A 115343-nucleotide genomic window follows, 5' to 3' on the forward strand; every position below is an offset into this window, starting at 1 on the left:
GCCACGTTGTTCTGCCCACGGCAGATACGCGCCAGCAGATTCAAAAGACTCATGAATAACAAAATGAACTCGCACTTTTTCTCTCCTGTTAGCGCTTTTGCGCCTGATGAATATCAGCCGCCAGCTTATAAATATCGCTGTCGTTTAAGGTCGACAGCGTAATGCGCAGACCGTGCGATGGTGTATTCACACCAAACACCTCACCTTCGCGTACCAGCCAACCGGATTTTGCCAGGGCAAAAGCAAGTGATTGACTGTGGTGCGACAGAGGCAGCCACAGATTCAGACCATCAGCGACGGGCAGATCAATGCCATATCCTCTGAGAGCGGTGGTCAGTTTTTGCTGCTGTGTTGCGTAAAACTGCTGAGTCTGCACCAGCTTATGTTGATATTCTTCGTCGCTCAGGCAGGCGCAGGCTAAATCCTGAAGCAGATGGCTGACCCACTGACTGCCGGAGTTGAGTCGCAACCGCAGTTTTGCTGAAGTAACCGGATCGCTGGCAACGATGGCAAGGCGTAAGTCCGGGCCTAATGTTTTAGACATCGAACGGATGACGGCCCAGTGGGTGGTTTCTTTTGCTATCACCGGATACCAGCGGCAAGCGGACAGCAGCGCAAAGTGGTCGTCGACAATAACCAGCGTTTGCGGATAACGGGCCAGGATTTCCTGCAATTGCGCCGCGCGGGATGCGCTCAGGCTGCATCCCGTCGGGTTATGGGCGCGCGGCGTCATAATCACCGCCCGCGCACCTTTTTGTAGCGCAATTTCCAGCATCTCTGGCTGCATGCCTTCGTGGTCAACGTTGACAGGATTTGCTGAGAATCCGGCATACCGCAGCATATTAATGCTGCTTAAAAAACAGGGATCTTCAACGGCGACGCTATCGCCCGGTAGCAAATGGGCGCATAGTAGACGTTCAATGGCGTCAATAGCGCCGCTGGTGATATCGATTTCTCCCTTGCCTGGCATTGCGTCCTGCATCCATTGCGCGGCCCACGCTTTAAGACCGGGTGATACGGCGGCATCGCCGTATAAACGCGGATTCTTATTTATTTGCACGAAATAACGGCTGAGGTCTGGAAGACGCGAAGGCGCTGGATTACCGCCGGAAAGATCGACGAGCGCGGTATCCGGATTGCCACCTTCCAGCGCAACGGGGGCAGATATTTCTTTGATCACTGTGCCATTGCGTCCGAGGCTCTGCGCCAGTCCGGAGGTGACAAGGCGTTTATAAGCCGCCGCGACAGTATTACGGTTAACGTTCAATGCTGTTGCTAGTTCACGCACCGGCGGCAACGTTTCTCCTGCTGCCAACGTGCCTGTAGCGACATGTTGACGAATACTGTCAAAAATTTCGTTAGCGGTTTTTCCGTCGATCATTATTGACCTATGACAAAATGAATTTTAGCATATGACGATAATAGTGAGGCGATAGCCCGCTGTCCAGCGAGAGGAGAAGTTTATGCAGCAGGAGAGTGAAATACAGTCAGTGCTCTTCGACGACAAGCATCGGGCGTTACAAACCGATATCGTCGCCGTCCAGTCACAGGTGGTGTATGGCAGCGTAGGCAACAGTATCGCCGTCCCAGCCATCAAAGCGCAGGGATTACGCGTCACTGCGATCCCAACGGTACTGTTCAGCAATACACCGCATTATGAGACCTTTTATGGTGGTGTTATCCCGGCCGACTGGTTTAGCGGCTATCTTCGCGCCTTAAATGAACGCGATGCGTTACGTGAGTTAAAAGCGGTGACCACGGGGTATATGGGAAGTGCGGAACAAATCGCTCTGCTGGCACAGTGGCTGGAGACCGTTCGGGCTACCCACCCGGAACTGTGTATTCTGGTCGATCCGGTGATTGGCGATACGGACAGCGGCATGTACGTAAAGGCCGAAATACCGCAGGCGTATCGCAAGCATCTGCTACCGCTGGCACAGGGACTGACGCCAAACGTGTTTGAGCTGCAGATATTGAGCGGTAAACCTTGTCGCACGCTGGATGAAGCGATATCGGCAGCCAAATCGCTGCTCACCGATACGCTGAAATGGGTGGTAATCACCAGCGCACCGGGAGAAACCGAGGAGGTCATTCAGGTTGCCGTCGTGACAGCTGAAACGGTTGAGGTGCTAGCCCATCCGCGGGTGAAAACAGACCTGAAGGGGACCGGCGATCTGTTCTGCGCTGAACTGGTGAGCGGTATCGTGTTGGGAAAATCACTTACTGCTGCCACGCACGATGCTGCACAGCGCGTGCTGGAAGTGATGACGTGGACCAACCAGTGCGGTTGTGATGAGTTAATTCTGCCACCGGCAGGGGAGGCGCGATGAAGAGTTACCGGCTGGTGGTTCGCCAGAATGGGCGTATGGTTGGACATTTTGACACCAGCGGGACAACGGCGCTGGAAGATATCTGCGTGGCGCGAGCCATGTTTGGTATTGCAGGTGGTTACGACTGTGAGTTGTTGGTGGCGGATTCGGAACGGCGGATGCTGGAGAGCGGGCCGGAGGGCATGAAAATCCTGATGCGTGAGGCGTATTATCGACCGATGACCGCGCACATTTAATGGCGGATGGCGCTACGCTTATCCGGCCTACGATACGAGATTCTTTGTAGGCCGGATAAGCGTAGCGCCATCCGGCAAGGTATTGCCTGATTGCCGGATGGCGGCGTAAACGCCTTATCCGGCCTACGCAAGAATTACTTCTTGATGCGGATAACCGGGGTTTCACCCACGGTCACGCTACCGGACAGTTTGATCAGTTCTTTGATTTCGTCCATGTTGGAGATAACAACCGGAGTCAGGGTAGACTTGGCTTTTTCTTCCAGCAGCGGCAGATCGAATTCAATTACCGGGTCGCCCACTTTCACGCGCTGACCTTCTTCAGCGATACGCTTAAAGCCTTCGCCTTTTAGTTCAACGGTATCAATACCGAAGTGAACAAACAGCTCAATGCCGCTGTCGGATTCGATAGAGAAAGCGTGGTTGGTTTCAAAGATTTTGCCGATGGTGCCATCTACAGGGGCAACCATTTTGTTACCGGTTGGTTTGATAGCAATGCCATCACCAACGATCTTTTCAGCAAAAACTACATCCGGCACGTCTTCGATGTTGACGATCTCGCCAGAGAGCGGAGCAACAATCTCAATAGTTCCGGTGTCTTTCTTATCATCAGAAACCAGAGATTTCAGTTTATCGAACAAACCCATGATCTTCTCCTAAGCAGTAAATTGGGCCGCATCTCGTGGATTAGCAGATTGTTTTTTCTTCAATGAACTTGTTAACCAGCGTCATTAACTCGTCCGTTGTCGGTTGAGCAAGAGCCTGCTCTGCTAACACCTTCGCATCTTCGAAGTTCGTGTTACGGATAATCTTCTTAATGCGCGGGATAGAAATGGCGCTCATAGAGAATTCGTCCAGACCCATCCCCAGCAACAGAAGTGTAGCACGTTCGTCGCCTGCAAGCTCACCACACATGCCAGTCCATTTGCCTTCAGCATGAGAAGCATCAATAACTTGCTTGATCAGCGTCAGCACAGATGGCGACATTGGTTGGTAAAGGTGTGAAATCATATCATTACCACGGTCAACTGCCAGGGTGTACTGCGTTAAATCATTGGTGCCGATACTAAAGAAATCAACTTCTTTGGCTAAGTGACGCGCAATTGTTGCCGCAGCCGGTGTTTCCACCATCACGCCAATCTCAATGCTTTCGTCAAATGCTTTACCTTCGTCGCGCAGTTCCTGTTTGTAGATTTCGATCTCTTTGCGCAGTGCGCGCACTTCTTCAACAGAGATGATCATTGGGAACATGATGCGCAGTTTGCCGAAAGCAGAGGCACGCAGGATAGCGCGAACCTGGTCACGCAGGATCTCTTTACGATCCATGGCGATACGTACGGCACGCCAGCCCAGGAACGGGTTCTCTTCTTTCGGGAAGTTCATGTACGGCAGCTCTTTATCGCCGCCGATGTCCATGGTACGGACGATGACCGCCTGAGAGCCACAGGCTTCAGCCACGGCTTTATACGCAGCAAACTGTTCTTCTTCAGTCGGCAGCGATTCACGGTCCATGAACAGGAATTCGGTGCGATACAGACCTACGCCTTCAGCGCCATTACGCTCAGCGCCTTCAACGTCACGAACGGTACCGATGTTGGCACACACTTCAACCTGGTGACCGTCCAGCGTGATAGCCGGCAGATCTTTCAGCTTAGCGAGTTCCGCTTTCTCGGTAGCAACCTGCTCCTGAACGGTACGCAGTTGTTCGATAACGTCGTTAGTTGGGTTGACGTAAACCTGATTGTTTACGGCATCCAGAATCAGATAGTCGTCGTTTTTCACCTGAGAGGTGACGCTACCGGTACCGACGATGGCAGGCAGTTCCAAAGAACGCGCCATAATTGAGGTATGAGAGGTACGTCCACCTGCGTCAGTAATGAAACCCAGCACCTTTTCGAGGTTCAGCTGTGCGGTTTCTGACGGGGTCAAGTCAGCGGCAACCAGGATAACTTCTTCCTGGATAGCGCTCAGGTCGATAATTGCCAGACCCAGGATGTTACGCAGCAGGCGTTTACCGATGTCACGTACGTCAGCCGCACGTTCTTTCAGGTATTCATCATCCAGCTCTTCCAGGGCTGTGGCCTGACCTTCGATAATCTCATGTGCAGCTGCGTCAGCCGTCATGTGCTTATCTTTAATCAGGGCTATGATTTCCTGCTCCAGCTCCTCATCTTCGAGCAGCATGATATGCCCTTCAAAGATGGCTTCTTTTTCTTCACCGAATGTTTCACCAGCTTTGGTTTTGATCGCTTCCAGTTGCGCAGATGCCTTGGCACGACCGCTCAGAAAACGTTCAACTTCCTGATCAACCTTGTCGGCAGAAATTTTTTTCCGGTCAATGACGATTTCGTCTTCTTTCAGCAGCAGTGCCTTGCCGAAAGCGATACCCGGGGATGCTAAAATGCCTGAAATCATAACCCTACCTTACTTGTGACTGATATTTAAAAGAACTCGTTGAACTTACTCGAGTTCAGCCATCAGTTTAACCAGATGCTCAACTGCTTTCTGCTCGTCTTCGCCTTCTGCGGAAAGGGTAACAACGGTGCCCTGAGTCAGGCCCAGAGTCTGCAGCTTAAACAGGCTTTTTGCGCTAGCGCTTTTGCCGTTGGAAGTCACAGTGATTTCAGATGTAAAGCCTTTTGCTTCTTTAACAAATTGAGCAGCAGGGCGAGTATGCAGACCGTTCGGAGCGGTAATGGTAACTTCTTGCTGGAACATTATATTTCCCCAACTTATAGGTTTAGTGTTGTGGAACTAAAGTCTAGCCTGGCGGTTCAACTTTAGCCTGTATTGTTAGCGCCGACGTAAACAGGACGCGACACAAAAGGAGTTCGGTGCAATCCGTTGCTGGCAACTTCTTGCCGCTGACGTTTCGTTCGTCATTAAACATTATGCCGCGAAAGGAAGAGTTGAACCAAATCATAAAATCGATTCAGCTAGCGCTTTTCCTGTAACGATTAATTTCGCGCATCAAAATAATTAGTTTGGTTAAATACCAGTTCCGGCGGGTTGAATCAATGCCAGGTGGATTGAAACTTTGAAGCAGGCCACAAAAAAGCACCCAAAAGGGTGCTTTTTTACGCGTTTTTAACATGCTGGCATTACTGTTGCAGTTCTTTCTCAGTGAAGAGATCGGCAAACAGTGCTGTGCTCAGATAACGCTCACCCGATGACGGTAGAATAACCACTATATTCTTATTGGTAAAGGATTCATCTTCCTGGAGCTTAAGCGCGGCAGCAACCGCAGCACCTGAAGAGATACCTGCCAGAATACCTTCTTCTTCCATCAGGCGGCGCGCCGTGGAAATCGCTTCATCATTGGTGATGGCAACCACTTTATCGATAAGCTTCAGGTCAAGGTTACCAGGAATGAAGCCTGCGCCAATGCCCTGAATTTTGTGCGGACCCGGTTTCAGCTCTTCGCCCGCCAGCGCCTGGGCTATAACCGGAGAATCTGTCGGCTCAACGGCAACGGTGATGAGGTCCGTTTTGCCCTTGGTTCCTTTAATGTAGCGAGTCACCCCGGTCAGCGTACCGCCGGTACCTACGCCTGAGATAAACACATCAACCTGACCATCGGTATCTTCCCAGATTTCCGGGCCGGTGGTTTTCTCGTGGATTTCCGGGTTAGCCGGGTTGCTGAACTGCTGCAGCAGCAGGAATTTTTCTGGGTCGCTGGCAACAATCTCTTCTGCCTTTTGAATCGCGCCCTTCATGCCTTTCGCGCCTTCGGTCAGCACCAGGTTTGCACCCAATGCCTTCAGCAACTTGCGGCGCTCAATGCTCATGGTTTCAGGCATCGTCAGGGTGAGTTTGTAACCACGGGCGGCAGCAACGTAGGCCAGCGCGATCCCGGTGTTACCGCTGGTCGGTTCGACCAACTCAACGCCCGGCTTCAGTACACCACGTTTTTCGGCATCCCAAATCATATTGGCACCGATACGGCATTTGACGCTGAAGCTCGGGTTACGTGACTCCACCTTCGCCAGAATGCGTCCGTTACCGATACGGTTCAGTCGAACCAGCGGCGTATGACCGATAGTCAGCGAGTTGTCTTCAAAAATCTTACTCATGGCCTGTCCTTAACTGTATGAAATTGGGATACCGCTTCAGCATACCTGTTGAGAAAGTATGGGGAAGTAAGGATTTAGCATATCTATATTCAGAAAGGAAATATTCGACGTCAGTATGGAATAAGGGACGGCATAAGCCCCCCCTGTTTTACACATTTTTGCATTACTTCCATAACGCGTGTTTAGCACGGTAGCAGTCTACCCACATCGCCGTGGCACCACAAACCGCGACTGGCATGATGAACAGATTGAGCACCGGGATCATCGTAAACAGACTGGTTAGCGCACCGAACTGCATGTTGGTGACTTTGCGTGTGCGCAGGGCGATACGCATCTCTTTAAAGGGCACTTTGTGGTTGTCGAACGGATAATCACAATATTGAATAGCCAGCATCCACGCGCTGAACAGGAACCACAGTACAGGTGCGACGGTCTGCCCCACGCCGGGGATAAAATAGAGGAGCAGTAACACAAAGGCGCGCGGGAGATACCACGCCAGCTTTTGCCATTCGCGCTTCATAATACGCGGCACGTCTTTCATGATGCCAAGAACGCCAGTGTCAGGCGGCGTCGCGCCTGTCAGGCGGGCTTCGAGTTGTTCTGCCAATAAGCCGTTAAACGGTGCGGCAATCCAGTTGGCGATGGTAGAGAACAGGTAGCCAAACACCAGTAGCACGGAGATCGTGACAATCGGCCAGAGCAAATAGCTAAGCCACTGTAGCCAGTTCGGGACGTGGCTCATCAGCGCGGGGATCCAACTGTCAAGTTGCGTAAACAGCCACCAGAATGCGCCGCCCATCAGCAGAATATTCACCAGTAAAGGCAGGATAACAAAGCGACGAATTCCCGGTTGAGTGATGAGTTTCCATCCCTGAGAAAAGTAGTAAAAACCGCTGCGAGGTACAACTGCAGATGATGAAACCATGGTCAGGACATACTCCTTGTTATATAAGCTCTGGTAAACTTTGCGTATCTTACCGGGTTGTTGAGCGTTAAGCTGTTCGGAAATGTTCGAAAAAACAGCAAAAAGCACAATTTTGTTCATCTTTATGCTGTGAAAGCCAAGAGTACACTTGCACTTGGCGTAATCGACAAATACTCTTAGTGAGTAAATGTTTGCCGTGGTGGCAAGGTGTTAGAACAACAGAGAATATAATGATGCAGGATTTGCGTCTGATATTAATCATTGTTGGCGCGATCGCCATAATCGCTTTACTGGTACATGGTTTTTGGACTAGCCGTAAAGAGCGGTCTTCTATATTCCGCGATCGCCCACTGAAACGCATGAAGTCTAAACGTGATGACGAGGACTCCTACGACGACAACGTCGAGGAAGACGAAGGCGTGGGCGAAGTCCGCGTGCATCGTGTGAATCATGCTCCCGGTAACGTGCAGGAACATGGTGTTCCTCCTCAGTCGCCGCAACACCAGTACCAGCCGCCTTATGCGTCTGCTCAGCCGCGTCAACACGCGCAGCAGCCTGCACAAGCGCCGGTACCGCCGCATGTTCAGCAGCCGCAGCAGCCCGTACAACCGCAGCAGCCAGTGCAACATCAGCCTGTTCAGCAGCAACCTGCGCAGCAGCCGATGCAACATCAGCCCGTCGCCCCGCAGGTTCAGCAGCCCGTGCAGCAAGCACCGCAATCTGCGCCACAGACCTTCCAGCCCGCAGAGCCTGCCGTTGAACATCAACCGCAGCCTGAACCGGTTGTTGAAGAAGCGCCCGTTGCTGAAAAACCGCAGCGTAAAGAAGCGGTCATCATTATGAACGTTGCGGCGCATCATGGCAGCGAGCTCAACGGTGAAGTGTTGCTCAACAGCATTCAGCAGGCTGGTTTTAAATTTGGCGATATGAACATTTTCCATCGTCATCTCAGCCCGGATGGTAGTGGCCCGTCGCTGTTCAGTCTTGCCAATATGGTTAACCCAGGGACGTTTGACCCTGAGATGACCGGCGATTTCAGCACGCCGGGCGTCACTATCTTTATGCAGGTTCCGTCCTATGGCGACGAGTTGCAAAACTTCAAGCTGATGCTGCAGTCCGCACAGCACATTGCCGATGAAGTGGGCGGTGTGGTGCTCGACGATCAACGTCGTATGATGACGCCGCAGAAACTGCGCGAGTATCAGGACCGCATCCGCGAAGTTAAAGAATCTCACGCCTGATTTTCCTCTGGCGTGACCTCTCCTTTCTGAACCCCCGCCTGTCGGGGGTTTTTTATCATTGATGGTGTGATATGCAATCTATAGAACAACAACTGAATGAACTGCGAGCGACGCTTCGCCATCATGAATATCTGTATCATGTTTTAGATGCCCCGGAACTGCCGGACGCGGAGTATGACCGCCTGATGCGTGAACTGCGTGAACTGGAAGTGCAGCATCCTGAACTTGTCACGCCCGATTCACCCACCCAGCGCGTAGGTGCCGAGCCGCTGGCGGCGTTCAGCCAGATTCGCCATGAAGTGCCGATGCTGTCGTTGGACAACGTTTTTGACGAAGAGAGCTTCCTTGCTTTTAACAAGCGCGTTCAGGACAGACTGAAGAGCACGGATAAACTGACCTGGTGCTGCGAGCTTAAGCTGGACGGCCTGGCGGTCAGTATCCTGTATGAAAACGGTATGTTCGTCAGCGCCGCGACGCGCGGTGACGGCACCACCGGCGAAGACATCACTTCGAACGTCCGCACTATTCGTGCCATTCCGCTGAAGCTGCGCGGAGATAATATTCCGGCTCGCCTGGAAGTGCGCGGCGAAGTGTTTATGCCACAGGCCGGGTTTGAAAAAATCAACGAAGAAGCACGCCGCACTGGCAACAAAGTGTTTGCTAACCCGCGTAACGCGGCGGCCGGGTCACTGCGTCAGCTCGATCCACGTATTACAGCGAAGCGACCGCTTACTTTCTTCTGCTATGGCGTCGGCGTACTGGAAGGCGGCGAGTTGCCTGATACCCATCTGGGTCGCCTGCTGCAATTTAAAGCGTGGGGGCTGCCGGTGAGCGACAGAGTGGCGCTTTGCGACTCTCCGGAGGAAGTACTTGCTTACTATCATAAGGTTGAAGAAGACCGACCGACGCTGGGATTCGATATTGACGGCGTGGTTGTCAAAGTCAACTCCATGGCGCTGCAGGAGCAACTGGGCTTTGTTGCCCGCGCACCGCGCTGGGCGGTAGCCTTTAAGTTCCCGGCGCAGGAACAGATGACTTTTGTTCGTGACGTTGAGTTTCAGGTCGGTCGTACCGGCGCGATTACGCCCGTCGCCCGCCTCGAGCCGGTGCAGGTGGCTGGCGTGCTTGTTAGTAACGCAACGCTGCATAACGCTGACGAAATCGAGCGGCTGGGTTTGCGGATTGGCGACAAAGTCGTTATTCGCCGTGCGGGTGATGTCATCCCGCAGGTGGTGAACGTCGTGCTTTCTGAACGCCCGGAAGAGACGCGTGAAATCGTCTTCCCGGCCCATTGTCCGGTATGTGGTTCTGACGTTGAACGCGTGGAAGGCGAAGCCGTTACTCGCTGCACTGGCGGTTTAATCTGTGGTGCGCAGCGTAAAGAGTCGCTCAAACACTTCGTTTCCCGTCGTGCGCTGGACGTTGACGGCATGGGCGACAAAATTATCGATCAACTGGTCGAGAAAGAGTACGTGCACACACCAGCGGATCTGTTCACGTTGACTGCAGGTAAGCTGACCGGCCTTGAGCGAATGGGGCCGAAGTCGGCGCAAAACGTAGTGAATGCGCTAGAAAAAGCGAAAGAGACCACGTTTGCCCGTTTCCTCTACGCGCTGGGTATTCGTGAAGTCGGCGAAGCGACGGCTGCAGGTCTGGCTGCATACTTCGGTACGCTGGATGCGCTGGAAGCGGCTTCCATTGAAGAGCTGCAAAAAGTACCGGATGTGGGCATTGTAGTGGCCACTCACGTGTTTAACTTCTTTGCCGAAGAGAGCAACCGCGAGGTGATCGTTCAGTTACTGGCGCAGGGTATTCACTGGCCAGCGCCGGTGGTTATCAACGCTGAAGAAATCGACAGCCCGTTTGCCGGTAAAACGATTGTGCTGACCGGTAGCCTGAGTCTGATGTCGCGCGATGATGCCAAAGCGCGTCTGATCGAGCTGGGTGCGAAAGTGGCGGGGAGCGTGTCGAAGAAAACCGATCTGGTGATTGCGGGGGAAGCGGCGGGCTCTAAACTGGCAAAAGCGCAGGAGTTGGGCATTGCCGTGATCGACGAAGCTGAAATGATCCGCTTGCTGGGTGCTTGAGATGGAAAAAGAGCAGCTGGTTGAAATCGCCAATACCGTGATGCCTTTTGGAAAATATAAGGGGCGTCGGCTGATTGACGTGCCGGAAGAGTATCTGCTGTGGTTTGCCCGTAAAGATGAATTTCCACCGGGCAAACTGGGTGAGCTAATGCAAATCACGCTGCTGATTAAAACCGAGGGGCTGACACAGTTGGTACAGCCCCTGAAACGCCCGCTTTAAGCCTTCGCGGCGCGGGTATTCTGCTGCGCCGCCTGTAATGCGTCCGTCTGGCGCTTATAACGACGCGCCAGAACCGCACAGACCATCAGCTGAATTTGATGGAAGATCATCAACGGCAGCACCATCATACCAATCACCGAAGTCGGGAACAGAATATTGGCCATGGGGATCCCGTTCGCCAGGCTCTTTTTCGACCCACAGAAGACAATGGTAATTTCATCGGCTGTGTTGAAGCCGCATTTGCGCGCAACAAAGACGTTGATACCAATTACGATGGCCAGTAATACAAGGCTCACAATCACAATAAACAGCAGTGAACCGACCCCAACTTTGTGCCAGATCCCGTTCACGACCGCCTCACTGAAAGCGGAGTAAACCACCAGCAGAATGGATGACTGGTCCGTTTTGGCGATCCATTTTTTATGGCGCGATACCCAGTCGCCAATCCATGGACGTGAAAGATGCCCGAGTACGAACGGCAGCAGCAGTTGCAGCATGATTTTCCCTACCTGCTCCAGGCTGCCCTCTGCACCATGCATATTCATCACCAGTCCGACCAACAGCGGCGAGAGGAAAATACCCAACAGGCTGGAGGCCGAAGCGGAGCACACGGCGGCGGCAACGTTACCGCCCGCCAGTGACGTAAAGGCAATTGCCGATTGCACCGTGGCAGGCAAAATGCACAGGTACAAGAAACCCGTGTAGAGCATCGGATCAACGTTGACCGGTGCCCACCAGGCAAACAGGACGCCCAGCACGGGGAAGACCACAAAGGTGCTGCACATGACCCACAGATGTAAACGCCAGTGGCTACCGCCGGCAATAATTGCCTCACGCGAGAGCTTTGCGCCGTGCATAAAAAAGAGCAGCGCAATAGCGGCGGTGGTTAGTCCTTCAAAGAAAGGAACAAAGCCGCCCTCGGCCGGGAAAAATGACGCCAGCAAAACGACGGTAATCAGCGTAATCGTGAACGGATCAAGGATACGAAAAAGTTTCATAAAAGCTCCTGAAATTCGGTACTCACATTTTGCGTTTTTCCATTTGAGAAATAAAATTGATTTATTGCATCTATATATGAATCGAATCGATGAATTATTCTTTGCGCCAATTACGCATCTTTGTCACCGTCGCTCAGGCCAAAAGTTTTAGCCGGGCGGGGGATATCATCGGCTTAAGCCAGTCGGCGGTTAGTCATAGTGTAAAAGAGCTGGAAGGGCAGACGGGGTCCGGTTACTGGATCGTACAACGCGCGAGGTGGTACTGACGGAAGCCGGACAGCAACTGGCGGCACGGCTGGAACGCATTCTGGATGAACTGCACGGTACGCTGCGTGAAGCCGGTCAGGTTGGTACGCAGTTAACCGGTACGGTGCGTGTGGCTGCCAGCCAGACGATTTCCGCGCATCTCATTCCGCAGTGTATTGCGCAGAGCAACCAGCTTTATCCGGCAATCGATTTTGTCCTGCACGACAGGCCACAACAATGGGTACTGGAGAGTATTCGTCAGGGAGAGGTGGATTTTGGCATTGTGATTGACCCGGGAGCCGTGACCGATCTGCAGTGTGAAGCGGTGCTATCGGAGCCGTTTTTGTTGTTGTGTCGTCAGGATCACCCGCTCGCTCATCGGGAATGGATTAACTGGCAGGATCTGCAGCATGAGCGCCTGGTTTTGCAGGATTATGCCTCCGGTAGCCGACCGCTGATCGATGCAGCGTTGGCCCATTTTTCCATTGATGCCAATATTGTTCAGGAGATTGGTCATCCCGCCACGCTGTTCCCGATGGTTGAAGCGGGGATTGGCATCAGCGTGTTACCCGCACTGGCGCTCCCCTTACCGCAGGGTAGCCACTTGCAGGTTAAGCGCCTGACGCCGGTTGTGGAACGACAACTGATGCTGGCTCGACGTAAGAACCGCTCTTTATCAACCGCTGCTCAGGCGCTGTGGGACGTGGTGCGCATGCAGGCCAGTGAATTAACCGCTGGTCGTGCCCGCGATCCGTTGTATCAAATCTAACTATCTGGCTGATGTAATGCGTTAAAACAGGTATTTGATGGAGTAAATAATACCGTCCTGCAAGAAGGATTCCCCCAGTTTATTATCGGCGTAGCGGTATTGAATGCCGGCGGTCAGATGCGGGGTGGCGTTCCACCAGAATGCGACCGCGCCATTAATGCCGTCTTTACCACCATTACCTGCGGCGTAGGTTGCATCGCGATCAAATTCGTACTCATTCCAGTTCGTCACACTGAATTTCTCACTGCCCAGCAAGAAGCTATATCCAGCCACCCAACCCATCACATAACCGTTATCCCCTGTGTAATAGGTCTGGTCGGTATAGCGCTTGGCAAAGAAGGGTTTAAACCAGTAGCCGTTACCTGTGAAGTTATAGCCCAAACCATAGAGAAACATATCATCATGAAAGTTAGCGCGATTCGGTGAGCCGTAAGTTCCGTAGGCATGGAGATAGAGGTTTAGCCCCGTATCCCCCAGATAGATACGGTTGGTATTTTTGAAGGTGTAGCGTTGTTCGCTACCGGGTTTTGCGTGACGAGCATTGTAGAAATTCTCCCAGTCGAAGAATCCGTACATTTCCCCCCAGCTAAAGTTTGCACCGCCTTCAAGTTCCAGATAACCAAAATCATCTTTGTGTGATTTTTTACTGGTTTTTTCTGTAGTCTCTGAGGTCCAGTCGAGGTAATGCAGGCCAATATCGGCGAATCCGCCTTTAAATTCCGCATGGGATAGTGCGGGAATAATGAGTAAAGAAGAGAGTGCCAGAGTGAGAAGCTGTTTTTTCATCGCATATTTTCCTATGCCGATTTTTATTAATGGTTTAACGAACAAGTGAGTAATTTATAAGAATAAAATCGGCATATTGTTAATGCGGAAAACAAACAACCACCAATACTGTTTTGTCCGGGTATTAATACAGGATGGATCTAAATCCACCGATATCGAATGACTATTGATAAGGTACGAAAAGTGTATTGGTCAGCATGGTGTGAACGTCGTTATAAAAAGGAGTCAAATTTAACCTGATAGAAAAAGGATATTTATGCCTCACGCTCTCTTTTCTCATAATCCTGAGTATTGTGTTGATATTATTCGCGCGTACAAACCGGGTTTTACCCCTCGGGTGGCGTTTATTTTAGGTTCCGGGCTTGGTGCGCTGGCGGAGCAAATTGAGAATGCGGTCGCCATTTCCTATGAAAAACTACCTGGCTTTCCTGTCAGCACCGTCCACGGACACGCAGGAGAGCTGGTGCTCGGTCATCTGGCCGGTGTGCCTGTTGCCTGCATGAAAGGTCGTGGTCATTTCTATGAAGGCCGGGGTATGACCATCATGACCGACGCGATTCGTACTTTAAAATTGCTGGGTTGTGAAGTGCTGTTCTGCACCAATGCGGCGGGGTCTTTGCGTCCAGAAGTCGGTCCGGGGAGTCTGGTGGCGTTACACGATCATATCAACACCATGCCAGGTACGCCGATGGTAGGTGCGAATGATGATCGTTTTGGCGAGCGATTCTTTTCGCTGGCGAATGCCTATGATGCTGACTATCGTGCAATCCTGCAAACCGTTGCCGCAGAAGAAGGTTTCCCGCTGAGCGAAGGCGTATTTGTCTCTTATCCGGGGCCAAATTTTGAAACGGCGGCAGAAATTCGCATGATGCAGATTATTGGTGGCGACGTGGTAGGGATGTCCGTTGTGCCGGAAGTGATAACTGCTCGTCATTGCGGTCTTAAAGTCGTTGCCGTATCCGCGATTACCAACCTGGCGGAAGGACTGGGCGATGTAAAACTCTCCCATGCGCAAACGCTGGCTGCGGCGGAACTTTCGCGACAGAACTTTATCAATCTTATTTGCGGCTTTCTGCGCAAAATTGCCTGATAAAAACAACATAAAAGACCTCGGAGATGAGGTCTATTGATGCGATAAGGAAACGATGATGAGCATCACTTCTCGCTTAAAGGTAATGTCCTTTTTGCAATATTTTATCTGGGGAAGTTGGCTGACGACCCTCGGATCTTACATGATTAATACCCTGAGTTTTACCGGTGCAGACGTTGGTATGGTGTATAGCTCCAAAGGTATCGCGGCGATTATTATGCCCGGTATTATGGGGATTATTGCTGATAAATGGCTCAGAGCGGAGCGCGCTTATATGCTCTGCCATTTGGTTTGTGCTGGCGTACTTTTCTACTCCGCCTCGGTCACCGACGCCGATATGATGTTTTGGGTGATGCTTATCAATGCGATGGCCTTTATGCCAACCATTGCCTTATCCAATAGCGTCTCTTACTCCTGCCTCGCGCAGGCGGGTCTTGACCCGGTGACTCGTTTTCCCCCCATCCGCGTGTTTGGCACGATAGGCTTTATCATTGCTATGTGGTCGGTCAGTCTGCTGCATCTTGAGCTGAGTAACCTGCAACTTTATATTGCCTCCGGGGCCTCGTTAGTGCTGGCGGGTTATGCGTTGACGTTACCAAAAATTCCGGTAGCAGAGAAAAAAGCCACTGCAACGCTTGCCAGTAAACTCGGGCTGGATGCGTTTGTATTATTTAAAAATCCGCGTATGGCCATTTTCTTTCTCTTTGCCATGATGCTGGGCGCGGTATTGCAAATCACCAACGTCTTTGGCAATCCGTTCTTACATGATTTTGCCCGTAACCCTGAGTTTGCCAACAGCTTTGTGGTGAAATATCCGTCTATTTTACTGTCCGTTTCGCAAATGGCTGAGGTCGGATTTATTCTTACCATCCCGTTCTTCCTGAAGCGGTTTGGTATTAAAACGGTGATGCTGATGAGCATGCTGGCATGGACGCTGCGCTTTGGTTTCTTTGCTTTTGGCGACCCGTCACCAATCGGTTTCATCCTGCTGCTTATGTCGATGATTGTCTACGGTTGTGCATTTGACTTTTTCAATATCTCGGGGTCAGTGTTTGTTGAGCAGGAAGTGGACTCCAGCATTCGCGCCAGCGCTCAGGGGCTGTTTATGACCATGGTAAACGGCGTTGGTGCGTGGGTGGGGTCAATCCTGAGCGGGATGGCGGTGGACTATTTTTCTGTCGATGGCGTCAAGGATTGGCAAACTATCTGGCTGGTATTTGCGGGGTATGCATTATTTCTCGCTGTGCTATTTTTCTTCGGGTTTAGATACAAACATGACCCGGATAAAATAGCGAATCGTGCGGTTGCACATTAAAAAGGATTAGCAGCTCTGGTTGTCAGGGCTGCTTTAAATTATAAAGGATAGTGCGTGAAAGAAATATTTTTCTCTTCGGGTGTTGGTTTTGGCATTGGGGCCATTTTTACATTATTACGATTACCTATTCCTGCTCCAAATGTATTACCGGGAATATTATCAATTGTATTTATGTATATAGGTTATCTGGTGGTGAAGTACTTTATGCCATGATAACGTGATGGACCCTTATCACCGCTGCGGAGTGCTTAACCATAGAACGTGTATATCGAACAGACCTTAAGTTGTTACGTTATTTTCTTGCCGTAGCGGAAGAACTCCATTTTGGGCGCGCTGCAGCGCGTCTGAATATGTCTCAGCCACCGCTTAGTGTTCACATTAAGGAACTGGAAAACCAACTGGGTACATTGCTTTTTATTCGCCATTCTCGCAGCGTGGCGTTAACCCATGCGGGGAAAGTTTTGATGGAGGAGTCGCGCCGTTTGCTGGCCAGTGCAAATCAAGCGCTGGCGCGGGTGGAGCAGATTGGTCGCGGTGAAGCTGGGCGCATTGAACTCGGCGTAGTCGGTACGGCGCTGTGGGGCAGAATGCGCCCTGCAATGCACCATTTTTTGAAAGCAAACCCCAATGTTGAGGTACTGTTTCGCGAGAAATCTCCAGGTATGCAGATGGCGCTGTTAGAGCGTCGGGAACTTGATGCCGGGATTTGGCGAATGGCGATTGAACCCTCCGAGGGGTTTGCCAGCCTGCGTTTGCACGAATCGTCATTTTTAGTCGCAGTGCCACAAGAGCATCACCTGGCTGCATGTCAGGCTGTGCCACTGGCGGCGCTGCGCAATGAATATTTTGTCACATTACCTTCCGTGCATTCAGATTGGGCTTTTTTACAGCGAATTTGTCAGCAGGCTGGATTTTCACCGATGATAGCACGTGAAGTGGTCGAACCGCAGACGGTGCTGGCGATGATCAGTATGGGGATTGGCATTACGCTGATGGCTGATGGTTATGCGCAAATGAACTGGCCTGGCGTGGTATTCCGGCCATTAGAGGAACGTATTCCGGCAGATTTGTATATTGTCTATGAGCAGCAGCAGGCTACACCGGCGTTGAATAGACTGGTTACAGCATTAACAACATGATTTGTATAAATCGCAGATAGCAAAAAAGCGCCGCCAGCGCCCTTTTTTGCATTGGTGGGTCGTGCAGGATGACTCGCTTTGCTCGCCCCTCGGGCCGTCGCCGTAAACGGCTCCGTTGTTTCGCTGCGCTCAACACCGAACCTGCGGCAGGTTCGAATCTTACAAATTGCAGATAGCAAAAAAGCGCCTTTAGGGCGCTTTTTTACATTGGTGGGTCGTGCAGGATTCGAACCTGCGACCAATTGATTAAAAGTCAACTGCTCTACCAACTGAGCTAACGACCCGAAGTGGTGGGTGATGACGGGATCGAACCGCCGACCCCCTCCTTGTAAGGGAGGTGCTCTCCCAGCTGAGCTAATCACCCCCGCTGTGTGGAGTCGCATTATAGGGAGAGTTGAAAATGAGTCAACGCATTTTCTAAAGAAATTGTTCGTTCGTCGTAAATTTAAGCAAAACGATCGCAAAACAATCCATGCCGCATGATTTGTATACGAAAATGGCAAAGCGTGATGTTCCAGCCTGAACAACATTGAGGAATCAGACCACGGTGATAGAATACCAGCCTGATAATCTTCCCAGGATTTGCCGGTTGTCGGCATCTTTATAAACGTAAGGCCATTTCATGAAAATCAAAACTCGCTTCGCGCCAAGCCCGACAGGCTACCTGCACGTCGGCGGTGCGCGTACTGCTCTTTATTCCTGGCTTTTTGCACGCAACCATGGCGGTGAGTTTGTGCTGCGTATTGAAGACACCGATCTCGAACGCTCCACTCCGGAAGCTATTGAAGCCATTATGGATGGCATGAACTGGCTGAATCTGGAATGGGATGAAGGCCCATACTTTCAGACCAAACGTTTTGATCGCTACAATGCGGTGATTGATGAGATGCTGGAAGCGGGTACCGCGTATAAATGCTACTGCTCCAAAGAGCGTCTGGACGCGCTGCGCGAAGAGCAGATGGCCAATGGCGAGAAACCGCGTTACGACGGGCGCTGCCGTCACGGCCACGAACATCACGCTGCTGATGAACCTTGCGTGGTGCGTTTTGCCAACCCACAGGACGGTTCCGTTATTTTTGATGACCAGATCCGTGGGCCGATCGAATTCAGCAACCAGGAGCTGGACGACCTGATCATCCGCCGTACCGACGGTTCCCCGACCTACAACTTCTGTGTCGTTGTTGATGACTGGGATATGGAAATCACCCACGTTATTCGTGGTGAAGACCATATCAACAACACCCCGCGTCAGATCAACATCCTGAAAGCGTTGAACGCACCGGTCCCGGTTTATGCTCACGTATCGATGATCAACGGCGACGACGGCAAAAAACTCTCCAAACGTCACGGTGCGGTCAGCGTTATGCAGTATCGCGACGACGGCTACCTGCCGGAAGCGCTGCTGAACTATCTGGTACGTCTGGGTTGGTCCAGCGGCGATCAGGAGATCTTCACCCGTGAAGAGATGATCAAACTGTTCTCTCTGGGGGCGGTGAGCAAGTCTGCGAGTGCGTTCAACACTGAAAAACTGCAGTGGCTGAACCATCACTACATTAATGCGCTGGCGCCAGAATATGTGGCGACGCATCTGCAATGGCACATTGAGCAGGAAAATATTGATACCCGCGTTGGGCCGCAGCTGTCAGAGCTGGTCAAGCTGCTGGGTGAGCGCTGCAAAACGCTGAAAGAGATGGCGCAGAGCTGCCGCTACTTCTACGAAGACTTTGCTGAGTTCGATGCTGACGCCGCGAAAAAACACCTGCGTCCGGTTGCGCGTCAGCCGCTGGAAGTGGTTCGCGACAAACTGGCTGCGATTAGCGAGTGGACGGCAGAAAACGTGCACCACGCGATTCAGGCAACCGCAGATGAGCTGGAAGTGGGGATGGGTAAAGTCGGGATGCCGCTGCGCGTAGCCGTAACCGGTGCGGGTCAGTCTCCGGCGTTAGACGTTACTGTGCATGCGATTGGTAAATCTCGCAGCATTGAACGTATTAACAAGGCGCTCGCGTTCATTGCTGAGCGTGAAAGTCAGCAGTAAGACGGGTTAAGATATGATAAAACGGCAGGCGCATACCCTGCCGTTTTTTTTGGCATTTATTCAGACTCATCAATGCCCAGACGGGTCAGGAAAGTGCGAATACCTTCGCGCGATATATACATCGCCAGCTTTTCCTGTTCTGTTGGCGACATGTTATCCAGTGCGCTGATTATCTGACGGCAGGCGTGACTGCGAACCACGTGTGTATACTCGGCAAGCGGTTCTTCTGCCTGATAAAATTCCGGCACCTTGCGAAAAGCTGGAATATTGAGAAGAAACTCTCGGACGCCGGCATCAATATGAATAAGCCTTGCGCGACCACCTTTAACACCGGGAAACTTTTCGGTTGTCCAGTTTTGCTCTCTGATCCAACGATTGACGGTTTGTTTGGCGACCCCGAGGCATTCAGCCAGCTCTTCGGTGGTCATTTTACTGCGTAATTTTTTCATATTATTTGTTGTCGCGAATCCCTAAGCGTTGTAACAAACCCGTAATGCCTTCACGTAGGATCAGCGACGTAAACATTTTCTGTTCTGATGGCGTCATTTCTTTGGCGAGCCTTATCAGTAGAGCTTCGATGGAGGTGTCACCGGATAAAGATAAATTATCTGATAAGCCTTCCGCTGAACGCTCAGCGCTGCGAATGTATTCACGAACTTGTTCGGTAACGTGAACCAGACGGGCTTTACCGCCCTGAACACCGGGTTTGGGTGAGGTAGCCCAACCTTCCTTGCGCACCCATTTATTGATGGTCTGTCGGCTGTATCCGGTCAGATTAGCAAGTTCTTCTGGCGTCATCCGTTCCTTGAACATAACGATTCCCTGAATGGTCGTGGGGTTAATTAGTGGCTCATTTTATAGCACCATTTTAGTAGAAACCGTGACGCGTTTAACTACTGAATGCGAGTTGTTGCGCAATGTTCTTCATTTGCCTGCTTTTTCAGCGATTGAATTCTATGAGTTAATTTTGCCGTTGACACACGCGAAGGGAATTCATATGATGCCGCCCGTCAACTCGACAAGCTTTACGTGACGGGGCTATAGCTCAGCTGGGAGAGCGCTTGCATGGCATGCAAGAGGTCAGCGGTTCGATCCCGCTTAGCTCCACCAAATTTAATCCCAATGAATTTGGTACGTAAACGCATCGTGGGGCTATAGCTCAGCTGGGAGAGCGCTTGCATGGCATGCAAGAGGTCAGCGGTTCGATCCCGCTTAGCTCCACCAAAATTGAAACCCTCGCTGAAAAGCGGGGGTTTTTTGCATTTGGTTCCTGCCTGCGTTTCTCGTTTATTTGCTTAGATTGCTGGATAACAGACATAAAAAAACCGGGGAGAATCTCCCCGGTTTGGTAACGGCTGTATTGATGTCGTCTTACAGCACCAGTGCTGCAATGGAAGCAGACAGTACGCTGACCAGCGTAGAACCGTATACCAGTTTCAGACCAAAGCGGGAAACCACGTTACCTTGCTCTTCGTTCAGGCCTTTAATTGCACCTGCAATGATACCGATGGAAGAGAAGTTCGCGAAGGAAACCAGGAACACAGAGATAATGCCTTCAGCACGCGGAGAGAGCGTAGCGGCGATTTTCTGCAGGTCCATCATTGCGACGAATTCGTTGGAAACCAGTTTGGTTGCCATGATACTGCCCACCTGCAGCGCTTCGCTGGACGGCACACCCATCACCCACGCAATCGGGTAGAAGATGTAACCCAGGATGCCCTGGAAGGAAATGCTGTAGCCAAACCAACCGGTAACGGTAGCGAACAGGGCGTTCAGGGCAGCGATCAGCGCGATGAAACCAATCAGCATTGCAGCAACGATAATCGCAACTTTGAAACCTGCCAGAATGTATTCACCCAACATTTCGAAGAAGCTCTGACCTTCGTGCAGATTGGACATCTGAATATTTTCTTCGCTGGCATCAACGGTATAAGGGTTGATCAGTGACAGAACGATAAAGGTGCTGAACATGTTCAGAACCAGCGCCGCAACAACGTACTTCGGCTCCAGCATGGTCATGTACGCGCCGACGATAGACATGGAAACGGTAGACATCGCCGTTGCTGCCATGGTGTACATGCGGTTGCGAGACATTTTACCGAGGATATCTTTATAGGCGATAAAGTTCTCGGACTGACCCAGGATCAGAGAGCTGACGGCGTTGAAGGATTCCAGCTTGCCCATACCGTTCACTTTGGAAAGCAGGAAGCCAATTGCGCGGATGATAACCGGCAGCACACGGATATGCTGAAGAATACCGATCAGGGCGGAGATAAAGACGATAGGGCACAGCACTTTCAGGAAGAAGAATGCCAGGCCTTTATCGTTCATGCTGCCGAAGACAAAGTTAGTCCCTTCATTAGCGAATCCGAGCAGTTTCTCAAACATCTCGGAGAAGCCTCTTACAAAGCCCAGGCCGACATCAGAGTTCAGGAAGAACCATGCCAGTAACACTTCGATAACAAGCAATTGAATAACATAACGAATGCGGATTTTTTTACGGTCACTGCTTACCAGCAGTGCGAGTACCGCAACCACGGCAAGGGCCAGGACAAAGTGAAGGACACGATCCATATTTGCTCCAAATTTGAGGCAGATTTAGTTTTCGTGCACATTCTATGTAACAACAGTAAAGAAAACGAGATCAAACACACACTATAATAAGGACCTGTGACGAGATTCAAAATTAGTGATCGGTGATACACTTCCGTTATGTTTAGTATGGAAGTGAAAAGTTATGTCACTGTGCTAATCTCATAACAATAATCAAACATCTTAGCGGCATTTCTAAATTTCTTACCGTTCCATAGACAAACGCTATCAGAGAAATCAACTTCACCCATTAAAATGAATTTGATAATCATTCTCAATAAGCGTAGCTTGAAACATAGCAAAGGCTATGTTTCTGAGGCACTAAAATGACTAGCGATCGCGTTGAGAGTAGCAGTGGACGGGCAGCGCGCAAGTTGAAGCTCGCATTAATGGGACCTGCGTTCATCGCGGCAATCGGATATATCGATCCCGGTAACTTTGCTACGAATATTCAGGCAGGGGCTAGCTTTGGCTACAAACTGTTGTGGGTAGTGGTCTGGGCAAACCTGATGGCGATGCTGATTCAGGTGCTGTCGGCCAAGCTTGGTATTGCCACCGGCAAAAACCTGGCGGAACAGATCCGTGATCACTATCCTCGTCCAGTAGTTTGGTTTTACTGGGTACAGGCCGAAATTATTGCGATGGCGACCGATCTTGCAGAATTTATTGGCGCTGCGATTGGCTTTAAACTCATCCTTGGCGTTTCGCTGCTGCAGGGGGCTGTGCTCACTGGTATTGCGACATTTTTAATTCTGATGCTGCAGCGTCGCGGACAGAAACCCCTGGAAAAAGTGATCGGCGGTTTGTTGTTGTTCGTGGCAGCGGCATATATTGTCGAGCTGATTTTTTCCCAACCGAACCTTGCGCAGCTTAGCAAAGGGATGGTTATACCGAGCCTGCCCAATTCTGAAGCGGTGTTCCTGGCGGCCGGTGTGCTTGGTGCCACCATCATGCCGCACGTCATTTATCTGCACTCCTCCTTAACCCAGCATTTGCACGGTGGTACGCGCCAACAGCGTTACGCAGCGACGAAATGGGATGTGGCTATCGCTATGACGATTGCCGGATTTGTGAATCTGGCAATGATGGCGACCGCAGCAGCCGCGTTTCACTTTAGCGGGCATACCGGTATCGCAGACCTGGACCAGGCCTATCTGACGCTTGAACCGCTGCTGAGTCATGCTGCTGCAACCGTGTTTGGTTTAAGCCTGGTGGCGGCCGGGCTTTCCTCTACCGTGGTTGGTACGCTGGCGGGGCAGGTGGTTATGCAAGGGTTTATCCGCTTTCATATCCCGCTCTGGGTGCGCCGTAGCGTCACCATGATGCCGTCATTTATTGTGATTTTAATGGGGCTTGATCCCACCCGGATACTGGTGATGAGTCAGGTATTACTCAGCTTTGGTATCGCCCTGGCGCTGGTACCGCTACTGATTTTTACCAGCAACAGCCAACTGATGGGGGATTTAGTTAATAGCCGTTGGGTGAAACAGGTTGGTTGGGTGATTGTGGTGCTGGTCGTGGCACTGAATATCTGGCTGCTGGTCGGGACCGCGCTCGGATTGTAGCAAGGCTTTCATCTGTTGTGGTTACCCGGTCAAACCGGGTAACCCTCATGATTATTTTTTATTTAAGTGGCTACGGTATGTATCAAGTACCACTGCAACGATTATCACGGCTCCAGTTATAAAACGTTTTGTCGGTTCGCTCGCGCCAACTTGCGCCAGTCCCGCAGCCAGAACGGAAATAATCAACGCGCCAAGAAACGTACAGATAATAGAGCCACGTCCTCCCATCAGGCTCGTGCCACCAATCACAACTGCGGCAATCACCTGTAGTTCCATGCCAACGCCGCTATTGGGGTCTGCGGCTTCAAGGCGGGCAACCTGAAACAGCGACGCCAGACCGGATAATCCCCCCATCAAGGCAAAGACTGCGATCTTATAAGGACCTGGATTTATACCTGATAATCGAACGGCTTCTTCATTGGTGCCAATACCGATCAAATGGCGGCCAAATACGGTTCGCGTCAGCACCAGATGCCCGGCAACAATGACAACGATCGCGATAATAAAAGATGGGGAGACGCCAAAGAGAATGGGGTCGGCTAAATAATCATAAATAGAACCGAGATACGCGGTGCGCGAGTCAGTTAACTGATACGCTGCTCCGCGGGCCATTTCCAGTACGCCCAGTGAGACGATAAACGCCGGAATACGCCAGGCAACGGTAATCAGGCCCGTTAGCGCCCCAACAAATGTGGCGAGTGCTACGCCTGAAAGCGCGGCCAGCCAGGGCGTCCAATGAAAATTTAAATAGGTGACGCTGACGACTGCAGCAGCAAGCGCCAGCAACGATCCAACGGAAAGATCGATGCCAGCAATGATTAAGATAAATGTCATCCCCACCGACATGACGATTAAATCGGGGATCTGATTCGCAATAGTGCTGAAAGTGTTCATGCTCCAGAAATGAGAACTGAGGCATGAAAATAGGACGATCATTGCGGCTAACGCCCCGAGCAACCCGATATAGCTACTTAGCCCTTTCCATGACGTCGGTGTATTTCTTTTCTCTGCTGCCGTTTGTTTTGTCGCAAAATTGTTTTTCATTTTTTATCCCCGGCTACTCGCTGACAGTCTCTTCTGAATGCTGATAGGCTGAAAATGCAGCCGCTAAAATGCGATCCTGGCTCCAGTTATCACGTGTAAATGTGTTCACTAACTTGCCATCGGAAATGACCGCAATACGATCGCAAACCAGCATCAGTTCGCGTAGGTCACTGGAAACGACAACAACGCCTTTTCCCTTAGCCGTTAACGTATTCAGCAATTGATAAATATCTTGCTTGGCACCCACATCAATACCGCGAGTCGGCTCATCAAATAAGACGACTTCACAGTCTCGTTCCAGCCACCGGCTAATGAGAACTTTCTGCTGATTACCACCTGACAGGCTTTCCACGGCCTGTGAAGTGTTCGTTGTACGAACGCCTAAACTTTTAATGTGTTTATTCGCTAATGTGGTTTCACTCAATGTGTTAACGACCGACAAATGGCTAATTTTGTCACTGTTACCCAACGAGATATTTGCGGCAACCGACTGTGGTAACAGAAGCCCTTCACCTTTACGATCCTCCGTGACTAATGCAATACCGTGTCGGATAGCCTGTGCAGGCGAACGGATCACCACCGGTTTAAGTGGAGTACCAATCAGTAATGTGCCACTGTCTATTTTGTCTGCGCCAAAAATAGCGCGTAGCAGCTCTGTTCTGCCAGAGCCAACAAGGCCACTAATGCCGAGCACTTCGCCACTGTGCAAGGTAAACGACGTGTCCCGAATGATTTTCCCACGCTTAAAATTTTCCACTTTCAGAATGGGTTGACCTGCCTGGCGTCCACTTAAATCAAATGAACTTTCTAAATCGCGGCCGACCATCAACGAAACAAGTTGATCGCGGGTATAGCGTTTAATATCGTCCACGCAAACCAAATGACCATCACGTAGCACCGCGATGTCATCAGCAATCATCGCAAGCTCATCCAGTCGGTGAGAAATATAAATTATTGAAACGCCTCGGGCTTTGAAGAGCGCTATTTGTTTAAACAGCAGTTCGACCTCACGGCTACTGAGCATGGCCGTCGGTTCATCCAGAATCAGTACCCGGCTTTCACCAATCAGGTTTCTGGCGATTTCGATCATCTGTTGGTGACCAATACCCAATTCGCCCACCAGCGTATTTGGATCGACTGATTGCAGCCCAACCATTGCCATCACCGGACGGGCCATTTCTGCTAGCTTTTTTCGATCGATCCAGCCGAATCGATGCGGAAGTTGTTCGAGAAATAAGTTTTCTGCAACCGACAACGTAGGCAGTAAATTGAGTTCTTGCATAACCATGCGAACACCCAGCTTTTCCGCCTCTTTTCGGCTCGCAGGTGCGTAAGGCTGCCCCTGATAAACCATTTTCCCGGTCGTTGCGTTGGTTAACCCGCCAATAATTTTTGATAACGTACTTTTCCCGGCACCGTTTTCTCCCGTCAGGGCCAGGACTTTTCCTGGATATAATGCTAGCGTCACATCCACCAGAACAGGTTCACTGTAGGTTTTACCTACCCCCTGTATTGAGAGGATTTCTTGCCCACTTTTCATATTCTGGCCTTATCCGGTAAGCCGCTCTGATACTCAACTGATGGCAGTACCACAGCGGCGCACTGTTTTCCGCTTATTGTTTGACGATCAGTTTTATTGGCGTTTCTACGTTGCTGGAGAGCTCACTCTGTTTTTTGCCATTTTTTAAGGCATCAAGGGCGGCATCAATACCAAATACAGCTTGTTGAGAGGCAAATTGGTCCGCAGTTGCTAAAACACGGCCGTCATTTAACATAGGCTTAATCGCTTCGATATTGTCATACCCGACAACCAGAACCTGTCCTTTTTTCCCGGCAGAGCGGATGGCGGAAACGGCACCTAATGCCATATTATCGTTATCGGCTAACAGTGCTTTGATATCAGGATACTCACTTAACATTGCCGCCGCGACCGCATTGGCGTTGTTAATTTCCCACTGGCCAGATTGAACAGAAACGACTTTCATGCCGCCCTGCGCCATTGCATTTTGGAAGCCCAGAGTACGTTGCTGAGAGTTGCTGGAGGTAGGGATGCCTTCAATAATGCCAACCTGATCGCCGGCCTTAAGATGTTTCGCTAAATAATCGCCAATTTCTTTTGCACCTTTTTGGTTATCCGGGCCAACAAAAGGAATATTCAGATTTTTATCTTTAAGTACACCGTCATCAAATTTGTTATCAATATTGATGACAATAATACCTGCATCAATTGCCTTCTTAATGACCGGTACAAGGGCTTTCGAGTCTGATGGCGCAATGATAATCGCATCGGCTTTCGAGACAATCATTTGTTCAACGATCTGGATTTGATTTGCCGTATCTGTCTCGTTTTTGATGCCGTTAGAAATCAAATCAAACTTGTCGGCATTTTTTTTCTGATACTCTTTTGCACCGTTTTCCATGGTCAGGAAAAACTCATTTGCCAGTGACTTCATCACCAGCGCGACTTTAGGTTTATGCGTCTGAGTATCGGCGGCAAAAGCGGGGGCGGTGAAAGTGGCGGAAAGCGCTAAACCGACTGTGGCACCGATAACACGATAAAACATTTTATTTTTCATGAAATTATCCTATAGGTGTAGGGGGCTGAATGATGCTCTAAACAGCTACTGCATACGATGATAAACGAGTGAATTGTTGGGCATGTTTGATGCACCTTTACGTTCAACTTTCAACGAGGCAAACGCAGAAGCGTACTGCGCCGCATTGATGAGTCCTTTACCGTTTGCAATGCATGCAGCCAGTGCCCCGGTAAAGGCATCGCCTGCTCCACTGGTATCGACAACGGCTGATTTATAGGCAGGAATATGAGTGAAAACTGTGCCATCAAAGATCAGACAACCGTCGCTACCTAACGTGATAATGACGCATTTTGCGCCTTGCACATAAATGCTCCTGGCGGCATTTTTGGCCGAATAGATATCAACAATGTTGATACCAGATAACGCCTCAGCTTCAATTTTGTTCGGCGTAATAATGTCAATTAAATGCAATATTTCTTTGATCTCTGAAACATAAGGCGCCGGGTTCAGGACAACCAGCGATTTTCCCAGTTTTGCCTGCATGATAGCGAAGCGTGTGATCGGAAAATTATTCTCCAGCTGAGTTAAAAAAACTTTGCAATTACGGATGGTATCAATATCCAATAGAATATCTTCCTGGGTAAATGTTTCATTGGCTCCAAGATCGATACTGATCATATTGTCACCCGTGGCACCTGAAACCCATACCATCGCAATGCCCGTGGATGACATTTCATTTTCAAAAAAAGAAAAAGAAGAAATTTCAGTATTGGTTAAATATCTTTTGGCTTTTTTTGAAAACTCATCGGCTCCTAACTTAACGGTAAGATGAACATTATTATTGATTTTAGCCGCGGCAACGGCCTGGTTTGTGCCTTTTCCTCCGGCATAAAAACGGGTTGCAGACGCCCGGATAGTCTGGCCAATCTGAGGAAATGTCGTCGTTTCAGAAACAATATCTATATTAAATGAACCAAGTATGTAAATGCTATCATCAATATAGCTGTTTTGCCTGGCATGAGCAGAAATCGATGTGATTTCTTTGTGGCTTTTGAACCCATTCAATATTGTGTTGGTGAAAGACTGCTCAAATAATGATTCATCAGGTGCGCTTTTTAATTGTGCACCACCATGGAATAACGAGAAAAGACTATTCTGACTTAATTCATTTAAGTCATTACGGATCGTGCGAGTTGTGACAGACAATTCCTTTGCTAATTCGCTAACATAAACCTTTTTATCGGTTACTAACTTAACCCGAATGGCCTTTTGTCTTTCTTGTTTTTTCATTAGCGCTCACCCCAGGTTTTATAGTATTAAATTAATGTTAATATTTATCGCGCAAAGTTCAAAAAAAACACGATAAATCGGAATTTTTTTTTCCGATTTTGCGAATTTGTGAAATGAACAGGAAATTTACGGGAAAACAGGGGGGAGCGGATGTGACTGCTCGTCATCTGGCGATTGGCGAAGCGTAATGCAAAAAGGGCCTGGGTATAGACACAGGCCCTGAGTAACTCGATGATTTGTGTGAACAGTACTCCCCGCATGATGGGGATTTGTTACATTAATGGCGGTGCCCGTGGCCACGTCCACGCCCGCGATGGTCATCGCGATCGTTCCAGCCTTCACGATAGCCACGCTCATAAGCTTTGCGCTTATCCCAGCCGCGATGATAGCCGTTGTCATGACGCCACCAACGATTTTTACGCCATTCATAATTATGGTGCCAGTAATCCCGGTCACGCCAGCGCCCACCGTCCCAGTAGTTGCCGTAGTTATCGCGATCGCCAATTTGTAATTTAATTGACGGCAGCAGGGTGATTTCGCCAGCGTTTGCGGCCAGCGGTGCAAAAGCCAATAACACAGCCGCCAGAATCAGTGACCTGAACATTCTTTCTCTCCTTCACGATCGAGCCGTAGCCGGCCTGTTAACGCAATATTACGGGGCAGTAAAGCCCCGTTTCATCGCCTTAACTCTTAAATCGTCAGAGAGCGCACTTTTTGTTAATAAATGTGTCTTTATTTCCATCAACCCAGGATGGCGTCGATCTCCGCACACTCTTCAGGAGAGAAATGACGGTTTGCCAGCATGCCAACGGCATCTTCAATTTGCGCAGGTTTGCTGGCGCCAATCAGTACTGACGTCACCTTATCATCGCGGAGAACCCAGGCTAACGCCATCTGGGACAGTTTTTGTCCCCGGCACCCGGCCAGCGCATTAAGGGCACGGACTTTTTCCAGTTTTTGTGGGGTGATCTGGTCTGGGTTGAGAAAACGACTGGCGCTCGCTGCCCGCGAATCCGCCGGAATACCGTTCAGATAACGGTCAGTTAATTGCCCGCCAGCCAGTGGGGAAAAGGCGATACTGCCAACCCCTTTTTCCTGCAAGAGTGATAGCAGGCCCCTCTCAACCTCGCGCTCAAACATAGAATATTTCGGCTGGTGGATGAGACATGGCGTCCCTAAATCATCGAGTATTTCGATCGCCTGCCTGGCGAGATCAGTCGGATAGTTAGAGAGTCCTACGTACAACGCTTTCCCCTGACGCACAATATGATCCAGCGCGTTCATGGTCTCTCTGAGCGGTGTTTGGGGATCGGGGCGGTGATGATAGAAGATATCAACATACTCCAGCCCTATACGTTTCAGGCTTTGATCGAGGCTGGCAATCAGGTACTTGCGCGATCCCCAATCACCGTAGGGACCTTCCCACATGGTATAGCCCGCTTTGGTCGAGATTATCAGTTCATCCCGGTACGATAAAAAATCTTCCTGCAGGATGCGACCGAAGTTGCGTTCAGCCGAACCCGGCGGCGGGCCGTAATTATTCGCCAGATCAAAATGGCTGATCCCCAGATCGAAGGCGTGCTGTAATAAGGCCCGGCTGTTTTCGACCTGAGTGGTATCACCAAAATTGTGCCACAGGCCCAGAGAGACAATCGGTAGTTTGAGCCCACTCTGACCGCAGCGGCGGTATTCCATTGTGTGATAGCGATTTTCGTTAGCCTGATAAACCATGTCGCCTCCTTCCAGAACATATGTGCCTTTCAGTGTATACGGTTACACAATCGATTCTTCAAGGAAATTTAAATCGCCAAAACTGTACATCCTGCTTTCCACCTCCTTCGCAGCGACATTCCTGGACAGTCATCGCAGTTCTTCGATACTCAACATGAGGTTACCGTCAGAAGGATAGCTGTCATGCAAACCCCGTATTCCGTTGCTGATTATCTGCTGGACAGGCTGGCAGGCTGTGGCATTGACCATCTGTTTGGTGTGCCGGGCGATTACAATTTGCAGTTTCTTGACCACGTCATTGACCACTCAAGCGTGCGTTGGGTCGGGTGTGCGAATGAATTGAATGCAGCGTATGCCGCGGATGGCTATGCCCGGGTAGCCGGAGCGGGAGCGCTGCTTACCACTTTTGGTGTGGGCGAGTTAAGCGCAATTAATGGTATTGCAGGAAGTTACGCGGAATACGTTCCTGTCCTGCATATTGTCGGGGCCCCATGTCGCAGCGCTCAGCGTCGTGGCGAGTTAATGCATCACACCCTCGGCGACGGTGACTTTCAGCATTTCTACCGTATGCAACAGTCAGTGACGGTCGCCAGTGCAGTGCTGGATGAACAAAATGCCTGCTATGAAATTGACCGCGTGTTGCAGGCGATGTTAACCGAAAGACGACCGGGTTACCTGATGCTACCTGCTGATGTTGCGAAGCAACCTGCTACACCACCGAGTGACATACTCATTGTTCCCTTGAGCGAGCCGGAAAGTAGTGTAGCTGCTGCGTTTCGCTATCATGCGCGTGAGCAGTTGCTGGACAGTTCGCGCGTGTCGCTATTAGCCGATTTTCTCGCGCTACGCTTTGGCTTGCAGCCCGTTTTACAACGCTGGATGACGGAAACGCCGATGGCTCATGCCACGCTGTTGATGGGCAAAGGATTGTTTGACGAACGACATCCTGCGTTTGTGGGCACATACAGTGCGGGGGCGAGCAGTGATTATGTGCGCCAGGCGATAGAGGATGCCGGTACGATTATTTGCGTCGGCACCCGGTTTGTTGACACGCTGACCGCCGGGTTTACGCAAAACTTGCCTCTCGAGCGAACTATTGAGGTTCAACCCCATGCGTCGCGGGTTGGGGGAAGCTGGTTTAACATCCCTATGGAACAAGCGGTTACTACGCTACGGGAACTGTGCCTGGAAATGTCGTTTTCACTGCCGCCTGAACGTCCTTATGCCGGGCGTCTGCAGGTTGAGAAAGGCCCTCTGACGCAGGAAAATTTCTGGCATACGATGCAACAGTATCTGGCCCCCAACGACATTATTCTTGTCGATCAGGGCACCGCAGCATTTGGCGCAGCTGCGCTGTCACTTCCTGCCGGGGCGGAGGTACTGGTCCAGCCGCTGTGGGGGTCAATCGGTTACGCTTTGCCTGCTGCATTCGGGGCGCAAACAGCCTTCCCGCACCGTAGGGTGATCCTGATTATTGGCGATGGTGCGGCACAGCTCACCATTCAGGAATTGGGAACCATGCTGAGAGACGGGCAAACTCCAGTTATTTTACTGCTCAATAATGACGGTTATACCGTGGAACGTGCCATTCATGGTGCGAACCAACGATACAATGATATAGCCGGATGGAGCTGGACGCTGGTGCCACAGGCGTTAAGTCGTGAATGTCAGGCGGAATGCTGGCGCGTGAAGCAGGCTGTCCAACTGGAAGAGGTTCTAGCTCGTCTGGCAAAACCGCAACGCCTCTCGTTGATAGAAGTGGTGTTGCCGAAGGCTGACCTTCCAGAACTCTTGCGCACGGTGACCCGTGCGCTGGAATCCCGCAATGGGGGATAGCTACTTATCGGGACGGTCAGCAATCATCATTGGTTTTCCGGCTAATAGCAGCCAGGCCGGAAGCATAACGATGCACAACAGCGGTAGTAGGGTGGTGTCCGGCACCACCACTGCCGCCATAAACAGGCTCAGCCATGCATCACGAGTGACGACCAGTACCAATCCCAGAATGGCGCAGGAGACCGTAATCGCGGCAGGAACGGCTTCGACATGGGCGTGCAGCATCAGCCCCAGCGCGACGCCAACGAATACCGCGGGGAAAATCCGCCCACCGCGAAAACCACTCGCTGCAGCCACGACCAGCGCTGCCAGCTTTATCACCGCCAGCATGAAATAGTCCGAGGCTCCCAGCGTCTGGCTAAATGCCATTTGTTGCATCTCATCCAGGCCCTTAAACAGGGTTAGTGGTCCCCCGATAACACCCAGAATACCGAGGATAAAGCCTCCAACACCGAGGATCAGCACCGGGTGTTTCAGGCGATGCATCAGATGGTGCAAACGAGGCAGGCACCATACGGCCACCATCCCCGCCGCGATAGCAATGGCAGCAACGACCGCGCCGCTGAAGATATCGACCAGATGCATCTGCGTATAGTGCGCGATAGGCAATGAAAAGTGGGGATGAAAGAACAGGCTGGTGGTGAGTGAACCTGCCGCGGCGGCCATTAACGGTGCGAACAGACGATCCCATAGGGGGGCATCGTTGGAGCTGTTCAGCGTTTGCGAAAAGACCAGCGCAGCGGCAACCGGGGTACCAAATAGCGCCCCGATGGTGCCAGCAGAGGCGAGGATGGTCCAGTCCAGCTTTGCAATTCGCGGAAACATGCGGCTACCAATCGCCACTGCCAGCGCAATGTTAACGGTCATGATGGGGTGCTCTGGACCCAAACTGACGCCACCCGCGAGGCCAACAATCAGGGCGGCCAGCAGTCCTGGCAACGCAGACGTCGAGACGGGCATACCGATTAAGGGTTCGCAGGCTGGGTCAGGGCCAGCATGACCATGACTGTAGCGGATGATGAGCCCGACCATGCCCCCGGTAAGCGTGAGCATAGCAATAATCCAGAATGGAGAATCCTGGGCAATACCGATGCTTATGGGCAGACGTTCCCACAAAAATTGCTGTAAAACGGAAGCAACTTTCATCACAGCAATCAGCACCAGACTGGACGCTACACCAATCAGCAGCGCAGGCATTGATAGCAAGAGCATTGTTCTGGCTCGCGGATGGAGCATTTTCTATTCCTTAATACAGTGTCATAGACGTAGTTTGCACAGCCTGCCTAACAGCATCGCTGCAAAAGGTGCTGAAACGATAAAGTAATTCTGTGACCTGGATCGATATTCCACGGGCATCAGCCTTCAGGGCGTTGTTGTTATGCCCCCATGAATTTACAGTGTGGCAAAGATTTATTCTGACTTTAGCGGAGCCGTGAAAGAATGACAAAATATGCTTTAGTAGGTGATGTTGGCGGCACCAATGCGCGTCTTGCTCTGTGCGATATTGCCAGTGGCGAGATTTCGCAGGCGAAAACCTATTCAGGACTGGATTACCCAAGCCTTGAGGCCGTTGTGCGCGTATACCTGGATGAGCATAGCGTTAGCGTCAAAGATGGCTGTATCGCCATTGCCTGTCCAATAACCGGCGACTGGGTGGCCATGACCAACCATACCTGGGCATTCTCTATTGCCGAGATGAAAAAGAATCTGGGCTTTAGCCATCTGGAAATTATCAATGATTTCACAGCCGTATCAATGGCAATCCCAATGCTGAAAAAAGAGCATTTGATCCAGTTTGGCGGCGCTGAGCCTGTCGAGGGCAAACCCATTGCGGTCTATGGCGCAGGCACCGGTCTCGGCGTGGCGCATCTGGTACATGTGGATAAACGCTGGGTGAGCCTGCCAGGCGAGGGGGGGCATGTAGATTTTGCGCCGAACAGCGAGGAAGAAGCGATTATCCTGGAAGTGCTGCGGGCTGAGATTGGTCACGTTTCGGCGGAGCGCGTGCTTTCCGGTCCTGGGCTGGTAAATCTGTATCGCGCGATTGTGAAATCCGACAGACGTTTGCCGGAAAATCTGCAACCGAAAGACATTACGGAACGCGCCCTGGCCGATTCCTGTATTGACTGTCGTCGTGCACTGTCGCTGTTCTGCGTCATCATGGGGCGGTTTGGCGGCGATCTGGCATTAACGCTGGGGACGTTTGGCGGGGTGTACATTGCCGGAGGCATAGTGCCGCGCTTCCTGGAATTCTTTAAAGCGTCGGGTTTTCGCGGTGGTTTTGAGGATAAAGGGCGTTTTAAAGCCTATGTGCAGGATATCCCGGTATATCTGATTGTGCATGATAATCCAGGTCTGCTGGGTTCCGGCGCACATATGCGCCAGACACTGGGGCATATTTTGTAATTGCATCGCAAAAAATCTGCAAAACCGCGTATATCACGCGGTTTTTTTATGCCTGCTGCCCGCCTTTCCGACTTTCGTCACACTTCCTGATTGCGGGATTATTTGTCCAGTAAAAGCATCATTTCTCTGATAACGGTTGTTCCTTTCCTCAGACCATAATTTCACTCGTTAACTATTACGAGGAAATTAATATGAGCAAAAAACTGATTGCTGTTTGTGCATGTCCGATGGGCCTGGCCCACACCTTTATGGCGGCTCAGGCGCTGGAAGAAGCGGCGGTTGAAGCGGGTTATGAAGTGAAAATTGAAACCCAGGGCGCAGACGGAATTCAAAATCGTCTGACGGCGCAGGATATCGCGGAGGCGACGTTAATCATCCATTCTGTCGCCGTCACCCCGGAAGATAACGAGCGTTTCGAGTCGCGTGACGTCTACGAAATTACGTTACAGGACGCGATAAAAAATGCGGCTGGCATCATTAAAGAGATCGAAGAGATGGTTGCCGCTGAACAACAATAATCATCGACAGGGAATCACGTATGGCCATTAAAAAACGCAGTGCAACCGTTGTGCCTGGCGCATCTGGTGCGGCAGCGGCAATAAAAAATCCACCGGCCTCCCGCAATAGCTTCTGGGGCGAACTTCCGCAACATGTGATGTCGGGTATTTCACGCATGGTGCCGACGTTAATTATGGGCGGGGTCATTCTCGCCTTCTCGCAACTGATCGCTTATAGCTGGCTCGATATACCTGCTGACACCGGCATCATGGATGCGCTGAACAGCGGAAAATTCACCGGTTTTAATCTCTCATTACTGAAATTTGCCTGGCTGTCGCAATCTTTTGGCGGCGTGCTGTTTGGCTTTGCTATCCCGATGTTTGCCGCGTTCGTCGCCAACTCTATCGGCGGCAAGCTGGCATTTCCGGCGGGGTTCATCGGTGGTCTGATGTCCACCCAGCCCACGCAGATACTGAATTTTGACCCAGCGACGCTGCAATGGGCAACCAGTGCTCCCGTTCCGTCAACCTTTATTGGCGCGCTGATTATCTCGATTGTCGCCGGGTATCTGGTGAAGTGGATGAACCAAAAAATCCAGCTACCTGATTTCCTGTTGGCGTTCAAAACCACCTTTTTACTGCCCATTCTTTCCGCCATCTTCGTCATGCTGGCGATGTATTACGTGATAACGCCGTTTGGCGGCTGGATTAACGGCGGAATTCGTACTCTGCTAACGGCGGCCGGGGAGAAAGGCACGCTGATGTATGCAATGGGTATTTCCGCAGCAACGGCGATTGACCTCGGCGGTCCTATCAATAAGGCAGCAGGATTCGTCGCCTTTAGCTTTACCACCGATCATGTTCTGCCGGTCACCGCACGCTCGATTGCGATAGTGATCCCCCCGATTGGCCTCGGGCTGGCCACGCTTATTGACCGTCGCTTAACCGGCAAACGCCTGTTCAGCGCACAGCTCTACCCGCAGGGAAAAACAGCAATGTTCCTCGCGTTCATGGGCATCAGCGAAGGGGCGATCCCGTTTGCGCTGGAAAGCCCCATCACGGCAATTCCTTCGTATATGGTTGGCGCCATTGTCGGATCGACGGCTGCCGTCTGGCTGGGGGCAGTGCAGTGGTTCCCGGAATCGGCTATCTGGGCATGGCCGCTGGTGACTAACCTCGGCGTCTATATGGCGGGGATCCTGTTAGGCGCGGTGATTACGGCTCTGATGGTGGTGTTCCTACGTAACATGATGTATCGCAAAGGCAAATTGCTGATTGAAAGCCTCTGATTAAAAGGATTGTGACCATGAGCTTACTTGCCTCACTGCGTGACTGGCTAACGGTACAACACCTCGACGCGATGCTGCTGTCATCGCGGCAGAATAAACAGTCGTATATGGGGATCTCCAGCAGTTCCGGGTATGTGTTTATCAGCCATAACAGCGCGCACATCCTGGTTGATTCCCGTTACTACACGGATGTTTCAACGCGCACGCGTGGCTATCAGATCCATCGGCTCGATGGAACGCAGACGCTGTATTCGCAGGTAAATCACATCATTGCCGACGAAAAGCTGCAAACGATAGGGTTCGAAGGCGAGCAGGTTAGCTGGGCAACGGCGCAAGCCTGGTCAGGCAAACTGTGTGCCCGGTTGGTGAGCGCCGTACCGGATGTGCTCCGGCAGGTGAAAACGGTGCAGGAGATAGCCTGCATTCGCGAGGCCTGCCGAATTGCCGACCTTAGCGCTGAACATATTCGCCGCTTTATTCAACCCGGTCTCAGTGAGCGCGAAATCGCCGCCGAACTGGAGTGGTATATGCGTACGCTCGGCGCAGATAAAGCCTCTTTTGACACCATTGTCGCCAGCGGCTGGCGCGGTGCGCTGCCACACGGCAAAGCCAGCGACAAGCGTGTCGAGGCGGGTGAGTTCATCACGCTGGATTTTGGCGCACAGTATCAGGGCTATTGTTCGGATATGACGCGAACCTTTCGCATCCCGGACGCCAGCCACCCCGCGGAAGAGAGCCCTCTGTCTGCCGTGTATCAGATTGTGTTGGCGGCGCAGCGTGCGGCGGTGGCGGCAATTCGACCCGGGCGGCGCTGTCATGAAGTGGACGAGGCTGCTCGCCGGGTGATTGCGCAGGCAGGCTACGGCGATAATTTCGGCCACAATACCGGACACGCTATCGGCATTGAGGTGCATGAAGATCCCCGTTTTTCTCCCTCTGACGCGACTCCTCTGGCGGCTGGCATGCTGCTCACCGTTGAGCCGGGTATTTATCTGCCGGGGCAGGGCGGCGTGCGGATTGAGGATGTGGTGCTGGTGACGCCAGACGGCGGCGAGGTGCTCTACACCATGGCGAAAACATTGTTACACACGGGAGAGGCGTAATGGACTTATCGCTACTGAAGGCGCTGAGCGAGGCGGATGCGATCGCCTCTGCAGAACAGGATGTGCGGCAGATCTTGCTTGAGGAAGCGGATCGTCTGCACAAAGAAGTGCGCTTTGATGGTCTGGGATCGGTGCTGATCCGTCTGAATGAATCAACCGGTCCGAAGGTAATGATTTGCGCGCACATGGATGAAGTGGGATTTATCGTGCGCAGTATTTCCAGCGAAGGGGCGATTGATGTCTTACCGGTGGGAAATGTGCGCATGGCGGCCAGACAACTGCAGCCGGTGCGGATCACCACCCGCGAAGAGAGCAAAATCCCCGGTCTGCTTGACGGAGAGCGTAACGGCAACGAGGTCGGCGCGCTGCGGGTGGACATTGGCGCGCGCTCTTATGAAGAGGTGCTTCAGGCCGGTGTGCGCCCGGGCGATCGCGTCACCTTTGATACCACCTTTCAGGTTTTGCCGCACCAACGAGTGATGGGCAAAGCCTTTGATGACCGGCTTGGATGTTATTTGCTGGTGGCGCTGCTGCGCGAATGGCATGACGCCACTCTCCCTTGTGAGGTTTGGCTGGTAGCCAGCTCCAGCGAAGAAGTGGGGCTGCGCGGAGGACAAACGGCAGCACGCGCGGTCGCGCCGGATGTGGCGATCGTGCTGGATACAGCCTGCTGGGCCAAAAACTTTGATTATGGTACGGCCAACCATCGGCAGCTCGGTAAAGGTCCGATGCTGGTGTTAAGTGATAAATCGCTGATTGCACCGCCAAAGCTGACGGCTTGGGTTGAAAGCGTGGCCGCTGACGCGGGCATTTCCCTGCAGCTCGATATGTTCAGTAATGGCGGCACCGACGGTGGGGCGGTGCACGTCAGCGGCACAGGGATCCCAACGGTTGTTATGGGACCCGCTACGCGTCATGGGCACTGCGCGGCGTCGATTGCCGACTGTCGTGACATCATTCAGACGCAGCAGTTATTGTCGGCTCTTATTTCACATCTTACGTGCGAAACCGTGGCTCATCTGACGGATTTCAGGTGCTGATTTCGCGCTAATCAGGAGTTGTTATGCTAACGATTCAATTTCTTTGCCCGTTACCCAATGGCCTGCATGCGCGCCCTGCGTGGGAGCTGAAAGAGCAGTGCAGCCAGTGGCAAAGTGAGGTGATATTGATTAACCATCGCCAGAATGCGAGGGCGGATGCGAAAAGCTCGCTGGCGCTGATCGGTACCGGGACGCTGTTTAACGACAGCTGTAGCCTGACTATTAGCGGTCGTGATGAAGAACAGGCCCGGCGAGCGCTGGAGGAGTATCTCCAGCACCGGTTTATTGACAGCGACAGCGTTCAGCCGACGCAGGCGGAACTGGCGGCGCATCCGTTGCCGCGTTCGTTGATTCGCCTCAACCCAGACCTTCTTTATGGCACCGTGCTGGCAGGCGGCGTGGGGGCAGGTCAGCTCACGCTGTGGCAGAGCGATAATCTGGAAAGCTATCGCGCGATTGAGGCGAGTGCGGAAGATAATACCCGGCTGGAGCACAGTCTGGCGACGCTTGCCGAACAGCTCAATCAGCAGCTGCGCGAGCGCGATGGACAGAGTAAAGCCATCCTTAGCGCGCATCTGTCTCTGATTCAGGACGACGAGTTTGCCGGGAATATTCGCCGCTTAATGCTGGAGCACCATCTGGGGCTAGGCACGGCGATTATCGCCAATATGGAACAGGTGTGCGACAAGCTGTCGGCCTCCGGTAGCGATTATCTGCGCGAGCGCGTCAGCGATATTCGTGATATCAGCGAACAGCTGCTGCACATCACCTGGCCTGAAAGACGACCGCGTAATGCGCTGGTGCTGAATAAATCGACGATTCTGGTTGCTGAGGACTTGACGCCCAGCCAGTTTTTAAGCCTCGATTTGCAACATCTGTCTGGCATGATCCTCGAGAAAACAGGGCGCACCTCGCATACCCTGATCCTCGCTCGCGCGTCGGCTATTCCGGTGCTTAGCGGCTTGCCGCTGGAAGCTATCAGCCGGTATGCTGGACAGCAGGCGGTGCTGGATGCCCGCTGTGGGGTTCTGGCCATCAATCCGGATGATGCGGTTCGCGGCTATTACGCGATTGCGCAGAGGCTGGCCGATGAATGCCAGCGGCAGCAGGCGCTTGATGCCGCCCAGCCCGCGCTGACCAAAGATAATCAGCGTATTGACGTTGCGGCGAATATCGGTACCGCGCTGGAAGCGCCGGGAGCGTTTGCCAATGGCGCGGAAGGGATTGGCCTGTTTCGTACTGAAATGCTGTTTATGGACCGCGACAGCGCGCCTGATGAGCAGGAACAGTTTGAAGCCTATCAGCAGGTCTTATTAGCCGCGGGGGACAAGCCGGTTATCTTTCGCACCATGGATATCGGCGGCGATAAGAACATTCGCTATCTCAATATTCCGCAGGAAGAAAACCCGTTCCTGGGCTATCGTGCGGTGCGGATTTATCCGGAGTTTGCCGGACTGTTTCGCACGCAGTTACGCGCCATTTTACGTGCGGCGACCTTCGGTAATGCGCAACTGATGATCCCGATGGTACACAGTCTCGACCAGATTTTGTGGGTAAAAAGCGAACTGCAGAAGGCGATGGTTGAGCTAAACACCGACGGTTTACGCAATGCCTCAACTATCCCGCTGGGGATTATGGTTGAAGTGCCGTCGGTGTGTTACATCATCGACCATTTCTGCGATGAGGTGGATTTCTTCAGTATTGGCTCAAACGATATGACCCAGTATCTGTACGCCGTCGATCGTAATAATCCGCGCGTTTCGCCGCTGTACAACCCGATTACGCCGTCGTTTCTGCGTATGTTGCAGCAGATTGTCCGCGTGGCGCACGAACGCGGTAAATGGGTGGGCATTTGTGGGGAACTGGGCGGGGAAGGTCGCTATTTACCGCTGCTGCTGGGTTTAGGACTCGACGAGCTGAGCATGAGCAGTCCGCGTATTCCGGCGGTGAAAAGTCAGCTTCGTCAACTGGACAGTCACGCATGCCGTGAACTTGCCATGCGCGCCTGCGAGTGTCGTAGCGCTCAGGAGATAGAAGATCTGCTCAACCTGTTTGCGCCGCAGAAAGATGTGCGTCCGCTGCTGGCGCTGGAGAATATTTTCGTTGGCGAGCCACTGACCAACAAAGAGCAGGTGATTCAGTTTCTGTGCGGCAATCTTGGCGTTAATGGGCGGACTGAACATCCGTTTGAGCTGGAAGAAGATGTCTGGCAGCGCGAAGAGATCGTCACCACCGCCGTCGGCTTTGGCGTGGCTATCCCGCACACCAAATCCCAGTGGATCAGCCACTCCAGCATCAGCATTGCCCGGCTTCTGCAGCCTGTTGACTGGCAGTCTGAGATGGGGGACGTGGAACTGGTGATCATGCTGACGCTGGGTGCCGATGAAGGCATTAACCACGTGAAGGTCTTCTCACAGCTGGCGCGCAAGCTGGTGAACAAGCAGTTCCGCCAGTCGCTGTTTGCCGCTGAAAATGCTGATAGTATTCTGGCGCTGCTGGAGGCGGAACTGACGTTTTAAGATTGCCAGCAAGAGTGGATAAGAGGGTCAGAAAGGGAAATTATCAATCAGAGAACGGTAGTTTTCCGGCCCTCAACAACGTCATCTCTTGTCTGCAGAGCAGCACCACCGCTTCGCGACCTTTTACACGGTGGGTGGTGAGAGCCTTTTTCACGGTCCGACGATCCGCACCTGATTCCAGCATCTGAAAACACATCAGGGAGAGTGCACGTCTGTTTTTCATCGTATATTCACTTTATTGAGTAAGCCTGTGGGGTATTAAACCCGTTGATGCTGTCTCAATCAACGTGCAGACTGAAAACGTGCGCCGTACTCTCCCGGCGTCAGACCAAACTGACGCCGGAACAGGCGGCAGAAATAATCACTGTCCTGATACCCACACCGCTGCGCGACTTCGCTAATCGACAGATGGTATTTCTGTAATATGATGCGTGCCTTGGCCATTCTGACCCACCGCAGATACTCGACAAACCCCATGGTGCCGTGCCGGGCAAACACTTTTGACAGGTGATTGGGGGTGATATTAAAAAACTGCGCTACGCTTTCCCGGGTCAGCGGTTGGGCATAGTTATCCTGTACCCAATTACACATACTGTGATAGAGAAATTCAGTGCGCGGGCGCTCTGTCTCAGGGCGCGTATTCACCACGCTACGACACAGATGCAGCAGGCTAAGCACCAGCGGTTGAATGATATCCTGGGCCTGAGGAGAGCGGCTTAAATGGGTTAATGCGGTCAGCATCGCCTCACCTTCGCCGCGCTGCGGATGCGGTAACTCAATGCGGCGCAGCGGGCGCAACAGCGATGCGGTTCGGTTATCGTAAAATGAGAGCCCCAGCCAGGCCGGAGAAAACATCAGGCTCAGCAGCATCACGGGCTTGTCGCTGCCGGGTAGATTTGCCGCTTTCGCCGGGATAAACAGCATGTCGCCTTCTGGCAGACTATGCTGCTTGGTTTCCAGCCGGTTGCTGTATTCGCCACGCAAAACGATATCGAGGCGTGGAAGATCAATACATAAACTACCGCCTGGTAGCGTGGTGGGCTGGGTCGCGAACCATACGCGCCCCAGGCGCTGCGGGTTTAATACCAGGCCGCTGAACAGATCGGCGAAAAACTGTTGGTCTGCGGGTAGGCCTGGCTCTTTCATCGCTCTTTCTCTGCGCTATAAATGCATTAACTGTCTGAACTCTTTCACTTTACTCCGGCTAACCGGGATTTCAAATTCCAGATCTTTTAATCGTAAAATATAGGTGTTGTTAAACCATGGTTCGATCTCGCGGATTTTGTTCAGGTTTACGCAGAATGAGCGGTGGCAGCGGAAAAAATGTGAGGCAGGCAGTTTGCTGCAAAATTCGGTGATGTTCATCGGCATGACATACGATTCGCGTCGCGTGTAGACGAAGGTCATCTTTTCATGGGCTTCAGCGTAGTAAATATCGTTGATTGGCGTAACGATGATCCGCTCGTCTTTGATCAGGTTGATCGTATCGTTTTCACGCGTCACCAGGCTGGTAAGGGGGGTTCCTGTTTGCTGCTGCTGCCAGGCCGCCTCCAGTTTTTGCAACATGCCGACAATCCGTGATTCCTGGTACGGTTTCAGAATGTAGTCAAACGCTTCCAGTTCAAAGGCTTCAACAGCGTGTTCTTTCCAGGCAGTAATAAACACAATAAAGGGTTTATGCGCGAACTGACTGATGTTTTGCGCCAGCAGCACACCATCCAGTGACGGAATATTAATATCCAGAAAAATAGCGTCAACGCGGTTGTGCTGCAGGTATTTAAGTACATCCAGACCGTCGTCAAATGTGCCGACAATCTCCATCTGGCTGTGCTCTTTTATCAGCCAGCTAAGTTCCTGTTGGGCCAGGAATTCATCTTCAACAATGATGACTTTCACAACTTAACTCCTGGTTAAAGCAATAATGTGGCCGGGGCTGCTGCAGGTGAGTGCTGGTTTGGCACGTAAAAGGCAATCTCTGTGCCAGGCTCAAGACGGCGGATATGTAGCCCTTCGCCGTACAGGAGTTTAACGCGGTGATGCACATTCAACAGGCCAATTTTATTGCCCGGCATTTCATTGGACTCAACGCGTTCAATGACTTTCGGATCGATACCATGACCGGTATCTCTGACGGCAATGCGTACCCGATTACCACATTCCGCCACGCTGATAGTGACCACACCTTTCCCTTTGCAGGGTTGGATCCCATGGACGATGGCATTTTCAACCAATGGCTGAATCAGCAGGCTGGGAATAAAACAACTGACCTCTTCATCAATATCATAAATAACCGTCAATTTATCGCCAAAACGGGCCTGCTCAATGGCAATGTAATCCTTAATTTGATACAGCTCTTTCTTGATATCGATCTGCTCATCATCTTTTAATTCAATATTATAGCGAAGATAGCGAGATAAATTAAAAATGAGCTGGCGTGCAGTGTCCGGGTTAAGCCGCACTGACGATGAGATCGCGTTTAACGCATTAAACAGGAAATGGGGATTTATTTTACTTTGTAGTGCCCGCAACTCTGCCTTATTTGCCATTTCACGTAGCTGCTCGGCGCGGGAAACCTCAAGCTGAGTCGAGATAATTTGTGACAGACCGATAGCCATTTCTTGTAATGAAGAGGTGATCTGGTGGGCATGGCAGTAGTAGATTTTCAGCGTACCGGTGACCACACCTTTTTCCCACAACGGTATTACCAGCATGGAGTGTATTTCCGGCGTGCGATGTGCTTCATCATTGTTCTTTATGATGATTTTTCCGTAATTTATCGCCTGCTGGGTGGTAGGGCTAACGAAATCATCGTTATCGCGGTAGTTCAGTTCGCCAACGCCGACATAGGCCAGAACGTGCTGGGTATTGGTGATCGCGACGGCATCGGCATGAATATCATGGCGAATAATTTCGCACACCTGGCGTAGCGACTCGCTATTGACCTGACGAAAAAGCGGCAGGGTTTTGTTAGCGATATCCAGCGCCAGTTTAGCCTGTTTTGCCGCACTGGCTTCTTTCTCTCCTTCCACGCTTTGTACCAGCATGACGATAAAGCCGATACAGACGCTGCCAAGGATCATTGGGATACCGATTTTCGAGACAATATCCAGCCCCAGTTCGGTAGTGGGGGCCCAGGCGACCACCAGAATCATGGTCAATGACTCGCACAGCATCCCGCCTAAAATACCGGCGCGCCAGTGTTGCGCCTTAGGGATTTTTCGGTTGATCCAACCCGCAATACAGCCAGCAAGGATACTGGTAATAAAACAGGGAAGGGCGGTAACACCCCCAATATCAATCAGATAACGGTGTGTGCCCGCGATGAGTCCGGTAATGATACCGACCCATGGGCCGAACAGAATTCCTCCTGACATCACGGCGATAATTCGCACGTTCACCAGTGAGCCTTCTACCGGTACACCAGACCAGGTGCTGAACAGGGCAAACATGGAGAAAATGGCAGTAACGGCGAGCAGCTCTTTCACCGAGTGAGCTGACTTGTGCAACAGTTCGCGGAACAGGCGGATACGAATCAGGAAAAACAGACAAAAAAGCATCAGCGCTGCCCGATCAAAGACCGCCAGCAGCATATTGAATATTTCGTGCACAGGTGACTCTTGCGAAGGGGTTAAACCTCTATGATAGGTAACCCGAGGCAGGATGACCAGCATCCCTGTCAGCATGGGATAATGAGGAAAAACCACAATATTAAAAGGGGATTGTTGCATGATTGTTGTATTTACAATACATCTCCAGAGAAGGCGAACTTTAACGTAATGTATTTAACAACAAAATGTTAAAAATTGGTGATTTAATAAGGAGTGGATATTCATGAATTTCCCGTTTTAGAAACGTTGTTCCTCTTTTATGCCGATAAAAAATATTTTGCTGTACCTCTCGACAGAAGGAAATTAATCAGGCTATTTTCTAAACGTGCCACCATCGTGGCAGCGTCGCTCGGACGGTCCGGGCGCTAACGTACATCTGAGGATATTATGGCTGATTCCCGCCCTGAACGTCGTTTTACGCGTATTGATCGTCTTCCCCCTTACGTTTTTAACATTACCGCTGAACTGAAGATGGCTGCGCGTCGGCGCGGCGAAGATATTATCGATTTCAGCATGGGGAATCCGGATGGTGCCACGCCTCCTCACATTGTCGAAAAACTGTGTACCGTGGCGCAGCGCCCGGATACCCACGGTTATTCAACGTCGCGCGGTATTCCTCGTTTACGTCGGGCGATTTCTCGCTGGTATCAGGAACGCTATGACGTCGAGATCGATCCTGAATCCGAAGCGATTGTAACGATTGGCTCCAAAGAGGGGCTGGCTCACCTGATGTTGGCGACATTGGATCACGGCGACACGGTCCTGGTGCCGAATCCCAGTTACCCCATCCATATTTATGGTGCCGTTATCGCCGGTGCACAGGTGCGTTCCGTGCCGCTGGTGGAAGGGGTCGACTTCTTTAATGAACTGGAGCGTGCGATTCGCGAAAGCTACCCGAAACCGAAGATGATGATCTTAGGCTTCCCGTCCAACCCGACGGCACAGTGTGTCGAGCTGGCGTTTTTCGAAAAGGTCGTCGCACTGGCTAAACGCTACGACGTGCTGGTGGTTCATGACCTGGCCTATGCCGATATTGTCTACGATGGCTGGAAAGCGCCATCGATTATGCAGGTTCCGGGTGCCCGTGATGTTGCCGTTGAATTTTTCACCTTGTCGAAAAGCTATAACATGGCGGGGTGGCGCATTGGCTTTATGGTTGGCAATAAAACGCTGGTAAACGCACTGGCGCGCATTAAGAGCTATCACGATTACGGAACGTTTACACCGCTGCAGGTAGCCGCTATTGCAGCGCTGGAAGGCGATCAGCAGTGCGTGCGAGATATTGCGGAGCAATATAAACGCCGTCGCGATGTGCTGGTCAAGGGGCTGCATGAAGCGGGCTGGATGGTTGAAATGCCAAAAGCGTCGATGTACGTGTGGGCAAAAATTCCGGAGCAGTACTCCGCAATGGGGTCGCTTGAATTTGCCAAAAAATTGCTGAATGAGGCGAAGGTCTGTGTTTCGCCGGGGATTGGCTTTGGGGACTATGGTGATACACACGTGCGTTTTGCGTTGATTGAGAACCGCGACCGTACCCGCCAGGCAATCCGCGGAATCAAAGCCATGTTCCGCGCAGATGGTTTACTGCCGGCCAGTCCGAAATCAGCCACTGAAAGTACCGACTAACAAAACCTTCACCTCACACATGCAAACAGGAGCCAAATGGCTCCTGTTTTTTTGCTGCATCTTTCAATTTAGATCATCAGGGCAAAAGTACCGGCCCACACGATGACCATAAAAGAAATGCCCATAAAGAAATATTTCACTTTTCATCTCTCCGCATACGATGAGTACGCCTAAATGAACATCTGCTTACCTGACAGAGAGCTGATGCGAGCATAAACGAAAGGGAGAATACCCCGCGTTTGCTTGGCTGCATCACCCCAGAATTCTGAGCTTTAATGCTCCAGACGGCGCTAATGTACGCCTAAAAATGAGGTGAAACAAGAGGCGTTTTTTTATTTAATTTTAGTAACTTACAAGTGTCGTGATTCGGCGACAGTTTAATTTCCGACGGTAATAAATTGCTATTGAGCGACGTGGCTGTTACTCAGAGAATTCTCATATTACCTTGAGGTTAATGCGGTTAATTTCCTCGCGGAATTTGATAATGAAAAGGTTAAAAATGACCAGATTAATGATGTTAGCACTTGTTCTTGCGCCATTGACGTCGATGGCGGCTGCACCACAAGCGTTCAATTTCAGTTGCGCAAGTATTGGTGGTGTGAATAGTGATGGTAAAGGCAATGTATGGATTAATGGCACAAAAGCGACCATTAAGACCTTCAATGAAAATTACTGGGAGGCAAAGAGCGGTAAAAATACCGTCTCAATTTCCAGAAAAGATGACGGAAACCCGGAAGTGTCCTGGGCTGGCCCAAACCGCAAGCATGGGATTTGTCAGCCTGAAGATAATGTTGATTTCTCTGTGGCGAAAAAATCGACTCATGCTGGCCCATCATTCTCCTGTTCTGCAGTGGAAAAGGGAAGCATGGAAGAGATTATCTGTCTGAGCCCATCGCTCTCCGCAATGGATTTACGATTGAACGAGGTCTACAAACAGGCGCTGGCTAAATCGAAAAATGACCCGACGCTAAAAGCAGAGCAACGAGGTTGGATCAAAGGACGTAATGAATGCTGGAAAGAGCAGGATAAACCCGCCTGCCTTGGCAGAGAATATAGCGAACGAATGACTGAACTACAGAACAAGTGGGGGGTTAAGTAATTCAAGCGCAGAAATAAAGAAAGGCCATTCGGCCTTTCTTTTTAGACATATAGCGAGGCTTCACCCATCGGGCGGGTTTTGAAACGACGATGGATCCAGAGATACTGCTCGGGTGCCCGCATGATCTCTTTCTCAATAATTTTGTTCATATAGGCCGCGGCCTGGTTTTCATCAGCCGGGTAACCTTCCATTTCAGGCGTGATGAACAGGCGATAACCAGAGTTATCTGCTTTTCTCACCATGGTTACGGTCAGCATCGCTGCACCCGACAAACGCGACAGTACGTAGGTACCGTTGGTGGTTGCCACATCTTTGACGGCAAAGAAGGGGGCAAACGAGCTTCCTTTACGACCGTAGTCCTGATCGGGGGCAAACCATACGGCTTCCCCTTTTTTCAGTGCGCCGACAATGCCGCGCAGATTATTTCTGCCGATCATGGCTTTGTTCGAGCGCATACGGCCGCGGGTTTGTATCCACTCCATTAATTTGTTGTTGTGCGGGCGGTAGGTTGCCATCATTGGCTGGCAAAGACCCATCACGCGGCCCCCCAGTTCCAGCGACATAAAATGCACGCCGACTACCATTACGCCACGGTTATGTGCCTGAGCGCGTTGCAGGTTGTCCAGACCTTCAACATCAAACCATTTGCGCACCCGGCGATCTGGCCAGAACCAGGCCATACCGGTTTCAAGCAGTGCCATGCCGAGTGAGCGGAAGTTCTCGTCGACCAGTTTGTTCCTTTCTTCTTGTGACAGATTCGGGAAACAGAGTTCGAGATTTTTATGGGCAATGGATTCCCGGCGCTTTAAAAATGGGCGCGCCAGCGTACCTGTACGGGTGCCCAGAAAACATAAAACAGGATAAGGGAGCTGCACCAGTAACCAGAGCACACCGACACCGAACCATGTGAGCCAGTAGCGCGGATGCAAAAACGCGCGTGAAAATTTACATTGGGGGAACATAAGCACCTGTTGTTGGTACGAAAATAATGTATCGCGAAGATTCTTTGCCTACAGCGTTACTCTCTGACACTGAACAGTTAGGTCACTATTAGCGACAATGGTTCCTGTAAAGAGTGTAAAACTGAGTCAGGACAAACCACGAGGGGTATGAATGATCGGACGCTCAATGTACACCCGAAGATTAATGTCATCCAGAAATAATTCCTCAAGTTTCGTAAATGTTTTTTGGTCGATAAAAAGCAAGAATAGACTTATAGATAATTTGTTGTTTTTATGACGATTAAATAAAGGTCAACGGAGAATGTGCAGTTCAGAAGATGAACAGTTATTGTAGCGAAAATGTTGCTTGAATTGCGAACGGATAGGAATTGTCTTAGACTATAAAATCAAGGAAGTGTAAGGACTTACGTCGATTTTTACGGCAGACAGGAGGTAACGCTATGTTCTATTTTTGGACTTTCCTCGCATTGAGCATTCTGTGCGTTAGTTGCTATATTTGGCAGGTAATGGGCGCTGCCGCGTCAATTAGTTCTTTTTTCGGCATGGCTATCCTTACGGCATTAATTTATTTCTTTACCATACGGTTGACTGACGGAAACGAAATGGTAACGGGACTGTTTCTTTTTCTTGCCCCGGCATGCGGATTGATCATTCGCTTTATGGTAGGGGACAATAAGAATTAAATCACAGGTTCATAACGGAAAACGCAATTGTGTACCACATTGACTGATTTTCTGGCTTCCATCTGGACAAACTAAAGTGCCAGCATCGCTGGCACTTTTTTCTCTCTAAAGCCGATTACCTGGCATCAGCAAGCTGCAGCTCCGTGTCCTGTTGTTGGGCATTTTTTCGTTGTTGTTCGAGTTCCAGCGCTCCGCGGTGGGACAGATAGCAGAACAGTATGCAGCAGACAATCCCGCCCATCAGCAGATAGAAACCGCCATGCCATCCCATTTTATCGACCATGACACCAAACAGACTGGTTCCCAGCGATGCACCAAAAATGTAGCTCATAAAACCGCGTAATCCGACCGCCGAACCGACGGCAAAGCTGGGGACGATTTCCATGGTCTGAACAGACGCCAGGAACTGGGGCACATAGATCAGGCACCCGACGATGGCGGCAAAAATAGTGACCATCAGCAGGGATTCACTTTTCCAGTAACCGATCAGGCAGACGAAGATCAGCGCCATACTAATCATGGCCAACGGCATGCGACGACCTTTAAACAGTTTATCGGTCAACCAGCCCGCCAGCAGTGTGGAAGGAATTGCGGCCCATTCGAAAAACAGGAACGCCACACTCATTTGTTCTTTCGAGAAATGTTTTTCAGTTAACAGATAAATCGGTAACCAACTGATCATGCCAAAACGCACCATATAGACAAAAACATCTACCAATGAAACATACCAGGCATTTTTGTTACGCAGCACGTAGGTGCAAAAAATTTGAAAGGCGCTCATGTTTTCCGGCGCCTGGGTTACGTGCCGGGCATTCAACACGACTTTTTCTTCCGGCATCATCTGTTCCAGAGCAGGCAAGCCTTCTTCGCGCGGTGAGCCTTTCCCCAACATCAGAACAATAAAAGCAAACAGCACCGCAACACAGGCTGGGACGATATAGCTGGCGCTTTGCCAGTGTTCGCTGCCGAGAATTGCAAAAGCGGCGCCAACAATAGGGGCGACAATACCGCCGCCGACGTTGTGTGAGATATTCCAGAATGCGCCAACGCGTCCGCGCTCTTTGCGTGGGAACCAGTTGGCGATGGTAATAAACGAGGGACCGACGCCCATCCCCTGGAATAGTCCGTTGAAGACCACCAGTGCGGCAAAAATCCAGAATCCGGTGCTGAACCCTAAGCCAACGTTGACGATAGCGCACAGGATCAGGCCGCAAGCCATAAAGACTTTCGGGCTGGCTTTGTCTGCCAGGCTGCTCATGATGCCTTTACTGATCCCATAGGCAATTAGCATACAACTGCTGAGTAAACCAATCTGTGTTGCGCTGAGATCCAGATGTTCTTTCAGGTACGGGGTAGAGAGGGTGAAGTTATTACGTACAATATAATACGCAAGATAGCCAAGAAATACGCTAAGTAACGCCTGGATGCGGTATCGACCATAAGTCTCCTGAATTTTCTCTTCCGGGACTTTATTTGCCGATGGCCCTGTCTTAAATATTGATAACATATCATCACCTAAATTTATATTGATGTGAATATCAGGATTTTTCGCAGAGAAGAGTGAAATAGATGGCTAAGAAATTCAAATTGAAGAAATGTGTCACTATTGACTCAATTTGCTGAAAATGGGGCTGATTTTGACTCTTTTGAATTATGGTGAGGCCAGAGCTATTATTCTTAATGCGTTTTTATCATCAGCATGTGCGGGTATTAACAAATTCAAACGACATTTTCAGGTATTCTTTATCTCTGTTATCGTATTCCGTCTGGTTATTTTGATAGCAGTTTTATCTTTTCCATGTGTCGCGATAAACGGGTAAATTTTGTCTCAATATTATTTTTTGAAGATGTTGGTATTTATGAGCAGGATCACAAACAGACTTTTCTGTCGGGGTAGTTTGTTGGCGCTCTCACTGTGTTTTATGTCGCTGTCGGCGACCTGTCTGGCACAGGGGAAGGAACTGGTGATGGCGACGACGTTTTCCCCGGGGGCAACGGCCTGGATTATTCAGCGCTGGCAAACGGAGCCGGGGTCAGTGATGATCCGCACGCTAAACCGCACCAGTTCTTCTCTCGAACAACTGCTCGATACCGCGAATGCGGAAAACGTTGACCTGATTTTGACCTCTTCGCCGATGCTACTGCAGCATCTTCAGGAGCATCAGAAACTTGCTCCTTTTGATAATGCATTGCCGGAAAGCCAGCGTCTGGTGCCTGAGTCAATACGGTCGACGTCTGTAGCCGTGGCGATCTCGGGATTTGGTCTACTGATTAATCGTTCAGCACTGACGGCGCGACATCTGCCTCCACCGACGGACTGGGGGGATTTAACGCATCCTAAATATCAAAATGCCCTGCTGATGAGTAGCCCATCGCGCTCCGATACCAATCACCTGATGGTTGAATCATTGCTGCAACAAAAAGGGTGGCAAGAAGGTTGGGCGACATTGCTGGCCAGTGCCGGGAACCTGGTGACCATCTCATCACGCAGCTTTGGTGTTGCGGACAAAATTAAGAGCGGATTGGGCGTTGCGGGACCGGTTATTGATAACTATGCCAATCTGCTGCTCAATGACCCCAATCTGACCTTTAATTACTTTCCACACTCTGCGGTCTCGCCGACCTACGTAGCCGTGCTGAAAAACAGCCCGCGTGCCAATGAAGCACAACGTTTTATCCGCTATTTATTGAGCCCGGAAGGGCAGCGGATCCTTGCAGATGCGAATACCGGTAAATATCCGGTAACGTCGCTGGCAGCAGATAACCCGCGTGCAGCCCAACAGGCCATTTTGATGAAACAGCCACCGCTTAATTACCGTCTGATCCTGAAGCGTCAACAGCTGGTCCAGCGAATGTTTGATACGGCCATCAGTTTCCGCCTCGCGCAGCTTAAGGATGCCTGGCGAGCGCTGTACAGTGCGGAAGCTCGTCTGAAACACCCGTTACCCGAAATCAGAGCGCTGTTAACCCAGGTCCCAATCGACGCCAGGAGCAGCGAAGATGAAGCCTGGCTTGCTCAATTCGATAACAAAAGTTTTGCTGAACAGCAAATGATGGAGTGGCAACTCTGGTTTCTTAAAAACCAGCGGCTGGCGATATCAAAACTGGAAGAACTACAATGAAAGGCGGTTCGCTATGGCAACGTCTTCGTCAGCTCAGCATCAGCAGCAGTTTGCGGGGGGCTTTTCTGACGGGGGCTTTACTGACGCTGAGCGTGAGCTGTGTCAGTTTGTATTCCTGGCATGAGCAAAGCTCGCAAATCCGCTATTCGCTCGATGACTATTTCCCGCGCGTGCATTCCGCTTTTTTGATTGAAGGGAATCTTAATCTGGTTGTCGATCAGCTTAATGAATTCCTGCTTGCCCCCAATACGACCGTACGGCTGCAATTGCGCAATCAGATCATAGAACATCTGGACAAAATTGAACTGCTGAGCCGGGGATTGCAACCCGCGGAACAACAACAGCTGGCGGTGATTTTGCAGGATAGTCGGGCATTGATGACCGAGCTGGACCGGGTGCTCTACAACATGTTCCTGGTACGCGAAAAAGTCAGCGAACTTTCCGCGCGAATCGACTGGTTACATGATGATTTCACGACCGAACTGAACTCTCTGGTGCAGGATTTCACCTGGCAGCAGGGAACGTTGTTGGATCAAATTGAAGCGAAAAATGGCGACGCGGCGTTGTACCTGAAACGCGCCAGGGAGGTGCAGAATGAGCAGCAACAGGTGTACACGCTGGCAAGAATTGAAAACCAGATTGTCGATGATTTACGCGACAGGTTGAATGAACTGAAGTCAGGTAGCGACGACGGCATGCTGGTCGAGAATCATATTCGCTATCTGGAAAATCTGAAGAAAACGGCGGATGAAAATATCCGCACCCTGGACGACTGGCCCAGTACTATCACGTTGCGACAAACCATCGACGAATTGCTGGAAATCGGGATGATGAAAAACAAAATGCCCGATACGATGCGTGATTATGTCGCGGCGCAAAAAGCGCTGGTTGATGCCAGCCATGCCAGAGAAGCTACACTTGGACGTTTCCGAACGTTGCTTGAGGCTCAGTTGGGAAGTAGCCATCAACAAATGCAGATGTTTAACCAGCGACTGGAGCAGATTGTTCGCGTCAGCGGTGGGCTTATTCTGCTGGCGACGCTGTTGGCGCTGCTTCTTGCCTGGGGACTCAACCACTACTTTATCCGTTCACGGTTGGTGAAGCGTTTTACCGCGCTCAACCAGGCCGTGGTGCAAATTGGTCTTGGCAGAACCGATGCCTCGATCCCGGTTTATGGTCGTGATGAGCTAGGGCGCATTGCAGGGTTACTGCGCCATACGCTGGGTCAGCTCAATACGCAAAAAAGTCAGCTTGAACAGGAAGTGGCAGAGCGTAAGGAGATTGAGGCCGATCTGCGAGCGACCCAGGGCGAATTGATTCAGACGGCGAAATTGGCGGTGGTCGGACAGACCATGACCACGCTGGCCCACGAAATCAATCAACCACTGAATGCGTTGTCGATGTATCTGTTTACTGCGGGCAGAGCAATTGAACAAGAGCAGTTGGCGCAGGCCAGAAGCACGTTAACCAAAGCCGAAGGACTCATTACCCGTATCGATGCCATTATCCGCTCATTGCGACAGTTTGCACGCCGGGCCGAGCCGGGGGCACCGCTGCATCCGGTCGATTTACGGCAGACCTTCAGCGCGGCCTGGGAACTATTGGCTATGCGGCATAAACCGCAGCAGGGTACGCTTTCGCTGCCAATTGAGCGCGTGTGGGTTACGGGCGATGAGGTGAGAATTCAGCAAGTTCTGGTAAACATACTGGCAAATGCGCTGGATGCCTGCCCGGTTGCCGCGAAGATTGACGTTCACTGGCAGGTTGAGGGCAGCACGGTGTGTGTATTTATCAGCGATAATGGCCCCGGCTGGCCTGATGCACTGCTACCGTCGCTATTAAAACCGTTTACCACCAGTAAGGATGTTGGTCTCGGTATTGGGCTATCAATTTGTGTCTCATTAATGACGCAGATGAACGGCGAGCTACGCCTGGCGTCGACGCTGGGGCGCAATGCCTGCGTGGTACTGCAATTCAACCTGACGGATGTAGAAGATGTTGAGTGATGAATATTCTGTTCTGCTGATTGATGATGATACCGATGTCCTTGATGCTTACACCTTGTTGCTTGAGCAGGCAGGCTATCGGGTATGCGCGTGCAATAACCCCTACGATGCCCGAAATTGGCTACAGGCTGACTGGCCCGGTATCGTACTGAGTGATGTGTGTATGCCTGGCTGTAACGGTATCGAACTGATGGCTCTTTTTCATCAGGATGATAACCAGCTACCGATCCTGCTGATTACCGGACATGGTGATGTGCCGATGGCGGTGGATGCGGTGAAGAAAGGGGCATGGGATTTTCTGCAAAAACCGGTCGATCCCGGCAAGCTGCTGTTGCTGGTTGCACAGGCGTTGCAGCAGCGAAAATCTGTGATTGCCCGTCGTTATTACTGCCAGCAAAAGCTGCAGGTTGAGCTGGTTGGCTACAGCGACTGGATAAATCAGTACCGTCAACGCCTGCAGCAACTGGCAGAAACGGATCTTGCCGTCTGGTTTTATGGGGAACCCGGGACGGGACGTATGACGGGAGCCCGTTATTTGCATCAGTTGGGACGTAGCGCCCAGGGGCCGTTTATCCGCGCCGAACTTACCGCCGGGAACACCGCTCAGCTCGATGAGCTGATTGCTCAAGCGCAAGGTGGGACGCTGGTATTAAACCATATAGCGTGTTTGACGCGCGAGCAGCAGCACAAGTTGGTTCACCTGCAAAGTCAGGAGCGGCGTCCTTTTCGGTTAATTGGTGTTGGCACGACATCGCTGGTGGAGCTGGCGGCAACAAACCAGATCGTGGCCGAACTCTATTACTGTTTCGCCATGACACAAATCGCCTGCCAGCCTCTATCCATGCGCCCGGACGATATTGAACCGCTATTTCGCCATTACCTGCAAAAAGCCTGTCTGCGTCTGAACCACCCCATTCCGGAGGTCGACGGGGAATTGCTAAAAGGCATGCGACGTCGTGTGTGGTTAAGTAATGTGCGAGAGCTGGCAAACGCCGCAGAGCTTTTTGCCGTTGGGTTGCTGCCATTGGCGGAGACCGCTAATCCGCAGTTGCACATGCCGGAACCGACACCGTTGGATCGCCGGGTTGAAGAGTATGAGCGGCAAATCATTACCGAAGCGCTAAATATTCATCAAGGGCGTATTAATGAAGTGGCAGAATATCTGCAAATTCCGCGTAAAAAACTGTATTTGCGGATGAGAAAATACGGGCTAAGTAAAGAGCATTATAAGTTCTAGAGAGATGAGGTGCGGTTATGATAAGGGTAATTGAATGAACATCTGAGTCGTCACCTCATTATTAGAAAAAATGCCGGACTTATTATCCGGCATTTTTCGCTTACCACATTAAATCGTCAGGTACGACGAAGTCAGCATAAGGATCGTCTTCGTCTTTCGCTTCCTGACTCAGCTCGCAATTTAAGACGATGTAGCTGTCGTCGCGCTGTGCAATTTTATCGGCAACGACGGCTGGGATAATAGCATATTCGCTGTCACGGTCGCTTTCTGCAGTCAGCCGGGCAATAGCCAGACGTCCTTTAATCAATTGCGCCTGTGTCACCTTATCCACGTAGATTTTTTTAATCAGATTATTATCGGTGAAGTTATACCCAATATCACCTTTGGAAATGGTGATTTTGTTCATTTCAATAAGCTGCTTAATCTGCGCTTTGTATTCTTTCGACAGCGTCGCTTGTTTCTGTTGATCGCTTAACTGCTTATCCCGTTCAATTTGTGCTTTTTTATTCTCTTCAACCGCTTCTCTGGCTTCACGGGCCTGAACGCGTGATTTTTTCGCTGTTCTCTGCACTTTCGCCATTTTTTTGCTGGAGACTAAGCCAGCTTTCAGCATCTGTTCTTGTAGGGTGAGTTTTGTCATTTTTGCATCTGATCCAATAAAATCGTTGTCAGGATTATAACCTTAACGTCCAACGGGATGCCAGAATACGGGGTTTGCCAAACCGATCTTGCTCCTGTCTGGTACCGCGAAATGCTCAGGCGCTAAACGCCGGGGGAGAAACGGTGTGGGGCTATGGCAAGTACCGTGATGGTGAAATAAAACAGAGCGTTGCGTTATAGATGTGATGGTGTCCCCTGCAGGAATCGAACCTGCAACTAGCCCTTAGGAGGGGCTCGTTATATCCATTTAACTAAGGGGACGAAGCGGCACGAGTATAGCGTTTTTTACTCCCAACGGTAAGTCTCAGGCTGCCTGACTGCTCAAACAGTCGCCACTCAGGTCTGTTTTTTCTGGTTTTTCTGCGGTTGTGCTTCCCGCTTTGCTTGCAACCGGGCTTCTTCCTTGCGTTTATTGCTCATATCGTTGCGGATCTGCGCGTGGCTCATCAGCGCAAAGATAAACGTCCCGCCACAGATATTCCCGGCCAGTGTCGGCAAGGCAAAAGGCCAGAAAAAGTCGCCCCAGTGCAGTGTGCCAGTAAAGACCAGATAGAGAATTTCAACTGAACCCACGACGATATGTGTGGTATCGCCTAAGGCAATCAGCCAGGTCATCAGGACAATGACGACAATCTTTGCGGCTCCGGCGGCGGGAAACATCCAGACCATTGTGGCAATCAACCAGCCGGAGACAATGGCATTGGCAAACATCTCCGTCGGGCTATTTTTCATAACATCCATGCCTATTTTGACGAAAGCGTCGCGGGTCGCCTCATCAAAAATCGGCATGTATTCAAACGCCCATGCCGCAATCCCGGTGCCGAGAATATTACCCAGTAGTACTACGCTCCACAGACGCATCAACAGACCAAAATTGCCGAGGGTAGGGTTTTGCATAACGGGTAAGACGGCGGTGACGGTATTTTCCGTAAAGAGCTGTTGGCGGGCCATAATCACAATAATAAAGCCGAAGGTATAACCAAGATTCTCCAGCAAAAATCCGCCGGGAACACCCTCCAGCTGTACGTGAAAGATTCCCTTTGCCAGCAACGATGCACCCATTGACAGTCCGGCAGCGATGGCTGACCACAATAGCGCCATCGCGTCACGTTCCATCTCTTTTTCTCCGTCCTGGCGGATATGCTCGTGGATCGCCATTGCACGTGAGGGGAGCCTGTCCTCATTGAGCTCTATCTTTTTTCCGCTCCGCTTTTCTTCGCTTTCCACCTGGAGCTCGTCGCTGTGGCGATCAATCTTCTCTTTTTCGATGTCATTCATACCTGGATCCTGAATAAGCACGTATTGCTAAAGCGTAGCGGTTTTTATTTGAAGGCTGGTGGATAAAGCTTGAAATCGCAAAAATGGTAACGCATGTTTTTATTGGCTTCGTTAAAATGAACCATCACTGTGCCTGTATTACCAGGCTATGATCAAATCAGTAAGTTAGGGCATATAGACATCGATTGACGTGCTGTTACAATCGCTCACATCTAATCAGGCGGATACATCATCGTTCCGTCATGGATGGCAATCAGCGATAGCCATAATACACAGGGAGACACTTATGAAGCTTCGCCTGTCGGCGCTTGCGCTGGGAACCACACTTTTGGTGGGGTGTGCGAGCTCCGGTACTGAACAGCAGGGGCGTTCGGACCCATTTGAAGGGTTCAACCGCACCATGTACAACTTCAACTTTAATGTGTTGGATCCATACGTTGTTCGCCCGGTGGCTGTAGCCTGGCGTGATTATGTTCCGCAGCCGGCCCGTAATGGTTTGAGCAACTTTACTGGCAACCTTGAAGAACCGGCTGTCATGGTTAACTATTTTCTGCAAGGCGATCCCTATCAGGGGATGGTGCATTTTACCCGTTTCTTCCTCAACACCTTGTTAGGTATGGGCGGGTTTATTGATGTGGCGGGGATGGCGAATCCGAAGTTGCAGCGTGTTGAACCACACCGCTTCGGCAGCACATTAGGCCATTATGATGTCGGTTACGGTCCATATATGCAGCTTCCGTTCTACGGCAGCTTCACGCTGCGTGATGATGGCGGCGATATGGTGGATACGCTGTATCCGGTTCTGTCCTGGTTAACCTGGCCGTTGTCGATAGGTAAATGGACGGTTGAAGGAATTGAAACGCGTGCGCAACTGCTCGATTCTGACGGTCTGCTGCGTCAATCCTCAGATCCTTACATCATGGTGCGTGAAGCTTACTTCCAGCGCCATGACTTTATTGCGAATGGCGGTAAACTCAAACCAGAAGAAAACCCGAACGCAAAAGATATTCAGGATGAGTTAAAAGAGATCGATTCTGAGTAAGGAATTGAAGCAAATAAAAAGGTGAGCTAAAAAGCTCACCTTTTTTACGTTTGATGAAAATCAGAATGCGTAGTTCAGGTTCATACCGTACAGCCAGGCTTTCCCTTCTGATTCGAAGGAGTATGGGCCTTCTTCGAATTTCACTTTCTGACCGTGCATATAAGAAATGCCGACATCCAATGAAGCATCTTTATTAAACGCGTAGGTTGTACCCGCACTCAGCCAGAAGCGATCCTGATCCGGAATAGAGATGGAACGGCGGTTAGCTGGAACCGGGCTATCATCGAAGGCGATACCGGTACGGAATGTCCAGGTATCATCGTAGTAGTAGGTAGTACCCAGCGCGATGCGGTAAGAGTCTTTGAAACCTTCTTCTTTATAGAACAGCGTCTGGCCGTTGCTGCCTTTCGCTTTAAGTTCCTGGAACTGACTCCAACTGGTATATGCCATGCTGTAGTGAACCGCCCACTGTGGTGCAACGCGGTTATAACCTGAGAACTCCCACATTTCTGGCAGATTCAGATCAAGTGATCCGTCGATTGTGTTGCCGTTAGTGCCAGCAGGCAGGCTAGCGAACACCGGGCGCAACTGCGCAGGAATACGGTCCATTGATGGCAGGCTGCTGCGGTAATCACCGTCGAAGTCAACTTTTACTTCCGAACGGTAGGTGAAACCGTAACGGTTATCTTTATCCACTTCATAAAGAATACCGGCGTTCCAGCCGAAGCCCCATTCGTCACCCTTCAGGCGCGCAATCTGCGTATCTGCCGGGTATTGTGCGGCCAGTGCGGGAGGAACCCGGCCACCAGAGCCTGCAACGATCTGCTGCGGCAGATCGCCTGCATAACGCTCAAGCTTCGCTTTGGCATAGACGGCGTTAAAACCGAGGCCGAAGCTAAAATGATTATTCAGACGGTAGGCGCCGCTCAGGTTTAAGTTCAGCGTTTCCAGATCGGTTTTTCCGCCCATCGAGCCGGCTGCATAATTATTGTTAAACTCCGTTGCCAGACCATAATTAGAGGTAACTGACGCCCCCCAACCAAACTGATCGTTAATCGGGGCAACAAAGTGCACGTTCGGTATCCAGGCGGTTGGGGCGATATTATCCTGGCTGGCGTCATTACCAATGCGCGAACGCCCGGAAATATCGACATCCGGGTCAACGAAAATCGCACCCGCAGAGAAAGTAGGGCGATCAAACATCATGATCAACGCAGGGTTACGACTGGCGTTACCAGCATCATCTGCAATAGCGCCTTCACCCGAATATGCCCGGCCAAGGCCAGAGGAAGAAAATTCGTTTAACTGAAAGCCTGCAGACCAGGCCTGTGTGGAGATAATTGCCACTGCGACTGCGAGAGCAGACTTTGTAAACAGGGTTTTCTGGCTCATGACCATAACCTCATAGATTTATTTTTATACAAACTATGTTACATGCCGTAACAGGAGCGCGAAGTGTAGGGTCTGAGGTACCACATAGAAATCAGACCAGTGGCGAGAGTATAGGTCTGACCAGCCAGAATGTTGCAAGTATGTTTATAAATATTTTCAATTCTGATCTAAGAAACGCGATCCAGCTGGCAAAATTGCGGGTGTACGCACTCACCTGTTTGGGCGATTTTTGTTTTAGATCATTTTTAAGTGTGATTTCTGTCACTTATCTCATTTCGCACAATTAACGACTGGAGAGGCGAATAATGGGAGCGTAAAATGTCCCTATCGTTTATCTGGCACCTCGGGTGCGAATACAGAGGAAATCTACAATGAGTAAATGCAGTGCTGATGAAACCCCGGTTTGCTGCTGTATGGATGTTGGCACCATCATGGACAACTCCGATTGCACCGCTTCCTACAGCCGCGTGTTCGCGAATCGCGCAGAGGCAGAAGAAACGCTGGCCGCTCTGACTGAGAAGGCACGTAGCGTGGAATCTGAACCTTGCAAAATCACCCCGACTTTCACTGAAGAGTCAGAGGGTGTGCGTCTGGATATCGATTTTGTTTTTGCCTGTGAAGCTGAAACGCTGATTTTCCAGCTGGGCCTGCGTTAATCCCTTCTGCTCATGCCCTTGCCACCAGGTGGCAAGGGCATTTTCGTAACAGTCAGTGACTATTCACTGTGTCATAGCTCTCACTTTCTTTTCTCCCCGCTTGGCTAAATGTAAAAAATTGGTTAAGACTGTGATCAGGTCAGACCACTTATTATTATTTTTTACAGGGGAGTGTTATGAGTCAGGCTTTACCGCTGGTTACCCGCCAGGGCGACCGTATCGCCATCGTGAGCGGATTGCGTACGCCATTTGCTCGTCAGGCTACCGCGTTTCATGGCATTCCCGCCGTTGATTTGGGAAAAATGGTTGTTGGTGAATTGCTGGCCCGCAGCGAAATACCTGCTGATGTGATTGAACAGCTGGTTTTTGGCCAGGTGGTGCAAATGCCGGAAGCCCCCAACATTGCCCGGGAAATCGTTCTGGGAACCGGGATGAATGTGCATACAGATGCTTACAGCGTAAGCCGGGCTTGTGCAACCAGCTTTCAGGCCGTGGCGAATGTCGCTGAAAGCCTGATGGCCGGTACTATTCGTGCTGGGATTGCCGGTGGCGCAGACTCCTCTTCCGTTCTGCCTATTGGCGTCAGCAAAAAGCTGGCGCGAGTACTGGTGGATGTCAATAAAGCCCGCACAACCGGGCAACGTCTGAAGCTCTTTGCCCGGCTACGCTTGCGCGACCTGATGCCTGTGCCACCTGCAGTGGCTGAATATTCCACCGGTTTACGCATGGGAGATACCGCCGAGCAAATGGCTAAAACTTATGGCATCACGCGTGAGCAGCAGGATGCGCTGGCGCACCGTTCTCATCAGCGAGCAGCTCAGGCGTGGGCTGAAGGAAAACTGGCAGATGAGGTGATGACGACCTACATCCCCCCCTTTAAAGATCCTTTTTCAGAAGATAACAATATTCGTGGTAACTCTACGCTGGCGGATTACGCCAAACTGCGTCCGGCATTTGACAGAAAACACGGTACCGTTACCGCGGCCAACAGCACCCCGCTGACGGATGGCGCAGCCGCCGTGATTATGATGACGGAGTCGCGCGCGAAAGAACTGGGGCTGGTGCCGCTGGGATACCTGCGTAGTTTTGCCTTCACCGGCATCGATGTCTGGCAGGACATGCTGCTGGGGCCGGCGTGGTCGACACCGCTTGCCCTGGAGCGCGCAGGGTTAACCATGGCGGATTTAACGCTTATTGATATGCATGAAGCCTTTGCCGCACAAACGCTGGCGAACCTCCAGTTGCTGGGCAGCGAGCGTTTTGCCCGCGAAGTGCTTGGGCGCTCCCACGCCACTGGCGAAGTCGATGACAGTAAATTTAACGTGCTGGGTGGCTCAATTGCCTATGGGCACCCATTCGCCGCCACCGGTGCACGCATGATCACTCAAACCCTCCATGAACTACGCCGTCGTGGCGGTGGGTTTGGTTTAGTGACAGCCTGTGCGGCGGGTGGTCTGGGTGCGGCAATGGTTCTGGAGGCAGAATAATGGAAATGACATCGGCTTTTACGCTCAACGTGCGTCTGGATAACGTCGCCGTTGTCTCCATTGATGTGCCCGGCGAGAAAATGAATACCCTGAAAGCGGAGTTCGCTTCCCAGGTTCGGGCCATTCTGAAACAAATTCGCGACAACAAAGCATTGCGCGGCGTGGTGTTTATTTCGGCGAAACCCGATAACTTTATCGCCGGGGCGGATATCAACATGATTGGTAGTTGTCGCAGCGCACAGGAAGCTGAAACGCTGGCCCGTCAGGGGCAGCAGATCATGGCGGAAATTAATGCATTGCCGATCCCGGTTGTTGCCGCTATTCATGGTGCCTGTCTGGGCGGTGGCCTGGAAATGGCACTGGCGTGCCACAACCGTATTTGTACCGATGATGCTAAAACCGTGCTGGGTTTACCGGAAGTGCAGTTAGGCCTGCTTCCCGGTTCCGGTGGCACCCAGCGATTGCCCCGCCTTATTGGTGTCAGTACTGCACTGGATATGATCCTGACAGGAAAACAGCTCCGGGCAAAACAGGCGCTAAAAGTGGGGTTGGTGGATGAAGTAGTACCACAGGCCATTTTGCTGGAAGCGGCTGTAGAACTGGCCAAAAAAGACAGTTCGGCGCACCGGGTTCTGCCCGTACGTGAACGCGTGTTGGCGGGGCCGCTGGGACGTGCGCTGCTGTTTCGTATGGTCAGTAAAAAGACGGCGCAAAAAACGCTGGGCAACTACCCTGCGACGGATCGTATTCTTGAGGTCATCGAAACCGGTCTCGCGCAGGGCAGCAGCAGCGGCTATGAGGCGGAAGCCCGCGCGTTTGGCGAGCTGGCGATGACTTCGCAGTCTAAGGCGCTACGGAACATCTTTTTTGCCAACACCGACGTGAAAAAAGATCCCGGTAGCGAAGCGAAGCCCGGCCCGCTGAATAGCGTCGGTATTTTGGGCGGTGGCCTGATGGGCGGCGGTATTGCTTACGTCACGGCCTGTAAAGGTGGCTTGCCGGTGCGCATCAAAGATATTAACGCTAAGGGAATCAACCACGCGCTGAAGTACAGCTGGGAGCAGCTTGAAACGAAGGTTCGCCGCCGTCATATTAAAGCGAGCGAGCGTGATAAACAGCTGGCGCTGATTTCGGGAACCACCGATTATCGCGGTTTTGCTCATCGCGATCTGATTATTGAAGCGGTATTCGAAGATCTGTCATTAAAACAACAGATGGTGGCAGAAATTGAGCAGAACTGTGCCACTCATACCATTTTTGCGTCTAACACCTCGTCTTTGCCAATTGGCGATATTGCGGCGAACGCAGCCAGACCTGAACAGGTAATTGGTCTGCACTTCTTTAGCCCGGTAGAAAAAATGCCACTTGTGGAAGTGATTCCGCATGCAACAACCTCTGAGCAGACGATTGCCACAACCGTTAAGTTAGCGAAAAAACAAGGCAAAACGCCGATTGTTGTCCAGGATAAGGCTGGCTTTTACGTTAACCGTATTTTAGCGCCTTACATCAACGAAGCGATTCGCATGCTGACTGAAGGCGAACGTGTCGACACGATTGATGCCGCGCTGGTTAAGTTTGGTTTTCCGGTAGGGCCAATCCAACTTTTGGATGAGGTCGGAATTGATACGGGCACTAAAATTATACCAGTGCTTGAGGCCGCCTATGGAGAACGTTTTAGCGCGCCTGCAAATGTTGTTGCTTCAATTTTGAATGACGATCGCAAAGGCAGAAAAAATGGTCGGGGTTTCTATCTTTATGGCGCGAAAGGGCGTAAAAGCAAAAAACAGGTCGACCCCGCAATTTATACGTTTATTGGCGTCCAGGGTCAGGGCCAACTCGCAGCCCAGCAAATTGCAGAGCGGTGTGTCATGTTAATGCTTAACGAAGCAGCACGCTGTTTTGGTGAGCAGGTCGTCCGCAGCGCACGTGATGGTGATATCGGCGCTGTATTTGGTATTGGTTTTCCGCCATTCCTCGGCGGCCCGTTCCGGTATATGGATTCTCTCGGTGCGGGTGAGGTGGTTGCGGTTCTGCAACGACTGTCCACGCAATATGGTTCACGGTTTACACCGTGTGAACAGTTATTGCAGATGGCGGAACGTGGTGAAAGATTCTGGGATATCGGGGAAACTGACCTGAATTCATGAGGTCAAAGGTAGGATGAATCCGCACTGAATGTATGGGTCGCGCTCAAAATGTAAACAGAGATTGACTATACTTACGCCGTTGAGGTAAAAAACAGCGTTTCATTCGGTGAATGGATAAGGCACAATGCCGGCCACCACATCGTTACCACGGTCAATAGGGGCTGTGAATAAAGGTGTTGGTGATTCTGGTTAACAAAAGCGGTGCAATATGCAAGTTTTTATCATGCGTCACGGCGACGCGGCCCTCGATGCCGCCAGTGATTCGGTTCGTCCTTTAACCTCTTGTGGTTGTGACGAATCTCGCCTGATGGCGAACTGGCTTAAAGGTCAAAAAGTGGATATCGAACGTGTTCTGGTGAGCCCGTTCCTACGAGCCGAACAGACGCTGGACGTGGTGGGAGAGTGTATGAACCTGCCAGCCAGTGTGGATGTTTTGCCGGAGCTGACTCCCTGCGGCGATGTCGGTCTGGTCAGTGCCTATTTACAGGCTCTGGCCAATGAAGGTATCGCCACGGCACTGGTTATCTCTCACTTGCCTTTAGTGGGGTATCTGGTGTCTGAGCTTTGCCCAGGTGAAACACCGCCGATGTTTACCACATCAGCGATTGCCAGCGTAACGCTTGATGAGAGCGGGAAGGGTACTTTTAACTGGCAGATGAGCCCGTGTAACCTGAAAATGGCAAAAGCGATTTGAAAAGGTTGGTATCGGATAAGGCACAGCTGCCATCCGGAAAATCAAAGAGCCGCAAATGCGGCTCTTTCTGTTTCCTGCATCAGGGGAGTTCAGGCGGCAACCACTCTTCCACTTCGATCAGTACCAGCAGCGCGGCATCACCACCGTACTCTTTCGGTGCCTGATGGAAGGCCATCACATGCGGATGTTGTGCCAGCCAGAGCGGTGTTTGCTGCTTAAGAATATGCTTCCCGTGGCCATGCATTACGCAGGCGCAAAACACATGCTCACGACGACAGGCGGCAATCAGCGCGCCTAACTCCTGTTTGGCCTGCTGCTGGGTCAGCCCATGCAGATCGAGAAACAGCTCCGGGGAGTAATCACCACGGCGCATTTTCTTCAGTTCGAAATGGCTGACGTCGGCACGCAGGTATCTTACCGGGCCGTCCGTATTCAGCAGCGGCTGAAACTCATCCGAGAAATAGTGGCTGGCATCAGCCTGCTCCTGTAGCAGTCTTTTAACCGGAACCTCGGCAATTTTTTTACGTGGCGGCCGATGAACAATAGTGTCCTGCTTAATTTGCCGGGTGCCGGTCATCAGCTGGCGAAACAGCGTCTGATCCTCCTCGCTGAGCGATGTTTTCTTTTTCATTCGAGTGTCTCATCTTTTATTTTCCCTTAGTTTAACCCGACTCGACGGGCATCCGATCGCTTAAAACGCAATTTTCGCGCTCAGGCTCCGCGTGAATGCTGATTTATCGCCGTCTTCGTGGCAAACTAGCCGCCGAATTTAATGCGAGCATGCCCTGGAGAAATACGTGGATAAAATTTTCGTCGATGAAGCCGTGAGTGAACTGCATACCATTCAGGACATGTTGCGTTGGGCGGTCAGCCGTTTTAGCGCGGCGAATATCTGGTATGGGCATGGCACGGATAACCCATGGGACGAGGCCGTACAGCTGGTGCTGCCGTCGCTTTATTTGCCGCTGGATATCCCAGAAGATATGCGCACTGCGCGTCTGACCTCCAGCGAGCGCCATCGTATTGTTGAACGCGTGATTCGCCGCGTCAACGAGCGTATTCCGGTGGCTTACTTGACCAACAAAGCCTGGTTCTGCGGGCATGAATTCTATGTTGATGAGCGCGTGCTGGTTCCGCGTTCACCGATTGGCGAGCTTATCAATAACCGCTTTGCGGGCCTGATTAATGAGCAGCCGCAGCATATCCTCGATATGTGCACCGGCAGCGGCTGTATTGCTATCGCCTGTGCGTATGCCTTCCCGGAAGCTGAAGTTGATGCGGTGGATATCTCCACTGACGCGCTGGCGGTGACCGAACACAATATTGAAGAGCACGGCCTGATTCATCACGTCACGCCAATCCGTTCCGACCTGTTCCGCGATCTGGTGAAAATCCAGTATGACCTGATTGTCACTAACCCGCCGTATGTTGATGCGGAAGACATGTCGGACCTGCCGAATGAATACCGTCATGAGCCTGAACTGGGTCTGGCATCCGGTAGTGATGGACTGAAGCTGACTCGCCGCATTTTGGGTAACGCCCCGGACTACCTGTCAGATAACGGTATTCTGATTTGTGAAGTCGGAAACAGCATGGTACATCTGATAGAGCAATACCCTGATGTGCCGTTTACCTGGCTGGAATTCGACAATGGTGGAGACGGTGTATTCATGCTGACCAAAGAGCAGTTAGTTGCTGCTCGCGAGCACTTCAGCATTTATAAAGACTAACTACACGCGCACGCACATACACAACACGCATAACGGAGCCGTGATGGCAGGAAACACAATTGGGCAACTCTTTCGCGTAACCACTTTCGGCGAATCACACGGGCTGGCGCTCGGTTGTATTGTCGATGGTGTTCCGCCGGGCATTTCTCTGACAGAAGCTGACCTGCAGCACGATCTCGACAGACGTCGTCCTGGTACTTCACGTTACACTACGCAGCGCCGTGAGCCGGATCAGGTGAAAATCCTCTCCGGCGTGTTTGAGGGTGTTACTACCGGCACCAGCATTGGCTTGCTGATCGAAAATACCGATCAACGTTCACAGGATTACGGCGCGATTAAGGATGTTTTCCGTCCAGGACACGCTGACTATACCTATGAGCAGAAATATGGCCTGCGCGACTACCGGGGCGGCGGACGTTCATCCGCACGTGAAACGGCAATGCGCGTGGCGGCTGGCGCGATAGCCAAAAAATATCTGGCGGAAAAATTCGGCGTTGAAATTCGCGGCTGTCTGACGCAGATGGGGGATATTCCGCTGGAGATCAAAGACTGGTCTCAGGTGGAGCTTAACCCGTTCTTTTGTCCAGACCCGGATAAAATCGGCGCGCTGGACGAACTGATGCGCGGGCTGAAGAAGGAGGGTGACTCCATCGGGGCAAAAGTGACCGTGGTTGCAAGCGGAGTACCTGCGGGTCTCGGCGAACCTGTATTCGATCGTCTGGATGCCGACATCGCCCATGCGCTGATGAGCATTAACGCCGTTAAGGGCGTTGAGATTGGCGACGGATTTGACGTTGTAGCGCTGCGCGGCAGTCAGAACCGCGATGAGATCACCAAAGAAGGTTTCCAGAGCAACCATGCGGGCGGCATTCTGGGCGGGATCAGCAGCGGGCAACAAATCATTGCCCATATGGCGCTGAAACCGACGTCCAGCATCACTGTGCCTGGGCGTACTATCAACCGCTTTGGTGAAGAAGTCGACATGATCACTAAAGGTCGTCACGATCCGTGTGTTGGGATCCGCGCCGTACCGATCGCTGAAGCAATGCTGGCGATCGTGTTGATGGATCACCTGTTGCGTCAGCGGGCGCAAAATGCGGATGTGAAGACCGATATTCCACGCTGGTAAAAATGAAAAAAACGGCACTTGCGGCGCTGGCTCTGTTTGCCAGTACCGCCTGTCTGGCGGCGACGCCCTGGCAGAAAATTACCCACCCGGTTGCAGGCAGCGCGCAGTCTATCGGCGCGTTTTCCAATGGCTGTATTGTTGGCGCAGATACGCTGCCTGTACAGTCAGAACACTATCAGGTGATGCGCACCGATCAGCGTCGTTACTTTGGTCATCCGGATCTGGTGATGTTTATCCAGCGTCTGAGTAATCAGGCCAATAATTTGGGGCTGGGCACGGTGTTAATCGGTGATATGGGCATGCCGGCCGGTGGGCGATTCAATGGCGGTCACGCCAGCCACCAGACGGGACTGGATGTGGATATTTTCCTGCAACTGCCGAAAACGCGCTGGACTCAGTCACAACTCCTGCGGCCTCAGGCGTTAGATCTGGTCTCACAGGATGGCAAGCGGGTTGTGCCGTCTCTGTGGAAGCCGGAGATTTTCAGCCTGGTAAGGCTGGCGGCAAAAGATAATGAAGTAACGCGTATTTTCGTGAATCCGGCGATTAAGCAACAACTTTGTCTGGATGCAGGGACCGACAGGGACTGGTTGCGTAAAGTGCGGCCGTGGTTCCAGCACCGTGCGCATATGCACGTCCGGTTACGTTGTCCTGCCGACAGTCTTGAGTGCGAAGATCAACCGTTACCGCCACCGGGTGACGGCTGTGGCGCGGAGCTGCAAAGCTGGTTCGAACCTCCAAAACCTGGAACCACCAAGCCTGAGAAGAAGACACCGCCGCCGTTGCCGCCTTCCTGCCAGGCGCTGCTGGATGAGCATGTACTTTAATGGATAATTTTGCCTCTCTGTTTATGGTGTCTCCGCTGTTGCTGGGCGTTCTTTTTTTTGTGGCAATGCTGGCAGGTTTTATTGATTCTCTGGCGGGGGGCGGTGGCTTGCTCACCATCCCCGCGTTGATGGCGGCCGGGATGCCACCCGCGCAAGCGCTTGCCACCAATAAATTGCAGGCCTGCGGGGGATCTATCTCTTCTTCCCTCTATTTTATTCGCCGGGGTGTGGTTAACCTGGCGGATCAAAAGCTCAATATCTTTATGACCTTTATTGGGTCAATGAGCGGCGCGCTGCTGGTTCAGCACGTGCAGTCAGACATTTTGCGCCAGATCCTGCCAGTACTGGTTATCTGTATTGGCCTCTACTTTCTGTTAATGCCGAAAGTGGGGGAAGAGGACCGACAGCGTCGATTGCATGGTTTGCCTTTCGCGCTGGTGGCCGGGGGCTGCGTCGGCTTTTACGATGGCTTTTTTGGCCCGGCGGCGGGGTCGTTCTACGCGCTGGCCTTTGTCATGCTGTGTGGCTATAACCTGGCGAAATCGACGGCCCACGCCAAAGTATTAAATGCCACTTCGAATATCGGTGGGCTGCTGTTGTTTGCTCTCGGCGGCAAAGTGATTTGGGCGACCGGATTTGTGATGCTCATTGGCCAGTTTATTGGCGCACGGATGGGCTCACGGCTGGTGCTCAGCAAAGGACAAAAACTCATTCGGCCAATGATTGTCATCGTCTCCGCCGTGATGAGTGCCAAGCTACTTTATGATAATCATGGACAGGAGATTCTCCACTGGCTGGGGATGAACTAATGAATAATACCCATCACTACGAACAGTTAATTGAGATTTTTAACGGCTGTTTTGCCGATGAATTTAATACCCGTCTGATTAAAGGCGACGACGAACCGATCTATCTTCCTGCTGATGCGGAATTACCGTATCACCGTATCGTTTTTGCGCATGGTTATTACGCCAGCGCGTTACACGAAATCTCACACTGGTGCATCGCCGGTAAGGCGCGTCGTGAGCTGGTCGATTTCGGTTACTGGTACTGCCCCGATGGGCGCGACGCGAAGACGCAATGCCAGTTTGAAGATGTGGAAGTGAAGCCGCAGGCGTTTGACTGGCTGTTTTGCATGGCGGCGGGCTACCCGTTTAACGTCAGTTGCGACAACCTGGAAGGGGACTTTGAACCGGATCGCGTGGTATTCCAGCGCCGTGTTCATGCCCAGGTGATGGAGTATCTGGATAAGGGGATCCCCGAACGCCCGGCGCGTTTCATTAACGCACTACAGAATTATTATCACACGCCTGAACTTAAGGCGGAACAATTCCCGTGGCCCGAAGCGCTCAACTGACGCCTATGCCACGTTTACAATGAGGAAAGAAGATGATCGCGGAGTTTGAATCACGCATTCTGGCATTAATCGACGATATGGTAGAGCACGCCAGCGATGATGAGTTGTTTGCCAGTGGTTATTTGCGTGGGCACCTGACGCTGGCCGTTGCTGAACTGGACGGTGGTGAGGACCATTCCGCTGAGGCATTGTACGCCAATGTGACCAGCAGTCTGGAGAAAGCCATCAGCGCGGGCGAACTCTCGCCGCGTGACCAGGCGTTAGTGAAAGAGATGTGGGACACTTTGTTCCAGAAGGCGACAAAATAATAATTGCAGGAGATTGTGCCGGATGGCGACACGGAGGTGTCTTATCCGGCCCACGTGGGCGGGTGTTTGTAGGCCTGATAAGCGTAGCGCCATCAGGCAATGATCGGATGACCCCCCATCCTTTTATTTCACCGTTTTACCCTTCAATAACTTCCGTACCCACAGACGATTCGGATTCAGCGCCGCCAGCGTGCTGGCATCCATGGGAATAGGTTCATCGCTCATTTGCGCGGCCAGAATTTCTGCACATAGCGGGGCAGAACATAGCCCACGTGACCCTAGCGCGCCCAACATGAACAAATCCGGGTATACCGGTGCGCTTAAAGCATGCTCTTTGTCTTCTGCAAGCCGGGCATACTGATCGAGTGTGATGTTATAGTCCGGCACATTACCGACCATCGGTAAATGATCGCGCGTGGCACAACGGACGCCGCAACGGGCAGCATTATCACTGACATTCACTTCTTTTGCCCATGCCGCAGCCGGCAAGCAGTCGATCAAACGTTGACGGTTTTGTCGCTGGTCATCATGACGGAACGACGTCTCTTCAGAACCCCGATGATAGCTGGCGCCAATACAGTGCTGCTGATTTTCCGGGTTTTGCGGGGTAAGGTAGCCGTCGTAGCACAGAACCTGACGTAGTGCGGAAAGCGAAGGCGTCGTGGGAATGTGACTTACCTGACCGCCAACGGAATACACCGGTAGTGACTGAGTCTGTTCAAAACGGTGAATACAATGCCCATTTGCCAGAACCACGACCTCATGTGTTGCCGTTTTTCCACTGGTGAACTGCAACTGCCAACTGGCGGTTTGATGAGCAAGTGAGGTCAGTGTGTGTTGGTAGTGGGTACGTAACCCAAGCGTTGTCGCATAGTCAAGAACGGCAGTGGTAAGCTGTGCCGGACACAGCCATCCGCCGGCCGGGTACTGGATGCCATCACATTCGGTTGCTACGCCTGTTGTTTGCAAAATTTGATCTGCGTCTACCCCGACGGCGAGCGCCCTGGGGAGTTCAAGTGATAGCATTTGGCTGATTTTCTGCTGGCTTTTCTCATCCCAGGCGAGCTGTGTTACGCCACACCAGTCATGGGCAAAATTAACGGGTAGTGCGTCGTACAGGCGACGAGCAAAGGTAAATGCGGTAGGGAAGAAAAGCGTAATCGCCACATCATGTTTACTGAGCAACGGATAGAGTGCGCCCTGACGATTGCCGGAAGCACCCTGCGCAGGTTTATCGTCAGCGCAGTAGAGCGTGACCTGCCAGCCTCTACGCAGTAGCGCCAGAGACAGTAATGCACTGGCAATACCACCGCCAATAATGGCCGCTTCACGTTTCTCCGTTCCTGTACGCAAAAACCACGGGGCTGATGAAGGGGGCGTCATCGTCTGTTCCATCACGCCACACAGCATTTCACGTTTACGACCAAAACCTTTGCACTTCTGCATTGTAAATCCGGCTTCCTGCAATCCCCGGCGTACAAAACCAGCCGAAGTGAAAGTTGCCAGCGTACCACCTGGTCGGGCCAGTCTGGCCATGGCGTTAAAGAGTGTTGGCGTCCACATATCCGGATTTTTTGCCGGGGCGAAGCCGTCCAGGAACCAGGCATCAACCTGTTGGTTCAGGGACTCGTCCAGCTTATCGGTGAGTTCGTTGATGTCGCCGAACCACAGATCCAGAGTAACCCGCCCCTCATCAAGCAGTAGACGATGGCAACCCGCCAGCGGCAGTGGCCACTGTGCCTGGAGTTGCTCTGCCCACGACGCCAGTTCCGGCCAGCGCTGATGCGCTAATGTCAGATCCTCACGCGTCAGCGGAAATTTTTCAAAACTGATGAAATGTAATCTTTCCAGGATAGCTTCAGGGTGGGTAGCGCGAAAGGCGGCGAATGCCTGCCAGAGCGTGAGGAAGTTAAGTCCGGTGCCAAAGCCACTTTCTGCCACCACGAACACCGGGCGTGGGTGCACAGGAAAACGTTCGGCGAGGTGGTTGCCGCCAAGGAAGACGTAACGTGTCTCTTCCAGCCCGTTATCATTGGAAAAATAGACATCGTCAAAATCTCGGGAAACAGGTGTACCCTCAGCGTTGAATTCAAGGTTGGCAGGTTGTATTGCGTATTGTTTCACGTAAGTTACTCGTCTGGCAGGCTGTGCCCCGATCTTAACGAGGAGTGCCTGGCTGCGCAAATTTCCACATTAAATGGCTGATCGGACTTGTTCGGCGTACAAGTGTACGCTATTGTGCCACTCGAAACTTTAAAATAGTGCGACTTACAGAGGTATTGAATGAAACGTGCAGTGATTACTGGCTTGGGCATCGTTTCCAGCATCGGTAATAACCAGCAGGAAGTCCTGGCATCTCTGCGTGAAGGACGTTCAGGGATCACTTTCTCTCAGGAGCTGAAGGACTCCGGCATGCGTAGCCACGTTTGGGGCAACGTAAAACTGGATACCACTGGCCTCATTGACCGCAAAGTAGTGCGCTTTATGAGCGACGCATCCATCTATGCTTTCCTTTCTATGGAGCAGGCAGTGGCTGATGCCGGCCTGGCTGCAGAAGATTACCAGAACAATCCGCGCGTTGGCCTGATTGCAGGTTCCGGCGGCGGCTCCCCGCGTTTTCAGGTATTCGGCGCTGACGCAATGCGCAGCCCGCGCGGTCTGAAAGCGGTTGGCCCGTATGTGGTCACCAAAGCGATGGCGTCCGGCGTTTCTGCCTGCCTCGCGACACCGTTCAAAATCCACGGCGTCAACTACTCCATCAGCTCTGCCTGTGCAACTTCTGCACACTGTATCGGCAACGCTGTTGAACAAATTCAGTTGGGCAAGCAGGACATCGTTTTTGCAGGCGGCGGCGAAGAGTTGTGCTGGGAAATGGCGTGCGAGTTCGACGCAATGGGCGCGCTGTCTACCAAATATAACGACAACCCGTCTCAAGCTTCCCGTACTTATGATGCACACCGTGACGGTTTTGTTATCGCAGGCGGCGGCGGTATGGTTGTTGTCGAAGAACTGGAACACGCTCTGGCTCGTGGCGCGCACATCTATGCGGAAATCGTCGGTTACGGCGCAACGTCTGATGGCGCAGATATGGTTGCTCCGTCAGGTGAAGGTGCAGTTCGCTGCATGCAGATGGCGATGCACGGTGTTGATACCCCGATTGACTACCTGAACTCCCACGGTACTTCTACTCCGGTAGGCGACGTGAAGGAACTGGGCGCAATCCGCGAAGTCTTTGGCGATAACAGCCCGGCCATTTCTGCAACCAAAGCCATGACCGGTCACTCACTGGGTGCGGCTGGCGTTCAGGAAGCTATCTACTCTCTGCTGATGCTGGAACACGGTTTTATCGCGCCAAGCATCAACATTGAAGAGCTGGACGAGCAGGCTGCAGGTCTGAATATCGTGACTAAACCGACCGAGCAAGCGTTGACGACTGTTATGTCTAACAGCTTCGGTTTTGGCGGCACCAACGCCACGCTGGTTATGCGTAAGCTGAAAGCATAAGTCTCGGCTCATGCAGCACACGAAAGGGAGCCGTCAGGCTCCCTTTTTTACTTATTCATCTTTTCGTACTCCGGTGAGATCTCCGCAGACCATGCTTTCGCACGGGTAATATCCCCGGCACTGTAGATGGGCTGTTCATAATGATCGCTAATATTGCGAACGCGATAAATTTTCCAGCGCCAGTCTTCCCAACGCGTATACACTTCCAGCAGCATGGGGGTTTCGCCTGTCGGCCCACCTAATTGTACTTCCACCTTTTCGCCACCGAGAAAGGGTTGAGCCGCTCCAACCCGTAGCAGCGGGATCCATTCTGGGTCGTAATCCTGCACGTACATAAAGTAGTCAGAATCCAGTATTTCCTGCTCGTAAAGACTAGCAATCAGCGCCAGACGATTGATAACGTCTTTCGCTACATAGCGTTGCATGAGCGCGGACGTATCCCGATCTTGTGTGTATGCGGACATCCACGCGAGATAGAATTGTTGAACATCCTGAGTGCTGTCACGGTGGGATGAAGAACAGCCACAAAGTAACAAAACCACAGCAATCAACGAGAACGCTTTCATTACGGTTTCCTGTAAATAGTGTATGACGGTTTTGCCGCCCGATAGCCAGGCCCCGCCCACATATCACGTTGTCTAAAATCGGAGTACCACGCCTGACCGTCAAATATCGCCATATGCCCGCTTGGGTTTCCTCCTTCATAAGGCTGAATAATGACGACATCTCCTTCCCGGGGTTGTTCAAATGTGCCGATGGGGCTGAAACCGGCATTTTTTAGCATGGGGCCATAATCTTTAGCATGATAGGTATTCCCAAGAGTGATACCTCCAGCCTGAATGGCTTTGCGGGTAAATTCCGCGCAGCGTCCTTGAGAATGTGAACCCGCGTGTGATTTAGCGTGATTAACTGCTGTTGTTTTATTCCAGCTCATCATGACTCCTGTTAATGGAATATGTAATAAGTTCGTGTATTGCTTTAACAGGATTTAATCTGATGGAAATAGCCGATAGTGCTATTAATATCGTAAATATATTTGATTGAGATATTAATTAATCTGCTGGGTAAATTATGGATAATGTATTTATAATTGGTGATTATTCTTTGTAACGGCTTTTTTGGCTGATTTTGAGAGATAGCGTGACGGCCAAATTACGTCCGGCGTGGTTTCCAGCGCCTGTGCGATGAGCTGTTCTGCCCGGGGCCAACTGCGGGTAAATACATTACGCAGCGAGTCAGGAGATAAACCCGCCGCACGTGACAACTCTCTTAGTGTAATGCCTCTTTTTTCCAGTGCACTTTTAATATCTGCACGATGCCAGTCTTGGCTTTTTTGTTCCATTCTGTAATCCTAAGAAGATGTGTTATCGGCACCGATATTTTTCAGGTTGAAAATTAGAAAGACAAAAGAACGTTACTTTCTTTTTTGTCGTAGGAATATTGCCAGAATTAATTTGAAATTTCGCGAAAAAGAAAAAATATTTTTATTTCATCAGCAGAAAGGAAAGAAACTGATGGTAAAAGAGTGGTTCACGGTAAAGGAGTGTCTTGAATTACCGGGGTTTCCTGGAAGCGCACCCGCTGTACGCCTGCGCTTAAATACCTATAGTGCAGGGAAAGAGGGCGTTAAGCGTAAGCGTGCGAAATCTAAGGCCGAGGAATTTCATATTTCTGTGTTCCCACTGTATGTACGCTCGTATCTGAATGAAAATGAGAAAACAGAAGCATCAGATCGCAACATCGTGCAGGAAGCAGGACCCAAAGAGATTTGGGATATGATGTTCCTGCTCCTGACGCCGCAGCAGCGTGAACAGGTAACCGGGCGATTCAGAGCGAAAGGCATTGATGCGATATTTCCCTTTTTGTTCGTAGAGAAGTCATCGCTTTGAAACGCACTGCTATGCTTTCACAGTTGACAGCCAGGGCCACTCGCAGGCAGACTCCAGCTTCAACATTATCCTCTTGATAATGCGTAAGCGTTTAACGTTATCCAACGCACCTTAATCCTGATAGTCAGGTAGAGGGGGCGTGGACATTCCTCGCCTTACTCTGCATTTTGGAGTAACGCATGACAGTTGTAACCCAACAAGAAAAAACATCTTCGGCGAATTTTTCGCTGTTTCGTATCGCTTTTGCGGTTTTCCTGACCTATATGACGGTCGGTTTACCTCTGCCCGTCATTCCTCTGTTTGTGCATCAGGAGCTGGGCTATGGCAACACCATGGTCGGTATCGCCGTAGGCGTACAGTTTCTGGCAACGGTATTAACGCGCGGCTACGCCGGGCGCTTAGCCGATCAATATGGTGCTAAACGTTCGGCGCTACAGGGGATGTTTGCCTGTGCGCTGGCGGGCGCGGCGTGGCTGTTAGCCGCGCTATTGCCCGTTTCCGTTCCGGTGAAGTTTGCGTTGTTGATTGTCGGGCGTTTGATCCTTGGTTTTGGCGAAAGCCAGTTGCTCACCGGAACGCTGACCTGGGGGCTGGGGCTGGTTGGGCCAACGCGTTCCGGTAAGGTTATGTCGTGGAACGGAATGGCGATTTACGGCGCGCTGGCCGCGGGGGCGCCGCTGGGGCTTCTGATCCACAGCCACTTTGGCTTTGCGGCGCTGGCAGGAACCACGATGGTATTACCGCTGCTGGCATGGGCATTCAATGGCACCGTGCGCAAAGTGCCTGCACATGCAGGAGAACGCCCTTCGTTATGGAGTGTGGTAGGGCTTATCTGGAAACCGGGTCTGGGCCTGGCGCTGCAGGGCGTGGGCTTTGCGGTAATCGGTACCTTTATTTCGCTCTATTTTGTCAGCAATGGCTGGACGATGGCGGGTTTCACTCTGACCGCATTTGGCGGGGCATTTGTGCTGATGCGCATTCTGTTTGGCTGGATGCCGGACAGGTTTGGCGGTGTGAAGGTTGCTGTTGTTTCGTTGCTGGTTGAAACCGCGGGTCTGATTTTGCTGTGGCAGGCTCCCTCTGCCTGGATTGCGTTGCTGGGAGCGGCATTAACCGGGGCCGGGTGTTCGCTGATCTTCCCGGCGCTGGGCGTGGAGGTGGTGAAGCGAGTGCCTGCCCAGGTTCGTGGTACGGCGCTAGGCGGTTACGCCGCATTTCAGGATATCTCCTACGGTATAAGCGGCCCTGTCGCCGGGGTTCTGGCCACTGCATACGGTTACTCCTCGGTATTCCTTGCCGGGGCGATTTCCGCGGTGGTGGGCATTTTCGTGACGCTGCTGACTCTGCGGAAAGGTTAAGCAAGCAACCAGAACAGGGCTAATGCGATCAGCAAGGCGACAAACATCAGCCCCGGTCGTGCCGACAGTGTTTTTACCGTTTCAATCACCGGTGCGAACGGGCTGAAAATGGGTTGAAGATGACGCGGATCGTTTAATTCCTGCTCCCGGTCACGTTCCACGCGGCGCAGGAAGATTTGATTCAGCAAGTCCTGCACTTGTACCGCTGTCAGGATCGTTTGCGGCTGGATCTGGTACGTTTGCTGCGCATACTCTTTTATGACCGTTAGCTCATTTGGCTCCAGCGGCTGTTTTAGCGCCGCCTGCAACGTTTGCAGCGTCGGCGCATTTTGCTGACTGAGGGTCTGACGCGCCTGCAGCCATGTCACCAGATGCGTAAACTGTTTGGCGGGGATCAGCTCGCCGCTTTTTACACCAGACAGCTCCAGCATCGACTGCCAGATCATCTTGCCGGATTCTCCGGTAGCCGCCGCCAGTTTAGTCACCAACTGGTTCAGCGTATTGTGCTCTGCAGGTAATAGCGGACGGTCGGTGGCCGGCCGCTGCTGCGGTTGCGGTATCGAAAGCTGCCCCTGCTGCAACAGCGTGAGCACGTTCTTCAACTGCTCTGGCGTGAGCTGGCTGAGCGCCGTTTGCCCAAACTGCTGACGGATAAAATCACTCACCGCCTGGCGGTTATTTCCCTGACTCAGTAATTCCGTGAGCTGTGACAGCACCTGACGATTGGCATGATTTTGCTGAGCAACCTCCAGTCGCTGGTTCAGGTTTTGCTCCGCGGCAGGAAAGTGACGTGACTGCAATGGCGTATCACTTTTGACGCCCAGATCGTGCTTCATTCCGGCCCACACCTCAGCGCTTTGCTGTTGGGTAAGCGAAATCAAACGGGTAATCAGTCGTTCCAGTACGGTACGTTGTTGCGTGGATAACGGTTGTTCACCCGCAGCGGAAGGGGCATTTTGGCCTTCGCCGGGAGGGCGGGCGGGCGTACCTGAAATGGGCTGCATCATCTCTGTTCCTTAAATCTGTGCTAACCAGGTCTCGCAGTATGCCTGGCGGCGAGATTATGGCACACTTGCCCGGTTAACTCTCGTTCTCAAACAGGTGCGAAAGACGTGAAAATCCTCGTTGATGAAAATATGCCCTATGCCCGCGAACTGTTCAGTCGTTTGGGGGAGGTCAAAGCGGTTCCCGGTCGCCCGATTCCCGTCACAGAACTGGATGATGCGGATGCTCTAATGGTGCGTTCGGTGACGAAAGTAAACGCATCGCTACTCAGTGGAAAACCGGTAAAGTTTGTTGGTACGGCAACGGCAGGCACTGATCATGTGGATGATGCCTGGCTTGCGCAGTCAGGCATTGGTTTTTCTGCTGCTCCCGGCTGCAATGCGATTGCGGTAGTGGAATATGTCTTCTCTGCGCTGCTGATGCTGGCTGAGCGCGACGGTTTTACCTTACGTGACCGTACGGTCGGTATTGTTGGCGTAGGTAATGTGGGGGGGCGTTTACAGGCGCGCCTGGAAGCATTAGGGATCCGCACCTTGCTGTGCGATCCGCCACGTGCCGATCGCGGTGACGAGGGCGATTTCCGCGCGCTGGAGGATCTGGTTGAGCAAGCAGACGTGTTGACCTTCCACACGCCGTTGTTTAAAGACGGATCCTACAAAACGTTGCACCTGGCCGATGAGGCGCTGATTAGCCGCCTGAAACCGGGCACCATTCTGATTAATGCCTGCCGCGGGCCGGTCGTGGATAATACGGCATTGCTGAACCGATTGAATGCCGGGCAGCCGCTGAGCGTTGTGCTGGATGTCTGGGAAGGAGAGCCGGATCTCAACGTGGCGTTGCTGGAGAAAGCCGATATCGGCACGGCGCACATTGCCGGGTATACCCTGGAAGGGAAAGCGCGTGGCACCACGCAGGTCTTTGAGGCCTATAGTAAGTTTATTGGTCACGAGCAGCACGTTGCGCTCAGTACCCTGTTGCCCGCGCCGGAATTTGGTCGTATCACCCTGCATGGCCCGTTAGATCAGCCAACACTGAAAAGGCTGGTTCATTTAGTGTATGATGTGCGCCGCGATGATGCGCCGCTGCGCAAAGTTGCTGGAATTCCGGGTGAATTTGATAAACTGCGCAAGAATTATCTTGAACGTCGCGAATGGTCGTCTTTATACGTAATGTGTGACGATGCTGCTGCCGCAGCCCTGCTGTGTAAGCTGGGTTTTAACGCCGTTCATCATCCGGCACATTAATGTCTTCTTAATGCTCCCTGTCGAATAATACGACAGGGACGCTTATGTATTTCTGGAGTAAATCACCATGTCTGAAGGCTGGAATATTGCCATTCTGGGCGCAACGGGCGCCGTAGGCGAAGCCCTGCTCGATACGCTGGCTGAACGCCAGTTCCCGGTCGGTGAAATCTATGCGCTGGCACGCAATGAAAGCGCCGGTGAACACCTGCGTTTTAACGGTAAATCGGTCATTGTCCAGGATGTTGCTGACTTTGACTGGACCCAGGCTCAACTGGCATTTTTTGTCGCGGGCGTTGAAGCCACTGCCGCATGGGCGGAAGAAGCAACCAATGCCGGTTGTCTGGTGATTGACAGCAGTGGTCTGTTTGCGCTCGAGCCTGACGTTCCGCTGGTCGTCCCGGACGTTAACCCATTTGTACTGGCGGATTACCGCAATCGTAACGTTATCGCGGTGCCAAACAGCCTGACCAGTCAACTGCTTTCCGCGCTGAAACCGCTGATCGATGACGGTGGCCTCTCACGTATTACGGTAACCAACATTATCTCGGCTTCCGCTCACGGTAAAAAAGCCGTAGACGCACTGGCCGGACAGAGTGCGAAATTGCTTAATGGCATCCCGATTGACGAGGATGACTTCTTTGGCCGCCAACTGGCGTTCAATATGCTACCGCTGTTGCCCGATCGCGAAGGCAGTGTGCGCGAAGAACGTCGTATCGTCGATGAAGTCCGTAAAATTATGCAGGATGATGGCCTGTTAATTTCAGCCAGCATCGTGCAGTCACCGGTATTCTACGGTCATGCGCAGATGGTGAATTTTGAAGCCCTGCGTCCGTTGGCGGCGGAAGAAGCACGTGACGCGTTTTCACGCGGTGAAGATGTGGTGTTGTCAGAAGAGACCGATTTCCCGACTCAGGTTGGCGATGCGTCAGGCTCTCCGCACCTTTCCATTGGCTGCGTGCATAACGATTACGGCATGCCGGAGCAGGTTCAGTTCTGGTCAGTGGCAGACAACGTACGCTTTGGCGGGGCATTGATGGCGGTGAAAATTGCGGAAAAACTGGTGCAGGAGTACCTGTACTAATGTCTGACCTGCAACAGCCGTCAACCCATAAAATTGCGCTGGGCATCGAGTACGACGGCAGCAAATATTATGGCTGGCAGCGCCAGAACGAAGTGCGTAGTGTTCAGGAAAAACTGGAAAAAGCGCTCTCTCAGGTGGCGAATGAACGCATTAATGTCTTTTGTGCGGGACGCACGGATGCGGGCGTTCATGGCACAGGGCAGGTTGTGCACTTTGAAACGACTGCCCAGCGTAAAGATGCGGCCTGGACATTGGGGGTAAATGCGAATTTACCTGGTGACATCGCCGTACGTTGGGTGAAAGCTGTACCCGATGATTTTCACGCCCGATTCAGCGCCACGGCTCGCCGTTATCGCTACATCATCTACAATCATCGGTTGCGCCCTGCGGTTTTAGGTAAAGGGGTAACCCATTACTATGAGCCGCTGGACGCTGAGCGTATGCATCGTGCGGCCCAGTGTCTGATTGGCGAAAATGATTTTACCTCGTTTCGGGCGGTGCAGTGTCAGTCGCGCACACCGTGGCGTAACGTGATGCACATTAACGTCGAACGTTTCGGTGCGTATGTGGTGGTGGATATTAAAGCGAATGCCTTTGTACATCATATGGTCAGGAATATTGTCGGCAGCCTGATGGAAGTAGGCACCCACAACCAGCCGGAGAGCTGGATAGCAGAACTGTTAGCGGCGAAGGACAGAACGCTGGCAGCGGCAACGGCGAAAGCGGAAGGACTGTATCTGGTTGCAGTAGATTACCCGGATCGGTTCGACCTGCCAAAACCGCCAATGGGCCCGCTATTTCTGGCGGACTAATTTGAGTCGTATAAAGGCAAAATTATGGATCTGATTTACTTCCTCATCGATTTTATCCTGCACATTGATGTGCACCTGGCGGAGCTGGTCGCGGAATACGGTATCTGGGTATACGCTATTCTGTTTTTGATTCTGTTCTGTGAAACGGGACTGGTGGTCACGCCGTTCCTGCCAGGAGATTCGCTGCTGTTTGTTGCTGGTGCGCTTTCTGCGCTGCCAACGAACGATCTTAATGTCCATCTGATGGTGGCGTTAATGATAGTGGCGGCGATTGTGGGCGATGCGGTGAATTACACCATCGGGCGATTGTTTGGCGAGAAGCTGTTCAGCAACCCCAATTCCAAAATTTTTCGCCGCAGCTATCTGGATAAAACCCATGCGTTCTATGAGCGTCATGGCGGTAAAACCATTATTCTTGCGCGTTTCGTGCCTATCGTGCGTACATTTGCGCCGTTTGTTGCCGGGATGGGACACATGTCCTACCGTCATTTTGCGATGTATAACGTCGTCGGTGCTCTGCTGTGGGTATTGTTATTCACCTACGCAGGCTACCTGTTCGGCGATCTGCCGATCGTTCAGGAAAACCTGAAATTATTGATTGTGGCGATTATCATTCTTTCCGTATTGCCGGGAGTGATTGAAGTGATTCGCCATAAGCGTGCTGCGTCACGGGCTGCAAAATAGAAAGTAACTCAGCGGTTCGACCACTTTTTTATCCAAAGTTTCGGGCTGTTATGTTTTAATGTGCAACATTCATGGTCTGTTAGGGGCAAAAATGGCATTATGCGCCCCTTATAACAAAGCTGACTAGGGTTCAAGCAGAAAGGTCACCAATGAGCTGGATTGAACGAATTAAAAGCAACATTACTCCCACCCGCAAGGCAAGCATTCCTGAAGGGGTGTGGACCAAGTGTGATAGCTGCGGTCAGGTTTTATACCGTGCTGAGCTGGAACGTAATCTTGAGGTCTGTCCGAAGTGTGACCATCACATGCGCATGTCGGCGCGTAATCGCCTGCATAGCCTGTTAGATGAAGGTTCTCTTGTGGAACTGGGTAGCGAGCTTGAGCCGAAAGATGTGCTGAAGTTTCGTGATTCCAAAAAATACAAAGACAGACTGGCCTCTGCGCAGAAAGAAACCGGCGAGAAAGATGCGCTGGTGGTAATGAAAGGCACACTGCATGGTATGCCGGTCGTTGCTGCGGCATTCGAGTTCGCGTTTATGGGCGGCTCCATGGGCTCTGTGGTCGGCGCGCGTTTTGTCCGTGCCGTTGAACAGGCGCTGGAAGATAACTGTCCGCTGATCTGCTTCTCCGCTTCTGGCGGAGCGCGTATGCAGGAAGCGTTGATGTCTCTGATGCAGATGGCGAAAACCTCTGCCGCGCTGGCGAAAATGCAGGAACGCGGTTTACCGTATATTTCTGTACTGACTGACCCAACGATGGGCGGTGTTTCCGCAAGCTTCGCGATGCTGGGCGATCTCAACATTGCCGAACCGAAAGCACTGATTGGCTTTGCGGGGCCGCGTGTGATCGAGCAGACCGTACGTGAGAAACTGCCGCCGGGATTCCAGCGCAGCGAGTTCCTGATTGAAAAAGGCGCTATCGATATGATCGTCCGCCGTCCGGAAATGCGTCTGAAACTGGCAAGCGTTCTGGCGAAGCTGATGAATCTTCCTGCGCCGAATCCGGATGAGCCGCGTGAAGGCGAGGTGGTGCCTCCGGCAGCTGATCAGGAATCAGAGGTCTGATAGTTTACTCTATGGATTTCGGGTTGCAGGCCAGTGGCAAGAGAATTCATCCCGATGAGTTTACGCTGCTAATTGATTCGGGTGAGCGAGCGCAGCCAACACACCTGCAACTTGAATGATGACGAGTACAAAAGGGCAGGCCGGTTGGCGCTGCCTTTTTGCTTTTCTCAACATAACGAATCTACAGGCAACATGGACAATAAACGTATTCCCCAAGCCACGTCGCCCCTGGCCTCGTGGCTTTCTTATCTGGAAAACCTGCACAGTAAAACCATTGATTTAGGTCTTGAACGCGTGAGTCTGGTGGCGCAAAAACTGGGCGTATTAAAACCTGCGCCGTTTGTTTTCACCGTCGCGGGAACCAACGGAAAAGGCACGACCTGCCGTACGCTGGAATCTGTGTTGACCGCAGCAGGATATAAAGTCGGTGTATACAGTTCTCCCCATCTGGTGCGCTACACGGAACGTGTCCGCGTGCAGGGGGGGGAGTTGCCGGAATCTGCGCATACCGCCTCATTTGCTGAGATTGAAGCGGCGCGTGGTGATATTTCCCTGACCTACTTTGAATACGGCACGCTGTCAGCATTATGGCTGTTTAAACAGGCGCAGCTTGATGTGGTGATTCTGGAAGTGGGGCTGGGCGGGCGTCTTGACGCCACCAATATCGTCGATGCCGATGTCGCGGTGGTCACCAGCATTGCGCTTGACCATACTGACTGGCTGGGGCCCGATCGTGAAAGCATTGGCCGCGAGAAGGCGGGGATCTTTCGTGCAGAGAAACCGGCCGTCGTCGGTGAGCCGGAAATGCCCTATACCATCGCGGATGTGGCGCAAGAGACTGGGGCGATACTGCAGCGCCGTGGTGTGGACTGGCGCTATTCGGTTACGGAGAACGACTGGTCATTCACCGATAGCCACGGTACGCTGACCCAACTGCCGTTGCCGCAGGTTCCCCAACCTAACGCTGCTACCGCACTGGCCGCGCTGCGCGCCAGCGGGCTTAACGTCAGTGAGCAGGCGATTCGTGACGGCATCGAACACGCGATTTTACCGGGGCGTTTTCAGATTGTGAGCGAGTCACCGCGGGTGATTTTTGATGTTGCTCATAATCCGCATGCGGCGGAATATTTGACTGAACGTCTGAAAAAGTTAGTGAAAAGAGGGCGCGTACTTGCCGTTATCGGTATGCTACATGATAAAGACATTGCCGGTACGTTAGCCTGGTTGAAAAGCGTGGTTGACGACTGGTATTGTGCGCCTCTGGAAGGCCCGCGTGGTGCAACGGCAGAACAACTGTTGGAGCACTTGGGTAATGGCGAAGCCTACGACAGCGTGGCGCAGGCATGGTCTGCGGCCCTGGCTGAGGCGAAGCCAGAAGATACCGTGTTGGTGTGTGGATCGTTTCACACTGTCGCACATGTCATGGAAGTAATAGACGTGGGGAGAAGCGGTGGCGAGTAAGTTTCAGAATCGATTAGTCGGCACAATTGTGCTGGTCGCGCTGGGGGTGATTGTGCTCCCCGGGCTGCTTGACGGGCAGAAAAAGCATTATCAGGATGAGTTTGCGGCGATCCCGCTGGTGCCGAAACCCGGCGATCGCGATGAACCGGACATGATGCCTGCGGCGACGCAGGCACTGCCGACGCAACCACCGGAAGGTGCCGCAGAAGAAGTGCGTGCCGGTGATGCTGCCGCGCCATCGTTGGATCCTTCACGTTTGACGACGGCAAACAACGCAGAGTTCGATCCTATCCCTGCGCCTGTGGAGCCGCCAAAACCTAAACCTAAACCGAAGCCGCAACCTGTTGCCGCTGCTCCGGCGCCGACGCCCGTTCCTGCACCAGCACCGAAACCGGTCGTCGAAGACGCGCCGGCACCAACCGGGAAAGCCTACGTTGTGCAGCTTGGTGCGTTGAAAAATGCGGATAAGGTCAATGAGATCGTCGGTAAGTTACGTGGTGCGGGCTTCCGGGTATATACTTCCCCGTCAACGCCGGTACAGGGTAAAATAACCCGCATTCTCGTTGGGCCTGATGCGTCCAGAGATAAGCTGAAAAACTCGCTGGGAGAACTGCAAAAAATCTCCGGTCTGAGTGGGGTTGTGATGGGATATACCCCTAATTAAAGGGGGGCTCATGTAGGCCGGATACGGTATAACACCGCTGTCCGGCAGTGTCCGAAGAGGCATAAAACCGTATGGCGTTGAAGATTTTTTCAGCGCCATTTTTATTTACGCGTGGAAAGGAAATCCCTACGCAAACGTTTTCTTTTTCTGTTAGAATGCGCCCCGAACAGGACGACAGGGCGTAAAATCGTGGGACACTTATGGTCTGGATTGATTACGCCATTATCGCGGTGATTGGTTTTTCCTGTCTGGTTAGCCTGATCCGTGGCTTTGTACGTGAAGCATTATCGTTGGTGACTTGGGGTTGTGCTTTCTTTGTCGCCAGCCATTACTACACTTACCTGTCTGTCTGGTTTACGGGCTTTGAAGACGAACTGGTTCGGAATGGGATTGCTATCGCGATACTGTTTATCGCGACACTTATCGTCGGCGCTATCGTTAACTTCGTGATAGGCCAGCTGGTGGAGAAAACAGGCCTGTCGGGTACTGACAGGGTGTTGGGGATCTGCTTCGGTGCCCTGAGAGGGGCGCTGATCGTCGCCGCCATACTGTTCTTTCTCGATACGTTTACCGGTCTGTCGAAAAGTGAAGACTGGAGTAAGTCGCAGCTGATCCCGCAGTTCAGTTTCATCATCAGATGGTTCTTTGACTATCTGCAAAGCTCGTCAAGTTTCTTGCCCAAAGTATAAACTTTGGGTTGTTGCTGAACGAGGAAAAGACGTATGTGCGGTATTGTCGGTATCGCCGGTGTTATGCCGGTAAACCAGTCGATTTATGACGCGTTAACGGTGCTCCAGCATCGTGGCCAGGATGCCGCTGGCATCATCACCATTGATGCCAACAACTGCTTCCGCTTGCGTAAAGCGAACGGAATGGTGAGCGACATTTTTGAAGCGCGCCACATGCAGCGTTTGCAGGGCAACATGGGCATTGGTCATGTGCGTTACCCAACGGCTGGCAGCTCCAGCGCCTCTGAGGCCCAACCTTTCTACGTCAACTCACCGTATGGCATCACGCTTGCCCACAACGGCAACCTGACCAACGCGCATGAGCTGCGTAAAAAGCTGTTCGAAGAAAAGCGCCGCCACATCAATACCACTTCAGATTCTGAAATTCTGCTGAATATTTTCGCCAGCGAGCTGGATAATTTCCGCCACTATCCGCTGGAAGCCGACAATATTTTTGCCGCTATTGCCGCAACCAACCGCCAGATCCGCGGCGCCTATGCCTGCGTGGCGATGATTATCGGTCACGGTATGGTTGCCTTCCGCGACCCTAACGGCATCCGCCCGCTGGTGCTGGGTAAACGTGATATTGGCGATGGTCGTACCGAATACATGGTGGCCTCTGAGAGCGTAGCGCTGGATACGCTGGGCTTTGAATTCCTGCGCGACGTTGCCCCTGGTGAAGCGGTCTATATCACCGAAAAAGGTCAGTTGTTTACCCGCCAGTGTGCCGATAACCCGGTCAGCAATCCGTGCCTGTTTGAATACGTTTACTTCGCACGTCCTGACTCCTTTATCGACAAGATTTCCGTCTATAGCGCCCGTGTAAACATGGGTACCAAGCTTGGCGAAAAAATTGCTCGTGAGTGGGAAGATCTGGACATCGACGTGGTGATCCCGATTCCGGAAACCTCCTGTGATATCGCGCTGGAAATTGCCCGTATTCTCGGTAAGCCGTACCGTCAGGGTTTTGTGAAAAACCGCTACGTGGGCCGTACCTTTATCATGCCAGGCCAGCAGCTGCGCCGTAAATCCGTGCGCCGCAAGCTGAACGCCAACCGTGCGGAATTTCGTGATAAAAACGTGCTGCTGGTGGATGATTCTATCGTGCGCGGTACCACCTCAGAACAGATTATCGAGATGGCGCGTGAAGCCGGAGCGAAGAAGGTGTATCTGGCCTCTGCTGCCCCGGAAATTCGCTTCCCGAACGTTTATGGTATCGATATGCCTACGGCGACGGAACTGATTGCTCATGGTCGCGAAGTGGACGAGATTCGCCAGATAATTGGCGCAGATGGTCTTATCTTCCAGGATCTGAACGATCTGATTGAAGCCGTCCGCGCTGAGAACCCGGATATTCAGCAGTTTGAATGTTCAGTGTTTAACGGCGTATACGTCACTAAAGACGTCGACCAGCAGTATCTCGATTTCCTCGACTCCCTGCGTAATGACGACGCCAAAGCGATTTTGCGTCAGAACGAAGCGGAAAACCTTGAGATGCACAACGAAGGTTAATGATATCGCCAGCGGCAAAATGTCGCTGGCTTTCATCAGTCACTAACCACGCCGAAGCGAATGGCGTATTTCTGTACCTTGTATTGCAGCGTCGTTCGGGAAATATTGAGACTGCGTGCCGCAGCGGCAATATTTCCCTGACAGGTATTTAGTGCCGTTTCAATCAGGCTTTTTTCGAACCTGGCTACCTGCACGTCGAGGGATCCATCTCCCTCCGACTCCGCGCTTACTGGGCGGCTGACAACGGTTGGGATATCCGTAACGCCTAAGCTTAATTCCTCCTCTTCGAAGACAATCTTTTTTAGCATTCCGTCGTTTTCCTGCATAATCATGCTGCGCACGATGGCATTTTCCAGCATCCTGACATTGCCGGGCCAGGTATGATGAAGCAAGGCAATGCGTGCGGCTTCGCTCAATCCATGAATATCTTGCGGCACATCATTACGGTATTTATCGATGAAATAATTAGCCAGTAGCGCAATATCTTCCGGACGTTTGCGTAAAGGCGGAAGGGTGAGCATGCCCACATTCAGACGATAAAACAGATCTGCGCGTAGTTTACCTGTTTGGATCAGCCGTGCGGGCGTTTCATTCATTGCTGCAACGATACGTACATCAGAATGGATCTGCTGTTGACCGCCCAGCCGCCAGAACGTTTTATCTTGGAGAAAACGCAGGAGCTTACTTTGCATCTCAATGGGCATCGCGTTTAGTTCATCCAGAAAGAGCGTTCCTCCGTTGGCCAGTTCCAGATACCCCTGACTATTTTCTGCTCCGGTGTACGCACCGCGGACAGTACCGAAAAGTGTACTTTCAATGAGTGTCGGCGGGAGTGCGCCACAGTTCAGGGCAATGAAAGGCTTATCAGCGCGTTTACTGCATTGATGAATGAGGCGAGAAAAAAGCTCTTTACCGGTTCCTGTTTCTCCAACGATGGTCACGGGAATATTGCTGGCTGCCAGGCGTTTTGCCTTCGCAATGTTGTGCAGCATTTCCGCATTCTCAGTGATGATAGCGTGGTGTTTTTCATGGCGATCGGCATAGAGTAGATGGTTAAGTTCAACAACCTGCTCCTGCAGTCGCCTGACGCCGGACATATTTCTGCCAATCTCAATCACGCCAATCATGCTGCCATCGCTTGACCAGAGTGGGGCGGTGGTATGTTGATAATCCACCGCCTGGCCGCGTGCGTTATAGTAAATCTGGTAGTGACCGATATACTCCACGCCCTTTTTCAATGATGAAAGCATGGTGCTTTGCGTCTCTTTCATGCTCGGATAGACATCCAGCATATGTTTTCCCAATGCCTGCTCAATGCTGTATCCATCCAGATCCGCGCTTTCCTGGTTGTAGTAGACATACTCGCCACGTTCATTGATCACCGCCAGGGGTTGATGGATGAGGTCGAAGAAGCGGGAGAACATTTTAAGTGCCGCAGCCAGCTCTTCGTTGGTTGAAGCCATAGCCAGATTCCTTCTTTTCCTGTTTTTCGCTGCATCATTATAAATATGACGAATTTTCGTCGTTGTGATGAATAACTCGCTAAATGACAAAAAATATAATTCGCGATTATTTATAACTAGTTGATTTTTAATCAATAAAAACATGGCATGCCTGTTGCTATATATCCATTAAAAGAATGTGGACTCTTACAATGAAAATAAGCAGAGGATGTTATGACTGATTCGATTATTCAAAACTACAACCGGGTACGTGAGCAGGTGATAGAGAACGATCGCCGTTTCCAACAAAAAGAGGGGCACTTGTGTTTTGATGGCGTGGATCTGGATGCGTTAGCACGCAAGTATCCAACCCCGTTTTATGTGTTCTCTGAGTCAGAGATCATTCGTAATATCAACGAAATCCAGCAGGCGTTCGCTGCCCACCAAAACACCAAAACCTTTTTTGCTTCTAAAACCTGTTCAGTAATGGGCGTTCTTCAGGCCATTCGTGACGCAGGAATTTGTGCAGAGGCAAATTCACAGTACGAAGTGCGTAAATGTCTGGAAATTGGCTTTCGTGGCGATCAGATCGTTTTTAACGGCGTAGTGAAAAAACCTGCAGATCTGGAATATGCCATTGCCAACGATCTGTACCTGATCAACGTTGACAGCCTGTATGAACTGGATCATATCGACGCGATCTCCCGTAAATTGAAGAAAGTCGCCAATGTCTGTGTTCGCGTGGAACCAAACGTTCCTTCTGCGACGCACGCAGAGCTGGTGACGGCCTTTCACGCTAAATCGGGACTGGATCTGGAGCAAGCTGAAGAAACCTGTCGGCGGATCCTGGAAATGCCTTATGTCCATCTGCGCGGATTGCACATGCATGTGGGTGACCAGGTGCCGGAATCGGAACCTTTTGCCAAAGCGACCAAAGTACTGGTGGATGAATCCCGGCGTCTGGAAGAGGTTCTGGGCATTAAATTTGATCTCATCAATGTAGGCGGCGGTATTCCAGTACCCTACAAATATGACGAAGAGAATGGCGATCCGCTGAAAGACAACATGTATGCCGGGATAACGGCGCAGGACTTTGCTGATGCGGTTATTCGTGAAGTTCATAAATGGCGTACGGATGTGGAGATCTGCATTGAGCCTGGGCGTAAAGTGACCGGCTCGGCTGCTGTCCTGTTAACCGAAGTTGCCTGTGAAAAACGTAAAACAAACTACGACCTGAACGGCAATGTCGAATGCCATGTTGAATGGAAATTTGTTGATGCCGGATACAGCGTGCTGTCAGACAGCCAGCATTTTGACTGGTTCTTCTACGTCTACAACGCCTCCAGAATGACTGATTCGCACGATGCGTGGATCAAACTCGCCGGACCACTGTGTGATGGCGGCGATTACTTCCATATGGGGGTGAAGGGGGAAGAATTCCTGATGCCGCAGAACACGCAAATCGGCGATATCGTCGCGTTTCTGGATGCGGGCGCTTATACCATCGAAAGCCAAACCGTCTATAACAACCGCCCACGCTCAGCTGTTGTGATGATAGACAAAGAGGGTAAAGACCGCTTAATCCGTCGGGAAGACAGTTACGAAGACATGGTCAAGTACGACATTTATTAAATCTCATTTGTGGACTCCGGCATCGGCTGGAGTCCGTGAGTCAGGTGATTCGAAGAGGGCAGTGATGCCCCTGAGTGCATAACAGGAGATGGCCATGAGTAACAATAGTTCTGGCTTACTTGGCATCAAAGACATTGTCTTTATGAATGTCATTGCCATTCTGAGTTTGCGGCAAATACCCAATGTCGCGCCCTACGGCGCTTCAGCAATGTTGCTGTGGGTGATAGCTGCATTCTGTCTGTTCTTTCCGCTGGCGATGGTGTGCGGCGAGCTGTCGACCGGATGGCCGAAAGATGGTGGGATATTCGTCTGGATTAAAGAGGCGTTTGGGAAACGTATCGCGTGGATAGTGGTGGTGTGCTTCCTCTTTTCCTGCGTGTTGTTTTTCCCCTTGATGCTGCAGTTCGGTTTTACGGCGTTGGGTTACATGATAGGCGGGGGCCTCGCGGAGAATAAAGCCTTTATTGGTATTGGTTCGGCGGTGATTTTTTGGTTGCTGACGCTAATGAATATTCGCGGCATGGAGTGGACCAAAATTATTAACAGCGTCAGCGCCTGGTGCGGCGTGTTCATTCCATCCGCCATTTTGATTATCCTGGCTATTGTGTGGTTGGCGACCGGACATGAGATGCAAACCGATTATGCGACGGCGGCGAACTGGGTTCCCGATCTGAGCCATTGGGATACTATCGTCTTTCTGTCGAGCATGATGTTTGCTTTCGCCGGGCTGGAAGTCGCGCCGATGATTGCCGGACGTACGCGCAATCCGCAACGTGATTTCCCGCGCGCGATGGCGGTTTCTGCAGCCGTTATTGTTGGGATTTATATGGTCGGTACCTGGGCGCTGAACACCCTGTTGCCTGCGGGAAAAACCGATATTGTGGCGGGCGTGATGCAGGCCATGCATGCCGCGGCGGATACGTTACATATGCCCTGGCTGATCCCGGTAATGGCAATCTGTATGTTTTTTGGCGCGTTAGGTCAGATCAATTCCTGGCTGGTAGGTCCTATCTACATGCTTCAGGAAGCCTCACGTGAGGATAATCTGTTAGGGGATAAAATTGCCCGGTTGCATCCGGTCTGGAAAACGCCAGCCTTTGCGCTGATCGTGCAGGCAATAATCGTCACGGTACTGTGTTTCTCAACCTTTATTTCCCCGAGTGTCGCCGCGGCGTACTGGATGTTGACTGCCCTGACGACCATCACCTATTTCATTCCTTATCTGGTGATGTTCCCGGCATTCTGGCGTTTGCGTCAGACGCAACCGGATACGCCAAGAAGCTTCAAAATCCCAGGGAAAATCTTACCTGCCGTACTGCCTGCACTTGGATTTATCTCCATCGCTTTTGCTGTCGCGCTGCTGTTTATCCCGCCTTCACAAATTGATATGGGAGGCTATTTCCAGTACGCCGGCAAGATCGTCGGTGGCGCGTTGCTGGCCGTTATCGTTGCTGAATGTATCTATCACCGGGCCCAGAAACGTAATGCTCGTCTGAGCGTGGCAGGAGGGAAATAAAATGTATATGCCAATCCTGGAAATCAATTTACGCAAGCTGGAAGAAAATGCCCGAACGGAAAAAGCGCTGTTAGCCAGCAGTGGGATTGAGGTCATGGCTGTTAATAAAGTTTTTGATGGTTGTGTTGAAACCGCACAGGCGGTATTTGATGGCGGCATTAAGGTGATTGCAGAATCGCGGACCTATAACCTGAAAAAAATCCGTGAAATCGGCTGTACAACCTGTCTGCTCCGCAGTCCTTGTCTGAGTGAGATTGAAGATGTTATCCGCTATGCCGATATCAGTCTGAACAGCGAACCCATCATTTTGCAGGCATTATCGCAGGAAGCCCAACGCCAGGGGAAAACGCATCAGGTATTGCTGATGGTTGATATGGGGGATTTACGCGAAGGTATCTGGTTCACCGAGTATTCACACATTCTCAGCACCATCCGACTCATTCAGGAATTGCCTTGCCTGGAACTGTATGGTCTGGGAACCAACTTCAACTGCTATGGCACCGTCCTGCCGACGGTGAAAAATGGTGAAGATTTTCTGGCACTGGCCGCACGAGTCGAGCAGGACAGCGGTGTGGCAGTTCGCCGACTCTCTGCCGGTAATTGCACCAGCTACCATTTACTGGATAAAGGCATTTGGCCTAAGGGGTTAAACCACCTGCGGATCGGGGGGCTACATGAGTTCGGCATTGAATATGTCGAGATGAAGTATCTGAACGAATTTCATCACTCTGCAAAGCCGGTGGAAAAAGCCTGTTCCGATATGTATGTCCTTGAGGCAGAGATTATTGAGCTGAACAGCAAGCCGACAATACCCGTTGGAGAGCTTGGTGTAGACGCCTTCCTGCAAACAAAAACCTTTGTTGATCATGGTACTCGCAAGCGGGCGTTGTTGGCGTTTGGTCGACAGGACGTCCCTTCCGATAACTGCGTGCCCTGCGACGACAATATCACCATCCTGGGACAGACCAGCGATCATACGCTGGTGGATATTGAAGCATGCGAGCAGCCGCTGAAACTCGGGGATGTCATCCGCTTTGAACTCGACTACACAGGGCTTCTGATGGCCTGTCAGACGAAGGGCGTTGCCACGCGGTTTATTCGTTAAGCCACTGCCGCCACAGTGATGCGTCTGTGGCGGCGTCTCTGACCCTTTCTGAGACAGGGAGTGACCATGAGTACCCTGCAAGCGCAATCCCCCGCCGAACCCGAAAATGGGCTACGACGAAACCTTAAAAAGCGCCATTTGCTGATGATGTCGCTCGGCGGGACCATTGGCACGGGTTTGTTTATCGGCATTGCCGAACCGCTGAATAGTGTTGGGCCAGCGGGAACATTGCTGGCTTATTTGTTTGCTGGCGCGATTATGCTGGCTACCATGATGTGCCTTGGCGAACTGTCCTGCGCATTTCCCCACTCGGGCTCTTTTCAACATTATGCGTTGATGTTCCTGCCCAACCCCATCTGGAGCTATACCATTGGCTGGCTGTATTGGCTGAGTTGGGTGTTTTCCCTGGCGGCGGATCTGACTGCCGCGGGCTTCATTGCCCATCAATTTTTCCCCGTTATTCCCGTCCACTTCTTCTGCCTTATCATTCTTGTCGTGCTAATGCTTATCAATCTCTGTTCGGCGAAAAGTTTCGGCGAATGTGAATACTGGTTATCTGCGATAAAGGTTTTCGCGATAGTGCTTTTTATCGCGGCGGGCGGGGTAATGATCTTCTCGCTGTCAGGAGACACGAGCTGGCATCCAACGTTAAAAAGTGCAGGGTTGTGGTTTCCTCACGGATGGGAGCAAATTCTGGTTTGTATGACAATCGTCATCTATTCGTTCCAGGGCGTTGAGCTGGTTGGCAATGCGGCAGGCGAAACGGAGTCGCCACACATCGTCTTACCCAGGGTGATTCTGGGAATCGGTCTGCGTATTATCCTGTTTTACGGTCTGGCGATTGCCGTTCTGGCGCTGGTTTATCCGCAGGGAAAGATACCTGATGGAACCAGCCCCTTCGTGTGGGTATTCTCACGTGTCGGTATGCCTGGCGCAGATTTACTGATGACGCTAGTCATCTTCTCTGCTGCTGTGTCAGCAGCGAATTCCGCAATCTATGCCAGTTCACGCATGCTATGGTCAATGTCTGGCGACCGTTTCGCCCCTCGTTTTTTCGCCAGGACTAACGCCAGCGGCGTGCCTGTTTACGCTATTCTGATAACGGTGATTCTGGCTCTGGTATCGATGCTGACCCGATATATTCCTGCACAGAAATTCTATATTTTGTTGATTGCCAGTACCGGGCAGGTGGGCTGTCTGGCATGGATAACCATTGGCTGGTGTCAGTATCGGTTTCGCAAGGCTGTGAATGACGGGAAGTATTCCCCTGATTTACTGCGCTATCGTTCACCGTTTTTTCCCTGGATAGCCAGGTTTGTTATCGTCACTAACGTTGCCATTATGGTGGGAACCTGGTTCAGTGAAAAAGGGGGCGTGATTATGCTGGTAGAACTGGCCTTTATGGTTTGTATTCTGATTTCATGGTTTGTGCTCAAACCTGCTTTGCGGACTGAAGAGGTGGGTGATTCCAGGTTGTCTGTGGTAAAGAAATACGGCACAGTTAGCCCATCAAGTGATGGAAAGATAAAATGAAACGACTCATTGTAGGGATTAGCGGCGCAAGCGGGGCAATTTACGGCGTGCGCCTGCTGCAGGTTTTGCGTGACGTTACCGATGTGGAAACCCATCTGGTGATGAGTGCCGCGGCCCGGCAGACGCTGGCGCTGGAAACGGATCTCTCCGTGCGCGATGTGCAGGCGCTGGCGAATGTGACACACGATACGCGTGATATTGCCGCCAGTATTTCATCTGGCTCTTTCCAGACGGCGGGAATGGTTATCCTGCCATGCTCAATTAAAACGCTTTCAGGTATTGTTCACAGCTACACCGATGGGTTGCTTACCCGTGCGGCAGATGTGGTGTTGAAAGAACGCCGCCCGCTGGTGCTGTGCGTGCGCGAAACGCCGCTGCATCTCGGACACTTGCGTCTGATGACGCAGGCGGCAGAAATTGGCGCGGTGATTATGCCACCCGTTCCCGCCTTCTATCATCGGCCACAGACGCTTGATGATGTGATTAATCAAACGGTTAATCGCGTACTTGACCAGTTTGATATCACCCTTCCGCAGGATCTGTTCACTCGCTGGCAGGGCGCATAAGTCGTTCCATCAACGTGCAAATAAACATTCGTTGCCCTGTTTCAGGGCAATTTTGTAACCGCGATCATATCCTCAACATTTAATTCGTTAAAACGCAACGAAACGCTGCGGTTCAACCGTCAGACCTGCTATCTTCAAAATCAGGACAATATTGCAACGTTTTATTAACATATTTAACGTCGAATATCCTCATCGATGCGAAAATGGCATAAGACCTGCATGAAAAAGTCTGCAAACACACAACACAACGTAAAACATAATAAAATTACGCCACTTGAGGGTTATGTATGAAGAAGACGGTTCTTGCTTTGTCTTTGCTGGTAGGACTCTGTGCCACCGCGGCCAGCTACGCAGCACTTCCGCAGACAGTTCGTATCGGTACGGACACCACGTACGCACCTTTTTCCTCTAAAGATGCCAAAGGCGATTTTGTCGGTTTTGATATCGATCTGGGAAATGAGATGTGTAAGCGCATGCAGATCAAATGTACCTGGGTTGCCAGCGACTTTGATGCGCTGATCCCGTCGCTGAAAGCGAAAAAAATTGATGCCATTATCTCCTCGCTTTCTATCACCGAGAAGCGTCAGCAAGAGATTGCGTTCTCAGACAAACTTTACGCAGCAGACTCACGTCTGATCGCGGCGAAAGGCTCCCCAATTCAACCGACCCTGGATTCACTCAAGGGTAAACATGTTGGCGTACTGCAAGGTTCGACGCAGGAAGCCTATGCCAATGACAACTGGCGTAGCAAAGGCGTGGATGTGGTGGCTTATGCGAACCAGGATCTGATCTATTCTGACCTGACGGCGGGCCGTCTGGATGCGGCATTGCAGGATGAAGTCGCGGCCAGCGAAGGCTTCCTGAAGCAGCCTGCCGGTAAGGACTACGACTTTGCAGGCCCTTCGGTAAAAGATAAAAAATACTTTGGCGACGGAACCGGGATTGGCTTACGCAAAGACGATGTCGAGCTGAAAGCGGCGTTTGATAAAGCGTTGGGCGAACTGCGTAAAGATGGCACCTACGACAAAATGGCGAGTAAGTATTTTAACTTCAATGTCTACGGCGATTAATACGTCGCAGCGGGGAATTGACTGCACCATAGGGGTTAACCATTACGGTGCATAATGATTTCAGTGCACTGTTTTGGTGCTTTTATCGTGGCTTTAATAGGTATGATTGCATACTTAAGCGCTTTTCATGCAAATAAATACCGCCGACAGGGTAGAATGCTTTGCCTTGTCGGCCTGATTAATGGCACGATAACTGCACCTGGTCCTGTAAAGATCCCCTATAAAAGACAGTCTGTTGAGGATAGTTATGAAAAAACTGGTGTTGTCTCTTTCTCTGGTTCTGGCTTTCTCCAGTGCTACCGCAGCATTTGCAGCCATCCCGCAAAAAATTCGTATCGGTACCGATCCTACTTATGCGCCGTTCGAATCGAAAAATGCGCAGGGTGAATTGGTCGGTTTTGATATCGATCTGGCTAAAGAACTCTGCAAACGCATCAATACACAATGTACCTTCGTGGAAAACCCGTTGGATGCGCTGATCCCTTCGTTAAAAGCGAAGAAGATCGATGCCATCATGTCGTCGCTTTCCATTACTGAAAAACGTCAGCAAGAGATTGCCTTTACCGACAAGCTTTATGCAGCCGACTCTCGTCTGGTGGTTGCTAAAGATTCCGCTATTCAGCCGACCATTGAGTCTCTGAAAGGTAAACGTGTCGGTGTGCTACAGGGCACGACTCAGGAAACGTTCGGCAACGAACATTGGGCGCCAAAAGGCATTGAAATCGTCTCTTATCAGGGGCAAGACAATATCTATTCTGACCTGACTGCCGGGCGTATTGACGCCGCATTCCAGGATGAAGTCGCGGCCAGCGAAGGCTTCCTGAAGCAGCCAGTAGGTAAAGATTACAAATTCGGCGGCCCGTCAGTGAAAGACGAGAAACTGTTTGGCGTCGGTACCGGTATGGGGCTGCGCAAGGACGATAACGAACTGCGTGAAGCACTGAATAAAGCATTTGCAGAGATGCGTGCTGACGGTACTTACGAGAAGCTGGCGAAAAAGTATTTCGATTTTGATGTTTACGGCGGTTAATCACCGCAGGTGCTGATAAAGCCCGTAGATTTTTGACGCGTTGAATTTATGCTTGATGGCGCTGCGCTTATCAGGCCTACGGTGATTTTGTAGGCCGGATAAGGCAAAGCCGCCATCCGGCATTTAACGGTTAGTCTGAAATCAAAAGAGGCTTATTACTCCACCACACACGACAGGACAGGCAGCATGTTGTATGGCTTTTCAGGTGTTATTTTACAGGGCGCGATTGTTACGCTGGAGCTGGCTCTCAGCTCGGTAGTGCTGGCGGTCCTGATAGGCCTTGTCGGCGCGGCAGCGAAGCTTTCGCAAAACCGGGCAATGGAGCTTATTTTCGAAGGGTACACCACGCTTATCCGCGGGGTTCCCGATCTGGTCTTAATGCTGCTCATCTTCTACGGGTTACAAATCGCGCTGAATACCATTACCGATGCAATCGGTATCGGCCAGATAGATATCGATCCGATGGTCGCAGGGATTATTACGCTTGGATTTATCTACGGGGCCTATTTTACCGAAACGTTCCGTGGTGCGTTTATGGCGGTACCGAAAGGTCATATTGAGGCCGCGACGGCATTTGGCTTTACCAGCTCACAAATATTTCGTCGCATTATGTTTCCGGCAATGATGCGTTTTGCCTTGCCGGGGATTGGCAATAACTGGCAGGTGATTCTGAAGGCCACGGCGCTGGTGTCGTTGCTCGGACTTGAAGACGTAGTGAAAGCCACTCAGCTTGCCGGGAAGAGTACCTGGGAGCCGTTCTATTTTGCCGTGGTGTGCGGGGTCATCTATCTGGTGTTTACCACTGTGTCTAATGGTGTGCTGCTGTACCTTGAGCGCCGCTACTCCGTGGGTGTGAAGAGGGCTGACCTGTGATTGAGATTATTCAGGAGTACTGGAAGTCCCTGCTGTGGACCGACGGCTATCGCTACACCGGCGTGGCGATCACATTGTGGTTGCTGATTTCGTCGGTGGTGATGGGCGGGATACTGGCGCTGTTTTTGGCGATTGGTCGCGTTTCCAATAATAAATTTATCCAGTTTCCCATCTGGCTGTTTACCTATATTTTTCGTGGCACGCCGCTGTACGTTCAACTGCTGGTGTTTTATTCCGGGATGTATACGCTGGAGATCGTGAAAGGAACCGATTTCCTCAACGCGTTTTTCCGCAGCGGGCTGAATTGTACCGTGCTGGCATTGACGCTGAATACCTGCGCCTATACCACGGAGATTTTCGCCGGGGCTATTCGTTCCGTACCCCATGGTGAGATTGAAGCCGCGCGGGCTTACGGTTTCTCGTCGTTTAAACTGTATCGATGCATTATTTTACCTTCCGCGCTGCGTATTGCGCTGCCGGCATACAGCAATGAAGTGATTTTAATGCTGCACTCCACGGCGCTGGCATTTACCGCCACGGTGCCTGATTTGTTGAAGATCGCCCGCGATATCAACTCGGCAACGTATCAGCCGTTTACCGCCTTCGGTATTGCCGCTGTTCTGTATTTGATTATTTCGTATGTCCTGATTAGCCTGTTCCGTAAAGCGGAAAAACGCTGGTTGCAGCATGTATCCTCTAAATGATTCGAGTAACACGATGTCTGAAAATAAATTAAACGTTATCGATTTACATAAGCACTACGGCGAACATGAAGTGCTGAAAGGGGTATCGCTGCAGGCCAACGCGGGTGATGTTATCAGCATTATTGGTTCGTCAGGTTCGGGTAAAAGTACCTTCCTGCGCTGCATAAACTTTCTGGAAAAGCCGAGCGCTGGAACGATTGTGGTTAGCGGCCAGAATATTGGCCTGGTGCGCGACAAAGACGGTCAGTTGAAGGTTGCAGATAAAAATCAGCTGCGTCTGTTACGTACGAGGCTGACGATGGTTTTTCAGCACTTCAACCTGTGGAGTCACATGACGGTGCTGGAAAACGTCATGGAAGCGCCGATTCAGGTGCTGGGGCTGAGCAAGCATGAAGCCCGCGAGCGTGCGGTGAAGTATCTGGCTAAAGTGGGTATTGATGAGCGTGCGCAGGGTAAATATCCGGTGCACCTGTCCGGTGGTCAGCAGCAGCGTGTGTCAATTGCCCGTGCGCTGGCGATGGAGCCGGAGGTTTTACTGTTTGATGAGCCAACCTCGGCGCTTGATCCGGAGTTGGTGGGCGAAGTGCTGCGCATCATGCAACAGCTGGCTGAGGAAGGGAAAACCATGGTGGTCGTGACGCATGAAATGGGGTTTGCCCGCCACGTTTCCTCACACGTTATTTTCCTGCATCAGGGAAAAATCGAAGAAGAGGGCAATCCGGAGCAGGTGTTTGGGAACCCACAAAGCCCGCGTTTACAGCAGTTCCTTAAAGGATCACTGAAGTAATTTAGTTGCCCGGAGGCGCCACGCTTTCCGGGCCTACCGCTTTCACGCGCTGTACTCCAGACGATAAACCCAGTCATCATGCGCTATACCGTTCACTTCATAGGCTTTTTCAAGCACCTGAGTGCGTATAAATCCTGTTTTTTCCAGAACGCGTATCGACCCGGTATTCCCGGCTAATACATAGGCATTTATCGCCGTTACGCCAGCCTGTTGAAAAGCATAATCACACACGGCACGTACGGCTTCGCTGGCAATACCTTTTCCCTGCGCCCGCGGCGTGATGGCATAGCCAATATCAGCTTCCTGAGGATAAAGATGGCTTATCTGTAAGCCAATATCGCCCAGTTGCACCGTGTTGTTGTGCTCCCGGATAACAAAGGTATGTCGAGCGGAAAGACGTCTGGCGAAGAGCAGGCGAGTATCTTTGGTTGGGGCGATATCGCCCATGAAACGCATGACGTCTGGATTTTCTCGTAGCCGCTGGAAAAAAGGCCAGTCAGCGAGTTGGTACAAAGAGAGGGTAAGTCGGGGTGTTGATATTATCGCCATAACGTCGCCATTGTGGTATTCGGTTTTTTAACCATACCACCACAATGGCAACAGTGAAGGGATATCAGACATTATCTGATGACATCGGCCAGCGCTTCTTCCAAATCGTACCAACGAAATGCAAAACCGGCCGCCTCCAGTCGCTTGGGCAACGCGCGCTGCCCCCCGAGAACCAGCACCGAGGATTCGCCCATCAGCAGTCGCATAGCGGCCGCCGGAACGCGCAGGATTGCCGGGCGGTTTAGGGCATGACCCAGCGCATGGGCAAACTGTTCATTGCGAACCGGGTATGGCGAAACCATATTGAAGGGACCGCGCAGATCGTTATCCAGCAGCCAGATAATCCCGTTGACCATATCGTCAACATGGATCCAGGCCAGGTATTGACGCCCATTGCCGATAGGACCGCCAAGCCCCAGACGAAACGGTGGAACCATCTTTGCGAGGATCCCGCCTGTAGAGGCCAATACAACGCCAGTACGCAGCAAACATACGCGCGTTCTGTCGCCTTGCGCAGCGCTGGCGATCTGTTCCCACCGGGCGCACAACTTATGGGTGAATTCATTATGCGGCGGCTCTTCTTCCGTGACTACAACCTCGCCCAAATCTCCGTAGTATCCCGTAGCGGAACCGGAGATGAGTACGGCAGGCGGCGTGTCGCTGACCTTGATTAAATCGACCAGTTTCTGCGTAATCCCCCAGCGGCTCTGGCACAAACGCTCTTTTTGCTCAGCGCTCCAGCGTTTGTCAGCGATAGGCTCTCCGGCAAGGTTGATGACAGCATCAATGCCATCAAGGTTTTGCTGCTCTTCCAGCCCTTTCCATAGCGTGACCCGGGAGCCCAGAATCTGACGAGCCTTATCAGGAGTACGTGTCACTACGGTAATCTGATGCCCCAGTTCCAGCAGGCAGGGGATCAAATGACGTCCAATCAGGCCAGTACCGCCGGTAATCAGAATCTGCATGTCGCCTCCCGGGTTACATTTAGCGCTGCCAGCTCAATGTCATGGAAACGGAGTCGGCGTAACGCAATGCGTGAAGTTTATCGATCTCCACTTCAGCATAAGTGACCCAGTGATGTTCGCGTGCGATATCGAGCACATCTTGCGTTAATTTTTCCAACAATGAGAAGCGGTTACTCTCAACGTGCGAAATGATGCTCTTGGTGATGGTGCGATAATTCAGCGCGTCGTTGATATCTTCACTGGTCCGGGCTTTGTCTGCTGGATAGTGAATGGCAATATTGATGACGATATCCTGTCGGTTAAGGATCTCCTCTTCTTTGATGCCGATAAAAGTGCGCAGACGAAGGTTTTTTATACGAATAATTGCGTCAGGTTGTGACATTGCAGGTTTCCTCCATGTATGAACCTTTTCATGATACACGAGAACTGAATCGCGTTAACTTTTCTCGCTTTGTGCTTGCTGCATCGCCCGTTCTGTTGCGGGACGAGTACGGATACGTTCATACCAGTTATTGACCGCCGGATAGTTGTCGAGGTCGATACGCTGGCGCTGGTGGAGATTAATCCACGGCCAACAGGCAATGTCGGCAATGCTGTAATGATCGCCACCCAGCCAGGGTGATATTTCCAGGCGTTTATTCATGACTTTGTACAGTCGCTGGGTTTCCACCTGATACCGTTCAATGGCGTAGGGAATCGTCTGCGGTGCGAAGTGGCTGAAGTGATGATTTTGTCCCAGCATTGGCCCAAGTCCGCTAACCTGCCAGAAGAGCCACTGCAGCGTGGTGTGGCGCTCGCGTAATTCGCCGCTGAGTAGCTTTCCGCTCTTTTCCGCCAGGTAGAGTAAAATCTCGCCAGACTCAAACAGGCAAATGGGTTTTCCGCCATCCACCGGGGCGCAGTCGATGATGGCCGGGATTTTATTATTCGGTGAAATTAGCAAAAAGTCAGGGCGGAACTGGCTACCTCTGCTGATATCTACATGAATCAGACGGTATTTTAACTGCGCCTCTTCGAGAAACAGCGTGATTTTGTGCCCGTTTGGCGATGGGGTGTAGTAGAGGTCGATCATTTTCAGCGTCCGTTTTGTCATGAACCGGGTCACTACAAGTATAGAAGCTGCCGACGTGCGTGAGTTTTCATCAAGTGACAGTGAGAGAAAGACTCTATATTTTGAAAGCAAGCCAATACACCTCAGAGGACATTATGAGCAAATCTGCAATTACGCTGTGGTCAGATGCCAACTTTTTCTCCCCTTATGTGCTGTCTGTTTATGTCGCTCTGCAAGAGAAAGGGCTACCTTTTACGCTGAAAACTGTCGACCTCAATAGTGGCGAACACTTGCAACCTTCATGGCAAGGCTATGCGCTGACGCGGCGCGTACCGGTTCTGGACATTGACGGTTTTGAACTGAGTGAATCTTCGGCGATTGCCGAATTTCTGGAAGAGCGTTTCGCTCCGCCGCAATGGGAGCGCATTTACCCGCACGATCTACAAAAACGGGCTCGCGCCCGCCAGGTTCAGGCCTGGCTCCGTAGCGATCTGATGCCTATCCGGGAAGAGCGTTCGACGGATGTGGTTTTTGCTGGCGTGCAGAAAGGTCCGTTGACGAAAGCTGGAAGGGCCAGTGCGGAAAAATTGTTTGCTACAGCGGGCAGTTTACTGGCGCACGGTAAGCAGAATTTGTTTGGTGAATGGTGTATCGCAGACAGCGATTTAGCGCTAATGCTTAATCGCCTGGTTCTGAATGGCGATGATGTACCAGAACAGCTCGCGGAGTATGCCACCTTCCAGTGGCAGCGCGCTTCGGTACAACGTTTTATCGCGCTTTCAGCGAAGCGTTCCTGCTGAAAGTAGGGGCGTAATCCAGTATCATTGAAAGGTATTTTTCAACGAGGGGTGTGTGATGAAACTGATGTTCGCATCGGACATTCATGGTTCGTTGCCGGCTACAGAATGCGTACTTGAACGGTTTGCCCAAAGCGGTGCGCAATGGCTGGTGATACTGGGCGATGTATTGAATCATGGGCCGCGTAATGCGCTGCCAGAGGGCTACGCGCCAGCGCAGGTCGCCGAGCGTTTGAATGAGCAGGCGTCGAGGATAATTGCAGTACGCGGTAATTGCGACAGCGAAGTGGATCAGATGCTCCTGCATTTTCCAATAACCGCGCCGTGGCAGCAAATTCTGACTGACAGCCAGCGACTCTTTCTGACGCACGGACATCTTTTTGGTCCGGATAACTTACCAGCGCTAAACGCCGGTGATGTGCTGGTTTATGGGCATACGCATCTGCCGGTGGCCGAGCGACGTGGGGATATCTACCAGTTTAACCCCGGTTCGGTAAGCATCCCGAAAGGGGGATTTACGGCAAGTTACGGGATTCTGGATGATAATGTTCTCAGCGTGATGGCACTCAATGATCAAAGTGTTATTGCACAGGTCGAGATTAATCCGTAAGTTACCCCACAAACGTAAACGCGCCGTAAGAGCGCTAGAAAAAAGAAGGTTTCCTGATGGTGGAACAGCGTCGTTTGGCAAGTACTGAATGGGTGGATATTGTGAATGAAGACAATGAAGTCATCGCACAATCCAGCCGGGAACAAATGCGGGCACAATGCTTGCGCCACCGTGCAACGTATATCGTTGTACACGATGGTATGGGTAAAATTTTGGTTCAGCGTCGCACTGAGACAAAGGACTTTATGCCCGGTATGCTGGATGCTACCGCGGGGGGGGTTGTGCAGGCTGATGAGCAGCTTCTGGACTCCGCGCGTCGTGAAGCGGAAGAAGAATTGGGCATTGCTGGTGTCCCGTTTGCCGAGCATGGTCAGTTTTATTTTGAAGACCAGAACTGTCGCGTCTGGGGTGGGCTGTTTAGCTGTGTTTCCCACGGACCGTTTGCGCTGCAGGAAGAAGAGATTAGTGAAGTGTGCTGGCTGACGCCTGAAGAAATCACCGCGCGCTGTGATGAATTTACACCGGACTCACTGAAAGCCCTGGCGCTGTGGATGACACGCAACGCCAAGAATGAAGGGGCGAAAGCCGAAAAGCAGGAAGAAGCTGAGTAAAATCGGCTCATCCGGCCTACAGCGTCAAGAAACCGTGTAGGCCGGGCAATCTATTCTTAATGGTATCCCATTATCTGCGCGCCAATCACCACCACGCTGGACATAATAAACAGCAGTCCCAACAGCGTGGCGCCTACCTTCAGCCAGTTGCGGAAGTCCACCCGACAAACGCCTAACGTTGCCATCAGTGATGCCGACGTAGGATAGATAATATGGCTGAATCCGTCACCAAACTGGAAAGCCAGAACAGTGACCTGGCGGTTTACGCCAACCAGATCGCCCAACGGTGCCAGCAGCGGCATGGTCAACGCAGCCTGACCGGAGCCGGACGTAACGAAGAAGTTAAACACCGCCTGGAACAGCAGCATAAACCACGCCGCAATGGCGTTATCCAGACCGCTAATGCCGTTGGCGATGCTGTGCAGCAGGGTATTCAGCACGCTGGCATCGCCCGACTCACCATTGCCTACCAGCAGCAATATCCCCTTGGCAAAACCAACCAGCAGGGCAGGGGCAATCATCATGCGCGCCCCCTCAGTAAATGAGGACGCCATGATGTTGACCGTCATGCCGTTGAGCCGAAAGACGACGCCGATAATGCCTATCAGCAAACCCATAGTGAAGAATTGGCTGGCAATCTCAGGAATAAACCATGCGTGAACGATAACGCCCCAAATGACCCACACGATCACGCCCGTCAGCACCATCAGTACCAGCCAGTCGCCGAGCGTGAAGCGGCGCTCAATGACCTCATCTTGCTGTTCGCGGAAGAAACGGTCTGATTCATGCACGCGCGAAAGCAGCGGATTCTTTTTGATGCGTGCCGCGTAGGCCAGCGTGAAGGTCAGGCCAATCATCGTGGCAACGACCCACACCACGATACGCAAACCGGAGCCGGAGAGCACCGGAACGCCCGCAATGCCCTGTGCGACAACCACGCAGAACGGATTCATCCACGAACTGGCAAAACCGATTTGGGTGGCAATGTAGGTCACCAGCACGGTAGTAATGCTGTCGTAACCTAAGCGTACCATCAGCGGTGCGATGATTATCGCAAAGGCGACAGCCTCTTCCCCCATGCCAAATACCGCACCACCCAATGAGAAGAGAATAAACAGCACCGGGATAAATAAGACTTCGTTACCCCGGGTATGGCGGATGAGCGCTAGGATGCCGTTATCAATGGTTCCGGTGCGCATTACGATGCCGAATGCACCGCCAATGACCAGCATAAACATGATGATGCCGACAGCGGTGCCAAATTTGGAGCCGGAGGTTAAGCCTTCGAACGGGAAGTTCATCAGACCAGGACTTTCATCACCGGTGGTAAAGAACTTAACCGGGTGATACTGCTCTTCACCGGCTTCATTGGTCAGAATACGGAAAGAGTGGGGATCAACGACCTTACGAGTCTTGGTTTGCCCATCAACCTGATACTGTACTTCCTGGCTGTCGAACATCCCGACGGGAACAACCCAGGTTGCCAGGCTGGTTAAAATGGCGACGAAAAAAATAATCACCAGCGTGTCGGGCATAGCCCACTTTTTGGCTGGCCGTGTTTCTGTTACTGCTGACATGAAAGACTATCCCTGTTGCAATGCAAAAGAGAGTAAGTATGCAAACAGGAGAATAGTTATTCATTGATGCAGCGCATCCTGGCAAATGTTTCAGATTATGCAAACGGGAAAAACAGATATAAAAAAACCGGAAATATTAGCTATTTCCGGTTTGATAAGCAGGATGTGTTGCCGGATAAAGTATCCGGCACACGCAGCAAATTACTGCTGCTGGGAAGACTGGATCGCGGTCAGAGCGATGGTGTAGACGATATCGTCTACCAGCGCGCCACGAGACAGGTCGTTCACCGGCTTGCGCATACCCTGCAGCATCGGCCCGATGGAGATCAGGTCGGCAGAACGCTGTACCGCTTTGTAGGTGGTGTTACCGGTGTTCAGATCCGGGAAGATGAACACGGTAGCGCGACCGGCAACCGGAGAGTTCGGCGCTTTAGATTTTGCTACGTCAGCCATAACGGCGGCGTCATACTGCAGCGGACCGTCGATCATCAGGTCAGGGCGTTTTTCCTGCGCCAGACGAGTCGCTTCGCGAACTTTCTCTACGTCGCTACCTGCACCAGAAGTACCGGTGGAGTAGGAGAGCATTGCTACGCGCGGTTCGATACCGAAAGCCGTTGCGGAATCAGCGGACTGAATCGCGATCTCTGCCAGCTGCTCTGCGGTTGGATCCGGGTTGATCGCGCAGTCGCCGTAGACGTAAACCTGATCCGGCAGCAGCATGAAGAACACGGAAGATACCAGTGAACTGCCCGGTGCAGTTTTGATCAGCTGCAGCGGCGGACGAATGGTATTCGCGGTGGTGTGAACTGCACCAGAAACCAGGCCGTCAACGTCGTCCTGTTCCAGCATCAGGGTACCGAGAACCACGTTGTCTTCCAGCTGTTCGCGGGCAACGGTTTCGGTCATACCTTTGTTTTTACGCAGTTCGACCAGGCGAGCAACATAGCTTTCGCGAACCACATCCGGGTCAACGATTTCTACGCCAGCGCCCAGTTCAACGCCCTGAGAGGCCGCAACGCGGGTGATCTCATCCGGGTTACCCAACAGTACGCAGGTTGCGATACCACGTTCAGCACAGATAGCCGCAGCTTTAACGGTACGCGGTTCGTCGCCTTCTGGCAGAACAACGCGTTTGCCCGCTTTACGCGCCAGCTCGGTCAACTGATAACGGAACGCTGGTGGAGACAGACGGCGGCTGCGCTCAGACGTTGCGGTCAGAGATTCAATCCAGTCAGCGTTGATGAAGTTAGCAACGTATTCCTGAACTTTTTCGATACGCTCGTGGTCGTCAACCGGAACTTCCAGGTTGAAGCTCTGCAGGCTCAGAGAGGTCTGCCAGGTGTTGGTGTTTACCATGAATACCGGCAGGCCGGTTTCGAATGCACGTTCGCACAGTTTGGTAATGCGCGCGTCCATTTCGTAGCCGCCGGTCAGCAGCAGGGCGCCAATTTCTACGCCGTTCATCGCTGCCAGGCATGCAGCAACCAGCACGTCCGGACGGTCAGCGGAAGTCACCAGCAGGGAACCTGCGCGGAAGTGTTCCAGCATGTGCGGAATGCTGCGTGCGCAGAAAGTCACAGACTTCACGCGGCGGGTATTGATATCGCCTTCGTTTACGATGGTGGCGTTCAGGTGACGCGCCATATCGATTGCACGGGTGGCGATCAGATCGAAGCTCCATGGCACCGCGCCCAGAACCGGCAGCGGGCTGGATTCCTGCAGTTTAGCCGGATCAACTTTGATCACTTTCGCTTTGGAAGAGTCGTCGAAAATTTCAGACAGATCCGGGCGAGTACGGCCCTGCTCATCAACCGGTGCGTTCAGTTTATTAACGATTACGCCAGTGATGTTGGTGTTTTTCGCGCCGCCGAAGCTGCTGCGAGTCAGTTCAATACGCTCGTTCAGCTGTTCCGGTGTATCGGTACCCTGAGACATAACGAAGACGATTTCCGCGTTCAGCGTTTTCGCGATTTCGTAGTTCAGAGACTGCGCGAACTGATGTTTACGGGTTGGGACCAGGCCTTCAACCAGTACAACTTCAGCGTCTTTAGTGTTCGCGTGGTAGTTCGCGATGATCTCTTCCATCAGCACATCTTTCTGATTGCTGGACAGCAGAGATTCAACGTGGCTCATCTTCAGCGGCTCAGCGGCTGGCAGAGAAGAGTTAGCACGCACGATGCTGGTAGTCTGGTCTGGCGCATCGCCACCGGCACGCGGTTGAGCGATCGGCTTGAAGACGCTCAGACGAACGCCTTTGCGTTCCATTGCGCGGATCACGCCAAGGCTGACGCTGGTCAGACCGACGCTGGTTCCGGTAGGGATCAGCATAATAATACGGGACACGGTTTATCCTCTTTCGTTACCGCCCGTTTCAGGCGGGTTACAAAACAGCACCGCCAGCTAGGCTGGCGGTGTGAAATCAGGCGGTCAGACGGCTCGCGTCTTGCGCGATAACCAGTTCTTCGTTGGTTGGGATAACCACCGCAGGACGGGTACCTTCTTTGTTGATGAAACCAGATTTGCCGAAACGTGCGGCCAGGTTACGTTCATGGTCAACTTCAAAGCCCAGAACGCCCAGTTTGCCCAGAGACAGTTCACGAACCATCGCGGCGTTTTCACCGATACCACCGGTGAAGACAACGGCATCCAGACGACCATCCATCAGCGCAGTGTAAGAACCGATGTATTTCGCCAGACGGTGGCAGTAAACGTCCATTGCACGTTTAGCGTCTTCTTTAGTCGCATAGTTATCTTCAACATAACGGCAGTCGCTGGTGACTTCGGTCAGACCCAGCAGGCCAGACTCTTTAGTCAGCATTTTGTTGATCTGGTCAACGCTCATGCCCAGGGTGTCGTGCAGGTGGAAGATGATCGCCGGGTCGATGTCACCGGAACGCGTACCCATCACCAGACCTTCCAGCGGGGTCAGACCCATGGAGGTATCAACACATTTACCGTTACGGATAGCAGATACAGAACCGCCGTTGCCCAGGTGGCAAGTGATGATGTTCAGCTCATCAACCGGTTTGTTCAGCACTTTAGCCGCTTCCTGCGTGACGAAGAAGTGGCTGGTACCGTGTGCGCCGTAACGACGTACACCGTGTTCTTTGTACAGGCTGTACGGCAGAGCATAGAGGTAAGATTCTTCCGGCATAGTCTGATGGAACGCGGTGTCGAATACGGCCACGTTTTTGTCTTTCAGATGCGGGAAGGATTTCAGCGCTTCTGCGATACCGATCAGGTGTGCAGGGTTGTGCAGCGGTGCAAAAGAGGCTGCATCTTTGATACCCTGAATAACGGAATCGTCGATAACCACAGAGCCGGTGTATTTTTCGCCGCCGTGAACAACACGGTGACCAATCGCAGTCAGCTGAGCAGACAGTTCTGGTTTTTGTGCCAGAATAGTATTAACGATAAAATTCAGCGCTTCACTGTGAGCGGCGCCTGCACCTAAAGCCGCTTCTTGTTTACCGCCATCCATTTTCCATTTGATACGTGCTTCTGGGAGATGGAAACATTCGGCTAAACCAGAAAGGTATTCTTCACCGTTTACTGCATCGATGATGGCAAATTTCAGTGAGGAGCTACCGCAGTTCAGAACCAGTACTAACTTACTCGACATGGAAGTACCTATTTATGATACGTGGCTAAAAAAACGTCAGGAAGTCATAGAGCGTAGCGCATGATGACACCGACGTTTATGATTAACATCATGCGCCAGGGTCTTTTTGGGCACGATGGAATAAATACCTTTGAGTCTATGTCATTTTGCGTATTTTTCAGCCAATGGCATACTATGTGTCAATTTGACGACTCAATGATTTTGGACTAAAGGCCTTACAGGCCGGCACAGGATACCTGAATGTGGGTATCAAAGACAAAATGTTTTGAACGATGTCCTTTGTAGTTGTTGTTTTGCACAAATTTTTTAATTTTTATATGTGAAGTTGAGGTAACCGCCATGTCGACACCGGATAATCGTTCCGTCAATTTTTTTAGCTTGTTTCGCCGGGGGCAGCACTACGCTAAGACGTGGCCAATGGAAAAGCGCCTCGCGCCCGTGTTTGTAGAGAACCGCGTGATCCGTATGACGCGTTACGCCATCCGTTTTATGCCGCCCATCGCCGTCTTCACCTTATGCTGGCAAATTGCGCTAGGGGGGCAGTTGGGACCGGCCGTGGCGACTGCGCTGTTTGCGCTCAGCCTGCCGATGCAGGGTATGTGGTGGCTGGGTAAACGTTCCGTGACGCCGCTGCCGCCTTCAATACTCAACTGGTTCTACGAAGTTCGGGGTAAATTGCAGGAAGCCGGACAGGCGCTCTCTCCGGTTGAAGGAAAGCCGGATTACCAGGCGCTGGCTGACACGCTTAAGCGTGCCTTCAAACAACTGGATAAAACTTTCCTCGATGATTTGTAATTGACCCCTGATTACGCATATAAAAGAAGGCACAAGATGCCTTCTTTTTTTTCATCGCAGTAGTAGTGATACAGGAGTCCCAAATGGAAATGACCAACGCTCAACGTCTGATTTTGTCTAATCAGTACAAAATGATGACTATGCTCGATCCCACTAACGCCGAGCGTTATCGTCGTTTGCAGACGATTATTGAACGCGGTTACGGCTTGCAGATGCGCGAGCTGGATCGTGAGTTTGGTGAGCTGACGGAAGAAACCTGTCGTACGATTATCGATATTATGGAGATGTATCACGCATTACATGTGTCCTGGACTAATCTTAAGGATGCGCAGGCTATTGATGAGCGCCGCGTGACGTTCCTCGGTTTTGACGCCGCAACGGAAGCCCGTTTCCTCGGGTATGTTCGCTTTATGGTCAATGTGGAAGGTCGCTATACCCACTTTGATGCGGGTACGCATGGCTTCAACGCCCAGACTCCGATGTGGGAAAAATATCAGCGTATGTTGAACGTCTGGCACTCTTGCCCGCGCCAGTATCATCTGAGCGCGAATGAAATTAACCAAATCATTAATGCCTGAGGGGGCGAGCGTGCAGTGCAAAGGTTTTCTGTTTGATCTGGATGGAACGCTGGTCGATTCCTTACCCGCAGTAGAACGCGCGTGGTGCAACTGGGCCGATCGTTTTGGCCTCGATCACGCCGAGGTGCTCGGTTTTATTCATGGCAAGCAGGCCATTACCTCTCTGAGACACTTTATGGTGGGTAAGTCTGAGGCCGAGATCGCCGCGGAGTTCACCCGCCTGGAGCAGATCGAAGCGACGGAAACCGCAGGGATCACCGCGCTGCCGGGGGCGGTTGATTTACTCAATCACCTCAATAAAGCGGGCATTCCATGGGCGATTGTGACCTCCGGATCGATGCCGGTCGCACGGGCGCGCCATCGTGTCGCGGGGCTTCCCGCTCCAGAAGTGTTTGTCACCGCTGAGCGGGTAAAAAGAGGGAAACCAGAACCAGACGCTTATCTGCTAGGCGCTCAGCTTCTGGGGCTTGCGCCGCAGGAGTGTGCGGTAGTGGAAGATGCGCCCGCCGGGGTGCTTTCAGGACTGGCGGCTGGGTGTCATGTGATCGCGGTCAATGCGCCTGCGGACACGCCGCGTCTGGACGAGGTCGATTTTTCGCTGACCAGTCTGGAACATATTTCTGTGACCAAACAACCCAACGGAAATGTGGTCGTAGTAAGAAATACCTGATCATGATTTAGCCCCAGATTGTTGGGGCTTTTTTATGGCAGAATCGACTCATCCCTCTCATTTAACAAGGATATGTTGTGAACGGTGAATTGATATGGGTTCTCTCATTGCTGGCGATTGCCGTCGTCTTGTTTGCAACTGGCAGAGTGCGTATGGACGCGGTCGCTTTGCTGGTCATTATTGCCTTTGTTCTGAGTGGAACATTGAGCATCACAGAAGCCTTTTCCGGATTCAGCGATCCTAACGTTATTTTGATAGCGGCTTTGTTCATTATCGGCGACGGCCTGGTGCGTACCGGGGTGGCGACGGTAATGGGCGCCTGGCTGGTGAAGGTGGCTGGCAGTAGTGAAGTCAAAATGCTGGTGTTGCTGATGATTACCGTTGCCGGGCTCGGAGCATTTATGAGTTCCACCGGCGTGGTCGCCATTTTTATTCCGGTGGTCTTAAGCGTTTCCATGCGCATGGAAATTTCGCCTTCGCGCCTGATGATGCCGCTTAGCTTCGCGGGGCTTATCAGCGGTATGATGACGCTGGTGGCGACACCACCGAACCTGGTCGTCAACAGTGAGTTACTGCGCGAGGGACTTAACGGCTTCAGTTTTTTCAGCGTGACTCCGTTGGGGCTGGTTGTTCTGGTGCTCGGCATCATTTACATGCTGCTGATGCGTTTTATGCTCAAGGGTGAGGACTCGGGGCAACAGGGGGATGGCTGGAAACGCCGGACCTTTCGCGATCTTATCAAAGAGTATCGTCTGACGGGGCGTGCCCGCCGCCTGGCTATTCGTCCCGGCTCGCCGATGATTGGCCAGCGTCTTGACGACCTGAAGCTACGCGAGCGCTACGGGGCGAACGTGATTGGTGTTGAGCGCTGGCGTCGCTTTCGTCGTGTGATAGTTGACGTAAACGGGGTTTCTGAGTTTCGCGCCCGTGATGTATTGCTGATTGATATGTCCGCGGCTGATGTCGATCTGCGCGAATTCTGCAGTGAACAATTGCTGGAGCCGATGGTGTTGCGCGGCGAGTATTTTTCCGAACAGGCGCTTGATGTGGGGATGGCTGAGATTTCGTTGATCCCGGAATCAGAATTAATCGGTAAAACGGTACGGGAAATCGCGTTTCGTACGCGTTACGGCCTGAACGTCGTCGGAGTGAAGCGTGATGGTTCGGCGATGGACGGAGCGGTGGTGGATGAACCGTTGCTGATGGGCGATATCATTCTGGTCGTGGGTAACTGGAAACTTATCACATCGCTGGGTAAAAAAGGCCGCGACTTTGTGGTGTTGAATATGCCGGTCGAAGTCAGTGAAGCGTCTCCGGCACACAGCCAGGCACCGCACGCGATTTTCTGCCTGGTGCTGATGGTCGCCCTGATGCTCACCGATGAAATACCCAATACGGTGGCCGCAATTATCGCCTGCCTGCTGATGGGGAAATTCCGGTGTATTGATGCAGAGAGCGCCTATAAGGCGATCCACTGGCCAAGCATTATCTTGATCGTCGGGATGATGCCTTTCGCACTGGCTTTACAAAAGACCGGCGGTGTCGATCTGGTGGTAAAAGGACTCATGGACGTCGGTGGGGGATATGGCCCGTACATGATGCTGGGTTGTCTGTTTGTCCTGTGTGCGACCATTGGCTTATTTATCTCGAATACTGCAACAGCGGTGCTGATGGCGCCGATTGCGTTAGCGGCTGCGAAGTCGATGGGGGTTTCGCCCTATCCTTTTGCAATGGTCATTGCGATGGCCGCATCTGCAGCCTTTATGACGCCAGTCTCATCACCCGTCAACACGCTGGTATTGGGGCCGGGTAACTATAGCTTTAGCGACTTCGTGAAAATTGGTGTGCCATTTACGGTGATCGTGATGGCGGTGTGTGTGGTGATGATCCCTATGTTGTTCCCGTTTTGACCGCCGCAGTAAACGCCTGATGGCGCTGCGCTTATCAGGCCTACGGATATCACGCTACCTGTAGGCCGGATAAGGCGTTAGCCGCCATCCGGCAAAATCGTTTAAAGCGGTGAATCCTGACTAATTTCATCCAGTGAAAGATGGAAGCTTGGGACAAAGATCGCTAAAAAATAGTCCATCTCTTCACTACGCCGTGACTCCAGCGTTTTTTCCAGCCGTGTTTTTGCAAGCAGAAACTCGTTGTTACCGGCTGAAAGCTCTTCCAGACATTTCAGATAGGCGCACAGGGCATCGGCCTGCTTCACAATCGCTCTCTCTTCATCGCTGCTGGCGTGTTCATCAATTAACGGCGCAAAAATATCGCGCAGCTCATCGGGAACCATATCGACCAGCTTTTGCTGGGCAATTTTCTCTATCGCTTTATATTCCTGAGCAATCTGCGAGTTGAAATATTTCACCGGGGTAGGGAGATCGCCGGTCAGCACTTCGGAGGCATCGTGATACATCGCCAGCAGGGCAATACGTTCAGCATTAACCTGACCGCCAAATTTACGGTTTTTGATCGCGGCCAGCGCATGAGCAACCATGGCGACCTGCAGACTGTGTTCAGACACGTTTTCGGTGCGCACGTTGCGCATCAGCGGCCAGCGGTTAATGAGTTTCAGACGAGATAGGTGGGCAAAAAAATGACTCTGCTTCATAACGACCCTTACTCAGTGACTTCAGTAAAGGTATTTTGCGCAGAGAGTGCTACCGGATGCAAATCTCGGTAGCACTCTACGTTATTACAGCTGGTGATAGCCTGACAGGAAGCGCTCGAATTTACTCAGCGACATTTCGATATCGTCAATACGCGGCAGCGTGACGATACGGAAATGATCCGGCCACGGCCAGTTGAATGCCGTACCCTGAACCAGCAGCACTTTTTCCTGTAGCAGAAAGTCCAGAACCATTTTCTGGTCATCATGAATATTGAAGCGTTTGGCATCAATTTTCGGGAACATATACAGCGCGCCGCGCGGTTTCACACAGGAAACGCCCGGAATATCATTAAGTAATTCCCAGGCCCGGTTGCGTTGTTCATACAAACGTCCGCCTGGCATGATAAATTCGCTGATGCTCTGGTATCCACCCAGCGCGGTTTGAATGGCGTGTTGCGCTGGAACGTTGGCGCACAAACGCATGGAGGCCAGCATTTCAAGACCTTCAATATACCCTTTGGCATGTTTCTTCGGTCCGTTCAGTACCATCCAGCCCTGGCGGAACCCCGCAACACGGTAAGTTTTTGACAGGCCGTTGAAGGTAATAGTCAGCAGATCCGGGGCCATTGCCGCAATTGAGTGATGCTCGGCATCATCATAGAGAATTTTGTCATAAATCTCGTCAGCAAAGATAATGAGGTTGTTCTGGCGAGCAATCTCAACAATCTCCATCAGCAGCTCTTTAGAGTAAACGGCACCGGTAGGATTGTTTGGATTGATGATGACGATCCCACGTGTGCGCGGGGTGATTTTTGCCCGAATATCATCAAGGTCCGGGAACCAGTCTGACGATTCATCACACAGGTAGTGCACGGCATTACCGCCAGAGAGCGATACTGCCGCTGTCCACAGCGGGTAATCGGGTGCAGGAACCAGCATTTCGTCCCCACTGTTCAGCAACGCCTGCATCGCCTGAACGATTAATTCAGAAACGCCGTTACCGATATAAATGTCCTCCACGGTAACATCGCGCATCCCGCGGGCCTGGTAATGCTGCATGATCGCTTTGCGGGCTGAATAAAGACCTTTTGAATCGCAATACCCTTGTGCGGTGGGCAAATTGCGGATCACATCGACCAGAATTTCATCTGGTGCTTCAAACCCGAATGGCGCAGGGTTGCCGATGTTGAGTTTGAGAACTTTATTGCCTTCTTCTTCCAGGCGCTTTGCTTCCTTCAGAACCGGGCCACGAATGTCATAACAGACATTTTCTAATTTGCTGGATTTTTCAATGGGGGACATGAATCTTGACCTTTTTAGCTGTGAATGCCACTCCCTGCCGTGGAAGTCAGCACAGAACAATGTACTCCCCCGACGGTGAGTTTTGAAGGGTCTTTAGTAGAAGATTTTGAAAGTTGCGAGGTTATAATTAACTGGTAATAACTAAATAATGAAATTAATATAGAATTATAATCTTGTTATTTTGTTTTTTGTGGTTATATGTTTTGTAATGGCGACTTGGATATGGTGATTTGTTTGGCTAAAAATAGTGAGATGTGCAAAGCGGTGCGCGGTCGGCAGTATCTGCTGTATTGCGCAATTCGAAAATACTGAGGTTTGAGCCTGACTAACTGTTATCGGCCTGATCTGACAA

At 51.7% G+C, this 115343-nt stretch carries 110 protein-coding genes, 5 tRNA genes, 1 other RNA gene and 1 pseudogene (1 of these 117 running past the window's edge); 68 read left to right on the forward strand and 49 right to left on the reverse strand.

The genetic code is table 11. The features are described from left to right. Together OGX91_RS19360 and ptsJ are read right to left on the reverse strand one after the other, a co-directional pair. On the reverse strand, positions 1-75 hold the beginning of the coding sequence (locus tag OGX91_RS19360) for a type 1 glutamine amidotransferase (protein WP_040233515.1). It extends 660 nt beyond the left edge of the window; 75 of the gene's 735 nt are visible here — the first part of the coding sequence; the start codon lies at positions 73-75; the stop codon falls past the left edge of the window. A gap of 13 nt (positions 76-88) precedes the next feature. After that, positions 89-1381 carry a MocR-like B6 salvage transcription factor PtsJ gene (ptsJ, locus tag OGX91_RS19365; RefSeq protein ID WP_286627210.1) on the reverse strand — a complete coding sequence of 431 codons (1293 nt, stop codon included), beginning with the start codon at positions 1379-1381 and terminating at the stop codon, positions 89-91. A gap of 82 nt (positions 1382-1463) precedes the next feature. On the opposite strand from ptsJ, the gene pdxK reads away from it, so the two are divergent. Both pdxK and OGX91_RS19375 read left to right on the forward strand, forming a co-directional pair. After that, positions 1464-2330, forward strand: coding sequence for a pyridoxine/pyridoxal/pyridoxamine kinase (pdxK, locus tag OGX91_RS19370; RefSeq protein WP_137378423.1), 867 nt, complete (start codon positions 1464-1466; stop codon positions 2328-2330). Then, entirely contained in the window at positions 2327-2566 is a 240-nt protein-coding gene (locus OGX91_RS19375) for a hypothetical protein (protein ID WP_005121950.1), read from the forward strand. The genes pdxK and OGX91_RS19375 overlap by 4 nt, the downstream gene beginning before the upstream one ends. Before the next feature lie 134 nt (positions 2567-2700). On the opposite strand, the gene crr is transcribed toward OGX91_RS19375, so the two are convergent. The 5 genes from crr to cysZ all read right to left on the reverse strand — a co-directional run bounded on the left by crr (position 2701) and on the right by cysZ (position 7561). Beyond that, complete coding sequence (gene crr / locus OGX91_RS19380) at positions 2701-3210, reverse strand: PTS glucose transporter subunit IIA (RefSeq protein ID WP_000522253.1); 510 nt, start codon at positions 3208-3210, stop codon at positions 2701-2703. Between the two features lie 40 nt (positions 3211-3250). After that, the gene (gene ptsI / locus OGX91_RS19385) at positions 3251-4978 is read right to left on the reverse strand and encodes a phosphoenolpyruvate-protein phosphotransferase PtsI (protein WP_040231467.1); all 1728 of its coding nucleotides are present in this window, start codon (positions 4976-4978) and stop codon (positions 3251-3253) included. A 45-nt stretch (positions 4979-5023) separates the two neighbouring features. Continuing rightward, complete coding sequence (gene ptsH / locus OGX91_RS19390; RefSeq protein ID WP_002913505.1) at positions 5024-5281, reverse strand: phosphocarrier protein Hpr; 258 nt, start codon at positions 5279-5281, stop codon at positions 5024-5026. A 383-nt stretch (positions 5282-5664) separates the two neighbouring features. Then, complete coding sequence (cysK, locus tag OGX91_RS19395) at positions 5665-6636, reverse strand: cysteine synthase A (RefSeq protein WP_005121957.1); 972 nt, start codon at positions 6634-6636, stop codon at positions 5665-5667. Positions 6637-6799: 163 nt separating this feature from the next. Then, complete coding sequence (gene cysZ, locus OGX91_RS19400) at positions 6800-7561, reverse strand: sulfate transporter CysZ (protein WP_086523404.1); 762 nt, start codon at positions 7559-7561, stop codon at positions 6800-6802. Between the two features lie 230 nt (positions 7562-7791). On the opposite strand from cysZ, the gene zipA reads away from it, so the two are divergent. The 3 genes from zipA (at position 7792) to OGX91_RS19415 (ending at position 11109) form a co-directional block, all read left to right on the forward strand. Beyond that, complete coding sequence (gene zipA / locus OGX91_RS19405) at positions 7792-8802, forward strand: cell division protein ZipA (protein ID WP_149692256.1); 1011 nt, start codon at positions 7792-7794, stop codon at positions 8800-8802. 71 nt (positions 8803-8873) lie between these two features. Then, entirely contained in the window at positions 8874-10889 is a 2016-nt protein-coding gene (gene ligA / locus OGX91_RS19410; protein WP_286627211.1) for an NAD-dependent DNA ligase LigA, read from the forward strand. A gap of 1 nt (position 10890) precedes the next feature. Then, a complete protein-coding gene (locus OGX91_RS19415; RefSeq protein ID WP_003038102.1) occupies positions 10891-11109 on the forward strand; it encodes a DUF3820 family protein in 219 nt (72 codons plus the stop codon). On the opposite strand, the gene OGX91_RS19420 is transcribed toward OGX91_RS19415, so the two are convergent. Then, on the reverse strand, positions 11106-12107 hold the full coding sequence (locus OGX91_RS19420; protein WP_005121286.1) for a bile acid:sodium symporter family protein: 1002 nt from the start codon (positions 12105-12107) through the stop codon (positions 11106-11108). The genes OGX91_RS19415 and OGX91_RS19420 overlap by 4 nt on opposite strands. An 89-nt stretch (positions 12108-12196) precedes the next feature. On the opposite strand from OGX91_RS19420, the pseudogene OGX91_RS19425 reads away from it, so the two are divergent. Continuing rightward, positions 12197-13122 (forward strand): annotated as a pseudogene (locus tag OGX91_RS19425) (LysR family transcriptional regulator). 21 nt (positions 13123-13143) lie between these two features. Here OGX91_RS19425 and OGX91_RS19430 read toward each other — a convergent pair. Further along, on the reverse strand, positions 13144-13908 hold the full coding sequence (locus OGX91_RS19430) for a nucleoside-specific channel-forming Tsx family protein (protein ID WP_005121288.1): 765 nt from the start codon (positions 13906-13908) through the stop codon (positions 13144-13146). 256 nt (positions 13909-14164) lie between these two features. Between OGX91_RS19430 and xapA the strand changes: the two genes are divergently transcribed. The 4 genes from xapA to OGX91_RS19450 are packed head-to-tail and all read left to right on the forward strand — an operon-like array spanning position 14165 to position 17452. After that, complete coding sequence (gene xapA / locus OGX91_RS19435; protein WP_199946834.1) at positions 14165-14998, forward strand: xanthosine phosphorylase; 834 nt, start codon at positions 14165-14167, stop codon at positions 14996-14998. Between the two features lie 58 nt (positions 14999-15056). Beyond that, a complete protein-coding gene (locus tag OGX91_RS19440; RefSeq protein ID WP_155021437.1) occupies positions 15057-16313 on the forward strand; it encodes a nucleoside permease in 1257 nt (418 codons plus the stop codon). 54 nt (positions 16314-16367) lie between these two features. Then, positions 16368-16526: a XapX domain-containing protein gene (locus OGX91_RS19445; protein ID WP_005121292.1), complete on the forward strand. Its 159-nt coding sequence runs from the start codon at positions 16368-16370 to the stop codon at positions 16524-16526. A 41-nt stretch (positions 16527-16567) separates the two neighbouring features. Then, on the forward strand, positions 16568-17452 hold the full coding sequence (locus OGX91_RS19450; protein ID WP_040231456.1) for a LysR family transcriptional regulator: 885 nt from the start codon (positions 16568-16570) through the stop codon (positions 17450-17452). Positions 17453-17504: 52 nt separating this feature from the next. On the opposite strand, the gene OGX91_RS19455 is transcribed toward OGX91_RS19450, so the two are convergent. The 3 genes from OGX91_RS19455 to OGX91_RS19465 all read right to left on the reverse strand — a co-directional run bounded on the left by OGX91_RS19455 (position 17505) and on the right by OGX91_RS19465 (position 17816). Continuing rightward, positions 17505-17631: non-coding RNA, RtT sRNA (locus OGX91_RS19455), on the reverse strand. 29 nt (positions 17632-17660) lie between these two features. After that, positions 17661-17736 (reverse strand) — tRNA-Lys (locus OGX91_RS19460). A gap of 4 nt (positions 17737-17740) precedes the next feature. Then, positions 17741-17816 (reverse strand) — tRNA-Val (locus tag OGX91_RS19465). 258 nt (positions 17817-18074) lie between these two features. Between OGX91_RS19465 and gltX the strand changes: the two genes are divergently transcribed. Beyond that, complete coding sequence (gene gltX / locus OGX91_RS19470) at positions 18075-19490, forward strand: glutamate--tRNA ligase (RefSeq protein WP_005130009.1); 1416 nt, start codon at positions 18075-18077, stop codon at positions 19488-19490. 56 nt (positions 19491-19546) lie between these two features. Here the strand turns inward: gltX and OGX91_RS19475 are convergent, their stop codons facing one another. Both OGX91_RS19475 and OGX91_RS19480 read right to left on the reverse strand, forming a co-directional pair. Next, a complete protein-coding gene (locus tag OGX91_RS19475; RefSeq protein ID WP_005130008.1) occupies positions 19547-19939 on the reverse strand; it encodes a MerR family transcriptional regulator in 393 nt (130 codons plus the stop codon). A gap of 1 nt (position 19940) precedes the next feature. Then, entirely contained in the window at positions 19941-20303 is a 363-nt protein-coding gene (locus OGX91_RS19480) for a YfeC-like transcriptional regulator (protein ID WP_003028277.1), read from the reverse strand. A gap of 221 nt (positions 20304-20524) precedes the next feature. On the opposite strand from OGX91_RS19480, the gene OGX91_RS19485 reads away from it, so the two are divergent. Together OGX91_RS19485 and OGX91_RS19490 are read left to right on the forward strand one after the other, a co-directional pair. After that, positions 20525-20600, forward strand: a tRNA-Ala gene (locus OGX91_RS19485). A 38-nt stretch (positions 20601-20638) separates the two neighbouring features. Further along, positions 20639-20714: transfer RNA gene (locus tag OGX91_RS19490), tRNA-Ala, on the forward strand. Positions 20715-20861: 147 nt separating this feature from the next. Here the strand turns inward: OGX91_RS19490 and nupC are convergent. Beyond that, positions 20862-22064 carry a nucleoside permease NupC gene (nupC, locus tag OGX91_RS19495; RefSeq protein WP_040231453.1) on the reverse strand — a complete coding sequence of 401 codons (1203 nt, stop codon included), beginning with the start codon at positions 22062-22064 and terminating at the stop codon, positions 20862-20864. 273 nt (positions 22065-22337) lie between these two features. On the opposite strand from nupC, the gene OGX91_RS24230 reads away from it, so the two are divergent. Beyond that, the gene (locus OGX91_RS24230; RefSeq protein WP_420808581.1) at positions 22338-22412 is read left to right on the forward strand and encodes a hypothetical protein; all 75 of its coding nucleotides are present in this window, start codon (positions 22338-22340) and stop codon (positions 22410-22412) included. Further along, positions 22409-23647: an Nramp family divalent metal transporter gene (locus OGX91_RS19500; protein WP_286627212.1), complete on the forward strand. Its 1239-nt coding sequence runs from the start codon at positions 22409-22411 to the stop codon at positions 23645-23647. Before OGX91_RS24230 ends, OGX91_RS19500 begins: the two co-directional genes overlap by 4 nt. Before the next feature lie 51 nt (positions 23648-23698). Here the strand turns inward: OGX91_RS19500 and OGX91_RS19505 are convergent, their stop codons facing one another. The 6 genes from OGX91_RS19505 to mgrA form a co-directional block, all read right to left on the reverse strand. Beyond that, positions 23699-24691 (reverse strand): ABC transporter permease, encoded by a 993-nt coding sequence (locus tag OGX91_RS19505; protein WP_040231452.1) that lies wholly within the window; start codon positions 24689-24691, stop codon positions 23699-23701. 13 nt (positions 24692-24704) lie between these two features. Beyond that, entirely contained in the window at positions 24705-26231 is a 1527-nt protein-coding gene (locus tag OGX91_RS19510; protein WP_005130000.1) for a sugar ABC transporter ATP-binding protein, read from the reverse strand. Between the two features lie 73 nt (positions 26232-26304). Then, a complete protein-coding gene (locus OGX91_RS19515; RefSeq protein WP_149691438.1) occupies positions 26305-27267 on the reverse strand; it encodes a sugar ABC transporter substrate-binding protein in 963 nt (320 codons plus the stop codon). Between the two features lie 45 nt (positions 27268-27312). Further along, the gene (locus OGX91_RS19520; protein WP_040231447.1) at positions 27313-28518 is read right to left on the reverse strand and encodes a PfkB family carbohydrate kinase; all 1206 of its coding nucleotides are present in this window, start codon (positions 28516-28518) and stop codon (positions 27313-27315) included. A 277-nt stretch (positions 28519-28795) separates the two neighbouring features. Then, entirely contained in the window at positions 28796-29122 is a 327-nt protein-coding gene (gene ypeC, locus OGX91_RS19525; protein ID WP_005122377.1) for a DUF2502 domain-containing protein YpeC, read from the reverse strand. A 137-nt stretch (positions 29123-29259) separates the two neighbouring features. Next, on the reverse strand, positions 29260-30249 hold the full coding sequence (gene mgrA / locus OGX91_RS19530; protein WP_149691439.1) for an L-glyceraldehyde 3-phosphate reductase: 990 nt from the start codon (positions 30247-30249) through the stop codon (positions 29260-29262). A gap of 183 nt (positions 30250-30432) precedes the next feature. On the opposite strand from mgrA, the gene OGX91_RS19535 reads away from it, so the two are divergent. Beyond that, entirely contained in the window at positions 30433-32085 is a 1653-nt protein-coding gene (locus OGX91_RS19535) for an alpha-keto acid decarboxylase family protein (RefSeq protein ID WP_040231445.1), read from the forward strand. Here OGX91_RS19535 and OGX91_RS19540 read toward each other — a convergent pair whose 3' ends face one another. Continuing rightward, on the reverse strand, positions 32086-33321 hold the full coding sequence (locus OGX91_RS19540) for an ion channel protein (RefSeq protein WP_005122370.1): 1236 nt from the start codon (positions 33319-33321) through the stop codon (positions 32086-32088). A 204-nt stretch (positions 33322-33525) separates the two neighbouring features. On the opposite strand from OGX91_RS19540, the gene glk reads away from it, so the two are divergent. The 6 genes from glk to ptsP all read left to right on the forward strand — a co-directional run bounded on the left by glk (position 33526) and on the right by ptsP (position 40939). Beyond that, on the forward strand, positions 33526-34491 hold the full coding sequence (glk, locus tag OGX91_RS19545; protein ID WP_286627213.1) for a glucokinase: 966 nt from the start codon (positions 33526-33528) through the stop codon (positions 34489-34491). Positions 34492-34682: 191 nt separating this feature from the next. Continuing rightward, a complete protein-coding gene (locus tag OGX91_RS19550; protein WP_003028254.1) occupies positions 34683-35009 on the forward strand; it encodes a PTS fructose transporter subunit IIB in 327 nt (108 codons plus the stop codon). 20 nt (positions 35010-35029) lie between these two features. Beyond that, on the forward strand, positions 35030-36277 hold the full coding sequence (locus tag OGX91_RS19555) for a PTS fructose transporter subunit IIC (RefSeq protein WP_003834874.1): 1248 nt from the start codon (positions 35030-35032) through the stop codon (positions 36275-36277). Between the two features lie 17 nt (positions 36278-36294). Further along, positions 36295-37380 (forward strand): aminopeptidase, encoded by a 1086-nt coding sequence (gene ypdF / locus OGX91_RS19560; RefSeq protein WP_286627214.1) that lies wholly within the window; start codon positions 36295-36297, stop codon positions 37378-37380. After that, entirely contained in the window at positions 37380-38420 is a 1041-nt protein-coding gene (gene ypdE / locus OGX91_RS19565; RefSeq protein ID WP_040231440.1) for an aminopeptidase, read from the forward strand. Before ypdF ends, ypdE begins: the two co-directional genes overlap by 1 nt. A gap of 23 nt (positions 38421-38443) precedes the next feature. Beyond that, positions 38444-40939: a phosphoenolpyruvate--protein phosphotransferase gene (ptsP, locus tag OGX91_RS19570; RefSeq protein WP_188232027.1), complete on the forward strand. Its 2496-nt coding sequence runs from the start codon at positions 38444-38446 to the stop codon at positions 40937-40939. Between the two features lie 43 nt (positions 40940-40982). On the opposite strand, the gene OGX91_RS19575 is transcribed toward ptsP, so the two are convergent. The 4 genes from OGX91_RS19575 to OGX91_RS19590 are packed head-to-tail and all read right to left on the reverse strand — an operon-like array spanning position 40983 to position 44547. After that, positions 40983-41162, reverse strand: a complete 180-nt coding sequence (locus OGX91_RS19575; protein ID WP_005129811.1) for a hypothetical protein — start codon at positions 41160-41162, stop codon at positions 40983-40985. 59 nt (positions 41163-41221) lie between these two features. Continuing rightward, positions 41222-42085 carry an AraC family transcriptional regulator gene (locus tag OGX91_RS19580; RefSeq protein WP_286627215.1) on the reverse strand — a complete coding sequence of 288 codons (864 nt, stop codon included), beginning with the start codon at positions 42083-42085 and terminating at the stop codon, positions 41222-41224. A gap of 15 nt (positions 42086-42100) precedes the next feature. Further along, positions 42101-42835, reverse strand: a complete 735-nt coding sequence (ypdB, locus tag OGX91_RS19585) for a two-component system response regulator YpdB (protein ID WP_286627216.1) — start codon at positions 42833-42835, stop codon at positions 42101-42103. Positions 42836-42849: 14 nt separating this feature from the next. Continuing rightward, complete coding sequence (locus OGX91_RS19590; protein ID WP_086523807.1) at positions 42850-44547, reverse strand: sensor histidine kinase; 1698 nt, start codon at positions 44545-44547, stop codon at positions 42850-42852. A 387-nt stretch (positions 44548-44934) separates the two neighbouring features. Between OGX91_RS19590 and alaC the strand changes: the two genes are divergently transcribed. Continuing rightward, on the forward strand, positions 44935-46173 hold the full coding sequence (alaC, locus tag OGX91_RS19595; protein ID WP_199946839.1) for an alanine transaminase: 1239 nt from the start codon (positions 44935-44937) through the stop codon (positions 46171-46173). A 68-nt stretch (positions 46174-46241) separates the two neighbouring features. Here alaC and ypdK read toward each other — a convergent pair whose 3' ends face one another. Beyond that, positions 46242-46313 (reverse strand): membrane protein YpdK, encoded by a 72-nt coding sequence (gene ypdK, locus OGX91_RS19600; protein WP_010723117.1) that lies wholly within the window; start codon positions 46311-46313, stop codon positions 46242-46244. A 344-nt stretch (positions 46314-46657) separates the two neighbouring features. Between ypdK and OGX91_RS19605 the strand changes: the two genes are divergently transcribed. Then, positions 46658-47272, forward strand: coding sequence for a lysozyme inhibitor LprI family protein (locus OGX91_RS19605; protein ID WP_149691444.1), 615 nt, complete (start codon positions 46658-46660; stop codon positions 47270-47272). Positions 47273-47313: 41 nt separating this feature from the next. Here the strand turns inward: OGX91_RS19605 and lpxP are convergent, their stop codons facing one another. Beyond that, positions 47314-48234 (reverse strand): kdo(2)-lipid IV(A) palmitoleoyltransferase, encoded by a 921-nt coding sequence (gene lpxP / locus OGX91_RS19610; protein WP_149691445.1) that lies wholly within the window; start codon positions 48232-48234, stop codon positions 47314-47316. A gap of 440 nt (positions 48235-48674) precedes the next feature. Between lpxP and OGX91_RS19615 the strand changes: the two genes are divergently transcribed. Further along, the gene (locus OGX91_RS19615; RefSeq protein ID WP_005129778.1) at positions 48675-48917 is read left to right on the forward strand and encodes a YfdY family protein; all 243 of its coding nucleotides are present in this window, start codon (positions 48675-48677) and stop codon (positions 48915-48917) included. 115 nt (positions 48918-49032) lie between these two features. Here the strand turns inward: OGX91_RS19615 and pgtP are convergent, their stop codons facing one another. After that, positions 49033-50424, reverse strand: coding sequence for a phosphoglycerate transporter PgtP (pgtP, locus tag OGX91_RS19620; protein WP_286627217.1), 1392 nt, complete (start codon positions 50422-50424; stop codon positions 49033-49035). A gap of 415 nt (positions 50425-50839) precedes the next feature. On the opposite strand from pgtP, the gene pgtC reads away from it, so the two are divergent. From pgtC to pgtA, 3 genes are read left to right on the forward strand one after another with little or no spacing between them, the layout of a single operon-like run. Continuing rightward, on the forward strand, positions 50840-52039 hold the full coding sequence (pgtC, locus tag OGX91_RS19625; RefSeq protein WP_137378438.1) for a phosphoglycerate transport regulator PgtC: 1200 nt from the start codon (positions 50840-50842) through the stop codon (positions 52037-52039). Continuing rightward, on the forward strand, positions 52036-54045 hold the full coding sequence (gene pgtB / locus OGX91_RS19630; RefSeq protein ID WP_286627218.1) for a two-component system sensor histidine kinase PgtB: 2010 nt from the start codon (positions 52036-52038) through the stop codon (positions 54043-54045). Before pgtC ends, pgtB begins: the two co-directional genes overlap by 4 nt. Then, positions 54035-55282 (forward strand): two-component system response regulator PgtA, encoded by a 1248-nt coding sequence (gene pgtA / locus OGX91_RS19635; protein WP_286627219.1) that lies wholly within the window; start codon positions 54035-54037, stop codon positions 55280-55282. The genes pgtB and pgtA overlap by 11 nt, the downstream gene beginning before the upstream one ends. Before the next feature lie 100 nt (positions 55283-55382). Here the strand turns inward: pgtA and OGX91_RS19640 are convergent, their stop codons facing one another. From OGX91_RS19640 to OGX91_RS19650, 3 genes are all read right to left on the reverse strand, one after another. Further along, the gene (locus tag OGX91_RS19640) at positions 55383-55922 is read right to left on the reverse strand and encodes a DUF2058 domain-containing protein (RefSeq protein WP_040231426.1); all 540 of its coding nucleotides are present in this window, start codon (positions 55920-55922) and stop codon (positions 55383-55385) included. Positions 55923-56128: 206 nt separating this feature from the next. Next, positions 56129-56203 (reverse strand) — tRNA-Arg (locus tag OGX91_RS19645). A gap of 75 nt (positions 56204-56278) precedes the next feature. Next, positions 56279-57220, reverse strand: coding sequence for a formate/nitrite transporter family protein (locus tag OGX91_RS19650; protein WP_005129767.1), 942 nt, complete (start codon positions 57218-57220; stop codon positions 56279-56281). A 286-nt stretch (positions 57221-57506) separates the two neighbouring features. Between OGX91_RS19650 and mlaA the strand changes: the two genes are divergently transcribed. Next, positions 57507-58262: a phospholipid-binding lipoprotein MlaA gene (gene mlaA, locus OGX91_RS19655; protein ID WP_005129765.1), complete on the forward strand. Its 756-nt coding sequence runs from the start codon at positions 57507-57509 to the stop codon at positions 58260-58262. Between the two features lie 60 nt (positions 58263-58322). Here mlaA and fadL read toward each other — a convergent pair whose 3' ends face one another. Continuing rightward, positions 58323-59654, reverse strand: coding sequence for a long-chain fatty acid transporter FadL (fadL, locus tag OGX91_RS19660; protein ID WP_005129763.1), 1332 nt, complete (start codon positions 59652-59654; stop codon positions 58323-58325). Positions 59655-60025: 371 nt separating this feature from the next. Here fadL and OGX91_RS19665 point away from each other — a divergent pair, with 371 nt between their 5' ends. The 4 genes from OGX91_RS19665 (at position 60026) to sixA (ending at position 64638) form a co-directional block, all read left to right on the forward strand. Further along, the gene (locus OGX91_RS19665) at positions 60026-60310 is read left to right on the forward strand and encodes a YfcZ/YiiS family protein (RefSeq protein WP_005129756.1); all 285 of its coding nucleotides are present in this window, start codon (positions 60026-60028) and stop codon (positions 60308-60310) included. A gap of 176 nt (positions 60311-60486) precedes the next feature. Further along, a complete protein-coding gene (fadI, locus tag OGX91_RS19670) occupies positions 60487-61797 on the forward strand; it encodes an acetyl-CoA C-acyltransferase FadI (protein ID WP_005129753.1) in 1311 nt (436 codons plus the stop codon). Further along, the gene (gene fadJ, locus OGX91_RS19675; RefSeq protein WP_286627220.1) at positions 61797-63944 is read left to right on the forward strand and encodes a fatty acid oxidation complex subunit alpha FadJ; all 2148 of its coding nucleotides are present in this window, start codon (positions 61797-61799) and stop codon (positions 63942-63944) included. The genes fadI and fadJ overlap by 1 nt, the downstream gene beginning before the upstream one ends. 208 nt (positions 63945-64152) lie before the next feature. After that, a complete protein-coding gene (gene sixA, locus OGX91_RS19680; protein ID WP_286627221.1) occupies positions 64153-64638 on the forward strand; it encodes a phosphohistidine phosphatase SixA in 486 nt (161 codons plus the stop codon). Positions 64639-64717: 79 nt separating this feature from the next. Here the strand turns inward: sixA and smrB are convergent, their stop codons facing one another. Then, a complete protein-coding gene (smrB, locus tag OGX91_RS19685) occupies positions 64718-65269 on the reverse strand; it encodes an endonuclease SmrB (protein WP_040231380.1) in 552 nt (183 codons plus the stop codon). Positions 65270-65435: 166 nt separating this feature from the next. On the opposite strand from smrB, the gene prmB reads away from it, so the two are divergent. From prmB to OGX91_RS19715, 6 genes are read left to right on the forward strand one after another with little or no spacing between them, the layout of a single operon-like run. After that, entirely contained in the window at positions 65436-66368 is a 933-nt protein-coding gene (gene prmB / locus OGX91_RS19690) for a 50S ribosomal protein L3 N(5)-glutamine methyltransferase (RefSeq protein WP_005129736.1), read from the forward strand. A 43-nt stretch (positions 66369-66411) separates the two neighbouring features. Continuing rightward, positions 66412-67497 carry a chorismate synthase gene (gene aroC / locus OGX91_RS19695; protein WP_286627222.1) on the forward strand — a complete coding sequence of 362 codons (1086 nt, stop codon included), beginning with the start codon at positions 66412-66414 and terminating at the stop codon, positions 67495-67497. A gap of 2 nt (positions 67498-67499) precedes the next feature. Beyond that, positions 67500-68324: a penicillin-insensitive murein endopeptidase gene (gene mepA / locus OGX91_RS19700; RefSeq protein WP_286627223.1), complete on the forward strand. Its 825-nt coding sequence runs from the start codon at positions 67500-67502 to the stop codon at positions 68322-68324. After that, a complete protein-coding gene (locus OGX91_RS19705; protein ID WP_286627224.1) occupies positions 68324-69133 on the forward strand; it encodes a sulfite exporter TauE/SafE family protein in 810 nt (269 codons plus the stop codon). The genes mepA and OGX91_RS19705 overlap by 1 nt, the downstream gene beginning before the upstream one ends. Next, entirely contained in the window at positions 69133-69681 is a 549-nt protein-coding gene (locus tag OGX91_RS19710; RefSeq protein WP_005129723.1) for an elongation factor P hydroxylase, read from the forward strand. Before OGX91_RS19705 ends, OGX91_RS19710 begins: the two co-directional genes overlap by 1 nt. A 32-nt stretch (positions 69682-69713) precedes the next feature. Beyond that, entirely contained in the window at positions 69714-69989 is a 276-nt protein-coding gene (locus tag OGX91_RS19715) for a YfcL family protein (protein ID WP_005129722.1), read from the forward strand. Between the two features lie 123 nt (positions 69990-70112). On the opposite strand, the gene mnmC is transcribed toward OGX91_RS19715, so the two are convergent. Further along, positions 70113-72113 carry a bifunctional tRNA (5-methylaminomethyl-2-thiouridine)(34)-methyltransferase MnmC2/FAD-dependent 5-carboxymethylaminomethyl-2-thiouridine(34) oxidoreductase MnmC1 gene (gene mnmC / locus OGX91_RS19720; RefSeq protein WP_286627225.1) on the reverse strand — a complete coding sequence of 667 codons (2001 nt, stop codon included), beginning with the start codon at positions 72111-72113 and terminating at the stop codon, positions 70113-70115. A gap of 159 nt (positions 72114-72272) precedes the next feature. On the opposite strand from mnmC, the gene fabB reads away from it, so the two are divergent. Further along, entirely contained in the window at positions 72273-73493 is a 1221-nt protein-coding gene (gene fabB, locus OGX91_RS19725) for a beta-ketoacyl-ACP synthase I (RefSeq protein ID WP_005129715.1), read from the forward strand. A gap of 47 nt (positions 73494-73540) precedes the next feature. Here fabB and OGX91_RS19730 read toward each other — a convergent pair whose 3' ends face one another. The 3 genes from OGX91_RS19730 to OGX91_RS19740 all read right to left on the reverse strand — a co-directional run bounded on the left by OGX91_RS19730 (position 73541) and on the right by OGX91_RS19740 (position 74835). Further along, the gene (locus OGX91_RS19730; RefSeq protein ID WP_286627226.1) at positions 73541-74059 is read right to left on the reverse strand and encodes a YqhG/Tai3 family protein; all 519 of its coding nucleotides are present in this window, start codon (positions 74057-74059) and stop codon (positions 73541-73543) included. Continuing rightward, the gene (locus OGX91_RS19735; protein ID WP_040231374.1) at positions 74059-74427 is read right to left on the reverse strand and encodes an NlpC/P60 family protein; all 369 of its coding nucleotides are present in this window, start codon (positions 74425-74427) and stop codon (positions 74059-74061) included. The genes OGX91_RS19730 and OGX91_RS19735 overlap by 1 nt, the downstream gene beginning before the upstream one ends. Positions 74428-74577: 150 nt before the next feature. Beyond that, positions 74578-74835: a helix-turn-helix domain-containing protein gene (locus OGX91_RS19740; RefSeq protein WP_005129710.1), complete on the reverse strand. Its 258-nt coding sequence runs from the start codon at positions 74833-74835 to the stop codon at positions 74578-74580. Between the two features lie 172 nt (positions 74836-75007). Between OGX91_RS19740 and OGX91_RS19745 the strand changes: the two genes are divergently transcribed. Beyond that, a complete protein-coding gene (locus OGX91_RS19745; RefSeq protein WP_286627300.1) occupies positions 75008-75382 on the forward strand; it encodes a MerR family transcriptional regulator in 375 nt (124 codons plus the stop codon). 179 nt (positions 75383-75561) lie between these two features. Beyond that, positions 75562-76740 (forward strand): MFS transporter, encoded by a 1179-nt coding sequence (locus OGX91_RS19750; protein WP_149691452.1) that lies wholly within the window; start codon positions 75562-75564, stop codon positions 76738-76740. On the opposite strand, the gene flk is transcribed toward OGX91_RS19750, so the two are convergent. Next, complete coding sequence (gene flk / locus OGX91_RS19755; protein WP_040231473.1) at positions 76737-77744, reverse strand: flagella biosynthesis regulator Flk; 1008 nt, start codon at positions 77742-77744, stop codon at positions 76737-76739. The two genes, OGX91_RS19750 and flk, sit on opposite strands and share 4 nt — an antisense overlap. A gap of 108 nt (positions 77745-77852) precedes the next feature. Between flk and pdxB the strand changes: the two genes are divergently transcribed. The 9 genes from pdxB (at position 77853) to purF (ending at position 86995) form a co-directional block, all read left to right on the forward strand. Next, positions 77853-78989, forward strand: a complete 1137-nt coding sequence (pdxB, locus tag OGX91_RS19760) for a 4-phosphoerythronate dehydrogenase PdxB (RefSeq protein WP_005129701.1) — start codon at positions 77853-77855, stop codon at positions 78987-78989. Between the two features lie 67 nt (positions 78990-79056). Next, positions 79057-80070, forward strand: coding sequence for an aspartate-semialdehyde dehydrogenase (locus OGX91_RS19765; protein WP_040231370.1), 1014 nt, complete (start codon positions 79057-79059; stop codon positions 80068-80070). Beyond that, positions 80070-80882, forward strand: a complete 813-nt coding sequence (truA, locus tag OGX91_RS19770) for a tRNA pseudouridine(38-40) synthase TruA (RefSeq protein ID WP_005129692.1) — start codon at positions 80070-80072, stop codon at positions 80880-80882. The genes OGX91_RS19765 and truA overlap by 1 nt, the downstream gene beginning before the upstream one ends. Before the next feature lie 24 nt (positions 80883-80906). Further along, entirely contained in the window at positions 80907-81566 is a 660-nt protein-coding gene (locus tag OGX91_RS19775; RefSeq protein ID WP_040231369.1) for a DedA family protein, read from the forward strand. Between the two features lie 149 nt (positions 81567-81715). Further along, positions 81716-82630 carry an acetyl-CoA carboxylase, carboxyltransferase subunit beta gene (gene accD, locus OGX91_RS19780; RefSeq protein ID WP_005129681.1) on the forward strand — a complete coding sequence of 305 codons (915 nt, stop codon included), beginning with the start codon at positions 81716-81718 and terminating at the stop codon, positions 82628-82630. Between the two features lie 192 nt (positions 82631-82822). Next, positions 82823-84091, forward strand: coding sequence for a bifunctional tetrahydrofolate synthase/dihydrofolate synthase (gene folC, locus OGX91_RS19785; RefSeq protein WP_005129680.1), 1269 nt, complete (start codon positions 82823-82825; stop codon positions 84089-84091). Next, positions 84081-84755, forward strand: a complete 675-nt coding sequence (gene dedD / locus OGX91_RS19790; protein WP_040231367.1) for a cell division protein DedD — start codon at positions 84081-84083, stop codon at positions 84753-84755. The genes folC and dedD overlap by 11 nt, the downstream gene beginning before the upstream one ends. Positions 84756-84955: 200 nt before the next feature. Then, a complete protein-coding gene (cvpA, locus tag OGX91_RS19795; protein ID WP_005129678.1) occupies positions 84956-85444 on the forward strand; it encodes a colicin V production protein in 489 nt (162 codons plus the stop codon). A gap of 33 nt (positions 85445-85477) precedes the next feature. Next, on the forward strand, positions 85478-86995 hold the full coding sequence (gene purF, locus OGX91_RS19800) for an amidophosphoribosyltransferase (protein WP_005129677.1): 1518 nt from the start codon (positions 85478-85480) through the stop codon (positions 86993-86995). Between the two features lie 35 nt (positions 86996-87030). On the opposite strand, the gene OGX91_RS19805 is transcribed toward purF, so the two are convergent. Continuing rightward, on the reverse strand, positions 87031-88458 hold the full coding sequence (locus OGX91_RS19805) for a sigma-54 interaction domain-containing protein (RefSeq protein ID WP_005129674.1): 1428 nt from the start codon (positions 88456-88458) through the stop codon (positions 87031-87033). Positions 88459-88671: 213 nt separating this feature from the next. Here OGX91_RS19805 and dokD point away from each other — a divergent pair, with 213 nt between their 5' ends. From dokD to hisP, 10 genes are all read left to right on the forward strand, one after another. Next, the gene (gene dokD, locus OGX91_RS19810) at positions 88672-90069 is read left to right on the forward strand and encodes an ornithine/lysine decarboxylase DokD (RefSeq protein ID WP_005129673.1); all 1398 of its coding nucleotides are present in this window, start codon (positions 88672-88674) and stop codon (positions 90067-90069) included. A 94-nt stretch (positions 90070-90163) separates the two neighbouring features. After that, positions 90164-91585 (forward strand): APC family permease, encoded by a 1422-nt coding sequence (locus tag OGX91_RS19815; protein ID WP_040231362.1) that lies wholly within the window; start codon positions 90164-90166, stop codon positions 91583-91585. Position 91586: 1 nt separating this feature from the next. After that, positions 91587-92690 (forward strand): alanine/ornithine racemase family PLP-dependent enzyme, encoded by a 1104-nt coding sequence (locus OGX91_RS19820; RefSeq protein ID WP_048211057.1) that lies wholly within the window; start codon positions 91587-91589, stop codon positions 92688-92690. A 66-nt stretch (positions 92691-92756) separates the two neighbouring features. Further along, positions 92757-94223, forward strand: a complete 1467-nt coding sequence (locus tag OGX91_RS19825) for an amino acid permease (RefSeq protein ID WP_075551357.1) — start codon at positions 92757-92759, stop codon at positions 94221-94223. Then, the gene (locus tag OGX91_RS19830; protein ID WP_005120208.1) at positions 94220-94789 is read left to right on the forward strand and encodes a UbiX family flavin prenyltransferase; all 570 of its coding nucleotides are present in this window, start codon (positions 94220-94222) and stop codon (positions 94787-94789) included. The genes OGX91_RS19825 and OGX91_RS19830 overlap by 4 nt, the downstream gene beginning before the upstream one ends. A gap of 287 nt (positions 94790-95076) precedes the next feature. Further along, positions 95077-95859: a lysine/arginine/ornithine ABC transporter substrate-binding protein ArgT gene (gene argT / locus OGX91_RS19835; protein ID WP_040231361.1), complete on the forward strand. Its 783-nt coding sequence runs from the start codon at positions 95077-95079 to the stop codon at positions 95857-95859. 247 nt (positions 95860-96106) lie between these two features. Then, the gene (gene hisJ / locus OGX91_RS19840) at positions 96107-96889 is read left to right on the forward strand and encodes a histidine ABC transporter substrate-binding protein HisJ (protein WP_003028120.1); all 783 of its coding nucleotides are present in this window, start codon (positions 96107-96109) and stop codon (positions 96887-96889) included. Between the two features lie 186 nt (positions 96890-97075). After that, complete coding sequence (locus OGX91_RS19845; RefSeq protein WP_005120213.1) at positions 97076-97762, forward strand: histidine ABC transporter permease HisQ; 687 nt, start codon at positions 97076-97078, stop codon at positions 97760-97762. Continuing rightward, positions 97759-98466 carry a histidine ABC transporter permease HisM gene (hisM, locus tag OGX91_RS19850; RefSeq protein WP_005129513.1) on the forward strand — a complete coding sequence of 236 codons (708 nt, stop codon included), beginning with the start codon at positions 97759-97761 and terminating at the stop codon, positions 98464-98466. The genes OGX91_RS19845 and hisM overlap by 4 nt, the downstream gene beginning before the upstream one ends. Positions 98467-98479: 13 nt before the next feature. After that, positions 98480-99253 (forward strand): histidine ABC transporter ATP-binding protein HisP, encoded by a 774-nt coding sequence (hisP, locus tag OGX91_RS19855; RefSeq protein WP_005129511.1) that lies wholly within the window; start codon positions 98480-98482, stop codon positions 99251-99253. 42 nt (positions 99254-99295) lie between these two features. Here hisP and OGX91_RS19860 read toward each other — a convergent pair whose 3' ends face one another. From OGX91_RS19860 to yfcG, 4 genes are all read right to left on the reverse strand, one after another. After that, positions 99296-99802, reverse strand: a complete 507-nt coding sequence (locus OGX91_RS19860; protein WP_072041406.1) for a GNAT family N-acetyltransferase — start codon at positions 99800-99802, stop codon at positions 99296-99298. Between the two features lie 71 nt (positions 99803-99873). Then, positions 99874-100767: a TIGR01777 family oxidoreductase gene (locus OGX91_RS19865; protein ID WP_149691456.1), complete on the reverse strand. Its 894-nt coding sequence runs from the start codon at positions 100765-100767 to the stop codon at positions 99874-99876. A 19-nt stretch (positions 100768-100786) separates the two neighbouring features. Beyond that, positions 100787-101149, reverse strand: coding sequence for a dihydroneopterin triphosphate 2'-epimerase (folX, locus tag OGX91_RS19870; protein ID WP_005129505.1), 363 nt, complete (start codon positions 101147-101149; stop codon positions 100787-100789). A 54-nt stretch (positions 101150-101203) separates the two neighbouring features. Then, positions 101204-101839, reverse strand: coding sequence for a GSH-dependent disulfide bond oxidoreductase (gene yfcG, locus OGX91_RS19875; RefSeq protein WP_286627301.1), 636 nt, complete (start codon positions 101837-101839; stop codon positions 101204-101206). Positions 101840-101973: 134 nt separating this feature from the next. Between yfcG and yfcF the strand changes: the two genes are divergently transcribed. Genes yfcF through yfcD form a run of 3 tightly spaced genes read left to right on the forward strand, consistent with a single transcriptional unit; the run spans position 101974 to position 103836 of the window. Next, positions 101974-102618, forward strand: a complete 645-nt coding sequence (yfcF, locus tag OGX91_RS19880; RefSeq protein WP_199946846.1) for a glutathione transferase — start codon at positions 101974-101976, stop codon at positions 102616-102618. Between the two features lie 55 nt (positions 102619-102673). Then, entirely contained in the window at positions 102674-103225 is a 552-nt protein-coding gene (gene yfcE / locus OGX91_RS19885) for a phosphodiesterase (protein ID WP_005129499.1), read from the forward strand. Between the two features lie 56 nt (positions 103226-103281). Continuing rightward, positions 103282-103836, forward strand: a complete 555-nt coding sequence (gene yfcD / locus OGX91_RS19890; protein ID WP_040230136.1) for an NUDIX hydrolase YfcD — start codon at positions 103282-103284, stop codon at positions 103834-103836. Positions 103837-103892: 56 nt separating this feature from the next. Here the strand turns inward: yfcD and yfcC are convergent, their stop codons facing one another. The 3 genes from yfcC to ackA form a co-directional block, all read right to left on the reverse strand. Next, positions 103893-105413, reverse strand: coding sequence for a putative basic amino acid antiporter YfcC (gene yfcC, locus OGX91_RS19895; RefSeq protein ID WP_040230135.1), 1521 nt, complete (start codon positions 105411-105413; stop codon positions 103893-103895). A 201-nt stretch (positions 105414-105614) separates the two neighbouring features. Beyond that, on the reverse strand, positions 105615-107756 hold the full coding sequence (gene pta, locus OGX91_RS19900; RefSeq protein WP_005129493.1) for a phosphate acetyltransferase: 2142 nt from the start codon (positions 107754-107756) through the stop codon (positions 105615-105617). Between the two features lie 76 nt (positions 107757-107832). After that, positions 107833-109035, reverse strand: coding sequence for an acetate kinase (gene ackA / locus OGX91_RS19905; RefSeq protein WP_005129491.1), 1203 nt, complete (start codon positions 109033-109035; stop codon positions 107833-107835). A gap of 339 nt (positions 109036-109374) precedes the next feature. Between ackA and yfbV the strand changes: the two genes are divergently transcribed. The 4 genes from yfbV to OGX91_RS19925 all read left to right on the forward strand — a co-directional run bounded on the left by yfbV (position 109375) and on the right by OGX91_RS19925 (position 112988). After that, positions 109375-109830 (forward strand): terminus macrodomain insulation protein YfbV, encoded by a 456-nt coding sequence (gene yfbV, locus OGX91_RS19910; RefSeq protein ID WP_003028087.1) that lies wholly within the window; start codon positions 109375-109377, stop codon positions 109828-109830. A gap of 83 nt (positions 109831-109913) precedes the next feature. Then, positions 109914-110408 (forward strand): YfbU family protein, encoded by a 495-nt coding sequence (locus OGX91_RS19915; RefSeq protein WP_003028086.1) that lies wholly within the window; start codon positions 109914-109916, stop codon positions 110406-110408. After that, on the forward strand, positions 110401-111078 hold the full coding sequence (locus OGX91_RS19920) for a sugar phosphatase (protein ID WP_087051296.1): 678 nt from the start codon (positions 110401-110403) through the stop codon (positions 111076-111078). The genes OGX91_RS19915 and OGX91_RS19920 overlap by 8 nt, the downstream gene beginning before the upstream one ends. Positions 111079-111155: 77 nt before the next feature. Continuing rightward, the gene (locus tag OGX91_RS19925; protein ID WP_286627227.1) at positions 111156-112988 is read left to right on the forward strand and encodes an SLC13 family permease; all 1833 of its coding nucleotides are present in this window, start codon (positions 111156-111158) and stop codon (positions 112986-112988) included. 101 nt (positions 112989-113089) lie between these two features. Here OGX91_RS19925 and yfbR read toward each other — a convergent pair whose 3' ends face one another. Together yfbR and alaA are read right to left on the reverse strand one after the other, a co-directional pair. Next, positions 113090-113689: a 5'-deoxynucleotidase gene (gene yfbR, locus OGX91_RS19930; protein ID WP_005129485.1), complete on the reverse strand. Its 600-nt coding sequence runs from the start codon at positions 113687-113689 to the stop codon at positions 113090-113092. Positions 113690-113773: 84 nt separating this feature from the next. Further along, the gene (gene alaA / locus OGX91_RS19935) at positions 113774-114991 is read right to left on the reverse strand and encodes an alanine transaminase AlaA (RefSeq protein ID WP_005129483.1); all 1218 of its coding nucleotides are present in this window, start codon (positions 114989-114991) and stop codon (positions 113774-113776) included. Positions 114992-115343: the final 352 nt, after the last annotated feature.

The organism is Citrobacter sp. Cpa228, assembly GCF_030333085.1.
Lineage (GTDB): Bacteria > Pseudomonadota > Gammaproteobacteria > Enterobacterales > Enterobacteriaceae > Citrobacter > Citrobacter pasteurii.

Coding starts and splice junctions, on each gene's coding strand:
- fadL (WP_005129763.1), bottom strand. CDS start 59,654: ATGAGCCAGAAAACCCTGTTTACAAAGTCTGCTCTCGCAGTCGCAGTG.
- mepA (WP_286627223.1), top strand. CDS start 67,500: ATGAAAAAAACGGCACTTGCGGCGCTGGCTCTGTTTGCCAGTACCGCC.
- pgtA (WP_286627219.1), top strand. CDS start 54,035: ATGTTGAGTGATGAATATTCTGTTCTGCTGATTGATGATGATACCGAT.
- folX (WP_005129505.1), bottom strand. CDS start 101,149: ATGTCACAACCTGACGCAATTATTCGTATAAAAAACCTTCGTCTGCGC.
- OGX91_RS19440 (WP_155021437.1), top strand. CDS start 15,057: ATGAGCATCACTTCTCGCTTAAAGGTAATGTCCTTTTTGCAATATTTT.
- OGX91_RS19605 (WP_149691444.1), top strand. CDS start 46,658: ATGAAAAGGTTAAAAATGACCAGATTAATGATGTTAGCACTTGTTCTT.
- lpxP (WP_149691445.1), bottom strand. CDS start 48,234: ATGTTCCCCCAATGTAAATTTTCACGCGCGTTTTTGCATCCGCGCTAC.
- pgtC (WP_137378438.1), top strand. CDS start 50,840: ATGTCGCTGTCGGCGACCTGTCTGGCACAGGGGAAGGAACTGGTGATG.
- cvpA (WP_005129678.1), top strand. CDS start 84,956: ATGGTCTGGATTGATTACGCCATTATCGCGGTGATTGGTTTTTCCTGT.
- OGX91_RS19775 (WP_040231369.1), top strand. CDS start 80,907: ATGGATCTGATTTACTTCCTCATCGATTTTATCCTGCACATTGATGTG.
- OGX91_RS19740 (WP_005129710.1), bottom strand. CDS start 74,835: ATGGAACAAAAAAGCCAAGACTGGCATCGTGCAGATATTAAAAGTGCA.
- OGX91_RS19845 (WP_005120213.1), top strand. CDS start 97,076: ATGTTGTATGGCTTTTCAGGTGTTATTTTACAGGGCGCGATTGTTACG.
- OGX91_RS19920 (WP_087051296.1), top strand. CDS start 110,401: ATGCCTGAGGGGGCGAGCGTGCAGTGCAAAGGTTTTCTGTTTGATCTG.
- ypeC (WP_005122377.1), bottom strand. CDS start 29,122: ATGTTCAGGTCACTGATTCTGGCGGCTGTGTTATTGGCTTTTGCACCG.
- yfcD (WP_040230136.1), top strand. CDS start 103,282: ATGGTGGAACAGCGTCGTTTGGCAAGTACTGAATGGGTGGATATTGTG.
- yfcC (WP_040230135.1), bottom strand. CDS start 105,413: ATGTCAGCAGTAACAGAAACACGGCCAGCCAAAAAGTGGGCTATGCCC.
- aroC (WP_286627222.1), top strand. CDS start 66,412: ATGGCAGGAAACACAATTGGGCAACTCTTTCGCGTAACCACTTTCGGC.
- OGX91_RS19375 (WP_005121950.1), top strand. CDS start 2,327: ATGAAGAGTTACCGGCTGGTGGTTCGCCAGAATGGGCGTATGGTTGGA.
- OGX91_RS19500 (WP_286627212.1), top strand. CDS start 22,409: ATGACTAGCGATCGCGTTGAGAGTAGCAGTGGACGGGCAGCGCGCAAG.
- fadI (WP_005129753.1), top strand. CDS start 60,487: ATGAGTCAGGCTTTACCGCTGGTTACCCGCCAGGGCGACCGTATCGCC.
- folC (WP_005129680.1), top strand. CDS start 82,823: ATGGACAATAAACGTATTCCCCAAGCCACGTCGCCCCTGGCCTCGTGG.
- OGX91_RS19765 (WP_040231370.1), top strand. CDS start 79,057: ATGTCTGAAGGCTGGAATATTGCCATTCTGGGCGCAACGGGCGCCGTA.
- ackA (WP_005129491.1), bottom strand. CDS start 109,035: ATGTCGAGTAAGTTAGTACTGGTTCTGAACTGCGGTAGCTCCTCACTG.
- accD (WP_005129681.1), top strand. CDS start 81,716: ATGAGCTGGATTGAACGAATTAAAAGCAACATTACTCCCACCCGCAAG.
- OGX91_RS19415 (WP_003038102.1), top strand. CDS start 10,891: ATGGAAAAAGAGCAGCTGGTTGAAATCGCCAATACCGTGATGCCTTTT.
- OGX91_RS19735 (WP_040231374.1), bottom strand. CDS start 74,427: ATGAGCTGGAATAAAACAACAGCAGTTAATCACGCTAAATCACACGCG.
- OGX91_RS19615 (WP_005129778.1), top strand. CDS start 48,675: ATGTTCTATTTTTGGACTTTCCTCGCATTGAGCATTCTGTGCGTTAGT.
- OGX91_RS19535 (WP_040231445.1), top strand. CDS start 30,433: ATGCAAACCCCGTATTCCGTTGCTGATTATCTGCTGGACAGGCTGGCA.
- pgtB (WP_286627218.1), top strand. CDS start 52,036: ATGAAAGGCGGTTCGCTATGGCAACGTCTTCGTCAGCTCAGCATCAGC.
- OGX91_RS19710 (WP_005129723.1), top strand. CDS start 69,133: ATGAATAATACCCATCACTACGAACAGTTAATTGAGATTTTTAACGGC.
- OGX91_RS19830 (WP_005120208.1), top strand. CDS start 94,220: ATGAAACGACTCATTGTAGGGATTAGCGGCGCAAGCGGGGCAATTTAC.
- zipA (WP_149692256.1), top strand. CDS start 7,792: ATGATGCAGGATTTGCGTCTGATATTAATCATTGTTGGCGCGATCGCC.
- ypdF (WP_286627214.1), top strand. CDS start 36,295: ATGAGCTTACTTGCCTCACTGCGTGACTGGCTAACGGTACAACACCTC.
- OGX91_RS19430 (WP_005121288.1), bottom strand. CDS start 13,908: ATGAAAAAACAGCTTCTCACTCTGGCACTCTCTTCTTTACTCATTATT.
- ptsI (WP_040231467.1), bottom strand. CDS start 4,978: ATGATTTCAGGCATTTTAGCATCCCCGGGTATCGCTTTCGGCAAGGCA.
- OGX91_RS19825 (WP_075551357.1), top strand. CDS start 92,757: ATGAGTACCCTGCAAGCGCAATCCCCCGCCGAACCCGAAAATGGGCTA.
- yfcE (WP_005129499.1), top strand. CDS start 102,674: ATGAAACTGATGTTCGCATCGGACATTCATGGTTCGTTGCCGGCTACA.
- OGX91_RS19805 (WP_005129674.1), bottom strand. CDS start 88,458: ATGGCTTCAACCAACGAAGAGCTGGCTGCGGCACTTAAAATGTTCTCC.
- alaA (WP_005129483.1), bottom strand. CDS start 114,991: ATGTCCCCCATTGAAAAATCCAGCAAATTAGAAAATGTCTGTTATGAC.
- OGX91_RS19650 (WP_005129767.1), bottom strand. CDS start 57,220: ATGAATGACATCGAAAAAGAGAAGATTGATCGCCACAGCGACGAGCTC.
- cysK (WP_005121957.1), bottom strand. CDS start 6,636: ATGAGTAAGATTTTTGAAGACAACTCGCTGACTATCGGTCATACGCCG.
- OGX91_RS19420 (WP_005121286.1), bottom strand. CDS start 12,107: ATGAAACTTTTTCGTATCCTTGATCCGTTCACGATTACGCTGATTACC.
- OGX91_RS19665 (WP_005129756.1), top strand. CDS start 60,026: ATGAGTAAATGCAGTGCTGATGAAACCCCGGTTTGCTGCTGTATGGAT.
- argT (WP_040231361.1), top strand. CDS start 95,077: ATGAAGAAGACGGTTCTTGCTTTGTCTTTGCTGGTAGGACTCTGTGCC.
- OGX91_RS19915 (WP_003028086.1), top strand. CDS start 109,914: ATGGAAATGACCAACGCTCAACGTCTGATTTTGTCTAATCAGTACAAA.
- crr (WP_000522253.1), bottom strand. CDS start 3,210: ATGGGTTTGTTCGATAAACTGAAATCTCTGGTTTCTGATGATAAGAAA.
- alaC (WP_199946839.1), top strand. CDS start 44,935: ATGGCTGATTCCCGCCCTGAACGTCGTTTTACGCGTATTGATCGTCTT.
- ptsH (WP_002913505.1), bottom strand. CDS start 5,281: ATGTTCCAGCAAGAAGTTACCATTACCGCTCCGAACGGTCTGCATACT.
- ypdE (WP_040231440.1), top strand. CDS start 37,380: ATGGACTTATCGCTACTGAAGGCGCTGAGCGAGGCGGATGCGATCGCC.
- fadJ (WP_286627220.1), top strand. CDS start 61,797: ATGGAAATGACATCGGCTTTTACGCTCAACGTGCGTCTGGATAACGTC.
- xapA (WP_199946834.1), top strand. CDS start 14,165: ATGCCTCACGCTCTCTTTTCTCATAATCCTGAGTATTGTGTTGATATT.
- OGX91_RS19475 (WP_005130008.1), bottom strand. CDS start 19,939: ATGAAAAAATTACGCAGTAAAATGACCACCGAAGAGCTGGCTGAATGC.
- OGX91_RS19750 (WP_149691452.1), top strand. CDS start 75,562: ATGACAGTTGTAACCCAACAAGAAAAAACATCTTCGGCGAATTTTTCG.
- OGX91_RS19715 (WP_005129722.1), top strand. CDS start 69,714: ATGATCGCGGAGTTTGAATCACGCATTCTGGCATTAATCGACGATATG.
- hisP (WP_005129511.1), top strand. CDS start 98,480: ATGTCTGAAAATAAATTAAACGTTATCGATTTACATAAGCACTACGGC.
- OGX91_RS19640 (WP_040231426.1), bottom strand. CDS start 55,922: ATGACAAAACTCACCCTACAAGAACAGATGCTGAAAGCTGGCTTAGTC.
- OGX91_RS19520 (WP_040231447.1), bottom strand. CDS start 28,518: ATGAAAAAACAAGAAAGACAAAAGGCCATTCGGGTTAAGTTAGTAACC.
- ptsJ (WP_286627210.1), bottom strand. CDS start 1,381: ATGATCGACGGAAAAACCGCTAACGAAATTTTTGACAGTATTCGTCAA.
- OGX91_RS19575 (WP_005129811.1), bottom strand. CDS start 41,162: ATGAAAAACAGACGTGCACTCTCCCTGATGTGTTTTCAGATGCTGGAA.
- OGX91_RS19510 (WP_005130000.1), bottom strand. CDS start 26,231: ATGAAAAGTGGGCAAGAAATCCTCTCAATACAGGGGGTAGGTAAAACC.
- ligA (WP_286627211.1), top strand. CDS start 8,874: ATGCAATCTATAGAACAACAACTGAATGAACTGCGAGCGACGCTTCGC.
- nupC (WP_040231453.1), bottom strand. CDS start 22,064: ATGGATCGTGTCCTTCACTTTGTCCTGGCCCTTGCCGTGGTTGCGGTA.
- dokD (WP_005129673.1), top strand. CDS start 88,672: ATGACTGATTCGATTATTCAAAACTACAACCGGGTACGTGAGCAGGTG.
- OGX91_RS19705 (WP_286627224.1), top strand. CDS start 68,324: ATGGATAATTTTGCCTCTCTGTTTATGGTGTCTCCGCTGTTGCTGGGC.
- mlaA (WP_005129765.1), top strand. CDS start 57,507: ATGAAGCTTCGCCTGTCGGCGCTTGCGCTGGGAACCACACTTTTGGTG.
- mgrA (WP_149691439.1), bottom strand. CDS start 30,249: ATGGTTTATCAGGCTAACGAAAATCGCTATCACACAATGGAATACCGC.
- yfcG (WP_286627301.1), bottom strand. CDS start 101,839: ATGATCGACCTCTACTACACCCCATCGCCAAACGGGCACAAAATCACG.
- OGX91_RS19505 (WP_040231452.1), bottom strand. CDS start 24,691: ATGAAAAACAATTTTGCGACAAAACAAACGGCAGCAGAGAAAAGAAAT.
- glk (WP_286627213.1), top strand. CDS start 33,526: ATGACAAAATATGCTTTAGTAGGTGATGTTGGCGGCACCAATGCGCGT.
- OGX91_RS19515 (WP_149691438.1), bottom strand. CDS start 27,267: ATGAAAAATAAAATGTTTTATCGTGTTATCGGTGCCACAGTCGGTTTA.
- gltX (WP_005130009.1), top strand. CDS start 18,075: ATGAAAATCAAAACTCGCTTCGCGCCAAGCCCGACAGGCTACCTGCAC.
- OGX91_RS19550 (WP_003028254.1), top strand. CDS start 34,683: ATGAGCAAAAAACTGATTGCTGTTTGTGCATGTCCGATGGGCCTGGCC.
- sixA (WP_286627221.1), top strand. CDS start 64,153: ATGCAAGTTTTTATCATGCGTCACGGCGACGCGGCCCTCGATGCCGCC.
- flk (WP_040231473.1), bottom strand. CDS start 77,744: ATGCAGCCCATTTCAGGTACGCCCGCCCGCCCTCCCGGCGAAGGCCAA.
- fabB (WP_005129715.1), top strand. CDS start 72,273: ATGAAACGTGCAGTGATTACTGGCTTGGGCATCGTTTCCAGCATCGGT.
- pdxK (WP_137378423.1), top strand. CDS start 1,464: ATGCAGCAGGAGAGTGAAATACAGTCAGTGCTCTTCGACGACAAGCAT.
- purF (WP_005129677.1), top strand. CDS start 85,478: ATGTGCGGTATTGTCGGTATCGCCGGTGTTATGCCGGTAAACCAGTCG.
- OGX91_RS19815 (WP_040231362.1), top strand. CDS start 90,164: ATGAGTAACAATAGTTCTGGCTTACTTGGCATCAAAGACATTGTCTTT.
- OGX91_RS19860 (WP_072041406.1), bottom strand. CDS start 99,802: ATGGCGATAATATCAACACCCCGACTTACCCTCTCTTTGTACCAACTC.
- cysZ (WP_086523404.1), bottom strand. CDS start 7,561: ATGGTTTCATCATCTGCAGTTGTACCTCGCAGCGGTTTTTACTACTTT.
- yfbR (WP_005129485.1), bottom strand. CDS start 113,689: ATGAAGCAGAGTCATTTTTTTGCCCACCTATCTCGTCTGAAACTCATT.
- truA (WP_005129692.1), top strand. CDS start 80,070: ATGTCTGACCTGCAACAGCCGTCAACCCATAAAATTGCGCTGGGCATC.
- OGX91_RS19580 (WP_286627215.1), bottom strand. CDS start 42,085: ATGAAAGAGCCAGGCCTACCCGCAGACCAACAGTTTTTCGCCGATCTG.
- pgtP (WP_286627217.1), bottom strand. CDS start 50,424: ATGTTATCAATATTTAAGACAGGGCCATCGGCAAATAAAGTCCCGGAA.
- OGX91_RS19480 (WP_003028277.1), bottom strand. CDS start 20,303: ATGTTCAAGGAACGGATGACGCCAGAAGAACTTGCTAATCTGACCGGA.
- OGX91_RS19820 (WP_048211057.1), top strand. CDS start 91,587: ATGTATATGCCAATCCTGGAAATCAATTTACGCAAGCTGGAAGAAAAT.
- OGX91_RS19730 (WP_286627226.1), bottom strand. CDS start 74,059: ATGAAAGCGTTCTCGTTGATTGCTGTGGTTTTGTTACTTTGTGGCTGT.
- OGX91_RS19555 (WP_003834874.1), top strand. CDS start 35,030: ATGGCCATTAAAAAACGCAGTGCAACCGTTGTGCCTGGCGCATCTGGT.
- smrB (WP_040231380.1), bottom strand. CDS start 65,269: ATGAAAAAGAAAACATCGCTCAGCGAGGAGGATCAGACGCTGTTTCGC.
- ptsP (WP_188232027.1), top strand. CDS start 38,444: ATGCTAACGATTCAATTTCTTTGCCCGTTACCCAATGGCCTGCATGCG.
- yfbV (WP_003028087.1), top strand. CDS start 109,375: ATGTCGACACCGGATAATCGTTCCGTCAATTTTTTTAGCTTGTTTCGC.
- yfcF (WP_199946846.1), top strand. CDS start 101,974: ATGAGCAAATCTGCAATTACGCTGTGGTCAGATGCCAACTTTTTCTCC.
- OGX91_RS19540 (WP_005122370.1), bottom strand. CDS start 33,321: ATGCTCCATCCGCGAGCCAGAACAATGCTCTTGCTATCAATGCCTGCG.
- OGX91_RS19865 (WP_149691456.1), bottom strand. CDS start 100,767: ATGCAGATTCTGATTACCGGCGGTACTGGCCTGATTGGACGTCATTTG.
- OGX91_RS19745 (WP_286627300.1), top strand. CDS start 75,008: ATGGTAAAAGAGTGGTTCACGGTAAAGGAGTGTCTTGAATTACCGGGG.
- hisJ (WP_003028120.1), top strand. CDS start 96,107: ATGAAAAAACTGGTGTTGTCTCTTTCTCTGGTTCTGGCTTTCTCCAGT.